Annotated in this window: 72 protein-coding genes and 1 tRNA gene (1 of these 73 running past the window's edge); 30 read left to right on the top strand and 43 right to left on the bottom strand. The window is 70.0% G+C overall.

Annotation, left to right across the window (positions count from 1 at the left end):
* Window positions 1–270: 270 nt before the first annotated feature.
* The 3 genes from IE246_RS02570 to IE246_RS02560 all read right to left on the bottom strand — a co-directional run bounded on the left by IE246_RS02570 (window position 271) and on the right by IE246_RS02560 (window position 4,052).
* Window positions 271–1,320, bottom strand: a complete 1,050-nt coding sequence (locus IE246_RS02570) for an ABC transporter permease (RefSeq protein ID WP_189987336.1) — start codon at window positions 1,318–1,320, stop codon at window positions 271–273.
* Entirely contained in the window at window positions 1,317–2,840 is a 1,524-nt protein-coding gene (locus IE246_RS02565) for an ABC transporter ATP-binding protein (protein WP_189987335.1), read from the bottom strand. Before IE246_RS02565 ends, IE246_RS02570 begins: the two co-directional genes overlap by 4 nt.
* 186 nt (window positions 2,841–3,026) lie before the next feature.
* Entirely contained in the window at window positions 3,027–4,052 is a 1,026-nt protein-coding gene (locus IE246_RS02560; RefSeq protein ID WP_229836256.1) for a BMP family protein, read from the bottom strand.
* 277 nt (window positions 4,053–4,329) lie between these two features.
* Between IE246_RS02560 and IE246_RS02555 the strand changes: the two genes are divergently transcribed.
* A complete protein-coding gene (locus tag IE246_RS02555; RefSeq protein ID WP_189987334.1) occupies window positions 4,330–4,737 on the top strand; it encodes a DUF3574 domain-containing protein in 408 nt (135 codons plus the stop codon).
* 4 nt (window positions 4,738–4,741) lie between these two features.
* On the opposite strand, the gene IE246_RS02550 is transcribed toward IE246_RS02555, so the two are convergent.
* A complete protein-coding gene (locus IE246_RS02550) occupies window positions 4,742–5,356 on the bottom strand; it encodes a cysteine hydrolase family protein (RefSeq protein ID WP_189987333.1) in 615 nt (204 codons plus the stop codon).
* Window positions 5,357–5,471: 115 nt separating this feature from the next.
* On the opposite strand from IE246_RS02550, the gene IE246_RS02545 reads away from it, so the two are divergent.
* A complete protein-coding gene (locus tag IE246_RS02545) occupies window positions 5,472–6,338 on the top strand; it encodes a LysR family transcriptional regulator (protein ID WP_189987332.1) in 867 nt (288 codons plus the stop codon).
* A gap of 113 nt (window positions 6,339–6,451) precedes the next feature.
* The gene (locus IE246_RS02540) at window positions 6,452–6,778 is read left to right on the top strand and encodes an NIPSNAP family protein (protein WP_189987331.1); all 327 of its coding nucleotides are present in this window, start codon (window positions 6,452–6,454) and stop codon (window positions 6,776–6,778) included.
* 137 nt (window positions 6,779–6,915) lie between these two features.
* Here the strand turns inward: IE246_RS02540 and rlmJ are convergent, their stop codons facing one another.
* Window positions 6,916–7,692: a 23S rRNA (adenine(2030)-N(6))-methyltransferase RlmJ gene (gene rlmJ, locus IE246_RS02535; protein WP_189987330.1), complete on the bottom strand. Its 777-nt coding sequence runs from the start codon at window positions 7,690–7,692 to the stop codon at window positions 6,916–6,918.
* A 4-nt stretch (window positions 7,693–7,696) separates the two neighbouring features.
* Window positions 7,697–9,556 carry a DEAD/DEAH box helicase gene (locus IE246_RS02530; RefSeq protein WP_189987329.1) on the bottom strand — a complete coding sequence of 620 codons (1,860 nt, stop codon included), beginning with the start codon at window positions 9,554–9,556 and terminating at the stop codon, window positions 7,697–7,699.
* A 222-nt stretch (window positions 9,557–9,778) separates the two neighbouring features.
* On the opposite strand from IE246_RS02530, the gene IE246_RS02525 reads away from it, so the two are divergent.
* Window positions 9,779–10,570 carry a class I SAM-dependent methyltransferase gene (locus tag IE246_RS02525; RefSeq protein WP_189987328.1) on the top strand — a complete coding sequence of 264 codons (792 nt, stop codon included), beginning with the start codon at window positions 9,779–9,781 and terminating at the stop codon, window positions 10,568–10,570.
* Window positions 10,571–10,587: 17 nt separating this feature from the next.
* Here the strand turns inward: IE246_RS02525 and IE246_RS02520 are convergent, their stop codons facing one another.
* The 5 genes from IE246_RS02520 to IE246_RS02500 all read right to left on the bottom strand — a co-directional run bounded on the left by IE246_RS02520 (window position 10,588) and on the right by IE246_RS02500 (window position 17,190).
* Window positions 10,588–11,559, bottom strand: coding sequence for a CobW family GTP-binding protein (locus IE246_RS02520; protein ID WP_189987327.1), 972 nt, complete (start codon window positions 11,557–11,559; stop codon window positions 10,588–10,590).
* A 13-nt stretch (window positions 11,560–11,572) separates the two neighbouring features.
* Window positions 11,573–13,180: an amidohydrolase family protein gene (locus tag IE246_RS02515; protein WP_189987326.1), complete on the bottom strand. Its 1,608-nt coding sequence runs from the start codon at window positions 13,178–13,180 to the stop codon at window positions 11,573–11,575.
* A gap of 166 nt (window positions 13,181–13,346) precedes the next feature.
* Window positions 13,347–14,099 carry an SDR family NAD(P)-dependent oxidoreductase gene (locus IE246_RS02510; RefSeq protein WP_189987325.1) on the bottom strand — a complete coding sequence of 251 codons (753 nt, stop codon included), beginning with the start codon at window positions 14,097–14,099 and terminating at the stop codon, window positions 13,347–13,349.
* Between the two features lie 96 nt (window positions 14,100–14,195).
* On the bottom strand, window positions 14,196–15,014 hold the full coding sequence (locus tag IE246_RS02505) for an alpha/beta fold hydrolase (protein WP_189987324.1): 819 nt from the start codon (window positions 15,012–15,014) through the stop codon (window positions 14,196–14,198).
* A 139-nt stretch (window positions 15,015–15,153) separates the two neighbouring features.
* Window positions 15,154–17,190: a YgiQ family radical SAM protein gene (locus IE246_RS02500; RefSeq protein WP_189987468.1), complete on the bottom strand. Its 2,037-nt coding sequence runs from the start codon at window positions 17,188–17,190 to the stop codon at window positions 15,154–15,156.
* Window positions 17,191–17,526: 336 nt separating this feature from the next.
* On the opposite strand from IE246_RS02500, the gene IE246_RS02495 reads away from it, so the two are divergent.
* Complete coding sequence (locus tag IE246_RS02495) at window positions 17,527–18,693, top strand: M20 family metallopeptidase (RefSeq protein WP_229836253.1); 1,167 nt, start codon at window positions 17,527–17,529, stop codon at window positions 18,691–18,693.
* Window positions 18,694–18,723: 30 nt separating this feature from the next.
* On the opposite strand, the gene IE246_RS02490 is transcribed toward IE246_RS02495, so the two are convergent.
* Window positions 18,724–19,110, bottom strand: a complete 387-nt coding sequence (locus tag IE246_RS02490; RefSeq protein ID WP_189987323.1) for a carboxymuconolactone decarboxylase family protein — start codon at window positions 19,108–19,110, stop codon at window positions 18,724–18,726.
* Between the two features lie 341 nt (window positions 19,111–19,451).
* Between IE246_RS02490 and IE246_RS02485 the strand changes: the two genes are divergently transcribed.
* Window positions 19,452–20,453 (top strand): GHMP family kinase ATP-binding protein, encoded by a 1,002-nt coding sequence (locus IE246_RS02485; protein WP_189987322.1) that lies wholly within the window; start codon window positions 19,452–19,454, stop codon window positions 20,451–20,453.
* A gap of 8 nt (window positions 20,454–20,461) precedes the next feature.
* On the opposite strand, the gene IE246_RS02480 is transcribed toward IE246_RS02485, so the two are convergent.
* Both IE246_RS02480 and IE246_RS02475 read right to left on the bottom strand, forming a co-directional pair.
* Entirely contained in the window at window positions 20,462–21,157 is a 696-nt protein-coding gene (locus tag IE246_RS02480; RefSeq protein ID WP_189987321.1) for a sugar phosphate nucleotidyltransferase, read from the bottom strand.
* A 34-nt stretch (window positions 21,158–21,191) separates the two neighbouring features.
* Window positions 21,192–23,180: a carbamoyltransferase C-terminal domain-containing protein gene (locus IE246_RS02475; RefSeq protein ID WP_189987320.1), complete on the bottom strand. Its 1,989-nt coding sequence runs from the start codon at window positions 23,178–23,180 to the stop codon at window positions 21,192–21,194.
* A gap of 625 nt (window positions 23,181–23,805) precedes the next feature.
* Between IE246_RS02475 and IE246_RS02470 the strand changes: the two genes are divergently transcribed.
* Window positions 23,806–24,795 (top strand): DUF4062 domain-containing protein, encoded by a 990-nt coding sequence (locus IE246_RS02470; RefSeq protein ID WP_189987319.1) that lies wholly within the window; start codon window positions 23,806–23,808, stop codon window positions 24,793–24,795.
* Between the two features lie 30 nt (window positions 24,796–24,825).
* On the opposite strand, the gene IE246_RS02465 is transcribed toward IE246_RS02470, so the two are convergent.
* Entirely contained in the window at window positions 24,826–25,527 is a 702-nt protein-coding gene (locus tag IE246_RS02465) for a recombinase family protein (protein WP_189987318.1), read from the bottom strand.
* A gap of 191 nt (window positions 25,528–25,718) precedes the next feature.
* Here IE246_RS02465 and IE246_RS02460 point away from each other — a divergent pair, with 191 nt between their 5' ends.
* From IE246_RS02460 to IE246_RS02440, 5 genes are all read left to right on the top strand, one after another.
* A complete protein-coding gene (locus IE246_RS02460) occupies window positions 25,719–26,234 on the top strand; it encodes a hypothetical protein (protein ID WP_189987317.1) in 516 nt (171 codons plus the stop codon).
* A gap of 233 nt (window positions 26,235–26,467) precedes the next feature.
* Entirely contained in the window at window positions 26,468–26,689 is a 222-nt protein-coding gene (locus IE246_RS02455; RefSeq protein WP_189987316.1) for a hypothetical protein, read from the top strand.
* Window positions 26,690–26,968: 279 nt separating this feature from the next.
* Window positions 26,969–27,142: a hypothetical protein gene (locus tag IE246_RS02450; protein ID WP_189987315.1), complete on the top strand. Its 174-nt coding sequence runs from the start codon at window positions 26,969–26,971 to the stop codon at window positions 27,140–27,142.
* The gene (locus IE246_RS02445) at window positions 27,139–28,008 is read left to right on the top strand and encodes a hypothetical protein (protein WP_189987314.1); all 870 of its coding nucleotides are present in this window, start codon (window positions 27,139–27,141) and stop codon (window positions 28,006–28,008) included. Before IE246_RS02450 ends, IE246_RS02445 begins: the two co-directional genes overlap by 4 nt.
* Complete coding sequence (locus tag IE246_RS02440) at window positions 28,008–28,715, top strand: helix-turn-helix domain-containing protein (protein WP_189987313.1); 708 nt, start codon at window positions 28,008–28,010, stop codon at window positions 28,713–28,715. The genes IE246_RS02445 and IE246_RS02440 overlap by 1 nt, the downstream gene beginning before the upstream one ends.
* 410 nt (window positions 28,716–29,125) lie before the next feature.
* On the opposite strand, the gene IE246_RS02435 is transcribed toward IE246_RS02440, so the two are convergent.
* From IE246_RS02435 to IE246_RS02425, 3 genes are all read right to left on the bottom strand, one after another.
* The gene (locus IE246_RS02435; RefSeq protein ID WP_189987312.1) at window positions 29,126–29,428 is read right to left on the bottom strand and encodes a hypothetical protein; all 303 of its coding nucleotides are present in this window, start codon (window positions 29,426–29,428) and stop codon (window positions 29,126–29,128) included.
* 200 nt (window positions 29,429–29,628) lie between these two features.
* Entirely contained in the window at window positions 29,629–31,239 is a 1,611-nt protein-coding gene (locus IE246_RS02430) for a site-specific integrase (protein WP_308434473.1), read from the bottom strand.
* A 100-nt stretch (window positions 31,240–31,339) separates the two neighbouring features.
* A tRNA-Ser gene (locus IE246_RS02425) sits at window positions 31,340–31,429 on the bottom strand.
* 285 nt (window positions 31,430–31,714) lie between these two features.
* Between IE246_RS02425 and IE246_RS02420 the strand changes: the two genes are divergently transcribed.
* Window positions 31,715–32,776: a COX15/CtaA family protein gene (locus IE246_RS02420; protein WP_189987310.1), complete on the top strand. Its 1,062-nt coding sequence runs from the start codon at window positions 31,715–31,717 to the stop codon at window positions 32,774–32,776.
* A gap of 7 nt (window positions 32,777–32,783) precedes the next feature.
* Here the strand turns inward: IE246_RS02420 and IE246_RS02415 are convergent, their stop codons facing one another.
* Both IE246_RS02415 and IE246_RS02410 read right to left on the bottom strand, forming a co-directional pair.
* Complete coding sequence (locus IE246_RS02415; protein ID WP_189987309.1) at window positions 32,784–33,245, bottom strand: GNAT family N-acetyltransferase; 462 nt, start codon at window positions 33,243–33,245, stop codon at window positions 32,784–32,786.
* Complete coding sequence (locus IE246_RS02410; protein ID WP_189987308.1) at window positions 33,238–35,994, bottom strand: ATP-dependent DNA helicase; 2,757 nt, start codon at window positions 35,992–35,994, stop codon at window positions 33,238–33,240. The genes IE246_RS02415 and IE246_RS02410 overlap by 8 nt, the downstream gene beginning before the upstream one ends.
* A gap of 100 nt (window positions 35,995–36,094) precedes the next feature.
* On the opposite strand from IE246_RS02410, the gene IE246_RS02405 reads away from it, so the two are divergent.
* Window positions 36,095–37,294, top strand: a complete 1,200-nt coding sequence (locus IE246_RS02405) for an adenylate/guanylate cyclase domain-containing protein (RefSeq protein WP_189987307.1) — start codon at window positions 36,095–36,097, stop codon at window positions 37,292–37,294.
* A 139-nt stretch (window positions 37,295–37,433) separates the two neighbouring features.
* On the opposite strand, the gene IE246_RS02400 is transcribed toward IE246_RS02405, so the two are convergent.
* Complete coding sequence (locus IE246_RS02400; protein WP_189987306.1) at window positions 37,434–38,519, bottom strand: DmpA family aminopeptidase; 1,086 nt, start codon at window positions 38,517–38,519, stop codon at window positions 37,434–37,436.
* A gap of 99 nt (window positions 38,520–38,618) precedes the next feature.
* Between IE246_RS02400 and IE246_RS02395 the strand changes: the two genes are divergently transcribed.
* Complete coding sequence (locus IE246_RS02395) at window positions 38,619–39,671, top strand: Ldh family oxidoreductase (RefSeq protein WP_189987305.1); 1,053 nt, start codon at window positions 38,619–38,621, stop codon at window positions 39,669–39,671.
* A gap of 117 nt (window positions 39,672–39,788) precedes the next feature.
* On the opposite strand, the gene IE246_RS02390 is transcribed toward IE246_RS02395, so the two are convergent.
* Entirely contained in the window at window positions 39,789–41,222 is a 1,434-nt protein-coding gene (locus tag IE246_RS02390; protein WP_189987304.1) for a pyridoxal phosphate-dependent decarboxylase family protein, read from the bottom strand.
* Between the two features lie 55 nt (window positions 41,223–41,277).
* Window positions 41,278–42,831, bottom strand: coding sequence for a flavin-containing monooxygenase (locus IE246_RS02385; protein WP_189987303.1), 1,554 nt, complete (start codon window positions 42,829–42,831; stop codon window positions 41,278–41,280).
* A gap of 239 nt (window positions 42,832–43,070) precedes the next feature.
* Here IE246_RS02385 and IE246_RS02380 point away from each other — a divergent pair, with 239 nt between their 5' ends.
* The 5 genes from IE246_RS02380 to IE246_RS02360 all read left to right on the top strand — a co-directional run bounded on the left by IE246_RS02380 (window position 43,071) and on the right by IE246_RS02360 (window position 48,171).
* Window positions 43,071–43,937: a delta-class carbonic anhydrase gene (locus IE246_RS02380; protein WP_189987302.1), complete on the top strand. Its 867-nt coding sequence runs from the start codon at window positions 43,071–43,073 to the stop codon at window positions 43,935–43,937.
* Between the two features lie 42 nt (window positions 43,938–43,979).
* The gene (locus IE246_RS02375) at window positions 43,980–44,822 is read left to right on the top strand and encodes a shikimate dehydrogenase (protein WP_189987301.1); all 843 of its coding nucleotides are present in this window, start codon (window positions 43,980–43,982) and stop codon (window positions 44,820–44,822) included.
* A 70-nt stretch (window positions 44,823–44,892) separates the two neighbouring features.
* Entirely contained in the window at window positions 44,893–46,134 is a 1,242-nt protein-coding gene (locus IE246_RS02370) for a D-amino acid dehydrogenase (protein ID WP_189987300.1), read from the top strand.
* Window positions 46,135–46,372: 238 nt separating this feature from the next.
* On the top strand, window positions 46,373–47,239 hold the full coding sequence (locus tag IE246_RS02365; protein WP_189987299.1) for a DUF6602 domain-containing protein: 867 nt from the start codon (window positions 46,373–46,375) through the stop codon (window positions 47,237–47,239).
* 125 nt (window positions 47,240–47,364) lie between these two features.
* The gene (locus IE246_RS02360) at window positions 47,365–48,171 is read left to right on the top strand and encodes a maleate cis-trans isomerase family protein (protein WP_189987298.1); all 807 of its coding nucleotides are present in this window, start codon (window positions 47,365–47,367) and stop codon (window positions 48,169–48,171) included.
* A gap of 23 nt (window positions 48,172–48,194) precedes the next feature.
* Here IE246_RS02360 and IE246_RS02355 read toward each other — a convergent pair whose 3' ends face one another.
* The 3 genes from IE246_RS02355 to IE246_RS02345 are packed head-to-tail and all read right to left on the bottom strand — an operon-like array spanning window position 48,195 to window position 49,751.
* Entirely contained in the window at window positions 48,195–48,752 is a 558-nt protein-coding gene (locus tag IE246_RS02355) for a PAS domain-containing protein (RefSeq protein ID WP_189987297.1), read from the bottom strand.
* Window positions 48,749–49,411 carry a 5-formyltetrahydrofolate cyclo-ligase gene (locus IE246_RS02350; protein WP_189987296.1) on the bottom strand — a complete coding sequence of 221 codons (663 nt, stop codon included), beginning with the start codon at window positions 49,409–49,411 and terminating at the stop codon, window positions 48,749–48,751. The genes IE246_RS02355 and IE246_RS02350 overlap by 4 nt, the downstream gene beginning before the upstream one ends.
* A gap of 31 nt (window positions 49,412–49,442) precedes the next feature.
* Window positions 49,443–49,751: a hypothetical protein gene (locus IE246_RS02345; RefSeq protein ID WP_189987295.1), complete on the bottom strand. Its 309-nt coding sequence runs from the start codon at window positions 49,749–49,751 to the stop codon at window positions 49,443–49,445.
* 133 nt (window positions 49,752–49,884) lie between these two features.
* Here IE246_RS02345 and IE246_RS02340 point away from each other — a divergent pair, with 133 nt between their 5' ends.
* Complete coding sequence (locus IE246_RS02340) at window positions 49,885–50,760, top strand: LysR family transcriptional regulator (RefSeq protein ID WP_189987294.1); 876 nt, start codon at window positions 49,885–49,887, stop codon at window positions 50,758–50,760.
* Between the two features lie 98 nt (window positions 50,761–50,858).
* Window positions 50,859–51,542: a fumarylacetoacetate hydrolase family protein gene (locus tag IE246_RS02335; protein ID WP_189987293.1), complete on the top strand. Its 684-nt coding sequence runs from the start codon at window positions 50,859–50,861 to the stop codon at window positions 51,540–51,542.
* A gap of 82 nt (window positions 51,543–51,624) precedes the next feature.
* Here IE246_RS02335 and IE246_RS02330 read toward each other — a convergent pair whose 3' ends face one another.
* The 6 genes from IE246_RS02330 to IE246_RS02305 all read right to left on the bottom strand — a co-directional run bounded on the left by IE246_RS02330 (window position 51,625) and on the right by IE246_RS02305 (window position 57,744).
* Window positions 51,625–52,530 (bottom strand): dienelactone hydrolase family protein, encoded by a 906-nt coding sequence (locus IE246_RS02330; RefSeq protein WP_189987292.1) that lies wholly within the window; start codon window positions 52,528–52,530, stop codon window positions 51,625–51,627.
* Window positions 52,531–52,758: 228 nt separating this feature from the next.
* Entirely contained in the window at window positions 52,759–53,748 is a 990-nt protein-coding gene (locus tag IE246_RS02325; protein ID WP_189987291.1) for an ABC transporter substrate-binding protein, read from the bottom strand.
* A gap of 42 nt (window positions 53,749–53,790) precedes the next feature.
* Window positions 53,791–54,906 carry an ABC transporter permease gene (locus IE246_RS02320; RefSeq protein WP_189987290.1) on the bottom strand — a complete coding sequence of 372 codons (1,116 nt, stop codon included), beginning with the start codon at window positions 54,904–54,906 and terminating at the stop codon, window positions 53,791–53,793.
* Window positions 54,903–55,814 carry an ABC transporter permease gene (locus tag IE246_RS02315; protein ID WP_189987289.1) on the bottom strand — a complete coding sequence of 304 codons (912 nt, stop codon included), beginning with the start codon at window positions 55,812–55,814 and terminating at the stop codon, window positions 54,903–54,905. Before IE246_RS02315 ends, IE246_RS02320 begins: the two co-directional genes overlap by 4 nt.
* A gap of 325 nt (window positions 55,815–56,139) precedes the next feature.
* Window positions 56,140–57,396, bottom strand: a complete 1,257-nt coding sequence (gene sbmA, locus IE246_RS02310; RefSeq protein ID WP_189987288.1) for a peptide antibiotic transporter SbmA — start codon at window positions 57,394–57,396, stop codon at window positions 56,140–56,142.
* A gap of 129 nt (window positions 57,397–57,525) precedes the next feature.
* Window positions 57,526–57,744 (bottom strand): DUF1127 domain-containing protein, encoded by a 219-nt coding sequence (locus IE246_RS02305; RefSeq protein WP_189987287.1) that lies wholly within the window; start codon window positions 57,742–57,744, stop codon window positions 57,526–57,528.
* Between the two features lie 137 nt (window positions 57,745–57,881).
* On the opposite strand from IE246_RS02305, the gene IE246_RS02300 reads away from it, so the two are divergent.
* Complete coding sequence (locus IE246_RS02300; RefSeq protein ID WP_189987286.1) at window positions 57,882–59,381, top strand: winged helix-turn-helix domain-containing tetratricopeptide repeat protein; 1,500 nt, start codon at window positions 57,882–57,884, stop codon at window positions 59,379–59,381.
* Between the two features lie 6 nt (window positions 59,382–59,387).
* Here IE246_RS02300 and IE246_RS02295 read toward each other — a convergent pair whose 3' ends face one another.
* The 3 genes from IE246_RS02295 to IE246_RS02285 all read right to left on the bottom strand — a co-directional run bounded on the left by IE246_RS02295 (window position 59,388) and on the right by IE246_RS02285 (window position 63,986).
* The gene (locus tag IE246_RS02295) at window positions 59,388–60,569 is read right to left on the bottom strand and encodes a hypothetical protein (protein ID WP_189987285.1); all 1,182 of its coding nucleotides are present in this window, start codon (window positions 60,567–60,569) and stop codon (window positions 59,388–59,390) included.
* Between the two features lie 253 nt (window positions 60,570–60,822).
* The gene (locus IE246_RS02290; RefSeq protein WP_189987284.1) at window positions 60,823–61,620 is read right to left on the bottom strand and encodes an outer membrane lipoprotein-sorting protein; all 798 of its coding nucleotides are present in this window, start codon (window positions 61,618–61,620) and stop codon (window positions 60,823–60,825) included.
* Window positions 61,621–61,625: 5 nt separating this feature from the next.
* The gene (locus IE246_RS02285; RefSeq protein ID WP_189987283.1) at window positions 61,626–63,986 is read right to left on the bottom strand and encodes an efflux RND transporter permease subunit; all 2,361 of its coding nucleotides are present in this window, start codon (window positions 63,984–63,986) and stop codon (window positions 61,626–61,628) included.
* 124 nt (window positions 63,987–64,110) lie between these two features.
* Between IE246_RS02285 and IE246_RS02280 the strand changes: the two genes are divergently transcribed.
* Entirely contained in the window at window positions 64,111–64,764 is a 654-nt protein-coding gene (locus IE246_RS02280; RefSeq protein ID WP_189987282.1) for a TetR/AcrR family transcriptional regulator, read from the top strand.
* A gap of 216 nt (window positions 64,765–64,980) precedes the next feature.
* On the opposite strand, the gene IE246_RS02275 is transcribed toward IE246_RS02280, so the two are convergent.
* The 7 genes from IE246_RS02275 to IE246_RS02245 all read right to left on the bottom strand — a co-directional run bounded on the left by IE246_RS02275 (window position 64,981) and on the right by IE246_RS02245 (window position 73,637).
* A complete protein-coding gene (locus IE246_RS02275; protein ID WP_189987281.1) occupies window positions 64,981–65,763 on the bottom strand; it encodes an ABC transporter ATP-binding protein in 783 nt (260 codons plus the stop codon).
* Between the two features lie 48 nt (window positions 65,764–65,811).
* Window positions 65,812–67,269, bottom strand: a complete 1,458-nt coding sequence (gene hydA, locus IE246_RS02270; RefSeq protein ID WP_189987280.1) for a dihydropyrimidinase — start codon at window positions 67,267–67,269, stop codon at window positions 65,812–65,814.
* A gap of 130 nt (window positions 67,270–67,399) precedes the next feature.
* The gene (locus IE246_RS02265; protein WP_189987279.1) at window positions 67,400–68,650 is read right to left on the bottom strand and encodes a Zn-dependent hydrolase; all 1,251 of its coding nucleotides are present in this window, start codon (window positions 68,648–68,650) and stop codon (window positions 67,400–67,402) included.
* Between the two features lie 171 nt (window positions 68,651–68,821).
* Entirely contained in the window at window positions 68,822–69,775 is a 954-nt protein-coding gene (locus IE246_RS02260) for a phosphotransferase family protein (protein WP_189987278.1), read from the bottom strand.
* A 187-nt stretch (window positions 69,776–69,962) separates the two neighbouring features.
* Window positions 69,963–70,913: a DMT family transporter gene (locus IE246_RS02255; protein WP_268245262.1), complete on the bottom strand. Its 951-nt coding sequence runs from the start codon at window positions 70,911–70,913 to the stop codon at window positions 69,963–69,965.
* Between the two features lie 64 nt (window positions 70,914–70,977).
* Window positions 70,978–72,285 carry an NAD-dependent dihydropyrimidine dehydrogenase subunit PreA gene (gene preA / locus IE246_RS02250; protein ID WP_189987276.1) on the bottom strand — a complete coding sequence of 436 codons (1,308 nt, stop codon included), beginning with the start codon at window positions 72,283–72,285 and terminating at the stop codon, window positions 70,978–70,980.
* An 11-nt stretch (window positions 72,286–72,296) separates the two neighbouring features.
* On the bottom strand, window positions 72,297–73,637 hold the full coding sequence (locus IE246_RS02245; protein WP_189987275.1) for an NAD(P)-dependent oxidoreductase: 1,341 nt from the start codon (window positions 73,635–73,637) through the stop codon (window positions 72,297–72,299).
* Window positions 73,638–73,876: 239 nt separating this feature from the next.
* On the opposite strand from IE246_RS02245, the gene IE246_RS02240 reads away from it, so the two are divergent.
* Together IE246_RS02240 and IE246_RS02235 are read left to right on the top strand one after the other, a co-directional pair.
* Entirely contained in the window at window positions 73,877–74,137 is a 261-nt protein-coding gene (locus tag IE246_RS02240) for an AMP-binding enzyme (RefSeq protein WP_229836252.1), read from the top strand.
* A gap of 18 nt (window positions 74,138–74,155) precedes the next feature.
* Complete coding sequence (locus IE246_RS02235) at window positions 74,156–75,706, top strand: acyl-CoA synthetase (RefSeq protein WP_189987273.1); 1,551 nt, start codon at window positions 74,156–74,158, stop codon at window positions 75,704–75,706.
* A gap of 23 nt (window positions 75,707–75,729) precedes the next feature.
* On the opposite strand, the gene IE246_RS02230 is transcribed toward IE246_RS02235, so the two are convergent.
* Window positions 75,730–77,394 carry a vWA domain-containing protein gene (locus tag IE246_RS02230; RefSeq protein ID WP_229836249.1) on the bottom strand — a complete coding sequence of 555 codons (1,665 nt, stop codon included), beginning with the start codon at window positions 77,392–77,394 and terminating at the stop codon, window positions 75,730–75,732.
* Between the two features lie 166 nt (window positions 77,395–77,560).
* Between IE246_RS02230 and IE246_RS02225 the strand changes: the two genes are divergently transcribed.
* The 4 genes from IE246_RS02225 to IE246_RS02210 form a co-directional block, all read left to right on the top strand.
* Window positions 77,561–79,351: a hypothetical protein gene (locus tag IE246_RS02225; protein ID WP_189987272.1), complete on the top strand. Its 1,791-nt coding sequence runs from the start codon at window positions 77,561–77,563 to the stop codon at window positions 79,349–79,351.
* Between the two features lie 17 nt (window positions 79,352–79,368).
* Window positions 79,369–83,880: a hypothetical protein gene (locus tag IE246_RS02220; protein WP_229836246.1), complete on the top strand. Its 4,512-nt coding sequence runs from the start codon at window positions 79,369–79,371 to the stop codon at window positions 83,878–83,880.
* Window positions 83,881–84,066: 186 nt separating this feature from the next.
* Complete coding sequence (locus IE246_RS02215; RefSeq protein WP_189987270.1) at window positions 84,067–85,035, top strand: LysR family transcriptional regulator; 969 nt, start codon at window positions 84,067–84,069, stop codon at window positions 85,033–85,035.
* A gap of 372 nt (window positions 85,036–85,407) precedes the next feature.
* On the top strand, window positions 85,408–86,035 hold the 5' portion of the coding sequence (locus tag IE246_RS02210) for an ABC transporter substrate-binding protein (protein WP_189987269.1). 890 nt of this gene lie beyond the right edge of the window; the window shows 628 of its 1,518 coding nt (coding positions 1–628); its start codon is at window positions 85,408–85,410; its stop codon lies beyond the right edge, outside the window.

Here is an 86,035-nt window from a genome sequence, read left to right as displayed (position 1 = left end):
CTCATCGCCACCTCACCCGGAACCGCGGACGAAGAGTGGGAATGCCCGAACCCCCTTCCTCTTCGTCATTCCGGACGGTCTCGCGCCAGCGCGACCGATCCGGGACCCACCCGCCGCTCCGATGCATCCCCCGCCGCCTCATCGCCACCTCACCCGGAACCGCGGACGAAGAGTGGGAATGCCCGAACCCCCTTCCTCTTCGTCATTCCGGACGGGCGCGCACACGCGCGACCGATCCGGAACCCACAAGCTGCCCCAATGCCCGCGCATCTATCGCCACCGCACCCGGAAGCGCACGAACATCAGGCTGACCAGCACCGCCAGCACCGAGGACGCCACCAGCACGTCGGCGATGTAGGTCGGGATGTTGACCGCCCGGCTCATGGAATCGGCGCCGACGTAGATGCCGGCCAGGAACACCGCGCTCAGGATCACGCCGATCGGGTGCAGGGCGGCCAGCATGGCGACCGCGATGCCGGCGTAGCCGAAGCCCGGCGACAGGTCGAGGGTGAGGTAACCCTTCAGCCCGGCGACCTCGCCGACCCCGGCCATGCCGGCCAGCCCGCCGCTGATCATCGCCACCCGCAGCATGGTCAGGTTCACCGAAATGCCGGCGAAGGTCGCGGCCTGCGGGTTCAGGCCAACCGCCCGGATCTCGTAGCCCCACACGCTCCAGCGCATCGCCGCCCACACCAGCAGCGCCGCCGCCAGCCCGACCAGCAGGCCCATGTGCAGCCGCGACTTGGCCAGCAGCACCGGCAGCACGCCCTCGTCGACGATCGGTGCCGCCTGCGGCCAGCCGAGCGACATCGGGTCCTTCCAGGGGCCTTCCAGCAGGAAGTTCACCAGCAGCAGGATCACGAAGTTCAGCAGCAGCGTGGTCACCACCTCGTCGACCTTGAGCCGGGTCTTCAGGAACACCGGCACCAGCAGCGCGACGCCGCCGGCGACCGCGCCGGCCGCGAACAGCAGCGGGATCATCAGCACCGGCGGCAGGCTGACCATGCCGGTGCCGAGCCAGGTGGCGGCCAGCGCCCCGCAATACAGCTGGCCCTCGGCCCCGATGTTCCAGAACTTCGCCCGGAACGCCACGGCGGCGGCCAGCCCGGTCAGGATCAGCGGGGTCGCCCGGGTCAGGGTCTCGGCGATCCCGAAGCTCGAGCCGAAGGCGCCGCCCAGCAGCAGCCGGTAGGCGTTCAGCACCGGCTGGCCGGTCCACAGGATCAGGACCGAGCACAGCACCAGCGAGGCGGCGACCGCCGCCACCGGGGCCAGCACCACCAGCCAGAGCGGCGCATGCTCGCGCGGTTCCAGGGTCATGCCGCCGCCCCCTCCCCGTGCGCCAGATCGCCGGCCATCATCAGCCCGAGCCGACGGGCGTCGACCGCCCCGACGTCGAGCGGCGCGCTGACCCGCCCGCCGTGGATCACCACCACGCGGTCGGCGATGCCCAAGATCTCGTCCAGGTCCTCGGAGATCACCAGCACCGCCGCGCCCTCGCGCTTGGCGTCCAGCAGGCGCTGGTGGACGGCGGCGATGGCGCCCTCGTCCAGGCCGCGGATCGGCTGGCTGGCCAGGATGAAGCGCGGCGACCGGTCGAGGGTGCGGGCCAGGATCAGCTTCTGCATGTTGCCGCCGGACAGCAGCCGCGTGGTGCCGTCGATGCCGGCGCCGCGGATGTCGAACTGCTCGACCAGCCGGCGCGCATAGGCCCTGCAGGCGGCGAAGTCGATGATCCGGCCCCAGCGCCAGAACGGCGGCTCGCGCAGCTGCTCGGCGATCAGGTTCTCCCAGACCGCCATGTCGCCGACCACGCCGGTGGCGTGGCGATCCTCGGGGATCCGCCCGACCCGCCGGGCGATGAAGTCGCGGGCCGAGAACCGCGCGACCGTCTCGCCGTCGATCCGGACATCGCCGGCCGCCGGCGCCAGGGTGCCGCTGAGCAGGGCGGCGAGCGCCGACTGGCCGTTGCCGGCGACCCCGGCGAGGCCGACGATCTCGCGCTCGCGCACCGTCAGGGTCACGCCGTCCAGCAGCCGCGCCCCACCGGCGCCGGACACTGTGACCCCGGCCAGCTCGACCACCGGGCTTCCGGGCTCCAGGTGCTCGACCCGCGGCCGGGCGACCTTGTGGCCGACCATCATCTCGGCCAGCGACTCGCGGTCGGCCTCGGCGGTCGCGACGGTGCCGACCACCGCACCCCGGCGCAGCACCGTCACCCGGTCGCTGATCGCCAGGATCTCGTGCAGCTTGTGCGAGATGAAGATCACCGACAGCCCCTCGGCGGTCATCGCGCGCAGGGTCTCGAACAGCCGGTCGGCCTCCTGCGGGGTCAGCACCGAGGTCGGTTCGTCCAGGATCAGGATGCGGGCGTGGCGGTACAGCGCCTTCAGGATCTCGACCCGCTGCTTCTCGCCGATCGACAGCTCGTCGACCCGCCGGTCGGGGTCGACCGCCAGCCCGTAGGCGTCGGCCATCTCGCGGATCCGGCGGCGGGCGGCGGCCGCGTCGGAGCGCCAGGACCACAGGCTCTCGGTGCCGAGCGTGATGTTCTCCAGCACCGTCATGTTGTCGGCCAGCGCGAAGTGCTGGTGCACCATGCCGACCCCGGCCGCGATCGCCGCCCGGGTGTCGCCCGGCGGCAACGCGGTGCCGTCGACCAGCACCTCGCCGGCGTCGGCGGTGTAGTGGCCGAACAGGATGTTCATCAGCGTGGTCTTGCCGGCGCCGTTCTCGCCGAGCAGCGCCAGCACCTCGCCCTCGGCCACCGACAGCGAGATCGCGTCGTTCGCGACCAGCGCCCCGAACCGCTTGGTGACCCCGCGGATTTCGAGCGTCATGTCGAAGGTCCCCTGCCGCCCGTCGCCGGGTGGGTTCCGGATCCGTCCCCCGGAACAAGTCCGGGGTCCGGTCCGGAATGACGACGGGTGGGTGGCCGGCCCTCTACTTCCGTCATTCCGGACCGGACCGCCGGAGGCGGAACGGAGCCGGAACCCACGAAGCGACGGGCCCCCTGCCACCCGACCTCAGAAGGTCGACTTCGGCTCGTTGTCGTTGATCTCGACGGTGAACTTGCCGGCAAGGATGTCGGCCTCCAGCGCCTTCACCTTGGCCTTCACCTCGGCCGGGATCCTGTCCTCGAACTCGTAGAACGGCGCCAGGCTGGCCCCGCCCTTCGCCATCATCGTCCACTCCTTGTAGTCCTCGGCGGCGAACTTGCCGGCCTTGGTGAGGGCGATGGCGTGGTTGATCGCGTTGGTCATGTCCCACAGCGCGGAGGTGACGACCACGTCCTTGCCGTTCTCCTCCTTGTTCATGTCGTTGACGTTGCCGAACGCGATGATGCCCTTCTCGCGGGCCGCGGCGACCACGCCGGCGCGCTCGGCGTACAGCACGTCGACCCCGGCCTCGACCTGGGCGAACGCCGCCTCCTTGGCCTTCGGCGGGTCGTACCAGGAGCCGATGAAGTTGACCTTGAACTCGACCTTCGGGTTGACCGCCTTCGCGCCCGCCATGAAGGCGTGGAACAGCCGGTTGACCTCGCCGATCGGATAACCGCCGACCATGCCGATCTTGTCGGTCTTGGTCATCGACCCGGCGATCATGCCCATCAGGTAGCAGGGCTCGTGGATGTAGTTGTCGAACACCGCGAAGTTGGTGCCGTGCGGCTTGAACGGGTCGCCCATCAGGAACGCCACGTTCGGGTAGTCGTCGGCGACCTTGCGGGCCTCGCGGCTGATGCCGAAGGCCTCACCGACGATCAGCTTCACGCCGCTGTCGGCGTACTCGCGCAGCACCCGGACGTAGTCGGTGTTGGCGACCTTCTCGGCGAACACGTACTCGATCTCGCCGGCCTTGGCGGCCTTGTCGAGCGCCTGGTGCAGGCGGGCGTCCCACTTCTGCTGGATCGGCTGGGTGTAGATGCCCGCCACCTTGATCTTCTCGGCCGCCGACGGCGACACCATGCCGGTCGCCAGCACGGCCGCCCCCAGAACCACCGCACCCATGCGCACCGCCGCGCGGCGCCGCGTCATCATCCCCCAGTCCCGCATGAAAGCCTCCTGTTGCGCGATCGTCGTTCCTGCCCGGTACCCGGCATTCGTTGTGCCCGGCGTTTCCGTCCCGATTTCCCGGACGGCGTGGCGTCCGGAATCCGCGTCTTCTTGTCGTTGGTCCGGTCGCCGCGGTGCGACGCCGGGAGCCCCCTGTTTCGATGGCCGCCGCTATCCTGACTGGATGGTCAACGCTTGTCACGCGGTTGCAGCAATCCCGGCGCGTGACCGCCGCCGCCGGGTCCGGGATACTGCAGCGAACCGTCGGGAGCCCGCCATGCGCATCCATCTGATCTTCGCGGCCCTGCTGCTGCTGCCGGTCCCGGCCCTGGCGCAGGAGTGCGCCGGCCAGGCCTGGACCGAGAGCACGCTGTATCTCGGCCGCGGCCTGAAGGATGGCGGCGAGGTGACCGACGCCCAACTGCAGGCGTTCGTCGACGACACCCTGGTCGGGCAGTTCCCCGACGGCTTCACGCTGTTCGACGCCCGCGGCCACTGGCGCGACGGCGCGACCGGCAAGCCGGTCGACGAGCGGTCGGTGGCGTTCGTGGTGGTCCACCCGCCGGGACCGGCCGCCGAGGACGCCCTGCGCCGGGTGGCCGACGCCTACATCGCCCGCTTCGAGCAGTCGGCGGTGCTGCGCAGCAGCCAGCCGGCCTGCGTCACCTTCTACGAAAAGAAGTAGGCGCTCAGCCGGCCGGCGCCCGGTCCGGCACGTCGTCGACGGTCGGCGCCACCATCGCGAACCGGTCGGCCAGGGCCGCCAGCTCGGCGTCGTGCAACGCCTGCGCCGGCACCACGCCGCCGGCGATGCCCGGCAGGTCGCGGGTCGCCGCCGCCGACGCCACCACGGTCGACCGGTAGCCGAGGTCGAGGGCCGCCCGCGCGGTCGCGCTGACGCACATGTGGGTCTGGAAGCCGGCCAGGATCAGCTTCTTGCGGCCGATCCGCTCGAGCTCGGCCTGCAGGGTCGTGCCGGCGAACGAGTTCGGCAGGCCCTTGGTGACCACCGGCTCGCCGTCGGCCGGGGCCGCCTTGGCGTGGATCTGCCCGCCCGCGGCGTCGCGGTCGAAGGCGCCGCCGGCCCGGCCGGCATGGGCGATGTGGACGATCGGCGTGCCGGCGGCGCGGGCCCGCGCCAGCAGCCGCGCAACCTCGTCCATGGCTGCCTCGACGCCGACCAGCGGCAGCATGCCGGTGACGTACTCGTTCTGGCAGTCGATCAGCACCAGGGTCGATTCGTCGAGCGCGCTCGGCGCGGTGTCGGCGCCGGCCATCGCCAGCAGGGTCTTGGGGGCGGTCATTGATGGTCTCCGTCGCAGGGTGTCACGCCGCAGGATCGATCCGCACGTCCGCAGAGACCATCGTTGATTTCGCCGGCATTGCCTGCAAAATCGCAGAGATGAACTGGAACGATCGATGAACTGGGACGACCTGCGCACCGCCCTCGCCGTCCGCCGCGGCGGCACCCTGTCCGCCGCCGCCCGGGCGCTCGGCATCAACCAGACCACGGCCGCCCGCCGCCTGGACCGGCTGGAGCGCCAGCTCGGCGCCCGGCTGTTCGACCGGATCGACGGGCGGATGGTCCCGACCGAAATCGGCCGGGCGGCACTGGACCAGGCGACCATCATGGAGGACGCCGCCCGGGGCGTCCTGGCCGGGGCGCAGGACGCCGACACCGCGCCGGCCGGTGCGGTCCGGCTGACCTCGCTGCCGAGCTTCGTGACCGGCTATCTGGCGCCGCGGCTCGCCGAGTTCGCCGCCGGCCACCCGGCGATCACCGTCGAGCTGGTCGGGGCGTCGGAGAACCTGCACCTCGGCCGCCGCGAGGCCGATCTGGCGGTGCGCTACTCGCGCCCGAGCGCCGGCAACTTGCGGGCCCGGCGGATCGGCCTGGTCGGATACGCCGGCTACGCCTCGCGCTCGCTGGACCTCGGCGGACCGCTGCCGTCACTGCCCTGGGTCGCCTACGACGAGGCGTTCGGCGAGCTGCCGGAACAGCGCTGGCTGGACGACGGCGTGCGCCCGGCCCGGGTCGTCGCCACCGCCTCCGACGTGCCGACCCTGCTGGCGCTGGCCCGCCACGGCGCCGGCGCGGCGGTGCTGCCCTGCTTCATGGCCGACGCGGTCCCGGAGCTGCGGCGCGTCACCGGCCCCGATCCGGTCTGCCGGCGCGAGATCTGGCTGCTGAGCCATCCGGACCTGCGCCAGGTCCGCCGGATCGCGGCGGTCGCCGACTGGCTGATCGCCGCGGTCGAACGCGACCGGGCGCTGCTCGCGGGCTGAGCCGCGGCTCGGCTCCGGGAACCTCTGGACCCGCCGGCCGCGCGGGGGCACGCTCGCGAACGGGGCCCGGGTCGCGGCCCCGGCAATCCGATCGACGAGGGAGCGAGCGTTCCATGATCCACGAACTGCGGGTCTATCACTGCGTGCCCGGCCGGCTGCCGGCCCTGCTGAACCGGTTCGAGACCATCACCCTGAAGCTCTGGGAGAAGCACGGCATCCGCCAGGCCGGGTTCTGGACCGTGCTGGTCGGCGACTCCAACCAGGACCTGTACTACCTGCTGGAGTGGGACTCGATGGCCGAGCGCGAGCAGAAGTGGACAGCCTTCGGCAGCGACCCGGAGTGGCTGGCCAAGCGCGCCGAGACCGAGAAGGACGGCGCCATCGTCGCGTCGATCACCAACCTGTTCCTGCAGCCGACCGCGTTCTCCTCGGTGAAGTAGGGGGCGTCCGTCGCTTCGTGGGTCCCGGCTCTCCGCGACGTCGTCGCTGCGGCCGGGATGAGGGTGGTTGGGAGCATTTTTTTGATCCTCATCCCGGACGCCCGAAGGGCGATCCGGGACCCACCCGCCGCCCCGCCCTACCCGAACAGCGCCGTCGAGCCGGCCCGCAGCGCCGCCTCGGCACCGTACGGGGTGTTCACGCAGACCAGCCCGGAGCCGCGCATGCGCAGCCGGCTGCCGGCGAACCGCACCTCCTCGGTCCACGGTTTCGCCACGCCGGCCGCCTCGAGCGTCCGCAGCAGCTCGCCGTGCATGCCGGCGTCCAGCACCGGGTACCACAGCAGGATCACGCCCTCCGGCCACCGGCGGTGCACGTCCAGCAGCAGCCGGGCGGCCCGGGCGTACTCGTCCTTGACCTCGTAGCTCGGGTCGATCAGCGCCAGGCCGCGGCGCGGGGTGGGCGGCACCAGCGCCGGCAGCCCCTCGTGGCCGTCGCGCCGGTGGATATGCACGCCCGGGCCATGCAGGGCGGCGCGCAACGCCGCGTGCTCCTGCGGGTGCAGCTCCATCAGATGCAGCCGGTCGGCCGGCCGCAGCAGCGCCCGGGCGATCGCCGGCGAGCCGGGATAGGCCGTCGGGCCGTGCCGCGCACGGGTCGCCTCGACCGCACGGACCCAGGGATGATCGTCGAGCAGGGCCCGGCGGGCGAGCGCCTCCTCGACGCCCTCGGCCGCCTCGCCGGTCTTGGCGGCCTCGGGTGCCGCGAGGTCGTACAGCCCGCGCCCGGCGTGGCTCTCCAGGTAGCTGAGCGGCTTGTCCTTGACCGTCAACGCAGCCAGAAGCACGGCGAGCGCGGCGTGCTTGTGCAGGTCCGCCAGATTCCCGGCGTGGTAGCCGTGCTGGTACGAGAGCATCGCCTCATGCCGGCCGGGGCTTGCGCGGCCGGCCGGGCCGCCCTCCGTCGCCGCGCCCACCCTCGCGCCGCCCGCCGTCTCCCCGATGGCCCTCGCCCCGGTGGCCTTCGCCCCGGTGCCCCTCACCCCGATGACCCTCGCGCCGGGCGGCGGCCGCCTTGCGGCCCGCGGCGCCGGGCTTCCAGCCCTTGCCGCCGCCAGGGCCTCTCCCCGCGCCTGCGGGGCGCGGGCCGCGGCTCGGGGCCGCCGGCTCGCCTTCCAGGCGACGGATGGTCACGCCGTCGTCGCGGGTGCCGCCGGCCTCGCCCTCCCACTGGGCGATCGAGGCGGCGAACCGCTCGGCCGCCGCGGCGGCGATCTCGACCTGGGTCTCGTTGTGCAGGATGCGGATCGCGCCGACCTCGTTCTTGGTCACGTGGCCGGCCCGGCAGATCAGCGGCAGCAGCCAGCGCGCCTCGGCCTTGTCCCGGTGGCCGACCGAGACCGTGAACCAGGCCGAGCCGGCGAAGTCCTCGCGGCCCTTGCGCGGCTCGTCCGGTTCCGCCGGCCCGCCGTCGAGCAGCTCCTCGGGGGCCGGGCGGCTGGCCTGGTGCAGGCGGAGATAGGCGGCCGCCACCCGCTCGGCCCCATGCGCCGCCAGCAGCTCCCCGGCCAGCGCCAGCTCCTCGGCCGTCGGCTCGGCAGCCAGGCTCTCGTCCTTCAGCATGCGCTCGCGGTCGCGCTCGGCGATCGCCGCCGCACCCGGCGGCGGCGTCCAGGACGCCCGCACGTTGGCCGCCTGCAGCAGGCGGCGGACGGCGTGGCGGCGCGGGTGCGGCACCACCAGCACGCTCACCCCCTTGCGGCCGGCCCGGCCGGTCCGGCCGCTGCGGTGCAGCAGGGTCTCCGGGTTGTTCGGGATGTCGGCGTGGATCACCAGGTCGAGGGTCGGCAGGTCGATGCCGCGGGCCGCCACGTCGGTCGCGACGCATACCCGGGCACGACCGTCGCGCATCGCCTGCAGGGCGTGGCTGCGTTCGTTCTGGCTGAGCTCGCCGGACAGGGCCACCACCGCGAACCCGCGGTTGGTCAGCCGGGCGCACAGGTGCTGGACGGCGATCCGGGTGCCGCAGAACACCATGGCGCTGCGGGCGTCGTGGAACAGCAGGGTGTTGACGATGGCGTTGTCGCGGTCGGTCGGGGCGACCAGGTGGGCACGGTACTCGATGTCGTGGTGCGGCGCCCGCTCGCCGGTTGCGGCCACCCGCACGGCGTCGCGCTGGTAGCGCTTGGCGAGCTCGGCGATCGGCGCCGACACGGTGGCCGAGAACATCAGGGTCCGGCGCTCGGTCGGGGCGGCGTCGAGGATGTACTCCAGGTCCTCGCGGAAGCCGAGGTCGAGCATCTCGTCGGCCTCGTCCAGCACCACGGCGCGCACCCGGGCGAGATCGAGCGAACCGCGCTCGATGTGGTCGCGCAGCCGGCCGGGCGTGCCGACCACGATGTGCGCACCGGCCGACAGGGCGTCGCGCTCGCGCCGCATGTCCATGCCGCCGACGCAGGATGCGGTGCGGGCGCCGGCCGGGGCGTACAGCCAGTCGAGTTCGCGGCGGACCTGCAGCGCCAGCTCGCGGGTCGGCGCCACCACCAGGGCCAGCGGCTCGGCATGCCGGTCGGCGAACCGGTCGGCGCAGTCCAGCAGCGTCGACGCGACGGCGAGCCCGAAGGCCACGGTCTTGCCGGAGCCGGTCTGCGCCGACACCAGCAGATCGGCCGCCGCCAGTTCGGGCGCCAGCACGGCGGCCTGCACCTCGGTCGGGGTGGCGTAGCCCTGGCTGGCCAGCGCGCCGGCCAGGGCCGGGTGGGCGTGTTCGAAAGCGGTCATCGCGCTGACCTCGGCTTGCGGTGGAGGGCGTGGCGGGCCTTATGACACAGCCACGCGGCAAGAAAACGGCCAATCTTCACACACCGCCCCTCGCCCGGCCGCCACCGGGGCTTCGCCGGGGCGTCGCGGCGCGATCTCGCACCATCGGGCTGGCGCTATCGGGCTGGCGCTGCCGGGCCGCCTTCGGCGACACTCCGGCATGCCCGAACCGGGAGCGGCCACGTGACGCAGGACGACGGAACGGCGTTCTACGCCCGCGAGAGCATTGCGACGTCGCTGTACGACCGGCTGTTCGCCGCGCCCAGCATCGACGGCGACCTGGCGTTCTACGACGCGTTCTGCGGCGATGCCGGGTCGCGCATCCTCGACGCCGCCTGCGGGACCGGGCGGGTGGCGAAGTATCTGGCCCGCCCGGACCGCCGGATCGTCGCCTTCGACAGTTCGCCTTTCTTCGTGGCCGGCCTGCGGGCCGAGCTGGTGCGCCGGCCGGCGGCCGGCCCGATCGCCGTCGGCCGGGACCGCCTGGAGAGCTTCCGGCTGCCCGACCGGTTCGACCGGGTCATCGTCGCCTACTACGGCTTCGCCCACGTCCTGTCCGCCGCCGACCGCGCCGCCGGTTTCGCCCGGCTGCTCGGGCACCTGCGCCCCGGCGGCCGGCTGGTGATCCACGTTCCCCGCCACGACCTGCTGACCCGGCCGGTCCCCGAGGCGGAACTCGCCGGGCTGTCGTACGAGGCGGCGCTGCAGCCGGACGGCCCGCTCAGGCTGTGCCAGGACGTCGAGGCCATGACCTTCGACCCGGCGCGCGGGGTCCGCTCGATCCGGCTGCGCTACCGGACACTCCGGGACGGCCGGGTCACCCGCGACGAGCGGCTGGTCCTGCAGTACGCCGCGGTGACGCCGGACGAGCTCGCCGACCTGGCCCGCCGGCACGATGCGCGGATCCTGCGCACGCTGTCCGGCTTCCGCAGCGGCGTCGACTCCGAGACCGTCGTCGAGATCGAGAAACGCTAGCCGGGCAGGCCGCCGCGTCAGGTTTCGACGACCGTCGCCCCGTACGGCTCGCAAACCTCGGCCAGTTCGGCGCGCGACAGGTCGCGGGCGATGATCACCAGCCTGCCCGGCTCGCCGCCGGTGCCCGGCCGCAACCGCATCGGCGGGCCGAAGATGGTGCCGACCCCCTGGATCAGCAGCGGGCCGTCGACCCCGGCGACCGCCACCGCGCCCTTGACCCGCAGCAGCCGGTCGCCGCAGCGCGCCGCCAGGTCCTCGATCCAGTGGGCGACGGTCCCCCAGTCGCAGCCGGCCGGCAACGTTGCCAGGAACACGCCGATCCGCGGATGCCGCATGGCACGCAGGCCGCCGACAGCCGCAGCCGGGTCGGCGACCGCCGCCGCAGTCAACCCCTGCCCGTCGAACGCCGCCAGCGCGCGCGCCGGCCGGTCCGGCTCGGCGACGATCCGGGCCAGCGGATTGACCGCCCGCGCCGCCGCCGCCGAGGCCGCGGCGTCCGGCGCCCCGTCCAGGTCGAGCCTGGTCAGCACGATCGCCTGGGCGGCCGCCAGCTGCGCCGCCGCCTCCTCGAAGCTGGCGGCATGCTCCGTCCCCTGGCCGGCGTCGAAGGTCGACAGCACCCGCACCCGGAAGTCGTGGGCGCCGAGATCGGCCAGCGAGCGGACGATCGGGCTCGGCCGCGACAGGCCGCTGCACTCCAGGACCATCCGGCGGAACGGCGGCAGGCCGGCATCGATCCGGCCGTAGACCAGGTCGTCGACGGTGGCCACCAGGTCGTTGCCGACGGAACAGCACACGCAGCCGTTCGACAGCATCGCGACCTGGGTGTCGCCGGACGACGCCACCACGGCGCCATCCACGTTGATCGCCCCGACGTCGTTCACCAGTACCGCGGTGTCGGCCCCTTCCGGCGTGCCGAGCAGGTCGAGCAGCAGGGTGGTCTTGCCGCTGCCCAGGAAGCCGCAGAGGATGTGGAAGTCGGTCGCCACGCGCCGGGTGCGGTTACGGCCGCGGCAGCTCGGGCGAGGCGCGGCGGCTGGCGGCGACCATCTCGCGCACGTCGGCCAGCAGTTCGTCGACCTCGTAGACCACGCCGCCCTTGATGGTCTGGCGCAGCGCCCGCGGCCACTCGACCGTGTTGCTGTCCTGGTTCAGCCGCATCGCGCCGGTAGCGTACAGCAGCTTGAAGTCGGCCAGCGGGTTCTGGTCGTGCACCAGCAGGTCGGCCGCCTTGCCGACCTCGATGGTGCCGGTCTCGTCGGCGATGTCGAGCAGGTCGGCACCCTGGCTGGTGGCGGCCCGCAGGACCTCGAGCGGGGTGAACCCGGCCTCCTGCAGCAGCTCGAGCTCGCGGATGTAGCCGAACCCGAAGGTCTGGAAGATGAAGCCGGAATCCGAGCCGGTGCAGACCCGGCCGCCGCGGTTCTTGAACTCGTTGATGAACTGCATCCACAGCCGGTAGTTCTGCTTCCACTCGACCTCGTTGCCGGTCGACCAGCGGTGCCAGTAGCTGCCGTGGCCGCCGCCGTCGGGCTGGTAGAAGTTCCACAGGCCGGCATAGGTGTAGTCCGGGTGCCAGTCGGCCCGGCGGGTGCGCATCAGGTCGCGGTTGGCGTCGTAGATCGAGAAGGTCGGCACGAAGCTGAAGCCGAGCTCCAGGAACTCGTCCATCACCTCGTTCCACTTCGCACTGCCCGGCTGTGCCGCCTGCCGGAAGGTCTGGCCGGCGAACGAGAACCGGAAGTACTCGTTCCCGTAGTCGTAGTCCGGCGTGTAGTCCTGGATCACCCGGCTCTCGAACAGCGACTCGCCGAGGCCGTAGTAGTGCTCCTGGCTGGTCAGGCCCCAGCGCGCGGTGGTCAGCGTGTTCATCCGGGTCACCGCCTGCTGGGCGTGGTGGCAGCCCGAGCGCAGGCCGAGATGGCGGCACTCGTCGAGCGCCGCCTGCATGATCGCCGGCGGCGCCCCGAAGAACTTGATGCCGTCGGCGCCGCGCGCCTTGACCGCCCGCAGCCACTCCCGCGCCTGGGCCGGGGTGTGGATGGTCTTCAGCATGTCGTTGACGGCCGGGAAGTACGGATAGGCCAGGATCCGCGGGGCCGCGATCTCGCCGGCCTCGGCCCTGGCCTTCTGGTCGAGGGTCCAGCCGAGGCCGTTGAAGCAGCCCATCTCGCGCACCGTGGTGACGCCGTGCGCCAGCCACAGCTTGTAGACGTAGTCGGCCGGGGCCATCGGCCCGGACAGCGCGTGATAGGGAATGCCGATATGGGCGTGGCAGTCGACGAAGCCGGGCGTGACGTATTTGCCGCGGCAGTCGATCTCGCGGTCGCCGGCGGCCGGGCGGCGGGCGTCCGGCACCAGCCTGCCGGGCAGGCCGACCTTCTCGATCGCGGCGATCCGGCCGTTCTCGACGACGATGTCCATCGGGCTGATCGGCGGCGCGCCGGTGCCGTCGATGATGGTGGCGCCGCGCAGGATCAGCCGGCCGAACGGCCCGTCGCCGCGGTCGCGCGGCACCGCCGGGGCGACCGGCGGCATGCCGGCCGACTGCATCTTGCGGATGCGTTCCTCGCCGGCGGTGCTGCTCAGGTCTTCGGTCTGGTCGGTCATGACGGCACCCCGGGGTCGTGAGGATCGGCGGGAGATCGCGCGGGGAACGGCCCGGACGGGCGGCGCGGTCGGAAGGGACGGGGCGATCATATCGCGTCCGCCCGCGCCGGCCACCGGGAAGTTCACCCGTTCCGGAGCCGCGCAGAAGGCCCCGGAATCCGCCCCGTCAGTGGAACAGCCTTCCCGCGTCGATCACCGTCGTCTGCCCCGTCATGGTGTCGGTCCGGCACATGGTGACCACCATGTCGGCGCAGTCATCCTTGTCGGCGGCCTTCTTCAGCAGCGCCCCGGAATTCGCCCGCTCGATCTGCTCCTGGCGCAAATTGGCGGTCGCCCGGGTGCCTTCCAGCATGCCCGGCGCCACGCAGTTCACCAGGGTCTCCGGCGCCAGCGCCACCGCCATGCACTTGGTCAGATGGATCAACCCGGCCTTCGACACCGCATAGGCGATCGACGAGCCGCTCGGGCCGAGGCCGGCGACCGAGGCGATGTTGACGATGCGGCCCCCGCCCTGGGCCTTCATCACCGGCGCCACCGCCTTGATCAGCCGCATCGGCCCGGTCAGGTTGACCGCCAGGATCCTGTCCCATTCCTCCTCGGTCAGGCCGTCCAGGTCCTGGAACGGGATCGCCTTGTTGTAGGCGGCGTCGTTCACCAGGATGTCGAGCCGGCCGAACTGCCCGGTGACGTCGGCGACCAGGCGCTCGACCTGGGCGCGGTCGGTGATGTCGCAGGCGAAGGCGCGGGCCTGTACCTGGTGGCGCCCGGCCAGCTCGGCGGCCACGCCCTCGGCCTGCTCGCGGCTGCGGGCGTACATGACGGCGATGTTGACGCCCTCGGCCGCCAGCGCGTGGCAGATCCGCTGCCCGAGCCCGCCGTTCCCGCCGGTCACCAGCGCGACCGCGCCCCTGAGTTCCATGTGAGTTCTCCCATCCGACTCCGTGGCGGCCGTGGCGCCGCTCGGCCGGGATGCTAGCGGCCCCGGGCGGGGTACTCCAGATGCCGCGGAAGCATTTCAGTCCGCCAGGAACTCCAGCACCGCCTTCGCGAAGGCCGCCGGCTGCTGGCGGAACATGCTGTGGCCGGCGTTCGGCAGGATCACGGTCCGCGCGCCCTTCACGTGCGCCGCCAGGGCCCGCAGGATCACCGGCAGGATGCCCGGGGTGTCGGCGCCGCCGACGAACAGGGTCGGCACCGCCAGCGCCTCGGCCTCGGCCCGGGTGTAGGGCTGGCGGCCCTCGTTGACCTGCGCCACCAGGGTGTAGGCGTTGTCCTCGCGCATCTGCCGGTCGGCGGCCGGCAGGGCGTCCCACGAGCCCGGGCCGTTGACGCCGTCGATGAAGGCGCGCAGCCCGCCGTCGAGGTCGCCGGCCGCTATCTTCCCGGCCGCCTCGGCCACGAAGCCCTTGAGGGCGGCGGCCGGCGGCGCGGCGGCCGCACTCTCCGGCGCCAGCGACTCGTCGAGCTGGCCGCCCGGCTCGGCCAGCACCAGCCGGTCGACCAGGTCGGGGCGCTGCAGCGCCAGCCGGAACGCCAGGTGGCCGCCGCGGGAATGCCCGATCAGGTCGACCTGGCCGACGCCGAGCCCCTCGATGAAGGCGATGGTGTCGGCGATGTGCTGGGCCATGGTGAACTTGCCGCCCTGGCCGTCCCAGTGCTCCGGGAAGAAGTGGCGCAGGCTCGGCACGATCAGCCGGCGGCCGGCCGACAGCGGCTTCAGCACCGCCATCCAGGCCCGGAAGTCGTTGAGCGAGCCGTGCACGCACACCAGCGGCTTGCCGGCCCCGATGTCGAGATAGGCCATGTCGGTGTCGTTGACGCGCAGGGTCTTCATCGGGGGCCTCGGGAGGTGCGGGCGGGAGCCGTCAGGTTAGCCCCCGGCCACCCCGGCGACAATTTCGCGCCGGCTCCCTGGACAGGCAGCAGTCTCGTGCCCGACCGTCGCGACTGCCGATCGATCCGTCGTCGCGGTGCTACCGCGCCGCCCGCCCCCGGCGCGCGCCCTGCGCCCCGCGCTTGCCGCCGGGACGGCCGCCGGCCTCGCGCTCCAGCTCGGCCGGACGGTGCGGCATCTTCCAGCCGGCCGGGCGTCCCTGAGGGCTCCCCTTGGCGGGACCGGCCTTGCGCCGGCCCTCGCCGCCGGCCTTGCCGGTGCCGGCCGGCTGCCAGCGCGGGATCAGGTGGTGCTTGCCGTTGCCGATCAGGTCCTCGCGGCCCATCGCCTTCAGGGCCTCGCGCAGCAGCGGCCAGTTCTCGGGGTCGTGGTAGCGCAGGAACGCCTTGTGCAGCCGGCGCTGGCGCAGGCCCTTGGCGGTCTCGACCCGCTCGCTGCCCGACCGGCGCACCGGGCGCAGCGGGTTGCGACCCGAGTAGTACATCGCTGTCGCCATCGCCATCGGGGTCGGCGTGAAGGTCTGCACCTGGTCGGCCCGGTAGCCGTTCTTCTTCAGCCACAGCGCGAGGTTCATCATGTCCTCGTCGGTGCAGCCGGGATGGGCGGCGATGAAGTACGGGATCAGGAAGTACTTCTTGCCGGCCTTGGCGGCCGCCGCGTCGAACATCTGCTTGAAGCGGTCGTAGGAGCCGATGCCCGGCTTCATCATCTTGGAGAGCGGGCCCTCCTCGGTATGCTCCGGCGCGATCTTCAGGTAGCCGCCGACGTGGTGGGTCACCAGCTCCTCGACGTATTCCGGGCTGGTCACCGCCAGGTCGTAGCGCAGGCCGGAGCCGATCGAGACCTTCTTCACCCCCTCGGTGCCGCGGGCCGCGCGGTACAGGTCGATCAGCGGCTTGTGGTCGGTGTTCAGGTTCTTGCAGATCGTCGGGTAGACGCAGGACAGCCGCCGGCAGGACTTCTCGATCTCCGGGTCCTTGCAGGCCATGCGGTACATGTTGGCGGTCGGCCCGCCGAGGTCGGAGACCTGGCCGGTGAAGCCCGGCACCTTGTCGCGCATGTCCTCGATCTCGCGCAGGATCGAGTCCTGGCTGCGGCTCTGGATGATCCGGCCCTCGTGCTCGGTGATCGAGCAGAAGGTGCAGCCGCCGAAGCAGCCGCGCATGATGTTCACCGAGAACCGGATCATCTCCCACGCCGGGATCCGGGCGTCACCGTAGGACGGGTGCGGCGCGCGGGCGTAGGGATGATCGAAGACCCAGTCCATCTCCTTGGTCGACAGCGGGATCGGCGGCGGCGTCACCCAGACGTCGCGGTCGCCGTGGCGCTGCACCAGCGGCCGGGCGTTCCCGGGGTTGCTCTCGAGATGCAGGATCCGCGAGGCCTGGGCGTAGACCTCCGGGTCGTCGCGCACGGTCTCGTAGGACGGCAGCCGGATGACTTGGCTGTCGTCGTCGCGGGCCGCCCGCTCCGGCGCGTCGTCGATCGAGGTCATGTCGACCTCGCGGTAATCCGGGGCGGCGGCGTTGCGGACCAGGGTCAGGCCGCGCACGTCGAACAGCTCGCGCGGGTTGTCGCCTTGGGCGATCCGGTGGGTGACCTCGATCACCGCGCGCTCGGCGTTGCCGTACAGCAGCACGTCGGCCTTGCTGTCGATCAGGACCGAGCGGCGGACCTTCTCGCTCCAGTGGTCGTAATGGGCGATCCGGCGCAGCGAGGCCTCGATGCCGCCGATCACGATCGGCACGTCGGGGAACGCCTCGCGGCAGCGCTGGGAGTACACCAGGACCGCCCGGTCCGGCCGCTTGCCCGGGGCGGCGTCGGGCGTGTAGTTGTCGTCGGTCCGGATCCGCTTGTCGGCGGTATAGTTGTTGACCAGGCTGTCCATGTTGCCGGCCGTCACGCCGAAATACAGGTTCGGCCTGCCGAGTGCGGCGAACGCGTCGGCGCTGGTCCAGTCCGGCTGCGCGATGATGCCGACCCGGAAGCCGTGGGCCTCGAGCGTGCGGCCGATCACCGCCATGCCGAAGCTCGGATGGTCGACATAGGCGTCGCCGGTCACCAGGATCACGTCGCAGCTGTCCCAGCCGAGCGCGTCCATCTCGGCGCGGCTCATCGGCAGGAACGGGGCGGTGCCGAAGCGCTGCGCCCAGTACTTCCTGTACTTGAAGATTTCCTTCGCGCCTTGGCGGGGGCGAACGGCGTTCACGGATACGGCCTCGTGGTACGGGGGTGAAGCGGCGTGCAGCGGCGCCGGACCGTAGTGTAGCAGATCGGGCGCGCGGCGACGACGCCCGCCATCTGCGCCCCCTATCTGGCACGAATCACGGCAACGGCAAGGCCGAGCGGAAAGTTCCGCGCCCGACGGCGTACGTGGACAACCGGATTGCAACCGGACGGCGGCGAGGCCACCCTGGCCACCCCGCCCCGTAACCCCCGGAGAACCAGGACCGTGCCCTCCGCCACCCCCGAACAGCAGGCCGCCATCCTCGGCTGGCTCGACCAGCAGCGCCCGGCCATGACCGCCCTGCTCGAGACGCTCGTGAACATCGATTCCGGGTCCTACAACAAGGCCGGGGTCGACGCGGTCGGGCGGGCCATCGAGGAATGGTTCGAGGCCGAGGGCATCCCGACCGACCGGGTGCCGCACGGCGAGTTCGGCGACTGCATCCGCGCCCACGTCTCGGGCGGCCAGGGCAACCGGCCGGTGCTGCTGATGGGCCACCGCGACACCGTGTTCCCGGACGGCGAGGCGGCGCGCCGGCCATTCACCGTGGACGGCGACATCGCCTACGGTCCCGGCGTCGCCGACATGAAGGCCGGGCTGGTGATGAACGCCTTCGTGCTGGCGGCGTTCAAGCGCTTCGGCGGCGCCCCCTACCCGCTGATGGGGCTGTACACCTCGGACGAGGAGATCGCCTCGCCGTCGTCGCGCCCGGTGATCGAGAACGAGGCGCGGACCGCCCGCGTGGTGTTCAACGCCGAGCCCGGACGCGAGAGCGGCAACGCCGTGATCGGCCGCAAGGGCGCCAGCTTCTTCAAGTTCCGGATCACCGGCGTGCCGGCGCATTCCGGCGGCCAGCACGAGAAGGGCATCAGCGCCATCGGCGAGCTGGCGGCCAAGATCACCGAGCTGCACAAGCTCACGGACTACGAGGTCGGCACCACCGTGAACGTCGGCATCGTCAGCGGCGGCAACGCCGTCAACATGGTGGCGCCGCACGCCGAGGCCGAGGTCGACGTCCGCTTCAAGACCATGGCGGCGCGCGACGCCGCCTGGCAGCGGATCACCGAGATCCTGGAGACCGCCTACGTCCCCGGCACCTCGACCGAGATCGTCGAGAGCCGCGGCTTCCTGCCGCTGACCCAGTCGCCGGAGAGCAAGGAGATCTTCGACGTCTACACCAGGGCCGGCGCCGATGTCGGACTGACGATCGGCGGCGAGTTCACCGGCGGCTCTGCCGACTCCGGCTTCACCGCCCAGGTCGGCGCGCCGACGGTGTGCGGCACCGGCCCGGTCGGCGGCCGGGCGCACACCCCGGAGGAGTACATGCGGCTCGACACCATGGTGCCGCGCGCCAAGACCGTCGCCCTCGCCATCATGCGGCTCGGCGCCTGAGCCGGGCCTTGGGGACGCGGCGGCGGCCGGTCACCGCTCCGCCTTGCAGGCGGCGATCACCTCGACGCCGACCGCGTTCCAGGTCGGGATGCCGCCGACGATCAGCACCTGCATCAGGCCCTCGGTCAGCTCCTCCATGGTCAGCCCGTGCTTCATGGCTTCCTTGGCGTGGGCGATGGCGCCGCTCTTCTGGCCGATCACCGCGTCCAGCAGGGCGAAGATCAGCTCCTTGGTCTTGAGATCGAGCGCGCCGCCGTTCTCCGGCGTCCGCATCACGAAGTCGCGCATCAGGCCGTAGCCGGCGAACACCTCCGGGGCGTGCTCGATCAGCACCTCGTAGCTCGGCGGGACCCGGCCGTAGGTCGCCATGAAGCTGGCGATGCCTTTGTCGACCGCGGCCTTGGTGATGTCGGACATGACGGGGTTCCTTCCGTTCGGGGTGTGATGGGGCGCCGGCGCTCCGCTCGGTGCGGACGACGGAGACGGGTTCGGCAGGGCCGGGGAAGCGGAGAGACGCGTGGGCAAGGCGAGGCCGATACGGTGGCAGCCCGGCGGGTCGCTCACAAGCGCCCAGCGATCGCCGAGCAATCCCAGGGCCACGCCCGCGACCTGTGGTCGATACGGTATTCCGGGCCTGATGGCAGCCCTGTAGTCTCGAACGGGGAGAGGTCGGCGTTGCCCGAGGCGCCCCGACCACATCCGTGCGGCGCCCGTGGTCCGACGGATCGAACGGCGTGCGACCAGGAGGGCTGCCGTAGATGATCATCACCCGGACCCCGTTCCGCGTCTCGCTGTTCGGTGGCGGCTCCGACTACCCCGCCTGGTACCGCAAGCACGGCGGTGCGGTCGTTGGCTTCGCGATCAACAAATACTGCTACATCAGCCTCCGGCGGCTGCCGCCGTTCTTCGAGCACAAGCACCGGATCATCTATTCGGTGATCGAGAACGTGCGCCGCATCGAGGACATCCAGCACCCGTCGGTCCGGGCGGTGCTGTCGGAATGCGGCATCACCGAGGGGCTGGAGATCCACCATGACGGCGACCTGCCGGCACGGTCGGGACTGGGGTCGAGCTCGGCGTTCACCGTCGGCCTCCTGAAGGCGATCTACGCCTACCGGGGCCGGATGCTGTCGCACCAGCAGCTGGCGCACGAGGCGATCCGCATCGAGCAGGAGGTGGTCGGCGAAGCGGTCGGCAGCCAGGACCAGACCTGGGCGGCCTTCGGCGGCTTCAACCGCATTCGGTTCGGGCGGCACGACGAGATCGGGGTCGATCCGGTGATCGTCCCGAAGGCGCGCAAGGCCGAGCTGCTGAGCCGGTTGCTGCTGTGCTTCACCAACGTCCGCCGGGTGGCGGCGACGATCGCCCAGGAGCAGATCGACAACCTGCCGCGCTCGGAACGGCAGATCACCCGGATGACCGGGATGGTCGACGAGGCCTTGGCGATCATCGGCGGAAGCGGACCGATCGACGATCTGGGCGATCTGCTGCACGAGTCCTGGATGCTCAAGCGCTCGCTCGCCGGCTCGGTGTCCCCGCCGTTCGTCGACGAGATCTACCGGCGCGCCAGGGACGCCGGCGCCCGCGGCGGCAAGCTGCTGGGTGCCGGCGGCGGCGGCTTCATGCTGCTGTTCGTCGAGCCCGAGCGCCGGCCGGCGGTCGAGCAGGCGTTGGAGGGGTTCATCAAGGTCGACTTCGACATCGACTATCACGGCAGCACGGTGGTCGTGTACGACCCCGACGACCAGGTCTCGTTCTGAAGCTCGGCTCAGAGCCCCACCAGGGTGCCCTCCGCCTCGGCCAGGCCCTGCGGCGTTCCGATGTCGACGAAGCTGCCGACGAACGCCAGGCCGCCCACCAGGCCGCGGGCGGCCAGCCCCGGCAGGACGTCGTGCTCGAGCGATGCCGGTGGCGCGGGGATTTCGTCGATCACCGCCCGGCAGGCCCAGTAGTAGCCGGCGTTGATCCATCCCGGGCCGGTGCTGTCGGCCTTCTCGGCGAACCGGCTGACCTTCGGCCCGACGCACTCCACGGCGCCGAACCGGGCGGTGTCCGGAACCCAGCACAGCGCCAGCCTGATCAGCCAGGGCTCGGGCGTCGCCGCCTCGACGAACGCCCGCAGGTCGAAGTCGAAGTAGGTATCGCCGTTGACCAGCAGGAACCGCTCGGCGAGCGCCGGCGCGGCCGCCACCAGCGCGCCGCCGGTGCCCAGCGGCCGGTCCTCGACCACATGGGTCAGCCGGACGCCCAGCGCGGCCCCGTCGCCCAGCGCCTCGCGGATCTGGCCGGCGCGGTAGCCTTCCAGCAGCACGACGTCGTCGAAGCCGTGGCGCGCGAGCTGCCGGACGAGATGCTCGACGAACGGCCGGCCGTCGACCGGCAGCAGCGGCTTCGGGACCCGGTCGGTCAACGCGCCGAGCCGCCGCCCCCTGCCGCCCGCCAGGATCACCGCCTGCCGCCCCATCCCATGCTCCTTTGTCGACGCTGCGGGTGCGCCTCTACTCGGACCTGACGAGCTTCCGGCCCTCGACGTAGACCGCGTCGATCTCGCTGGACAGCAGGAAGCCGACCGCCTCCTCCGGCGTCTCGACGATCGGCTCGCCGGGACCGTTGAACGAAGTGTTCATCACCACCGGCACGCCGGTCGCCGCGTCGAACGCTTCCAGGACCTTCCGGAAGCCGCCGCAGTCGGTCCCGACGGTCTGCACCCGCGCCGACCCGTCGACGTGGGTGATCGCCGGCAACTCGCGGCCCTTCACCCGGGCGGTGAACAGCATGTGCGCCGACGGCAGCGGGCCGTCGAACCACGCGGCCGCCTTCTCCTTCAGCACCGCCGGCGCGAACGGCCGCCACTCCTCGCGCTTCTTCAGGCGGTTAACCCGGCGCCAGTTCTCCGCCCGGCGCGGGTCCGCCAGGATCGACCGGTGCCCCAGCGCCCGCGGGCCGACCTCGCTGCGGCCCTCGAACCACGCGACCACCTGGTCGGCGGCCAGGGCGGCCGCCGCGTCCCGCGCCGGGTCGTCGGTCGGGACCACCCGGACCGCGTCGCCGGCGTCACGGATCGCCCGGTCGACCGCCGCCGCCGCGTACTCGCCCCCGAGATAGGCCGCGTCGGCGGAGTCAGGGTCGACCGCCGGGCGCGGCAACCCGAACAGGTCGTGGGCGACCGCCTGGGCGGCCCCGAGCGGCAGCCCGCTGTCGTCGACCGCCGGCGGCACCCGAACCCGCCCGAACGGTCCCTCGAGCGCCATCCGGGTGTTGGCCGGGCAGTTCAGGGCGACGCCGCCGCCGAGCACCACCGCGGCCGGCGGGGTGCCGGCCTGCGCGTAGCCGGCGTGCATCGACCGGAGCGCCGCGAGGCTGCTCTCCTCCATCAGCTTCTGCGCGGTCGCGGCCAGCCGGGTCTTCTGGACCGTCACGTCGCCGGCCCCGAAGCCCGACGGGTCGATGCCGTCGACCAGGCCGGCCAGCCGGTCGTCGGCCGCGGCGGCGCTCTCGGCGGCGGCCAGGACCCGGGCGATGACGTGGTTGCGGTGGTCCTTGCCGCCGCGGCAGTAGTGCTCGCCGAACACCTCCAGGGCGTTGCCGACGAGGCCGTCGTCGAAATAGGCCGGCTCGCCATAGGGCGCGAGCCCCATGAGCTTGCCGGCACCGCCGCCGTGGCCGAGGCCGATATGCTCGGCCATGCGCTGGTAGAAGTGCCCCTCGAAGGCGAACCGGAAGTCGAGGACGCGCAGCCGCAGCCCCTGCCCTTCCGCCAGGATCCCGCCGGGATAGCCGCCGGTCGGCGACGCGACGTCGCCGTTGTCCAGGGTGGCGACGGCGGCCCGGTCCTCGCCGCTCTGGTAGAAGGCGTAGGCGGCGTGCGCCAGGTGGTGCGGCACGATGACGGCCGGCTTCTCGACGCCGTCGAACGTGGCCGTGGCGCCCATGTAGCCGAGCCCGGGCCGGCTGTTGCGGACGCTGTCGGCGATCGCCTGCGCGGGCGCCGCCCCGCCGAAGATCTTGCGGGTCCAGAACGTCGAGTAGTACGGCCACTCGACGCAGATCTCGGCGTTCCGGTCGAACGCCAGGCCGGACGGATCGTCCGACAGGTACTCGCCGTACATGCCGCGCGCGATCTCCTGGACGCGCAGCCTGGTCGCCTCGCGGTGCCGTTCGAGCGCCGGCATGCTCCGGGCGGCGATGCCGGCGGTCTCGGCCGGGACCTTCAGGCCGTCGGCGAACGACCCGGTCACCTTGAAGCGGAACCGGGCCGGGTCGGTGAACAGGAACGGCCACGCCTGGCAGGCCGAGATCGCGACCACGTCGACCTGGTTCCAGCCGACCCCCAGCCGGCCGAGCGCGACCTCCAGGAAGTCCGGCGTGACCAGGGCCGAGCGCTTGCGGCGGTCCCAGCGTTCCCGTTGCACCAGCCCGACGACGCGGCCGTCGTCGACCAGCGCGACACCGGCGTCGTGCGCCACGGTCAGGCCCAGGATCAGCATGATCGACGTGTTTTCCCTGTTGCGCTCAGCGTGTGTCGACCGGGTTGCTCCAGGCCTCGAGGACACCCGGTTATGCGAACGCGCCGCGTCTGTCCACACCCGGCGGGGGATTCGGGAAGGTCCCCCGGAATCGTTCAGGGCAGAGCGACCGGGTCCCGCGCCGTGGCCGGCCTGCCCCCGCGAGCTATCGACGCGGCCGGCTTCGGCCGACCCGCTGGACTGCGATGGATGGTGGCAGACGGGGAAATGGCGGAGAGGGTGGGATTCGACCGCATCGTCAAACCGCTCAGCAAAATCAAATAGATAGAGGCATCATCTTGTCCGCGCGTTACCACCTTTGTTACCAGTTTTGTAGAGCTGCGTCGACACGATCCCGTGCGCGATCTTGGTGGCGATCCCCAACCCCCAGGTTCCGCAGAAGCAGTTGACGGCCCAACAGACGAGACGGCAGTTGTCCTTTGTGTAGCCGAACGTCGCGTCGATCCTGTCCACCGAAGGCTGGAATGGCCTTGGTGCAGCCCCATGCCCGAGCACTGCGTCTGATATTTCCACTTCTTGCTTGCGCCTTGCATCCGGCCCATCGAATCCGTAACCATAGCGTGTTCATGTACGGAGGTGATTAGAAGTGGACAAACGGTACCAAGTCTTTGTGAGCTCAACTTTTGCAGACCTGCGAGATGAACGACGTGAGGTCATTCACACGTTGATGTCTATGGACTGCATACCCGCCGGAATGGAGATGTTTCCTGCGTCAAATGAAGAACAGTTCGAATTTATCAAAAAGATCATCGATGACTGCGACTATTATGTATTAATTATTGGCGGAAGATATGGATCCACCGGGGCGGATGGAATTAGCTACACAGAAAAGGAGTACGACTATGCCAAATCTATAGGACTGGACGTTCTGGGATTTGTGCATGCAAATGTTGACGAAATTGTTGTAGCGAAAACAGATAAAGACGAAGACGCGAGACAACGTCTTTCAGCATTTCGAAAGAAGGTGTGCGAAGGTCGGTTGGTTAAGATGTGGTCGGACAGCAAAGAACTACCCGGATTAGTCTCACTAAGCTTGCACATGGCGATGAAAATGAATCCAGCGGTCGGCTGGATTAGAGCTAGCCATGCGGGAAGCCGTGAGCTTCTCGAACAAGTAAATAAACTTAGGGAAGAAAATGAAAAACTTCGGAATGATATAAAGAAAACCACTCCCATTAAATTTTCATTCGACGACATCGCGGACCTTGAGGACAAATTTACAATAAGCGGCAGAGTGCTAAGAAACACAAATGAACACGAGAGAAATTGGTCTCATGAATTTACCTGGAGTGATATTTTTTATATGATATCTCCGGGGCTCCTTCAGTATCCATCTCACGATTCAGTTAAAAAGGACCTGGAGTTAGCTGTAAAGAAGCGCGTTTATCCTGGAGGATATTCATTTAGAATTGATCCTCAGATTTTTGAAACCATTTCAATTCAATTAAAATCACTCGGACTTGTGACCACGAAATATGCCGAAACCGTTAAGGGCGGAATGGCGCTGTTCTGGAGCCTTACTCCCGCCGGTGAGCGTAAAATGTTCGAATTGCGAATCGTTAGAAAAAGCTCATGATCTTCTGCGTTTTGCGTAAGGTAAAATATGTCATTCTATAGGCCGTGATGATGTTTTACTATATATGTAAGAGCTGTTTAAAATTCTTTTCACACTTTGCGGGTGAATAGCTTGCCCTGTCTCCTTCTCTAGCAAGGCTGCGATCCCTCGAAGAGACACGCCTTGAGATCGGAGTTGTTGCATTCGATAGGCCGTCTCCTGTTCGTCGAGATTCTCGATGAGACCTCCGTCCGCACCAACTCGGTAACCAAATGGCGCCCTTTGTCCGCCCAGGAAGCGTCCCTTAGCCTTCTGGGACGCTTTCACGTCGGCGATCCGCTCCGCCGTCCTCTCTCGCTCGAACTGTGCGACGGCGCTCATGATCGTGAACACCAGTCCGCTAATGCCGTTGCTGGTGCAGTCGTCTCCCCCCAGGTCGAGCAGGTACAGCTTCACGCCATTCGCCTTGAACGCCTGGAGGGTCGAGAGCGCGTCACCAGCCGAGCGAAACATCCGGTCGAGCTTGGTGGCAATCACGCTGTCGCCCGCCCTTACAGCCTCCAGGAGCGCCTTGCCGGCAGGCCGCTCCTCAAGCGGCCTGCTACCGGAAACGCCCCTGTCTGAGAACACCCGGTCAATACTGGCGTCCATCATCCTGGCCTGGAGGGCGACCTTCGCTCGCTGGGTCTCCAAGCTCTGGCCTTGGTTGGCCTGCTCCATGGTGCTGACCCGGACGTATCCGTACACGGCCATCGTTGGCTCCGCTGGCGAAGTTGTCACGTCGTCACAACGTGAACTGACGGCACCCAGGTGTCAACGCGCAATAGCAATGTGACGACCAATGGGAAAAGCGCTTTGCACGCCGTTGCCGGCCGTAGGAGGATGAACGATCATCGTGCAGGTGACCGGCGATTGCAGACATTTTGAACCACTGGGGATAAGCGATGGAAGCGATAATTAGTTCGGTTCCCGGCACATTTACTATTACCGTTGTCGGATCACTCGCTTCAGTTTTGTCTCTATTAATTGCCCAACCGAGCTGGAAATCTCGATTTATTCACGTTGCATATACGTCGGCAGTAGTGATGATCATGGTCGTTTTGTCAGTTCATTATGTTGAACTCGAGAATCAACTCGCCGATGCAAATAGGAAACTGGCTTATCTGCAGAATACTCGCGATCAGGCCAGTTCATTGCTGAAAACAATCCCAGATTCTTACAGGCCAACTTCCACAGGAGACAATAGAGGAACCGTGTTGAAGGGACTGGCTTTCTTAGAAAGTCACAAAGATGAACTGCCCGACATGTACGAGATCGTCAAGAGATTAGCGGAGTCACTTGGATTATTTGCATCTACAAAACCGTATTTTGAAGGCGGGAGGGAGCAAGGAGAATCACTCGCAGACGCCGCTTCGGCTGTGCGGGATTTGATCGAAGGTTTGGCTGCGGGGGCCAAATAGGTTGCGAGATTGATCTCCATTCGAACGGAGGTTGGGGGTATACCCCCAACCTTCGCCGCCGGGAGTCCCACATCTCCTCCTACCCAAGGCCCGCACCAATTTTTTTCAATTTTCGCAACATTGAGCCCAACCAATGTTGCCGGTGACGCAACCCTTTACAGCCATGACTTGCCCGCACCCTTCGGCCAGGATCGAACGCATCACATCGATCCACCAGGACAAGGAAGCCGGGCATGATGGTTGATACGAAGGATGCGCTGATGGCATTGGCGGCTGAAGCGGTGGCCCTGCGGCGCGTCAGCGGTGGGGATGCTTGGGTGGTGCTCGACCGGCTGGCGTCGGCACTCCGCAGCGACGCCGATGCGGTGGCAGACATCGTCGCGATGGATGGCCCGGACGGCGCCCTGCTGGTTCGAGACCGGGCGGCGCAGGCGGATACCTTCCTGTTCGTGTGACCGGGTTTGGCTGTAGCTACGAAGGCGGAGAGGCGACTGTTCGTCCCGCCCCTCTGAACTATCCTTAACGCATTGGAAAGACGTACAGATCGGAGGTTATCCGCAAGAATTATGTTCTTATTTTGTTCTCATTCCACGGCTCGCACAGCAGGTCGACGGATGCCCCATCGCGAGCGCACACAAAATTTGCGGCGACCCGGGACGAAAAGCCTCAGAGCATTTGAGATCCTAAGCCTCATAGCCGGCATCGCCCGGCACCAACAGCAATGAGGTTTACCGATGCCGAAGTACTTCTCTGCAGCGGTCTCCGATGAGACGCTGTTCCTGCTACGCCTACAAGCTGCTCTCGAACAGCGGTCCCTGGCCAGTCTGGCTGGGGCGATCCTGACGGAGCACGTCAAGGCGACCGAGTTTCCGGTTCGTCTGCCCCAGGACCGGGAGGCATCGGCATGACCGACGCTCCAGAAACGGCGAAGGGGACGGTAAGAACGTCCCCTTCGACCAACGACATGCTCGATCCATCATCGCCGGACTTCGATATCGTCGCATGGTTCGACCGTCCGGTTCCACCCGAGACGGAGGAACACCGGCAGTTCCGGTTGGCGGTGCTGCGGTCGATTCATACTGGTGATCGGCCTGAGGGTTGGCCCGCCAACCAGAACGTCCCCCCTGACCGCAGCAGCGAGTCCCCAGGAGAACGGCAGGCTCGGCTCTTCCGTGAGAAGCAGGCACGACGGGCCCTGGAGGAACTCTGGAGACCGGCGAAGGTATGGCACAACGGCTCCATGCTCGACCTGTCGCCGCTATACGTGTCGAGTCAGGGCCGGGTTATCGCATGCGATCGGCGTTACAGAGGTGGGTACGGTCGGGATGTTGGAAATTTCAACAAGATACTGAAGCGAGTCCAGATCGAACGCCAGATCAACGCCGAGCGGGTCGTGACCTACCGGTACCGGATCGTACTATCCACATTTGTCGGCGCGCCGCCGGGCGGTCGAACGAGCGCCTGCCACGCTGATGGCGATCCGACGAACGATGCGTTGAGCAACCTCCGGTGGGACAGCCAAGCTGGAAATTGCCAGGACACGATCCGACATGGCCGCACACCGAGAGGTCAACGGCATCCTGGGGCGAAGCTGTCGGAAGCACAGGCGCTCGAAGTGGTGAAGGCTGTTGTAGCGAACGCAGGCCCTTTGCCGTTCTCCCGGCTTCGAGAATTCGCAGAGCGTTTCGGATGCAGCGCTACGGCTATCAAGGCCATCAACTACCGCAAGACTTGGCTGCACCTCTACGAACGGGTCGATGGAGGTTCCGCCTGATGCTCGGTCAAGACATGGCTCTCCGCCTTCAGGGCGGAGAGCTGCCCGACTTGTCGCAGTTGGCCGGGATCGACTCCGGCCCACTCGGCACACAGGACCACCTCATTGAGATGCCGGGCACCAAGGCGGCACAGAGGGAGTCCGACAGCGACGCCAACTTCCGGGAGCGGTTCGGCCCTGAGGTCGCCAGACACGGCTTCGTTCAGGTGCCGCTCCTGTTGCGCGATCTGGCGAAGCATGCCGGGCTTCGTCCGATCCAGACGCTGATCCTGATCGACCTGCTCAGCTACTGGTTTCATGGCGCAGGAAACCCGTTTCCTGGGCAGGACACCATCGCCGCTGACACTGTCGCGAGCAAGACGACGGTTAAGGAGGCGTTGCGCGATCTGGAGCATAAAGGACTGATCCGTCGCGAACGTCGTCATCGGCGCGACAACGGCAACCGCACGAGTGACCGCTACGACCTGACCCCAGTGGTCGACATGCTCCAGTCGATGGCCAAAGGCCGGAATCCGACCCTTGCCTCCGACCGCCTAAGGCCGGATTCCGGCTCAAGACCAGGGTCGGAATCCGGCCCGGAAGTAGATCCAGGATTTAACCAGATGAAGTCAGACGACAGAGCGCGCCCGCCAGGGAGCGCGCTCTGTCGGGCAGACCTTGATCTCGACGAAGAGCGGCGCAGAGCACGGGAGGATCTGTTCGGGTGAGAACGGCGAGTTACGGTTGCCCCCTGGTGTCGTACCCGCTCGGACACGACGATCTCTGGACAACGGCGCAGCCCGGAGGTCGGCCTGCGCCGCCTTTGTGCTGGACATCTGGCTTGGTGGCGTCGGGCACCAGGGTGGCATCGCCACCATCCTGGTACTCGGCATCAGGTCGACCCACTCAGCACACCAGGGCGGCAGCGGCACTGGCCCAGCAACCCTGCCGGCAGCCCTCCAGCCACCTCAGAAGCCCGCAGACGGCCAAGAAGGTTCGTCGGCCAGCGTGGTACCGGACGCCCGTGACTTGGCCACCAGTGAGTCTCCAGCGAGTCCTGAGCGCCCTGCCGCCCTGGAGGGCGGCTGGGCGCAGTCCGACGGGTTCGGATAAGGAACGGCCAGCGCCGGGTTCGCCGTCACCCGTTGGTGCCGAGACGACGACAGATCGCCTGATAAAGCTCCGCCTCAAACCCTGGTGTTATGGCCCGACCAGGGCGTTCGCGCGCATCCCGTAGGTCAGCGTCGCCGGTCTGCCAGGACCGGACGCTCATCATCGCTAAGGTCAACGCTGTCGCCGCCTCCGACTTGGTGCCGAAACCCTCAACGGCGACGTTGCACAGCTGGCCGAAGCTGACGCTGCCGGACTCGTAAAGCCCGACCATCGTCTCGATCCGCTCCATGGCGTCCGGCACCAGCGGGGTCAGTTCGATGCTGGTCACAGCAGGCTGATCAGAACGTGAACAACGCGTGCGATTAACTCGAGCAAACTTAGCCTCCGTCGAACTGATGTGTTTGCTCGCCCTGGTGGGCGACCGCATGCCGACCGATCCTATTGGTCGGCACCGGGAATCATGACCCGTCAGCCACCGGCCCATCAAGCCGCCGTTCCCGCCTAAGCGGCGGGACGGCAGGCTGCCCCTCAGCGGTAGGCCCTGCGCTCCAGCTGAAGGCTCATGTCGATCCGTTCGATGTAAGAGTGCAGGGATGCGATGCCGTACCCTGCGCCGTACAAACCGGACGTCGAGCGATCATGGTGCCCCATCATCTTCTGGATGGCGCCCTCAGGAATCTCTGCCTCAAGGCAGGCATCCTTGAACCGATGCCGGAACGAGTGGAACACGAGACGTTTGTCGGTGATGCCGATCTCGCTCCGCAGCATGCGGCCGAACTGCTTGGTGTAGTTGCCGGTGACGGTGCCATGCTTGTCCGGTTGCAGACCAGGGAACAACGGCCCGTCCTTCACGGTCTCGACATACTCGATAAACCCGGCCCCCAGGACATCTCGATGCAGCGGGACATCCCGGATCGAGCCGGCGTTCTTCGTGCGCTTGCCGTCATGGACGTTGATCGAGATGTACCGAACATCACCTGTCTGCCGCACGTCGCTCACCAGCAGCTGGCCAAGTTCATTGAGACGTGCGCCCGTGTAGGCGGCGAGAATCGGAAGCCAGAAGCGGTGGTCGTCGAACTTGCTTATGTGCGCGACGATGCGCTGGAGATGATCCTGGTCGAAGGGTAGCCGATCACTCTTCTTGGGTTGGCCCTTCATCTTCAATCCGGCCAACGGGTCACTCTCCAGCCAGCCCTGGTCGATGGCGTAGTTGACCAGCATGCGGATGCACTCGACGTGTTGCCGGATCGCCGAAGCCGATACTCTCGGACCCGGTGCATCCCGTGTTGCTTCGACGATTTCCGGTAGCGGCTTCGTCCGTTCCTTGTTCGACATGTGCAGCGGCATTTGCTTCAGCACGTCCGTGAACGCCGACACAGCCGCCCTGGTGACCTGCTCCAACGGGATCTCACCATGGACCTCCGTGAAGCGCCTGACCTTGGCCTTGTACAGGTCGTAGGTCTTGTCGGTGGGTTGTCGCGCCTGACGCCAGTCATCAAGGACGGTCGACAGCGTGCGCTGACCGGTGGTGGCGGACACGCGCTTGGTATTCCCCTTCACCAGTGCGTCGAACCGATCGGACTGCATTGGCAGGGGCGTTGCCGACACACCATCGGCCTCCAGTTCGGCTGACCTCCGCTGCAGCCACTCGACGTACTCGGTACCGTCATTGCGGACTAGGTTCCGCAGCGCGAGCCGACAGTGCTCGCGCTGCTCCCAGTCCGGGTACTCCGATTTCAGCTTGGTGCCTGTCGCCGGGCTGTCGGGCAGAAACGTGTCACGCTCGGCCACCAGCTTGATCAGCCAGACCGGCATCGCGTCGATCTCGCAGGCAGGAACCTTTCGATCCTGGTGCTCCGCCTGAAGCGTGATTGCCTGCCCCCAGCCCCACAGCTTGCCGGCACGGATGATCTCGCGAGCGTTGGCGAGCTTCTGCGGCGTCCAGGATCGCAGGTCGACCCATTCCTGTTCGAGTTCGGCCATCCGGCGGTGATACCGCCTCACGGCCTCATCGAAGTCGCGCGTCCGGAGGCTCTCACTGACGAAGGTCGTATCGTAGTGGTGCGCGACATCACCCGGCCAGCGCCGATGGAGGAACCAAGTAAGTCCCTTCAGGTGTAGTCCAGGGTGCTTCGCCATGGGGTCGACGGTCGATGTTACCGGATTTGTTACCGGGCATGTGACCGCTAACCCACCGTCACGGCAAGAGATTTTGAATCGACAACAGCTTAGGAGGGAATGGCGGAGAGGGTGGGATTCGAACCCACGGTACGCTTACACGCACAACGGTTTTCGAGACCGTCCCGATCGACCACTCCGGCACCTCTCCACAGGCTCGTGATCGAGGCCGGGAACCTAGTCAAAGCCGGCATCGGATGCAAGCACGGATGCAAGCGTGCGTGCGAGTGGGTCCCGGGTCGCGCTCCGCCCGCCCGGGATGACGACGAGAGAGGCGGCGAGCGACCGCTCATCTCTGCCGTCATCCCGGCGGAAGCACAGCGCAGAGCCGGGACCTGCCCATCGCTCCGCCCTCGCCACGGGGGACGATCCGCCGCAGTGCCGCGACATCCGGCTCGATTGACCGGGGCGGCCGGGTGCGCCATCTAGCGCTGTCATGACAGCAACCGTCTCCTCCCCCGCCCGCGGGACCGGCCGCGGCACCGACCGGGCGGCGCGGGCGCGGCCGTGGGTCGCCGCCTGGCTGCTCGCCACCGCCGGCATGGTCGCCGCCATGGTGGTGATCGGCGGCATCACCCGGCTCACCGAGAGCGGCCTGTCGATGGTCGAGTGGCGGCCGCTGATGGGCTGGATCCCGCCGCTGGGCGAGGCCGAGTGGGAGCGGGTGTTCGGGCTGTACCGGCAGACCCCCGAGTTCCGGCTGCACAACGCCTGGATGACGCTCGCCGACTTCAAGACGATCTTCTTCTGGGAGTACCTGCACCGGGTGTGGGGCCGGCTGATCGGCGTGGTGTTCGCGCTGCCGTTCCTGGCGTTCCTGCTGACCGGGCGGCTGGAGCGCGCCATGGCGCCGCGGCTCGCCGCGCTGTTCCTGCTCGGCGCCGTCCAGGGCGGCATCGGCTGGTGGATGGTGACCTCCGGCCTGGCCGACGAGCCGTCGGTCAGCCCGTACCGGCTGACCACCCACCTGTCCATGGCGTTCCTGATCCTGGGCGTGCTGCTGTGGACCGCCCTCGACCTGCTCGACCCGCGCCCGGCCGGCGCCGAGCCTGGCCTGCGGCGCGGCGCCACCCTGGTGCTGGCCCTGGTGTCGCTGACCGTGCTGGCCGGCGCCTTCGTCGCCGGCACCGACGCCGGCTACGCCTACAACACCTTCCCGCTGATGGACGGGTCGTTCGTGCCGGACGGCTACTGGCAGAGCGAGCTCGGCATCGCCAGCCTGTTCGAATGGGTGCCGGCGGTGCAGTTCAACCACCGCTGGCTGGCGGTCGCCACCGCCCTGGTCACCCTCGGCTTCGTGCACCGGGCGGTCCGCACCGCGCCGGCCGGCGCCCGGCTGCCGCTGCGGCTGCTGGCGGCGATCGTCGCGGTGCAGGTCGGCCTCGGCATCGCCACCCTGCTGCTGGTGGTGCCGGTCTGGCTCGGCGCGCTGCACCAGGCCGGTGCGGTGCTGCTGTTCTCGGTCGCGGTGTGGACCCGGTTCGTCCTCAGGGCTTGAGAGCCGTTCAGAGAGTCATGGCCAGCCGCGGCAGCACCCGCCCCGGGATCTCGGCCACCGGGTGGCCGCCGATCCGCACCGCGCCCAGCCGCAGGTAGAAGCCCTCGGCATGCGGGTCGGCGTTCAGCACGATCCGCCGCGCCCCGCGCCGGCGCGCCGCCTCGGCCAACGCCTCGAACAGCCGCCGGCCGACGCCCCGGCCGATCGCCGGCGGATCGACCCACAGATGGTCGAGCTCGGCGTCGTCGCCTCCGGGGATCAGCACGCCGACGCCGTCGACCGCGTCGCCGGTCTCGTGCACCAGCACGACATGGGCGGCGATGGCGTCGCGGGTGATCGCGATGGTCCGGTTGAACACCGCCATCATGGCCTCGTCGTAGGGCCAGTGCGCCTTCGAGCGGCGCGCCAGCGCGGTCAGCGCGTCGGCCTCCTCGACCCGCGCCGGCCGGATGCGACGGCCGTCAGCCACGGCCACCTCCCGCCAGGAACGTTCCGGTCTCGGCGACCGCCTCGGCCAGGCCGCAGCGCCTGACCTCCACCCCGTCCGGGAAGGCGCCGAGCAGCCGGCTCGGCATCATCGGATCGAGCAGTACGAACACCCCCTGGTCGTCGGCCCGGCGGACCAGCCGCCCGAACGCCTGCTTCAGCCGCAGCCGGGTCAGCATGTCGGTGTAGGCGTTGCCGCCGAACGCCGCGCGGCGGGCCCGATACAGGATGTCCGGGCGCGGCCACGGCACCCGGTCGAACACGATCAGCCGCAGCGAGCGCCCCGGCACGTCGACGCCGTCGCGCACCGCGTCGGTGCCGAGCAGGCAGGCCTCCTCCTCGGCCCGGAAGATGTCGATCAGGGTGCTCAGGTTCATGCCGTCCACATGCTGGGCATAGAGCGGCAGGCCGGCCTCGTCGAGCGCGCCGGCGATCCGCTGGTGCACGGCGCGCAGCCGGCTGATCGCGGTGAACAGGCCGAGCGCGCCGCCGCCGGCGGCCAGGAACAGCGACCGGTAGGCGGCCGCCACCTGGTCCAGGTCGTCCTTGCGCACGTCGTTGACGATGAACACCCGGGTATGTGCCGGGTAGTCGAAGGGCGAGGCCACGACCGAGCGGAGCGCCGGCACCGGCAGATGGCTGGCACCGCTGCGGGTCTCGGCCGCCGCCCAGTCGGCGGCGTCGTCGCCGGAGCCGTCGCGCAGGGTCGCCGAGGTCACCACCAGCCCGTGCGCCGCCTTGCCGACGGTGGCGGCGAACGGGATCGTCGGGTCGATCCAGTGGCGGTGCAGGCCGACGTCGAGGTCGCGGCCCTCGACCCGGTCGATCGCCATCCAGTCGACGTACTCCTCCGGGGTGTCGTCGCTCAGGCTGCGCAACATGGAACGCCAGCCACCGACCATCGCCTCGCCGCGCCGGGTCAGCGAGCGGGCGACCGCCTCGATCCGCAGCCGGTTCGCGCTGTCCAGTTCGTCGGCCTCGGCGTCGAGCCTGGCCAGCAGCTCGCCGCGCAATGCCAGCATCGGCTCGACCAGCCGCTTCAGCGCCCGGTCCAGGTCCTCGGCCGCCTCGATCAGCCCCTCGACCGGCGGCTTGGCGTCGCATTCCAGGCCGTACGGGCTCTTCGGGTCGGCGACCCGGGCGTAGACCTGCCGGCGCACCAGCACCAGGAACGCCTCGGCCGCGCCCTTCGGCTGCTCGTCGGCGATCCGGTTGGTCCAGCCGTCGCCCGGCAGGGCGCGGGCCGCCTCCTCGATGGCGTCGACCAGCTCGAGCGCCTGCGGCCGGTCGGCCACCAGCTCCTCGACCCGCCGGCGCAGGCCGCGCGCCCGCCCCGACCGCCGGCCCTCGACCCCGAGCAGCCAGCGCCTGAGCTCGACCGTCTCCTGGGCCGACAGGTTGGCCGAGAACGCGCCGTCGGCGGCGTCGAACACGTGGTGGCCCTCGTCGAACACGTAGCGGGTCGGCACGTTGCCGTCGTCGACCCCGCCCAGCGCCGCCTGGATCATCACCAGGGCGTGGTTCGCCACCACGACGCGGGCCCGCCGGGCGCGGCGAACCGAGCGCTCGATGAAGCACTTGTGATAGTGCGGGCAGGCGGCATAGACGCACTCGCCGCGGCGGTCGGCGAGGCCGAGGGTGCGGCCGCGCCCCAGCAGGTCGGACAGCCAGGCCGGGAAGTCGCCGCCCTGCAGGTCGCCGTCGCGGGTCGCCCGCGCCCAGCGCGCCATCAGGCCGAGAGCGGTGGCGTGCTGCGGCTGCATCGGCAGGGTGCGGCTCGCCTCCTCCAGGTTCAGCAGGCACAGGTAGTTCTCGCGGCCCTTGCGGACCACGACCTTGAGGGACTTCGCCACCGGGTCCGGGTACAGCCGGTCGAGCTCGCCGTCGATCTGGTGCTGCAGGTTGCGGGTGTAGGTCGAGATCCACACCGCGCCCTCGTTCTTCTCGGCCCACACCGAGGCCGGGGCGAGGTAGCCGAGGGTCTTGCCGACGCCGGTGCCGGCCTCGGCCAGCACCACGTTCGGCTCGTCCTCGTGCTGGCGCGGCCGGAACGCGGCGGCGACCGCGGCGGCGTAGTCGGCCTGCGATGGCCGGGCCTCGGCGCCGTTGCCGAGCGCCTCGGCAAGACGACGCCGGGCCTCGTCCTCGGCCACCGGCTCGTGGCCGGCCGGCGGCGGCGGGGCGTGCTCCGACCACTCGGCGAGGTCGCGCCAGACCTCCATGCCGGACGGGCGGATCGGCGCCGGCGGGCCGGGCTCGGGCTCGCCGAGCGCCCGCAGCACCAGCCGCCCCCAGCGCCAGCCGCCATCGTGCATGATCCGGGCGATCCGGCGGGCCCAGGGGTCGCGGCGCCCCAGCGCCTCGCGCTCCGGCAGCTCGGCCAGCAACGCGTCGGCGACCCGAAGAAGGGCGTCGGGGGCGTCGTCCAGGCCGCGCGGAACCGGCACGCCGAGCGCCTCGGCCAGGCCGCGCGGGGTCGGCAGGCAGAACGTCGCCGGGCGAACGAAGGCGAACAGCTCCAGCACGTCCATCGCGTCGATGGTCTCGACGCCGAGCCGCCGCGCCACCGACCGGGCGTGGCAGACCACCGGCGGGTCGTCGTGCGCCCAGACCGCCGCCCGGCCGGGGGCCGGGCGCTCGACCCGGCCGTCGGCGTGCCGCCAGGCGGCACCGACCGGTGTCGCGTGCAGGGCCGGCAGTCCGGCGATGACGGAGGCGAGCGGAGAGCGCATGGTGTCGGTGTAGCAGCGGGTTCCGGGCTTTGAAAGCCGGCCCGGCCACCCCAGATGGGGACCTGACCCGGACACCGGAGCCCAGACACCGGAGCATCGCATGGCCGACCTCGACCCCGCCGCCCCGGTGATCCGGGCGCTCGATTCCGACCTGGTGCGGCTCGGGCTGCGGCGCGCGCCGGCCGACGAGGTGGTCGAACGGGTCGCCGCGGCGCTCTGCGAGGCGCGGGCGCGGGTCGACGTGATCCGGCTGGCGGCCCGTACCCTGCATCCGGCGATCGACGCCATCGGCGTGTCCTGGTCCTCGGTCGCCGGCATCGAGACCGGGGTGTTCCGGCACAGCGACAGCCGCAACGACGCCTGGCTGCGCAGCCCGCTGCGGCACATGATCGACACCGGCACCACCCGCATGCGCCGCCGGCTGGCCGACCCCGCGGAGCGCAACGACTACGACGTCTTCGACGAGATGGCGGCCGAAGGCTTCACCGACTACCTGGCGCAGCTGGTGGTGTTCGGCGGCGACCCGACGGCGCGGCGCGAGGGGCTGATCGTGCGCTGGCTGTCGCGCCACCCGGAGGGCTTCCGGGAGTCCGACATCGCGATCCTCGACGAGGTCGGGCCGCGCGCCGCCGCCGCCATCCTGCCCGGGCTCGAGCGGTCGATCGCCCACAACCTGCTGGAGGCCTATGTCGGCCCGCGCTCGGGCGCGCAGATCCTGGAAGGCTCGGTGCAGCCGGGCCAGACCGAGGCGATGGACGCGGTCATCCTGGTCGCCGACCTGGCCGGCTTCACCGCCGCCAGCGACGCCGTCCCCGGCGAACGGCTGGTCGACCTGCTGGACCGCCACATGGACGCGATGGTGCCGCCGGTGGCGGCCCATGGCGGCGAGATCCTGGCGTTCCTCGGCGACGGCTACCTGGCCGCGTTCGAGCTCGGGAGCGACCCGGCGGCCGCCTGCGCCACCGCCCTGGCCCCCCCCCACGCCGCCATCGAGCGGGTGGCGGCCCTGGCGCCGTCGCTCGCCGGAGAGGGGCTGCCGGCGCTGCCGCTGGAGGCGGCGCTGCACGTCGGCACGGTGCGCTACGGCAATGTCGGCGCCGGCGGCCGGCAGGCGTTCACGGTGATCGGCCCGGCGGTCAACGTGGCGACCCGCATCGAGGCGCTGTGCCGCCCGCTCGGCCGCAAGCTGCTGGCCTCCGAGGCGTTCGCGGCGGCCAGCGGCGACCCGCGCCTGCGCTCGCTCGGCCCGCACCCGATCCGCGGCATGAGCGAACCGGTGACGCTGTACGCCCTGGGGTAGCGGGCGAGCGGCGCGACCGGTAGGTCCCGGGTCTCCCCTCGATCAAGTCGAGGGTCGCCCGGGATGAGGACGATATGAAAACCTCATCCCGGCCGGAGCGGCAGCGCCGCGGAGAGCCGGGACCCACCAGACGACGGATCTACCCCCGCACCAGATCCGTGAACTCGGCCAGCGAGCGGCGCTTGCGGCCCTGCTTGCCGCGGGTCGGGCGGGCCGCCAGCAGGGCGTTCAGGATCGCCTCCTCGGTGGCCTCGATGGCGGCCCGGAACAGCGGGTCCATGGCGTCCTCGTGCAGCGACCGGCGCACGGTCTCCGGGTCCTCAGCCATGGCGTGCGGCACGGTCTCGGCGGTCGCGAAGGCCAGCACCACATCGCCGCTGCCGGAGCCGAAATGGGTGCCGGTGCGGCCGATCCCGGCGCCGCCGCGCACCGCCAGCCGGCGCAGCTGGCGGGCGTCGAGCGGCGCGTCGGTGGCCAGCAGCACGATGATCGAGCCCTGTTCGCGGCCCCCTTGCTCGCCGGCCTGTCTCTCCGCCTTCTCGGCGGCGATCCGCCCGGCGACCAGCCGGCCGACCGGCCGGCCGTCGACCCGCAGGTCCTCCATCCGCCCCATGTTGCACAGCGTCAGCGCCCCGACGGTGTAGCTGCGCGGCCCACGCGCGACGATCCGCGAGGATGTCCCGATGCCGCCGGCCAGGCCGTAGCAGCTCATGCCGGTGCCGGCCCCGACATTGCCTTCCGCGACCGCCGTTTCGGTCCGCTCCAGGGCAGCCAGCACGTGCGCCTCGGTGACGTGCAGGCCGCGGATGTCGTTCAGCCAGGCGCCGTCGTTGCACTCCATGACCACCGGATTGACGGTGCCGGTGCTGTGGCCGATCTCCGGCGTCGCATCCAGCATGTGCCGGACCAGCGCGGTCGCGGCGGTGCCGACAGACAGGGTGTTGGTCAGCACCACCGGGGTCTCCAGGGTGCCGAGCTCGGCCAGCTGCATCAGCCCGACGCTCTTGCCGAAGCCGTTCACCACATGGACCGCCGCCGGCAGCTTGTCGCGGAACGCATGGCCGGGGTGCGGGCGGACCGCGGTGACGCCGGTCTGCACCTTGCCGTCCGACAGGGTGACGTGGCCGACGGTGACGCCGGCGACGTCGGTGATGGCGTTGGCGGAGCCGGCCGGCAGCGCGCCGATCGTCACCCCGCGGTCGCGCAGCCGCGGCTGCCTGTCCATCCCGTCCTCCGCGATTGGTACGACGACTGTCTAGCAGCCGGTGGCAGAGCTTGTCATGAGCCGCTAAGGTCCGGCGCCGGACCGCAGGAGAGGACGACGATGACCGACCGCTACGCCGCCGACGACCTGATCGCCTATGCCGAGGCGCTGTTCACCGCCGCCGGGCTGGACGCCGACAAGGCCGCCATCGTGGCGCCGCTGATGGTCGAGGCCGACCTGATGGGCCACACCACCCACGGCCTGCAGCTGGTGCCGCCCTACCTCGGCGCGCTGGCCGACGGCAGCATGGCCGGCAGCGGCCGGCCCGAGGCCCTGGCCGACCGCGGCCCTGTCGTGAGCTGGGACGGCCGCCGGCTGTCGGGCGTCTGGCTGACCGCCACCGCCGTCGAGCTGGCGGTCGAGCGGGCCCGGCAGTACGGCACCTGCACCGTGTCGATCCGGCGTGCCCACCACATCGCCTGCCTGGCAGCGTTCCTCGAACGCGCCACCCGCCACGGCATGATGGTTCAGATCGCCAGCTCCGACCCGTCGGTCGCCAGCGTGGCGCCGTTCGGCGGCACCCGCGCGGTCTACACGCCCGACCCGATCGCCGTCGGCATCCCGACCTCGGGCGACCCGATCCTGGTCGACATCTCGGCCTCGATCACCACCAACGGGCTGACCGGCCGGCTGCACAAGGAGGGCCGCAGGCTCGACCACGAATGGGTGATCGACGCCGCCGGCAACCCGTCGACCGACCCGGCGGTGCTGTTCACCGACCCGCCGGGCACCATCCTGCCGGTCGGCGGGATCGACCACGGCCACAAGGGCTACGGCCTGGCGCTGACCGTCGAGGCGCTGACCCAGGCGCTGGCCGGCCACGGCCGCGCCGATCCGCCGGAGGGCTGGGGCGCCGGGGTGTTCGTACAGGTCTGGGACCCGGCGGCGTTCTCCGGGGTCGACGCGTTCGCCCGCCAGACCGACTGGCTGGCCGAGGCCTGCCGCAGCAACCCGCCGCGCCCCGGCGTCGGCAAGGTCCGGCTGCCCGGCGACGGCGCGCTGGCCCGCAAGCGGGCGGCGCTGGAGAACGGGGTCGAGCTGTACCCCGGCATCGTCGACGGGCTGCAGGGCTGGGCCGACAGGCTCGGGGTGGCGGCGCCGACGGCGTTGTGACCGGGCGCCGGCGACGGGCACGAATGACCGCCGCGCCGACCCCGATGCCGTCGTCGAGCGTGACCTTGCCGGAGATCCGCGCCTGCCGGTGATCCGCGACTGACGGGCCGACCGCCCTTACAGCGACAGCGCCTCCAGGGTCGCCGCCGCGTGCCGGCGGATGCACGCCCACACCGCCTCGACGTCCGCGCGCCCGGTCTCCGGCGCGCCGACCGAGACCCGCACCATCCAGCGGCCGTCCAGGGTCGCCGGCGTCAGGTAGGCCTCGCCCGAGCGGTTGACCGCCTCGGCCCAGGCGCGGGTGTAGGCGTCGAGCGCGTCGCCCGCGAGACCGTCCGGCTGGTGGCGGATGCAGACCGTCTGCAGGTGCACCGGGGCCTCCACCGTCCAGCCCGGCGTCGCCTCGACCATTGCCGCCAGGGCCCGCGCGTTCTCGATGTCGCGCCGCAGCCGCGCCTGCAGCCCGGCGACGCCCTGCTCGCGGATCAGGAACCACAGCTTCAGCGCCCGGAACCGCCGGCCGAGCGGGATGCCGGTGTCGCGCAGGTTGCGGACCTGGCCGTCGACCGCCGACTGCAGGAAGCTCGGGTTGGTCGACATCACCCGCTGCAGGTGCTGCTCGTCGCGCACGTAGTAGAGGGTGCAGTCGAACGGCGCGCCGAGCCATTTGTGGGCGTTGATGACGATGCTGTCGGCGCCCTCGATGCCGTCCCACATCCAGCGGCACTCCGGCAGGATCATCGCCGAGCCGGCCATCGCGGCGTCGACGTGCAGCCACAGGCCGTGCTTGCGGGCGACCTCGGCGGCCGGGCCGATCGGGTCGAGCGAGGCGGTCGCGGTGCCACCGACGCAGGCGGCGACCGCGCAGGGCCGCAGGCCGGCCGCCAGGTCGGCCTCGATCATCGCGTCGAGCGCCGCCGGCACCATGCCCTGCCCGGCGTCGAGCGGCACGGTGCGGACGTGCTCGCGCCCGATACCGGCGAGCAGCGCGCCCTTGGCCACGCAGGAATGGCTGCCGGCCGAGGCGTAGACCACCAGCGGCGCCGGCTCGGCCTGCAGGCCGCCGCGGGCGAGCGCGTAGCCGGTCGTCCGTTCGCGCGCCGAGATCAGGGCGACCAGCGTGCTGGTCGACGCGGTGTCGCTGATCACCCCGACCCAGCCGGCCGACAGCCCGACCATCTGGCGGACCCAGTCGGTGACCACCTCCTCGACCTCGGTGAGCGCCGGCCCCGACTGCCAGGACAGGCCGATGGTGCCGAGACCGGTGCTGACCAGGTCGCCGAGCACCCCGGCGAGCAGCGCGTTGGCCGGGAAGTACCCGAAGAACCGGGGGTGCTGCCAATGGGTCAGGTTCGGCGCCACCACCGTGTCCAGGTCGGCGATGCAGGCCTCGAACGGCTCGGCGTGCTCCGGCGGCGCCGCCGGCAGCATGGCGCGGACGTCGCCGGGCCGGGTCGGCGGCTGCACCGGCCGCGCCGCCAGGGTCTCGCGATAGTCGGCCAGCCAGTCGATCAGCGCATGGCCGTGGCGACGGAATTCCTCAGTGTCCATGACGTTCCCCCGGTACGAGGCCGCGCGTGCTCGGGGCGCTCCCCTGGGACCGGCGCTACTCCGCCGCCACGTTCGAGCGCGCGCCCCAGCGGTAGACGAAGACCTCGTCCTCCAGGTCGATGGCCGGGAACTCCTCGGCCTCGCGCCAGTGGTCCTGGGTGTGCTGCCACTCCCGCGTGGTGCCGCGCTTCGGCAGCATGTCCATCGCCCGCAGCAGGTAGTTGGGGTTGAAGTTCTCCTCGTCGATCCAGGGCAGCAGCTCCATGTCCCGCTCGGACGGCCGGAGCGCCGGCTCGACGCTCTTCGCCCCGGTCGCCTTCAGGTGGTTGAGCAGCCGGCACACGAACGCCGCCACCAGCTCGGCCCGGAGCGTCCAGGACGCCCGGAAGTAGCCGAACACCCAGGCCAGGTTCGGCACCCCGGTGAACATCATGCCGCGGTAGTTGACGGTCCGGCTGAAGTCGAGCTTGCGGCCGTCGATGGTGAACGCGATGTCGCCCATCATGCACATGTTGAAGCCGGTCGCCGTCACGATGACGTCGGCCTCCAGCTCGGTGCCGGACTTCAGCAGGATGCCGTTCTCGGTGAACCGGACGATCTCGTCGGTGACGACCGAGGCCCTGCCCTCGGCGATGCCCTTGAACAGGTCGGCGTCGGGCACGAAGGCGATGCGCTGCCGCCACGGCCGGTAGGACGGGGTGAAGTGGGTGTCGACGTCGTAGTCGGGCCCGAGCAGGTTGCGGATGTTGCCGATCAGCTCGCGCTTCACGACCTCGGGCTTCTCGAAGCACATCCGGGTGAAGGCGTCCTGCTCGTACAGGATCTTGCGGCGGGTGATCTCGTGCACCCAGGCCTCGTCGACGTGCAGCTTGCGCAGCTCCTCGGCGATCTCGATGGCGTTGCGGCCGGTCCGGAAGAAGGTCGGCGAGCGCTGCAGCATGGTGACGTGCGCCGCGGTCTGCGCCATCGCCGGCACCACCGTCGCCGCGGTCGCGCCCGAGCCGATCACCACCACCTTCCTGCCGGCGTAGTCCAGGTCCTCCGGCCATTCCTCGGTGTGGACGATCGGGCCCCTGAAGTCGGCCATGCCCTCCCACTCGGGGGTATAGCCCTGGCGGTGCCGGTAGTAGCCCTGGCACATGTACAGGAAGTTCGCGGTGAACCGCACGGTCTCGCCGGTATCGGCCCCGTCGGCGTCGAGAATGGCGGCCTCTACGTGCCACAGGCTGTCCGCGTGGGACCAGTCGGCCTTCAGGACCTTGTGGCGGTAGCGGATGTGCGGGGCGATGTCGTTCTCCTCGATCACCTCGCCCATGTACTTGAGGATTTCCTCGGCGGTCGCGATCGGCGGGCCGATCCACGGCTTGAAGCTGTAGCCGAAGGTGTGCAGGTCGCTGTCCGAGCGGATGCCGGGGAACCGGTGGGTCCACCAGGTGCCGCCGAAGCTGTCCTCGGCGTCGAGGATGACGAAGCCGGTGTCCGGGCAGTCGCGGCGCAGGTACCAGGCGGCGCCGACCCCGGAGATCCCGGCGCCGACGATCAGCACCTCCACATGCTCGACGGGCACGTGCTCGGCTGAGGCATGTTCGGCCGCTGTCCGCTCGGTCATGCTGTGGCGCTCCCTCGATGGCGGGAAGCCCGCGCGGGGTCCCCGTTCGTCAGCCGGTCGAGCGCCACACCCGGGCACGGTCGCCGGACGGTTGCCGCCATCATGCGGGTTCGGAGGCGGAGCGCAAGCCACAGGACTGACGGAACCGACACGCCGGCCATGGCCACGGCGCTTGATCGGCCTGCCAGTTCGGGCAATCTACCGGTCAGGCAAGATGGTAAACCGGTGAGGATCGCCAAATGAGCAGATCGATTTCCTGGCTGGCGCTCGCGCTGGCTTCGGCCGCGCTCGCCTCTCCCGCCGCGGCGGCCTCGGACGGCCGGCCGGCCGTGCCGGACGCCGTCATCGCCGCCCAGCGCGCGGCACTGGCCGCGGCGACCGCCGGCGCCGGTTTCGGCCCGCAGGCGCCGCGCGACCTCGCTGCGACCGCCGGCAGCAACGCCCGCGTCTTCTCGACCTCGCCCGAGGCGACCGAGATGGCGCTCTGCGACATCCACTTCCATGAAAGCGCCGAGCACAAGGGCGGCGAGTTCACCACCTATGCCGGCAACGGCGACGGCAAGGGCTACGGCACCGGCTACCGGTACGACGGCAAGCTGACCGAGGCCGAGCTGGCCCCGTTCGACGGCAAGGTCGGCGCGACCGGTCACGGCGAGCTGGTGCCCGGCGACACGATCGAGATCCACTTCGTGCACTCCACCGCGCAGGCAACGCTGGGCAACAGCCTCGGCACCTGCCTGAGCGACGCCATCGGCAACCCGCAGCTGCGGGTCGAGACCGTGGTCGGGGTTCTGGTCAACGACCCGAAGGCCGCGGATTTCACCACGATGGCGAAGATCGAGACGATCGACGGCCGCAACCAGGTCCCGAACCTGCCGGCCGACCTGGGCACCCCGGTGATCTATGCCGGCTCCACCACCGGCCCGGGCTACAACGAGAAGGGCTCGCCCTTCCAGGTCACCTGGAGCGTGCGGCCCAAGGTGGTCAAGATCGACATCGCCTCGGTCGGCCGCTGGCTGGCCGACAACCCGTTCGACGAGCGCTACGCCCACGGCGTGCGCAATCTCGTGGTGAACCCGGACCTGCTGTCGCCGATCGGCAACTGACGCCCCGGCACGGGACGGCCGAGCGATCTGCAGGGAGGGGTCATGACCGCCGGGCGTGCCTTCGTGATGGGCCATCCGATCGCCCATTCGCGTTCGCCGATGCTGCACGGCTACTGGCTGGAGCGCTACCGGATCGCCGGCAGCTACCAGCCGATCGACGTCGCCCCGGAGGATCTCGCGGGGTTCTTCGCGAACTTCCGGGAGGCCGGCTGGGTCGGCGGCAACGTGACGGTGCCGCACAAGCTCGCGGTCATCGAGTATCTCGACCGGATCGACGAGGCCGCGGCCGCGCTCGGCGCGGTCAACACCATCTGGTGGCAGGACGGCGCGCTGGTCGGCGGCAACACCGACTGCACCGGCTTCCTCGGCAACCTGGACGAGCTGGCGCCCGGCTGGGACCGCGCCGGCGGCCGGGCGGTGATCCTGGGGGCCGGCGGCGCCGCTCGGGCCGCCGCCTACGGGCTCAGGCAGCGCGGGCTGTCGGTCGCGCTGTGCAATCGCACCGCGGAGAGGGCCGAGGACATCGCCCGGCACTTCGGCGGCATGAGCGGGCACGGCATGGACGCCCTGCCCGGCCTGCTGGCGGAGGCCGACCTGCTGGTCAACACCACCTCGCTCGGCATGCTCGGCAAGCCGCCGCTGGAGATCGACCTGGCGCCGCTGAAGCCGGGCGCCGTGGTCCACGACGTGGTCTACGTGCCGCTGGAGACCGGCCTGCTGAAGGCCGCCAGGGCCAGGGGGCACCGCACCGTCGACGGGCTCGGCATGCTGCTGCACCAGGCGGTCGACGGCTTCCGACACTGGTTCGGCACGACCCCGGAAGTCACCGCCGAGCTGCGGGCGCTGCTGATCGACGACATCCGCGCCAAGACCCCGGGGGCCTGAACCGCCGCCGGCCTCTTCCGTCCGCCGCCGCTCCGGGTCTACGCTCGCCCCGGTAGGAGGAGGGGAGAATATGCGGATCCTGGTTCTGGGCGGCGGCGTGGTCGGGGTCACCACGGCCTATCAGCTTCTGAAGGACGGCCACGAGGTGGCGCTGGTCGAGCGCAACGCCGCGGTCGGCGACGAGACCAGCTGGGGCAATGCCGGGATGATCGCGCCCGGCCATTCCTTCGTGTGGTCGTCGCCGCGCGCCCCGATGATCCTGCTGAAGTCGCTGTTCCTGAAGGACCAGGCGCTGCGCTTCCGGCCCTCGGCCGACCCGCGCCTGTGGTCGTGGTCGCTCAAGTTCCTGGCCCAGTGCACGGCCGAGCGGGCGCGCGTGAACACCCTGCGCAAGCACCGGCTCTGCCTGTACTCGCAGGCGGTGCTGCACGAGACGCTCGCCGACGCCGCCATCGACTACGACCGCAACACCCGCGGCATCCTGTACTTCTACCGCTCGGAGGAGCGGCTGGCGGCCGGGGTCGAGCACATGCGGATCCTGTCCGACGACGGCCAGGAGACCGAGGTGCTGGACCGCGACGGCGTGATGAAGCTGGAGCCGTCGCTCGCGGCCGCCCGTGAGAAGATCGCCGGCGGCATCTACTGCCCGACCGACGAGACCGGCGACTGCGGCAAGTTCACCAAGGCCCTCGCGGAAGTGTGCCGGGGGATGGGCGCGGAGTTCCACCTCGGCACCGAGATCGTCCGGATCGACGCCGACGGCGACGGCATTTCCGGGGTCGAGACCTCGGCCGGGCGGCTGACCGCCGACGCCTATGTGCTGGCGCTCGGCAACCACAGCCCGATCCACGCCCGCCGGCTCGGCATCCCGCTGGCGGTCTACCCGATCAAGGGCTACTCGCTGACCATCCCGGTCGGCAACCACGGCGCCGGCCCGACCGTCGGCTCGGTCGACGAGGACAACCTGGTCGCGATCTCGCGGTTCGGCGACCGGGTGCGGGTGACCGCGACCGCCGAGTTCGCCGGCTACGACACCAGCCACAAGCCGCAGGACTTCAGCTTCATGCTGGGCGTGATCCGCGAGCTGTACCCGGACGGCGCCGACTACCAGCGCGCCGAGGGCTGGGCCGGCCTGCGGCCGATGACCCCGGAGGGCACGCCGCGCTTCGGCCGGCGCAAGTACCGCAACCTCTGGATCAACGGCGGCCACGGCCACATGGGCTGGACCATGTCGCACGCCTCGGCCCGCATCACCGCCGACCTGATCGCCGGCCGCACGCCGGCGATCCCGCTCGACGGGATGACGGTGTAGGGGGTGGGGAATGGTGGGAGGTGGGTGTGGTAAGGTTGACCTGGAGCGGTCATTGAAGGATGCGGTCCCGATCAACCAGCGGAGCAAACGTATCCGCAGGTACGCATTCTGAGTTTTTCACCGAAACTGGATGACAATGGAAACTTCTGCGTGCGGTCTACTGATCTTCGTCACAACGGGACTATCGAGACTGCATTCAACCTAAACGTCATCGCGAGCATTGGAGTAATATGGACCCATGGACGGTGAGCGACTAAGGGACTACTGGAGCCACGAGGTCAGCGCGCTGCTCGCAGCGCACCGGCAGTTTGAGATACTGCTCCCAAACGCAAGAACGCGAGGAGCAGCACACCGTGGCGAAGATGGACGTTACGTCGAAGACCTCGTACGAACGTACCTACGCAAGTACCTCCCCAAAGACCTTGAGGTCTTAACTGGTTTCATCTTGCGCCCAGCTGTAAAGACGGATTTGAGTAACCGGTCTCGATCAGGTGACGAAGACCGGCACTCCACCCAACTTGATATCATCGTATATGATACTGGAACATTCCCGGTGTTCCAAAGATTTGGGGACAGCGTCATCGTTCCGCCGGAGGGCGTCGTCGCGATCATTTCCGTGAAGAAGACGCTCCGAGATGCCGATATCAGCACGGAGTGTGCTGCGCTTAGAGATGCTTCGGAAATATGTCGGTCGGACAAGAAAGGCAATGAGCGCGTGCGGGGACCGTTCCTCGCTCTGGTCGCAACATCTTGCGAGATCGAGAAAACCTCCATCCCGACAGAGAAGTGGATATTTGAAAAAACGGAAGACTGCTATGCGTCTCTGTCCAAATTTGACGACCTAATCGGATTAATCAGCGACCTATCACAGTGGGCAATATTCAAAAAGCGCCCCAGAAAGAACAAGAATGATAGCGCGAATTACTTGTATTTTAAATTCAATAGTGACGAACAACATTTCGGATTTCAAATGTTAATGTCTGGCATAATGTCAGTTTATTATGATTCGACACGAAGAAACGTGAAACGGCCGGGCTTTACCGCATTTCCTCGCCGATCTCCAGACGAAAAGTTGGGACAGATTCCGTTTAGTGAACTTCGTTAGATCGGAGCAATCACTCAGGCGCATTCTGGCCGTCTGGACTGGCAGCATCAGCCCCGACCAAACCAGTGGCCCGCCCCATCCCCCGCGCGTAAGCTTCCCGCTTCGATCCACCCGGGAGGCCCGCCATGAGCACCGCCCTCGCCGCCGAAACCGCCCGCTCCGATTGCATCGACCTCGGCGTGCTGCCCTCGACCCTGTCGCCGGGGATCTACAGCCGGGCCGCCATCGGGCTGGTGGTGCTGGCCACCGACCAGACCGTCGAGCACGAGTTCCGCGCCATCATCCGGCAGCCCGGCGTGGCGTTCTTCGGGGCCCGGATCCCGATGGCCAACGAGGTCACGCCCGAGAACCTGTACGCCATGAAGGCGCACCTGGCGCCGACCGCCGACCTGATCCTGCCGAGCATCCCGCTCAGCGTGGTCGCGTTCGGCTGCACCTCGGCCTCGATGGTGATCGGCGAGGAGGGCGTGTTCGAGGAGCTGCGCAAGGTCCGGCCGGAAGCGAAGTACACCAACCCGGTCACCGCCGCGCTGGCGGCGTTCCGCACGCTCGGCATGCGCCGGATCGCCGTGCTGACCCCGTACAGCCCGGACATCAACGCCAACCTGCGCAGGTACTTCGAGGGCCGCGGCGTCGGGGTGGCGGCGATGGGCACCTTCATGCGCACCGACGACCGCGAGGCCGCCCGGATCTCCAGGGAATCGATCCGCGACGCCGCGATCGCCGCCGCCCGGGCACCGGGCGTCGACGGGGTGTTCGTGTCGTGCACCAGCCTGGAGGTGGCGCCGATCGCCCGCGAGGTCGAGGCCGTCACCGGCAAGCCGCTGCTGTCGAGCAACCTGGCGATGGCCTGGCACTGCCTGCGGCTGGCCGGCATCGACGACCCGCAGCCCGAGTTCGGCATGCTGTTCGAGCGCGGCCTGCCCGGCTGAGCCGGCTCCCGCTGCCCGCCCCGCTATTCGGCCCGCGGCAGCCAGGCCGGGCCGGGCGTGCGGCTGCCGCCGGGCGGCCCGAACCGGCGCTGCCAGTGCCCGGGGCACCCCAGGGCGGCGCGCGGGCCGTCGGCGGCCTCTCGCAGCTCGGCCCGCAGCTCGGCGACCTCGCGCTCGAGCGCGCGGCGCTTCTCGAACTCGGCGGTCACGTCGCGCATGACGGCGGCGACGCCGCACGGCCGTCCGTCGGCGTCGCGCAGCAGGGCGACCGAGAACTGCACCGAGATCCGCGCGCCGTCCTTGCGGAGCGCCGGCACCGAGAGCAGGTCGCCGGCGCCGTAGCGGCTGTGCCCGCTCGCCATGACCTCGGCATAGCCGGCCCAGTGCCGGGCGCGCAGCCGCTCCGGGATGATGAGGTCCAGGCTCGCGCCCAGCGCCTCGGCGGCGGCGAAGCCGAACACCCGCTCGGCCGCCGGGTTCCAGAACCGGATCCGGCCGTCGGCGTCGGACACCACCACCGCGTCCGGCAGCGCCTGCAGCAGGCCCTCGGGAACGCCGGCGGGCAGGTCCTCCGGGCTCATGCCCCGGTCCCCCGGAACCGCACCCGGCCCTCGCCGGTCACCACCGCGTCCATCGGGATGTCGTGCGGCTGCGGGTAGATCGTCGGGATGCCGGCGGCGGGATGGCCGACGCCGACCGCCATCGGCCGGGGCGAGGCGGCCGCCAGGGTCCGGTCGTAATAGCCGCCGCCGTTTCCCAGGCGGTAGCAGTCGTCGTCGACGCCGACCAGCGGCACCACCAGCAGGTCGGGCACCAGCGGCGGGCCGTCGGCCGGCACCGGGATGTCCCAGACCCCGCGCAGCATCGGGCAGCCCGGCCACCAGCCCCGGAACGCCAGCGGCCGGGCCGCCCGCTCGACCACCGGCAGCGCGACCCGCCTGCCCTGTCCGTCCAGGCGCCGCATCCAGCCCGTCAGGTCGAGTTCCCCGCGCATCGGCCAGTACACCCCGATCACCGCGGCGCCGACCGCCGCGACGATCCGGTCCAGCTCGACCGCCACCGCCGCCGCCACCCGCCGCCGCTCGGCCGCCGGCAGGGCGCGCCGCAGCGCGACCAGGCGCTGCCGTTCGGCCTTGCGCCAGCGCCGCACGTCGCGGGCGGCCTCCGGGTCCGTCGCGACGAAGCCGTCCGGCGTCTCGGTCAGCTCGTGGGCGAAGCACGGCGGCGAGGCGAGATCCATCCTATCCTCCCTGGCATCGGGCACCCTGGCGTCAGGCATCCGGCCCCGCATACGGCCGGTCTCCCGCCTGGCCGGCCAGGTCGAGCAGCCGGGCGTTGCTGCGGAACATCGCGGCCAGCGGGCCGGTCGCCCCGGACTCCACGGCCAGGTGCATGGCGATCGCGGTCAGCGCCCACATCAGGCAGCGGTCGTCGTAGTCGCGCCCGGTCCGGGCGATCAGCGGCCGAACCCGGCCGATGCAGTCGGCCAGACGCTGCAGGCCGGTGCCGCGCCGGTCGAGCGCGCCGCCGGTCCAGAACGACTCGCGGATGACCTCGGCAGGCGGAACGTCGACTCGCATGGCTGCCTCCCGCGGCGCCCCCCTGGGCTGCCGCATCGGAACTGTCGAGGGACACTATGCGACCGGACTTCGCATTCGCATAACGAAAGATATTCACTTATAATATCGACCTGTTCGATATATGGGCGATGCCATGGACACCGAGCTGGCCCGCACCTTCCTGGCCGTGGCGTCGGCCGGCAGCTTCGTCGCCGCCGCCGAGCGCCTGCACGTCACCCAGTCGACCGTCAGCACGCGGATCCGGTCGCTCGAGCAGATCCTCGGCTCGCCGCTGTTCAACCGGAACAAGGCGGGTGCGGTGCTGACCGACGCCGGCCGCCGGTTCCAGCGGCACGCCGCCATGCTGGTCCGCACCGTCGAGCAGGCCCGCCACGACGTCGGGCTGCCGCGCGGCTCGCGCGCCAGCGTGGTGCTGGGCGGCCGCATCGGCCTGTGGGACGGGCTGCTCATGGCCTGGCTGGCGGGGCTGCGCCGCGACCTGCCGGACGTCTCGATCCGGGCCGAGATCGGCTTCGAGCCGGACCTGATGCAGGGGCTGATCGACGGCCGGATCGACCTCGCCGTCATGTACACGCCGCAGCGCCGCCCGAACCTGGAGCTGCGGCCGCTGGTCGACGAGCGGCTGGTGCGGGTCGAGACCGCCGACGGCAGCACCGACGGCAGCGGCGAAGACACCGGCCCGGGCCGCGACTACGTCTACGTCGACTGGGGCCCCGAGTTCTATGCCCAGCACAGCGCCCGCTATCCGGACATGGAGGGGCCGGCGCTGTCGGTGAACGTCGGCTGGCTCGGGCTCCGGCACATCCTGGCGTGCGGCGGCTCCGGCTACTTCCCGTGGCGCACCGTGGCGCCGCTGGTGGCCGACGGCCGGCTGCGCCTGGCGGCGGACGCGCCGGAGTTCGTGCTGCCGGCCTGGCTGGTGTACCCGGCCGACCGCGACACCGCGGTCATCGACCCGATGATCGACGCCCTGGTGGAGATCGCCGGCCGGTCGACCCCTGTGACCTAGCACGGCAACCTTGCACTGCCCTCCGGCCGCGCGCCGCGGTAAGGTGCCGCCCGCAAGACCATCCAAGCCCGCAACTCCAGACAAGAACGAAACCCGCCATGTCCTATGTGATCACCCCGCCGCCGGTGGCGGCCCTGCCGGTGCGCGGCAGCGACGACCTGTTCCCGGTGCACCGGATCTACTGCGTCGGGCGCAACTACGCCGCCCACGCCATCGAGATGGGCCACGACCCGAACAAGGAGCCGCCGTTCTTCTTCCAGAAGAACCCGGACAACCTGCTGGTCGGCCAGGACTTCCCGTACCCGCCGATGAGCAGCGACGTGCACCACGAGATCGAGATGGTGGTGGCGCTGAAGAGCGGGGGCAAGAACATCCCGGTCGAGAGCGCGATGGAGCACGTCTACGGCTACGCCGTCGGCCTCGACATGACCCGCCGCGACCTGCAGGGCAAGGCCAAGGACCTCGGCCGTCCGTGGGAGGTCGGCAAGGCGTTCGAGCACTCGGCCCCGTGCACCGCGCTGGTCCCGGCGAGCGAGATCGGCCACCCGAGCCAGGGCGCGGTCTGGCTGAAGATCAACGGCGAGACCAAACAGGAAGGCGACCTGAACCAGCTGATCTGGAAGGTGCCGGAGATGATCGCGTTCCTGTCCGAGCTGTTCGAGCTCAAGGCCGGCGACCTGATCATGTCGGGCACCCCGTCCGGCGTCGGCCCGGTCAAGCGCGGCGACCAGCTGCACGGCTTCGTCGAGGGCGTCGGCGAGCTGAAGCTCGGCGTGGTCTGAGGCCGCTACGGCTTCGGGGTCCCGGCTCTCGCCCCGGAGCAGGTCCGGGGCTCGGCCGGGATGAGGGCTTGAGATATGGCCCTCATCCCGGCCGCAGCGGCTTGCCGCGAAGAGCCGGGACCCCGACGGGCGGTCCGGGCCTGGCCAGGGCGGGCGCGACCCGGGTAGGCGCGACCCGGGCCAGGAACTCGGCGACCGCGCGCTGCGCCTCGGGCAGCCGCAGCACATGGTGGGTCGAGCCGTCCAGCACCACCGAGCGGGCGTCGGCGAACCCGTCCATGTCGGTGCCGCAGTCGCCGGCGACGTACCACGGCGCGAACCACGGGTCGTCGCGGCTGACCACCGACAGCACCGGCGTCGAACGGTCGCCGCGCAGGCCCCACAGCGGCGGCCACGGGATCTGGCAGGTCCAGCCCAGGATCACCCGCCCGGCGAGGCCGTCGCCCTCCCAGTTGGCGGTGGTGATGCCGCCCTCGCTCTGCCCCATCAGCACGATGCGGTCCGGGTCGACCCAGGGGAACGCCCGCACCCGTTCCAGCGCATGGGCGGTCTCGGCCAGCCGGAAGCCGATCACCCCCGGGTGGAAGCCGCCGGTCTTGCTGTGCCGGTCGCAGCTTCGCGGCTTGTAGTCGCGCGCGAAGCTGTCGGGCGCCACCACCGCATAGCCCTGGGCCCGCAGGAAGCCGAGGTCGACCCGGTAGCCCGGATGCAGCCCGTTGCAGCCGTGCAGGAACACCACCAGCGGCAGCCGCCCGGCCGGCCGCGCCGCCCGCAGCCGGTCCTCGACCTCGGCCATCCGGCCGGTCACGTCGGCCAGCGCCGGGTCGACCGCCGAGAACGGCACCGCCACGGTGGCGCCGCGCCAGGTCCGGCCCAGCTCGTCCGGCAGATCGGCCGAGCGCGACAGGTAGCAGCCGGACAGCAGGACCGGCAGCAGCAGGACGAGCAGGAGCGGGATGGGCAGGAGCGGGATGGGCGGGCGGCGCATTCGAGAAAAGATAGGGCGACGCCCCGTCGCGCAAAGCCCGTCGGGGTCCCGGCTCTCCGCGGCAAGCCGCTACGGCCGGGATGAGGATCTTGTCTCGAGCCCTCATCCCGGCCGACCCCGGACTTGCTCCGGGGGGAGCCGGGACCCCGACGAGCTTCCCGAACCCTCCCCAGACGAAGAAAGGGGCGGTCGCCCGCCCCTTCCCCGTGCGACGGCGGACCGCAGGGCTTACTTGAGCGCCTTGTCGGTGATCGCGTGGGTCCAGGCCCCTTCCGGCTTCTTGGTGATCACCGGGTCGGAGCCGCCCTCCAGCAGGGTCTTGACCGTGCGCTCGTAGTCGGCCGGGTCGAGCGCGCCGTTGGAGCCGGCGGTCAGCTTGGCGATCTCGCCCATCATCCGCTTCTGGTGCTTCTCGGTCTGGGCGCCAGTGGCGTCGTTGTCGAGCACGATCTCGGCGGCCGCGTCCGGGTTCTCCTCGGCCCACTTCCAGCCCTTCATCGAGGCGCGCACGAACCGCACCATCCTGTCGGCGAAAGCGGCGTCCTTCAGCTTGTCCTCGAGCACGTAGATGCCGTCCTCGAGGGTCGCCACGCCCTGGTCCTGGTACTTGAACACCACCAGGTCGTCGGCCGCGATGCCGGCGTCGATGACCTGCCAGTACTCGTTATAGGTCATGGTCGAGATGCAGTCGGCCTGCTTCTGCAGCAGCGGGTCGACGTTGAAGCCCTGCTTCAGCACGGTCACGCCCTTGGCGCCGCCGTCGGTCGGGATGCCGAGGTGGCTCATCCACGACAGGAACGGATACTCGTTGCCGTAGAACCACACGCCGAGGGTCCGGCCCGGGAAGTCCTTCGGCGACTTGATGCCGGTCTCCTTGCGGCAGGTCAGCATCATGCCCGAGGACTTGAACGGCTGCGCGATGTTGACCACCGCCACGCCCTTCTCGCGGGTCGCGAGCGCCGACGGCATCCAGTCGATGATCACGTCGGCGCCGCCGCCGGCCAGCACCTGCGCAGGCGCGATGTCCGGGCCGCCCGGCTTGATCTCGACGTCCAGGTTCTCGGCTTCGTAGAAGCCCTTGTCCTTGGCCACGTAGTAGCCGGCGAACTGGGCCTGGGTGACCCATTTCAGCTGCAGGGTCACCTTGTCGGCGGCCAGCGCCTGGCTCGCCGCCAGCGCCATCGCGCCGGCCATCATCGACGTCAGAAGCCTGTTCATTTCCCTGTCTCTCCTTGTTTTTGCCCCTCGCCCCGCGGCGGACTACCCGCTGCGGACCGAGGGATGCCAGAACGTCGCCGCCCGCTCGACCAGGGTGACGACGCTGTAGAAGGTCGAGCCGGCGACCGCGGCGACCGCGATCTCGGCCCAGACCATGTCGATGTTCATGCGCCCGACCTCGGTGGAGATCCGGAAGCCCATGCCGACGATCGGGGTACCGAAGAACTCCGCCACGATGGCACCGATCAGGGCGAGCGTGGAGTTGATCTTGAGCGCGTTGAAGATGAAGGGTGCGGCGGCCGGCAGCCGCAGCTTGAGCAGGGTCTGCCAGTAGCCGGCGGCGTAGGTGCGCATCAAGTCGCGCTCCATCGCCCCGGCCGCGGCCAGGCCGGCGACCGTGTTCACCAGCATCGGGAAGAACGTCATGACCACCACGACCGCCGCCTTGGACGGCCAGTCGAAGCCGAACCACATCACCAGGATCGGGGCGACGCCGATGATCGGCAGGGCCGACACGAAGTTGCCGAGCGGCAGCAGCCCGCGCTGCAGGAACGGGCTGCGGTCGATGGCGATGGCGGCCAGGAAGGCCGAGCCGCAGCCGAGCGCGTAGCCGATCAGCACCGCCTTCAGGAAGGTCTGCTGGAAGTCGGCCCACAGGATCCCGGTCGACGCCGCCAGCCGCACCCCGACCGCCGAGGGCGGCGGCAGCAGCACCGACGGCACCCCGGCGCCGCGCACCACCGCCTCCCACAGCACCAGGATCCACACCCCGAAATACACTGGCACCAGCAGCCGCCGCAGCCGGCCGCCGCCGCGCGCCGGTTCGGCCGCGATCATCCGCTCGACGAACAGCCAGGCCGCCGCCCAGGCCGCCACCAGCAACAGCCAGTAGCCGGCCCCGGCCCGGCCGATCTCCGGCAGCGCCGCCAGCAGCGAAACCGCACCCAGCACCGACAGCCCGCCGTCGACCCAGTACGGCAGGGCGAAGCGGAACCGGGCCGCCCCGAACCGGGACAGCGACAGCACGCCGAGCACCGCGAAGGCCGCGACCGCCGGAACGTCGGGCAGGCTCGCCTCGCCGGTCGACACCGGCAGCACCAGCCCGAGCAACGAGCCGGCCCCGAGGACAATCGCCAGGGCGGTCTGCACCCTGGTCATCGCCCCGCCCCCGTGGGCCGCGCCCCCATGGCCCTGGACACTAGCCGGTCGGCGAGCCCGACCAGCATCACCAGCACCGCCGCCAGCGCCGCCGCCGCGAACAGCGCCGACCAGATCTGCACGGTCTGGCCGTAGTACGAGCCGGCAAGCAGCCGGGCACCGAGCCCGGCGACCGCGCCGGTCGGCAGCTCGCCGACGATGGCGCCGACCAGGCTGATCGCCACCGCCACCTTCATCGAGGTGAACAGGTAGGGTACCGCGCTCGGCCAGCGCAGCTTCCAGAAGGTCTGCCAGGCGCTGGCGTTGTAGGTGTGCATCAGGTCGAGGTGCTGGACCTCGGGGCTGCGCAGCCCCTTCACCATGCCGACCACCACCGGGAAGAAGCTGAGATAGGCCGAGATCAGCGCCTTCGGCAGCAGGCCAGACAGCCCGATGGCGTTCAGCACCACGATGATCATCGGGGCGATCGCCAGGATCGGGATGGTCTGGCTGGCCACCACCCAGGGCATCAGCGAGCGGTCGACCGCCCGGTTGTGCAGGATCAGCACCGCCAGCACGACCCCGAGGCCGGTGCCGATGACGAAGCCGAGCAGGGTCGCCGAGAGCGTGACCCAGGCGTGGTAGACCAGGCTGCGCTTGGAGGTGACCGGCTTCTCGACCGTGGTCTTCCAGATCTCCTCGAACACCTGGTGGGCGGCCGGCAGCACCGGGCGGTCCTGGTTCAGGGTGTCGGCGACCAGGTCGGAGACCATCCAGTCGGCCTTGTTCGCCTTGGCGTACACGTCGAGCTGCCAGGGCGCGTTCAGGTAGACCGCGAAGCCGTACCAGAGCGCCACCAGGGCCGCGAGCACGACCAGGATCGGAACCGTCTGCCCCTGCCTGAGGCGGTCGGTCAGCCGCCGGATCATCGCGTGCCTTCGCTCGTCATCGCCACATCCCCGTCATGCCGACCCGGTCGAATGCAGCGGCCGGTGGTTTCCGGAGCCCGCTGCGCGTCTCCGGAATGACGAAAGAGGAAGGCTGAAGGCCAAAGCGGCATCCCCCGTTAATTCGTCATCCCGGAGGGACCCGGACCTGGTCCGGGGCGGCTCCGGGATCCACGGAGCGCCGGGCACGAGCGACCGTCACTCCTCCAATTGCGGGAGCATAACCACGCTGCGTTGCACCGGGAAGCCGCAATGCTGACCTTCCGGTCAGAAAACCCGGGTGCCGGGCGACCGCCACATGGCCGGATCAGTCGCCCGCGGCGGCTCGGCCGGGCAGGTACTCCCGGTCGATGGCGGCGAGTTCGCGTCCCTCGAAGGCGGCCTCGAAGGCGGCGAGGCGCTTCTGGATCGACAGCAGCTCGATGATCGTGGTCCACGAGTTGACCAGGTACTGGAACGAGTTGGACACCTGGCTGAACGCGGTCAGGATCTGCTGGAGCAGGCCGAAGGTGATCTTCCCGGCGGCGATCGTCGGGATCAGGATCAGGTAGGCGAAGATATTGTCGGCCTGCAGGTACATGCCGCGGAACACGTTGAAATAGGCATAGTGGAAGTACAGCCGGAAGTAGTTGACCCGGACGTGGTCGAACAGGTCGGCCACGGTCATCGGCTGGGCCCGGCCGGCATCGTCCTCGCCGTACACCAGCTCCTTGCGGTAGGCCGCCTCGACCCGCTGGTTGCGGAAGTTGAGCCCGGGCAGCTTGATGCCGGCGACCCCGAGCAGCACCGTGCCGAACAGCGACCAGAAGATCGCCGCGTTGAACAGCGGCGCCGGGATCGTGCCGACGAACGGCAGCTCGACGACGTGGCTCGACAGCTCGAACAGCACCGGCAGGAACGCGAACAGGGTCATCACCGAGTCGACCACCGAGACCCCGAGGTCCTCCATGATGGTGGCGAACCGCATGGTGTCCTCCTGCACGCGCTGGGCCGCCCCCTCGATGGTCCGTACCTCCGGCCAGCGCGACATGTAGTAGTGGTTCATCGCGGTGCGCCAGCGGAACACGAAGTGGCTGACGAAGAACCGGGTCGCCACGTAGACCGCCACCCACAGGAAGGCGATCTGCGCGAACACCAGGATCAGCGCGTAGAGATCGTCGACGGTGGTGGTCGAGTTCCCCGACAGCGCGTTCTGGACGGCGTCGAAGAACGGCCGGCGCCAGTTGTTGATCGCGACCGAGACCTGCACGCTGAAATAGGTCGAGAAGATGATCACCGCGGAGCCGAGGATCGACCAGAGCTGCCAGCGGTGCGGCGAGACCGTGAACCAGAATCCGGCGAACAGGCCGACGACCGCGACGTAGTACAGGTAGAACCAGACGAACTGCGGGGTCGTGAAATGCCCGAGGCCGAGCGGCGGCGGGGTGTCCGGCGACGCCGGCGGGAAGCCGAGCCAGGCGCCGATCTCCTCGCCGGCCCCGTACCAGACCGCCACCGCGACGGCGGTCCACAGCACCACGGAGGTGAAGAACGGCTTCGGGTTGGGGAAGAACGACTTGTACATGGGCGGATGCCTCGGACGCTGTCTCGCGGCAATCCCATAGCGCGAAACCGCACGGCGCGGCGTTAAATCCGCGTCATGAACCCGCGAGAGGCGCACAGCGGTGCGCGGACCGGCGGTGTCGCCGTCGCCTCAAGCCTGCCAGAACCGCTTGGCAGCCTCCGCCTCTGCCTGCGGTCTGGTCAGGCCGATGTCGTCGATCAGATGGGGCGCGCCGGTCAGCATCCGCCGGAGGGCGCGGCGCAGGCGGGTCCGCTCGCGCCAGGTCGCGAGCAGGCTGCGCAGGCGCGCCAGGCCGGCGGATCGGGGCGCCCGATGCGGGCGCGATCCCAAGGGGGAAGTATTGTTCACGGCCATTTCTGCCCGGACCCGCGGTCCGGCTCCCTCGATCGGAAAGGACGATCGAGACTGCCGGCGACGAACGGCGCGGTCCTTAAGGGCCGCCAAATCGTTCTCAAATTCTTCCAAACGGCTTATGGAGACGCCGTATGACAGGATCGCGTCTTGCCTTTGGGCCGTTCGTGCTCGACCCCGATGCGGGAACGCTCCTTCGGGACGATGTCCCGGTTCCGGTCGGCGACCGCGGGCTGAAACTGCTTGCGGCCCTCGCCGGGCGGCCCGGCGAGATCCTGAGCAAGGCCGAGCTGATGGACGCGGCGTGGCCGGGCAGGGCCGTCGAGGAAGGCAACCTCACCGTCCAGGTCGCGCAGCTGCGCAAGCTGCTCGGCCCGGCCGTCGACGGCGGTCCGTGGATCGCCACGGTCCCGCGCGTCGGCTACCGGTTCGCCCGGGCGGTCGAGCCGCTGCCGCGAACCCCGCTGCGGCTGGCCGATCTGCCGTCGATCGCCGTACTGCCCTTTGCCACACTCGGCAACGACCGCGCACAGGACTGCTTCGCCGACGGGCTGACCGAGGACCTGATCACCGACCTGTCCAGGATCCCCGGCCTGTTCGTCATCGCCCGCAACTCGGCCTTCGCCTACAAGGGCAGGACGATGGACCTGCGCGACATCGCCCGCGACCTCGGCGTGCGGTACCTGCTGCAGGGAAGCGCCAGGCGCGCCGCCGGGCAGGTGCGGATCAACGCCCGGCTGGTCGACACGACGAGCGGCGGCCAGCTGTGGGCGGAACGCTTCGACCGCGGCGTGGCAGACATCTTCGCGGTTCAGGACGAGGTCACCGGCAGGATCGTCGAGGCGCTGCTCGGCCGCCTGCGCGCGCCGCCGCCCCGCAACCGACCCAGCAGCCTGGAAGCCTACGATCTCTGCGTCCGGGCGCGCCGGCTGATCGACGACTCCCCGCAGACGGCGCGGGAAGTGCACCTCATGCTCACCCGGGCGATCTCGCTCGATTCCGGATACGCCGAGGCCTACCGCTGGCTCGCGATGAATCACTGGAACGGCTGGGTGCACTGGGGCGAGCCCATGGAAGCCAACCGCGGCGTCGCCCTGGAGCTGGCACGGAAGGCCGTCGCGATCGATCCCAACGACGCCGGCTGCCGCTGGGTGCTGGCCAACCTGCTGGCCTACGAGCGCCGCTTCGCCGAGGCGGATGCGGAGTTCGCCAGGGCGATCGAGCTCGACCCGAACGAGGCCGACACCTGGGCGACGCTGTCCGACATCGCCGTCCTGGCCGGGCGCGTGGAGGAAGGCCTCGAGCACATCCGCCGGGCGTTCCGGCTGAACCCGTTCCCACCGAGCTGGTATCATCTGACGCTCGGCCAGGCGCACTACGCGGCCGGCGACTACGAAGCCGCGGTCGCGATCCTGCGCCGGGAGGAGACCTGGCGTACGAGTTCCCGCCGCTTCCTTGCGGCCAGCCTTGCGCAACTGGGCCGGCTCGACGAGGCGCGCACGGAGGCCGAGCTGTTCCTGGTCGGCAACCCGCATTTCTCGACCCGCCGATGGGCCGAGACCGAGCCGTTCCGCGACGCCGCGACCCTCGCGCATTTCGTCGACGGCTTCCGCAAGGCCGGGCTTCCGGCGTGACGACCCTCAGAAGAACCGGCTGAGCCGGAGCGTCACCACGTTGTCCCGGCGGATGCCGTACAGCACGTTGTCGGGTGCCACGTCGGGGAACAGCCGGGCCTCCAGCTCGACCTTCAGGTCATTGCCGATCCGCCGGCTGGCCTCCAGCGACAGCGACACCGAGCGGTCCTCGACGTCGGTGACGGCGCCGGCAAGGAAGGTGGTGTCGTCCTCGTCGTTCAGGGTGACGCGGGCACCGACGAACACATCGTTCTGGAACGGCGTCAGCGGCGCCGAGCCGTCCTCCTCGCGACCGTCGTACAGATGTTCCAGCAGCAGCCCGAGGTCGGCGTCGCTCTCGGCGACCTGGTACAGCGTGTATTCGAAGCCGGCGACGCTGGCCAGGAAGGCGTCGCCCTGGCCGGCCCGGGCGATGCCCTCGAACTTCCACAGCCAGGCGCCGGTCGTGTACTGCACGTCGACCCCGGCCTGGTCGATCAGGTCGTAGGTCGGCACCAGCTCGGTGCGCCCGTTGCGGGCCGTCGGCACCAGCCGGGGCTCGCGGCTGGTGCCGCGGAAGTACGAGACCCCGACGTCGAACCCGCCGAAAGTGTCGGTCCAGCGCAGCGCCAGGTCCGGGTGGAACGCCTCGGCGCCCGACTGGTAGGCGGCGGTGTCGGCGATCGGCAGGGCGCCGCGGAACCGGGCGTCGTCGTCCGGGAAGGTGCGCTCGCGGAACACCGGCATGAAGAAGCCGCGCAGCACGCCCCACTCGGTGCCGACCTGCAGCTGCACCATCGGCTGACCCAGCTTGTCCTCCTGGTCGATGTCCTCGACCAGGTCGCTCTGGTTGACGATGTCGACCAGGTGGCGGGACTCCGCGACCCCCCAGAACACCTTGTCGAGCCCGACCACCAGGTCGTAGCCGTCGCCGAAATGCAGCCAGTTGGCCTCCCGCAGGTCGCCGTGGCTGCGGTTCTCGTCGTCGGCGTCGAGCCGCAGGAACGGCTTCAACGTGAACCGGTCGGCGCCGGACCCGGTGTCGACGACCAGCTCCGGCTCGACCGCCACCGACGGCGAGACGGTGGCGTCCTTCTGCCCGGCGAACGCCGGCTCGCTCGGGAACACCCGCGTCTCGAGCTGCACCGAGCCGGAGAGCTCCCACTCGGCGGCCGGCGCCGGCACGGACATGCCCAGGGCGGCGAGCATCGCTGCGGCCGGCGAAATCCGGCCCGCCACTCCAGGGCGCGGCCGCCGGGGGTATCGGTCGTCACACATGTCGAGACCATTCCGGAATCAGGGGTCGGCGGTTCGGCCAGGGTCCCGGCTCTCCGCGGCTTCGCCGCTGCGGCCGGGATGAGGATTTGAGGGCAGACACCCCTTGTCCTCATCCCGGCCGGAGCCCGGACTTGCTCCGGGCGCAGAGCCGGGACCCAATCGCGATGGCAGGGAAACGGCCCGCTCAGCGCAGACGTTCGAGGCGGCTCTTGCGGAAGTCGCCGTCGTTCAGGCCGAGCTTGAAGCTGTAGTCGGAGAACGCCAGCGTGGTCGACTTGCCGGTCTGGTGGTTCACCATCTCCAGCCGGTGCGCCCGCCAGTACTTGCCGAGGTATTGCCGGTACTCGACCAGCTCGAGCACCTTCAGCAAATCGCCCTTGCGGTCGTAGTACTCGACCTTGCGGGGCTGGAAGTCGGTGTGGTCGACCCAGGTCACCTGCCGGGTGTAGCCGGAGTGCTCGTACACCGGGAAGCGCTCGGACACGAAGCAGGTGCGGTCGCCGCACGGCTCGTCGCGCAGGTACTTGTAGGTGTAGCGCTCGACCTCCTGGCTCACCAGGTCCTCGTAGGCGAACTCGGAGCCGACGAACGGCCCGGACTTGTTCTGCGAGGAGATCCGCTTCACCCGCTTGAGCGCCGGCAGGTACAGCCACTGGTCGTCGGGGTCCAGGATCCGGGTGTGCGACAGGAAGGCGGTGCCCTCGATGTCGCGCGGCTCGTCGAACAGCGTCAGGCTGCGGTCGCCGAGCTTCGGTTCGTCGACCTCGAGCGAGGCGATGCTGAGCTTGCGGATGCTCGACTGGCCCTCGCGGTTGCGCAGGGTCATGGTGAGGTGAACCTCGCTGTCGCCCCAGCCGAGATCGCGCCGGTCGGTCTGCTCGGCGATCCAGCGGCCCTTCTCCTCCGGGGTCTCGGCGGCCGTGGGGATCGCCGAGAAGCACAGGATGATGCCGGCGATGGCGGCGGTGGTGAGGTTGTTCATGGCGGTCACTCCGCGGCTTGTTGGACGGTCGGCAGGGTGGATTCGCTGTCCCGGCCGCCTCTGCCGGCGAGCAGGAGCAGCAGGGTCGGCAGCAGCAGGAAGTCGGCGACGATGCCCATGAACAGGGTCAGCGCCGTCAGCTGGCCGAGCGAGGCGTTGATCTCGAAGGTCGACAGCGACAGCACCGCGAAACCGGCGATCAGCACGGCCGTGGTCACCCACAGCGCGGTGCCGACGGTCGAGAACGCGTAGCGCACCGCCTGCTCCGCACTGGCGCCGCTGGTGCGCCGGGCCCGCTGGTACTTCGACAGGAAGTGCACGGTGGCGTCGACGATGATGCCGAGGCTGGTCGCCGTGACCACCGAGGAGGCGAGGCCGATCTGGCCGACCAGCACCGACCACACCCCGAACGCCATGAACGCCGGCACCAGGTTCGGCACCAGGCTGATCAGCCCGAGCCGGACGCTGCGCAGCGCCGCCATCAGGGTCAGCGAGATCAGCACGAACGCGGCGAAGGTACCGGTCAGCATGCCCTCGATGTTGCGCTTGGCGATGTAGGCGAACATCACGAACGGGCCCGACGCCGTGGTGCCGGCGGCCGACGGCAGGTTCTCGCTCAGCCAGACGGCGGCCGCGTCGTCGAGCGACCGCAGCTCGTTGGTCGTGATGTTCTCCAGGGTGGCGACGATCCTGGTCGCCGACTTGTCGACGTTGATCTGGTTGTTCAGGTCGAGGCCGTAGGGCAGCGACATCTCGAACAGCAGCAGGTACTGGGCCGCCAGGTCCCGCTCCTGCGGCAGCCGGTACCAGGCCGGGTCGTCGCCGTGCATGTTCTTGTTCAGGCGGCTGAAGATGTCGGTGATGGTCTGGACGTGCACCACGATGTCGTGGGCCCGCAGCCAGTCGGCGAAGTCCTCGACCCGGGCCAGGTAGTCCGGGTCGCTGATGCCGCCCGGTCCCGGGGCCGGCAGCGACCACTGCGCCTGGTAGATCCCCGACAGGTGCTCCATCGCGAAGTCGGTGTCCTGGCGGAACGGGATCGAGCGGTCGAAGTAGTTGACGAACTGGTCGTTCAGCTCGATCCGCGGCACCAGCGCCACCAGCACGGCGACCACCGCCACCATGACCGCCAGCACCGCCCGGCGCCGGCCGACCACGAAGTCGGCCAGCCGGTCCATGGCGCCGGCATAGCCGATCGGCCGCTGCTTCACCCGCACCGGCAGGATCGCCATCAGGGCCGGCAGGAAGCCGATCGAGTAGATCCACGCCGCCGCCACGCCGATCGCGGTGATGTTGCCGAGGTCACGGAACGGCGGGGCATCGGAGAAGTTCAGGCTGAGGAAGCCGATGAAGGTGGTCAGGCTGGTCAGGAACACCGGCTCGAAGTTGATCCGCAGGCTCTCGACCAGGGCGGTCCGCTTGTCGGCGCCGCGCCGCATGTTCTGCAGCATGGTGATCAGGATGTGGATCGAGTCGGCGATCGCCAGGGTCAGGATAATGGTCGGGGCGGTCACCGAGGGCGGTGTGAGCAGGATGCCGAGCCAGCCGGCCAGTCCCATGGCGCTGGCCGCCGACAGGCCGATCACCAGCAGGGTCGCGACGGTGCCGGCGATCGAGCGCAGCAGCACCCCCATGACCAGCAGCAGCACGCCGTACATCAGCGGCACCAGGGTGGCGATGTCGTGCTCGGCGGATTCCGAGAACGCGTGGTTCAGCGCCACCGAGCCGGTCAGCGCCACCCGCACCTCGGGATGGGCCTGGCGGAAGCCGTCGACCAGCCGGCGGGCGTAGGCCATCGACTCCGGGACCTCGGTCTCGGACTTCAGCGGCAGGGTGACCGTGATGTTGACCGACAGGGTGCGGGCGTCCGGCGCGATCAACCGGTCGCGGATCAGCGGCTCGGCCAGCGCCGCCTCGCGGATCCGGACCAGGTCGGCGGCGTCGAGCGGACTGTCGGCCGGCACCAGGTCACGGACCGCCAGGTCGTCGCCCTCGGCGGTGCTGTTCTGGAAGTTGGTGAGGCTGTCGACCCGGGTGGCGTACGGGACCTTCCAGGCGTCCTCGGTCAGCGCCCGGACGTCGCGCAGCAGGCCGGGCTGGAAGACGTTGCCCTGGTGCGGCCGGATGACGATCGAGATGTTGTCCTCGCGGACGTAGATCCGCTGCAGCGACTCGAAGGCCTGCAGCTGCGGATTCTGCGGGCTGAAGAACACCCGGTAGTTGGTGGAGAAGCCGAGGAACTGTCCACCAGCGGCGGCTGCAAGCGCAATCACCAGCGATACCGCCACGACCGCCCAGCGCCACCGGATCAGCCATTCCGCGTAGCCGGTGACGTGCCGATCCAGCCACCCCGTTCCCTGCGACATGCCCCGCTCCTGCGCTTCGGTTCGCCCGTGCTATGATTTCCGCCCCCGACGGAAGCGGGTCGTGTAAACTACACGGTGTAGTTTCCGTAAACTGGTGAGTGTACCCGACCGAGTCAAGAGGCCCATGGCAACTGCGACCGCGCCGCTATCCACCCCCGCGATTCCCGTCGACCGCCCACTGTCGCCGAAGGAGATCCAGATCATCGACGCCGCCCGCCGGCTGTTTCTGGAGCACGGCTACGAGGAGACCTCGATGGATGCCATCGCGGCCGAGGCCGGGGTGTCCAAGCGCACGGTCTACAGCCACTTCCGCAGCAAGGAGATGCTGTTCGTCGAGATCATGGAGGCGATGTGCCAGCACTTCGGGCTGACCCCGCAGGAGACCATCGACCCGGCGTCGCCGCCCGAGCGGTACCTGTGCGCGTCGGCCAAGTTCGTGCTGGCCAAGGTGATGGATCCCCGCATGCAGTCGGTGATGCGGACCATCGCCGGCGAGTCCGCCGCCTTCCCGGAGATGGGTCAGCGGTTCTGGGCGCTCGGCCCCGGCAACATGACCGCCAAGATCACCGAGTACCTGCGGGCCCAGGACGCCGCCGGCGTGCTGTCGGTGCCGGATCCGCGGCTGGCGGCCGGCATGTTCCAGGGCATGGTGGCCGGGCCGACCTTCCTGCCGATGCTGTTCACCGGCAGCGCACCCTGGACCGCCGACGACATCGACTACATCGCCCGGACCGCGACCGCGGCATTCCTGGCCGCGCACCGGCCGAAGCAGGGGTAGGGCGCCGGTCGCGCAGTTCCGGCCCTCCCGCGTATCCCATCTCCCGACGCCATCCCGGACAGGCGCGCAACCGCGCGGCTGATCCGGGACCCACACGCCGCCTCAAGGCCTGACGCCGCCATTGCCCGTCGCGTCATGGGTCCCGGATGCGTTCCGCCGTCGGAGGACCGCTCCGGGATGACGTCAGATGGGGAGGCCGACGAAGACCCCGCCCCCTCAGTCCTCGTAGGAATGCCCGGCCCGCAGGCCCTCGCGGACACGATGGGCGATCTCCAGGAACTCCGGGCTTTCGCGGATGTCGAGCGGGCGCTCGCGCGGCAGGGTGCTCTCGACCACGTCGGTGACCCGGCCGGGCCGCGGCGACATCACCACGATCCGAGTCGACAGGTACACCGCTTCGGGAATCGAGTGGGTGACGAAGCAGATGGTCTTGTTCGTCCGCGCCCACAGCTCCAGCAGCTGCTCGTTCAGGTGGTCGCGGACGATCTCGTCGAGTGCGCCGAACGGCTCGTCCATCAGCAGCAGGTCGGCGTCGAACGCCAACGCCCGGGCGATCGAGGCGCGCTGCTGCATGCCGCCCGAGAGCTGCCACGGAAACTTTTTCTCGAAGCCGGTCAGGTTCACCAGCGCCAGGGTACGGGCCACCCGCTCGCGCTGCTCCTCCCTGGAGTAGCCGGAGATCTCCAGCGGGAGTGCCACGTTCTTCTCGATGGTCCGCCAGGGATACAGGGCGGCGGCCTGGAACACGTAGCCGTAGGCCCGCGCCTTGCGGGCCTCCTCCGGGCTGACGCCGTTGACCCGGATCGAGCCGGCGGTCGGCTTCTCCAGATCGGCGATGATCCGCAGGAAGGTGGTCTTGCCGCAGCCCGACGGACCGATGAACGACACGAAGTCGCCCTTGCCGACCGTCAGGTCGACGTTCGACAGCGCGTGCACCGGCCCGTCATTGGTCTCGAAGGTCAGCCCGAGGCCCCGGGCCTCGACGATCGGCTCGCTCATCCCCACCCCGGCATCCCCACCCCGACCTTACTTGCCCCGATCCGGCCGTCAGACGCCGGCCGGCATGTTCGCCGGGTCGCGGATCACCTTGCGCGGCGCGGTGATCTCCTTCCAGGTCGAGTAGGCCCGGTTCGGCGCCGGGTTGGCCTCGCGCTTGACGAACTCGCCGTGGCCCGGACGGGCCTTGACCGTCGACTCCTCGACCGCCACCTCGCCGCGGGTCAGGGTGAAGCGCGGCAGGCCGGTCACCTCGATGCCCTCGAACACGTTGTAGTCGATCACCGACTGCTGGGTCTTGTGCGAGATCGTCTTCGAGCGCTTCGGGTCCCACACCACGATGTCGGCGTCGGCGCCTTCCAGGATCGCGCCCTTGCGCGGGTACATGTTCAGGATCTTGGCGATGTTGGTCGAGGTCACCGCCACGAACTCGTTCATGGTCAGCCGGCCGGTGTTGACCCCGCGGGTCCACAGCACCGGCAGCCGGTCCTCGAGCCCGCCGGTGCCGTTCGGGATCTTGGTGAAGTCGCCGACGCCGTAGCGCTTCTGCTCGGTGGTGAAGGCGCAGTGGTCGGTCGCCACCACCTGCAGGCTGCCGGCGGCCAGCCCGGCCCACAGCCCGTCCTGGTGCAGCTTGCTGCGGAACGGCGGCGACATCACCCGGCGCGCCGCGTGGTCCCAGTCGGGGTGGGCGTACTCGCTCTCGTCCAGCACCAGGTGCTGGATCAGCGGCTCGCCGAACACCCGGATGCCCTTCTGGCGGGCCCGGCGTATCGCCTCGTGGGCCTGCTCGCAGGACACGTGGACGATGTACAGCGGCACCCCGGCCATGTCGGCGATCATGATCGCCCGGTTGGCGGCCTCGCCCTCGACCTCGGGGGGGCGCGAGTAGGCGTGCGCCTCCGGGCCGTTGTTGCCCTCGGCCATCAGCTTGGCCTGCAGCTGGGCGACCACGTCGCCGTTCTCGGCATGCACCAGCGGCATGGCGCCGAGATCGGCACAGCGCTGGAACGACGAGTACATCTCGTCGTCGTCGATCATCAGCGCGCCCTTGTAGGCCATGAAGTGCTTGAAGGTGGTGATGCCGCGGTCGACCACGGTCGCCATCTCCTTCCAGACCTGCTCGCTCCACCAGGTGATGGCCATGTGGAACGAGTAGTCGGCGCACGCCTTGGAGGACTTGTTGTCCCAGGCCTGCATGGCCTCGAGCAGCGACTGGCCCGGCGACGGCAGGCAGAAGTCGACCACCATGGTGGTGCCGCCCGACAGGCCGGCGCGGGTCCCGGACTCGAAGTCGTCGGCGGAGTAGGTGCCCATGAAGGGCATTTCCATGTGGGTGTGCGGGTCGATGCCGCCCGGCATGACGTAGCAGCCCTCGGCGTCCAGCACCTGGTCGCCGGTCAGGTTCGGACCGATCGCGGTGATCTTTCCGCCCTCGACCAGCACGTCGGCCTTGTAGGTGCGGTCGGCGGTGACGACGGTGCCGCCCTTGATGACCTTGCTGCTCATCCCTGCCTCCTCTGCCGTTCTCGGCCGTGCGCGCCTCTGCGGGCATCCCACGGCAACGGTTTCTCTTCGAAGCCTCTGCCTTCCCCTGTCGTCCCGAGGGTGCCCCCGCCGGAGCGGGGGCCCCGAAGGATCAGGAAACGATCTCGGCGGTCTCGACCACCGCGTGGAACAGCACGTCGGCCCCCGCCTTCGCCCATTCCGGCGAGATCTCCTCGGCCTCGTTGTGCGACAGACCGTCGACGCACGGGCACATGATCATCGCCGTCGGGGCGACCCGGTTGATCCAGCAGGCGTCGTGGCCGGCGCCCGAGATGATGTTCTGGTGCGAGTAGCCGAGCCGCTCCGCCGCGTTGCGCACGGTGGTCACGCATTTCTCGTCGAACGTCACCGGGTCGAAGTGGCCGATCTGCTCGATCTCGATGCCGAGGCCGATCTCCGCGGCGATCTTCTTCGCACCCTCGCGCAGCCTGGCGTCCATGTCGTCCAGGATCGCCTTGTCGGGCGAGCGGAAGTCGACGGTGAACACCGTGCGGCCGGGGATGATGTTGCGCGAGTTCGGGTAGACCTCGACGTGGCCGATGGCGCCGACCGCCTTGGGCTGGTTGCTCCAGGCGATCTCGTCGACCAGCTGGGTGATCCGGGCCATGCCGAGGCCGGCGTTGACCCGCATCGGCATCGGGGTCGAGCCGGTGTGGCTCTCCTTGCCGGTCAGGGTGATCTGGATCCACTTCAGGCCCTGGCCGTGGGTGACCACGCCGATGTCCTTGCCCTCGGCCTCCAGGATCGGGCCCTGCTCGATGTGCAGCTCGAACATGGCGTGCATCTTGCGGGCGCCGACCTCCTCGTCGCCGAGCCAGCCGATGCGCTTCAGCTCGTCGCCCATGGTCTTGCCGGCGGCGTCCTTGATGGCATAGGCCCAGTCGAGCTCGTGGACCCCGGCGAACACGCCGGACGCCACCATCGGCGGTGCGAAGCGGGTGCCCTCCTCGTTGGTCCAGTTGACCACCACGATCGGGCGCCTGGTCTTGATGCCGAGGTCGTTGAGGGTACGCACGACCTCCAGCCCGCCGAGCACGCCCAGGATGCCGTCGTACTTGCCGCCGGTCGGCTGGGTGTCCAGGTGGCTGCCGACATAGACCGGCAGGGCGTCGGGGTCGGTGCCCTCGCGCCGGAAGAACATGCTGCCCATCTTGTCGACGCCCATGGTCATGCCGGCGTCCTCGCACCAGCGCTGGAACAGCGCCCGGCCGGCGGCGTCCTCGTCGGTCAGGGTCTGGCGGTTGTTGCCGCCGGCAATGCCCGGGCCGATCTTCGCCATCTCCATCAGCGAGTCCCAAAGGCGGTCGCCGTTGATCCTCAAATTCGCGGCGGGTGCTGCCATTCCCCTGCTCCCGATTCCCAAAAAGGTGGTCGCGGGCTCGAAGTCCGCCCGCGGGTGCCACGCTATCCCCCTGCCCGGTCCGCGCTCAAGGCCGCTTTGAAGGGCTGCTTTCCCCGACGGCGCGCCCAGAACTTGACCGATTGGACAACCTTAGCGGCGCGCCCCTGCCGGTCAAGGCGAACCTTGCTCACCGAGGGCGTCGCGCAGGTCCAGCAGCAACCCCCGGGCGCGGGCGGTGGCGGCGGCGGCCCGGGCCGGGTCCGGCTCGCCGATCCGGAACACGATCGCGAACATCAACGCGGCATCCAGGTGGCAGGCCGCGCGTGCCGCCGGCGCCACGCGCGACGACCAGTCGCGGTCGCCGTAGCCCGCCAGCACCGCCTCGGTCAGGGTGCCGGCCTCGTGCATGCGCGCCAGCTCGAAGGCCGGGTCGGCGAGCGCGGCATTCGACCAATCCAGCACCGCCCGGATCCGGCCGCCGCGACAGCGTAGATTGGCCGGCCGGAAGTCCATGTGCAGCAGGGCGCGGCGGCCGTCCGGCAGGGCCGCGCGCAGGGCCTCGGCATCGACCCAGTCCCGGTCGCCGACCAACGACTCGCCGATCAGGGCCTCGACCCGGTCCAGGCGCTCCAGGATGCGGGCGGCGATCGCCGTCCGGAAATCGCCGGACGGGCCGTGCACCACCGGAGCCAGTTCCGGCGGCGGGGCGTCGTGCAGGCGGCGCAGCAGGGCGCCGAGCCCGGCCGGGTCGGGCGGAACCTCGTCGCCCTCGACATAGGCCGAGACCAGCAGGTCCTGGGCATCGGTCTCGTGCAGGGCATGGGGCGCGGCGGCCGGCAGGCCGTTGGCCGCCGCCCAGGCCGCCAGCGCGCGCTCCTGGCGCAGCAGCGCCCGGCAGTCGACCCCGGCGCCGTAGCTGCCGCCCGGGAACCGCCGCCAGGGGGCCTTCACGGCGACCGTCCCGAACGGCGGCAGGTCGGTGCGGAACACCGCCGCCTCGAAACCCTGGCCGACCGCCACCAGATCGCCGGTCCAGCCGGGACAGGCGTCGGCCAGCAGCGCCCGAACCCGGACGGCCAGGGCCCGCAGGGCGGCCTCGTCGCGGGCCGGAGGATTCGCAGTCATCGACGGTACCCTACCGGTCGTGTCCGTCGCCGGGTGGGTTCCGGCTCAGTCCCGCCTGCGGTGGTACTGTCCGGAATGACGGCAGGAAGGGGAGACGCGCCTCCACTCTCTTTCGTCATTCCGGACGGGCGCGCGTCGGCGCGGCCGAGCCGGAACCCACGCAGCGACGGGCGGATCGACGGCACCCTCACCGGTCCCTCAACGCCACCAGCCAGACCAGCGCCGCCACCGTCGCCGCCACCCCCGGCAGCACCGGGGCGGCGATCCAGCCGTGGCCGAGCAGCCCCTCCTCGACCGCCACCAGGCTGGGGATCAGGTAGCCGTAGGCCATGACCTTGGCCGACGGCAGCCGCAGCGCGGCGTAGCGCATCAGGAACAGGGTGACCGCCGAGGTGCCGATCGCCAGGTAGAACAGCGTGATCCAGACGATCGCCGGCAGCGCCGGCCACGCCGTCCCGACCAGCGCCGGCGCGGCCCAGACGCCGGTCATCAGCGACGCCGCCACCACCGTCCAGAACGTGAAGGCGACCCCGGTCTCGCCGCGCGAGAACCGCCGCACCAGCGGAATGAACAGAGCGTGGCAGAAGCAGCCGACCAGGAACAGCGCCTCGCCCGGCCCGATGTCGACGGCCAGCAGCCGGTCCAGGTCGGCCCGGAAGATCACCCACAGCGCGCCGACCGCCGCCAGCAGCAGCGCCGCCATCACCGGGGCGCTCGCACGCTGGCCGACGATCACCCGGGCGAGGCCGGCGGTCATCAGCGGCGTCATGGTGAACACCGCCGCCATGCTGACCGGCGTGGCCAGCCGCAGCCCCTCGAACATCAGCACGAAGTACGCCGCCAGCAGCCCGCCGACCACCGGGTAGCGCCAGGGAGCGGCAAGGTCGTGGCGGCGCAGCGCCCCGGTCGCAACCGCGAGCGCGCCCAGCACCAGCGCGGCGATCGCGAACCGGGCCGCGGTCAGCGCCCCCGGGTCGATGAAGGGTGCGGCCATGCCGCCGAGGCTGAACGAGCCGCTGATCAGGGTCGCGAACAGCAGCATCGCCGCATGCCCGCGCAGGGCTTCGCGCCGCGGGGAGTCCGTCGATGGGTCCCGGCTCTCCGCGGCGCTGCCGCGACGGCCGGGATGAGGGCTCACTGACACTTTCCTCAAAACCTCATCCCGGGCGGGCGCAGCCCGACCCGGGACCCACGCTTCGACGCTACTCCGCGGCGGCGGCCGACGGATTGTTGGGGTGCGTGGTCCAGTTGGCGTACTCCGCGCTGACCGTGCGCCCGGTCCGCTTGTCGACCTCGCCGGCGGCCAGCGGCACCATGGTGATGCAGCCGTCGACCGGGCAGACGTTGACGCACAGATTGCAGCCGACGCACTCCTCCTCGATTACCTCGAACCGGCGCACGCCGTCGACCGTGCTGGTGATCGCCTGGTGCGAGGTGTCCTCGCAGGCGATGTGGCAGCGGCCGCACTTGATGCAGGAATCCTGGTCGATCCGCGCCTTGCTGACGTAGTTCAGGTTCAGGAACTGCCAGTCGGTGACGTTCGGCACCGCCCGCCCGGTGAACGAGGCCAGGTCGGCGTGGCCCTTCTCGTCCATCCAGTTCTCCAGGCCGGCGATCATCTCCTCGACGATCTTGAACCCGTAGGTCATGGCGGCGGTGCAGACCTGCACGTTGCCGGCGCCGAGCGCCATGAACTCGGCGGCGTCGCGCCAGGTGGTGACGCCGCCGATGCCGGAGATCGGCAGGCCCCTTGTCTCCGGGTCGCGGGCGATGTCGGCTACCATGTTCAGGGCGATCGGCTTGACCGCCGGGCCGCAGTAGCCGCCGTGACTGCCCTTGCCGTCGATCGACGGCTCCGGCGAGAAGCTGTCGAGGTCGACCGAGGTGATCGAACTGACGGTGTTGATCAGCGACACCGCGTCGGCCCCACCCTGCTTGGCAGCCCGCGCCGGATAGCGGATGTCGGTGATGTTCGGGGTCAGCTTGACGATCACCGGCATCCGGCTCGACGCCTTCACCCAGCGGGTGACCATCTCGATGTACTCCGGCACCTGGCCGACCGCCGAGCCCATGCCGCGCTCCGACATGCCGTGCGGGCAGCCGAAGTTCAGCTCGACGCCGTCGGCGCCGGTGTCCTCGACCTGCTTCATGATGTCGGCCCAGCAGGCCTCCTCGCACGGCACCATCAGCGACACCACGACGGCCCGGTCCGGCCAGTCGCGCTTGACCCGCTTGATCTCGTCCAGGTTCACCTGCAGCGGCCGGTCGGTGATCAGCTCGATGTTGTTGAGCCCCAGCAGCCGGCGATCGGCGCCCCACACCGCGCCGTAGCGCGGGCCGTTGACGTTGACGATGTGCGGATCGAGCCCGAGGGTCTTCCAGACCACGCCGCCCCAGCCGGCCTTGAAGGCGCGGACGACGTTGTACTCCTTGTCGGTCGGCGGCGCCGAGGCCAGCCAGAACGGGTTGGGCGACTTGATCCCGACGAAGTCGCTGCGAATGTCGGCCATGTCCGTCTCCCTCAGCTCAACGCACGATGGATGCTCTCGGCGGCGTCGCGCCCCGCGGCGACCGCCGAGACCGTCAGGTCGTCGCCGCCGGCCACGCAGTCGCCGCCGGCCCAGACCTTGGGCATCGAGGTCCGGCCCTCGGCGTCGACCTTGATCCGCCCCTTCTCCAGCGCGACCGCGCCGGCCAGCGGGTCGGCCACGAAACTCTGGCCGATCGCCCGGAACACCTGGTCGGCGGCCAATGTCAGGGTCTCGCCGGTGCCGGCCAGCCTGCCGTCCCGCATCGCGGTGTACTCGAGCTCGATGCCGGTAACCCTGCCGCCCTCGGCCAGCACCCGCTTCGGCTGCAGCCAGTGCCGGATGGTCACGCCCTTGGAGGCGGCGAGATCCTGCTCGAAGCCGGACGCGTTCATGTTCTCCTGGCCGCGCCGGTAGCAGATCGTCACCTCCTCGGCGCCGAGCAGCTTGGCCTGGACCGCCGCGTCGATCGCGGTCATGCCGCCGCCGATCACCACCACCCGGCGGCCGACCGGCACGCTCGCGAGGTCGGCGGCCTGGCGCAGCCCGGCGATCCAGTCGACCGCGTCGGCCACGCCGGCCGCGTCGTCGCCCTCGGCGCCCAGCGCGTTGACCCCGCCGAGCCCCATGCCGAGGAACACCGCGTCGTAGCTGGCACAGAGCCCGGCCAGGTCGATGTCGGTCCCGAGAGCCTTGCCGTATTCGATGTTGATGCCGCCGATCGCGGTCACGTAGTCGACCTCGGCCTGGGCGAAGCCGTCGACGGTCTTGTAGGCGGCGATGCCGTACTCGTTGAGGCCGCCGGCCTTCGGGCGGGCGTCGAACACCGTGACCTCATGGCCGTGCATGGCCAGCCGGTGCGCGCAGGCGAGGCCGGCCGGGCCGGCGCCGACGACCGCCACGAGCTTCCCGCTACGCTCGGCACGGGCATAGAACTGCTTGCCGGCGGCCATCGCTGCGTCGGTCGCGAAGCGCTGCAACCGCCCGATCTCGACCGGCTTGCCCTCGGCGGTCTCGCGCACGCAGGCCTGCTCGCACAGGGTCTCGGTCGGACAGACCCGGGCGCACATGCCGCCGAGGATGTTCTGGTCGAAGATCGTCCTGGCCGAGCCGAGCGTGTTGCCGGTGGCGATCTGCCGGATGAACAGCGGGATGTCGATGCCGGTCGGACAGGCCGTCACGCACGGCGCGTCGTAGCAGAAGTAGCAGCGGTCGGCCGCCACCCGCGCCTCGTGCCCGTCGAGCGGCGGGTGCAGGTCGGCGAAGTTGCTGGCGTACTCCTCGGGCGCCAGCCGGCCGGCCGCCACCCCTGCCTCGAGACGTCCCTGCGGCATCCGACCCTCCTGCCCGTTAACCGTGCCTGGATCTATTTCAGCACCGAATCTGATCGTTTGGTCAAATTTATTGTGGCCCGCGACCCGCAAAGCCTTCTCTTGCGAAGCGCCATTTCAGTATGCGAAATTTCGGCGCGCGAAGGGCCGCGGCAAGTCGGCCCGAGCAGGGAAGGAAACGGTATGCCCGGCAATGGCTTGCCCAGGGACGGTTTGCCCGAAGGCTCGGCAGGGATCCGCCGATGATGCGGCCGACCCTGGCCCGGCACCGCGTATGCCGCCTGGCCGGAAGGCGGGCGGCAGTGAAGCAGGCGGCGGTCATCGGCATCCCGGACCCGCTGTGGGGCGAGGCGATGCACGCGGTCGTCTTGCTCGAGGCCGGCTCCAGGCGTCCGCGCAGGGTCGAGTTCCAGGACGCCCTGCCGCTGTCGCAGGCCAGCAAGATCCTCCAGTCCGAGCTTCGGCGTCCGTTCCGGGAAGACCGGGCGCGGGCGGTCGACTGACGCAAGGGAGCGAACGCCGTGTCCACGATCGCAGCCGATTTCGTCAGCGGCGACCGCCGCATCGCCGGGGCCGAGGTGGCCGAGCGCGCCCGCCGGATCGCCGGCGGGCTGCAGGCCCTCGGGGTCGGGCCGGGCGACTGCGTCGCCATCCTGATGCGCAACGACCCGGCGTTCCTGGAAGCGACCTACGGGACCATGCTGCTGGGCGCCTACGCGGTGCCGGTCAACTGGCACTTCAAGCCGGAGGAGATCGCCTACGTGCTGCGCGACTGCGGCGCCAAGGCGGTGTTCGCGCACGACGACCTGCTGGCCACCCTGGGCGACGCAGTCCTGGGCGACGCGGTGCCGCCGGGACCGGCGGTGGTCGCGGTGCCGAGCCCGCCGGAGGTGCGCGCGGCCTACGGCCTGCCGGACACCGCGCCGGCGGTTCCCGGCGCCGTCGCGATCGAGGACTGGCTGGCCGGCTGCACGCCGTATGACGGCCCGCCCGTGCCGGCACCCCAGAGCATGATCTACACCTCCGGCACTACCGGCTATCCGAAGGGCGTGCGCCGCAAGGCGCCGACGCCGTACGAGGCGGCGGCGACCGGCAAGCTGCGCGCCCTGGTGTACGGGCTCAGGCCCGGCATGCGCATGATCCTGCCGGGGCCGCTGTACCACTCGGCGCCGAACAGCTACGGCGTCAACGGCGGGCGCATCGGTGAGCTGGTGGTGATGATGCCGCGCTTCGAGCCGGAAGCGTTCCTGAAGCTGGTCGAAGAGCACCGCATCGACACCGCCTTCATGGTGCCGACCATGCTGATCCGGCTGCTGAAGCTGCCCGAGGAAGTCCGCCGGCGCTACGACGTGTCGTCGATCCGCCACGTCTGCCACGCCGCCGCGCCGTGCCCGGCGGACGTGAAGACCGCGATGATCGAGTGGTGGGGACCGGTCATCAACGAGTTCTACGGCGGCACCGAGACCGGGCCGGTCACCTACTGCACCAGCGCCGAGGCGATCGCCCGGCCCGGCACCGTCGGCCGTGCCTCGCCCGGCTGCGAGCTGCGGTTCCTGGACGACGACGACCGCGAGGTGCCGGAGGGCGAGCCGGGCGAGATCTACTCGCGGATCGACGGCTACCCGGACTTCACCTACCAGAACGACCCGGACAAGCGCCGCTCGGTCGAGCGCGACGGGTTCGTCACCTGCGGCGACATCGGCTGGCGCGCGCCGGACGGCTACGTATACCTGTGCGACCGCAAGCGCGACATGGTGATCTCCGGCGGCGTCAACATCTACCCGGCCGAGATCGAGGCGGTGCTGCACGGCCTGCCGGGCGTGCACGACTGCGCGGTGTTCGGTGTCCCGGATCCGGAGTTCGGCGAGGCCCTGATGGCGGTGGTCGAGCCGCAGCCGGGCATCACCCTGGACCCGGACGACCTGCGCCGGGCGATGCTGCCGCACCTCGCCGGCTACAAGGTGCCGAAGCGCATCGAGATCCGCACCGGCCTGCCACGCGAGGACAGCGGCAAGATCTTCAAGCGCCGCCTGCGCGACCCGTACTGGCAGGAGGCGGGGCGGCGGATCTGACCGGCGCGGCCCGGGACCCGGCGCTACTCCGGGTACGCCACGGTCACCTCGGTCGTTCCGCCGGCGGTGACCGTGAACGGCACCTCGACCCGGCCCTTGGCGCCGGTGGCGGCGATCGAGTAGTCGCCGGCGGCGAACGGCAGCGGCCTGCGGGCGCCGCTGACGTCCATGGTGGCCAGCGGCACCTTGCTGCCGTCGGCCGCGTGCTTCCGGAACCCGATCAGAGAGCTGCTGGGCGAGGCCTCGCCGGTGAAGGTGAACGCGGCGTAGCCGGCGTCGAGCACGAACGGCAGGGACGTCGATTCTCCCTCGACGAACTCGAGAGGTTTGACGCCTTGCAGGGTCTGGCCGACCCGGAAGCCGACGGCGTGCATCCCGGCGGGGGCGCGGAACGGCCTGGGGCCGCCCCACACGATGGTCTTGAGCGGCCGGCCCGCCGCCTCGTCACCGGGGTACAGCACCCAGGTGACGTCCTCGCCGAGCACCGCCCCGTCGGCGGTCAGGCGCGGCTCCAGGATCAGCTCGCCGACCCGCATGTTGACAGTGACCTTGCGCTCCTCGCCGGCCGCCAGGGTCAGGTCCTCGTGGGCCGACAGATAGTCCTGCTCGAGCGCGACGCGGGCCTTGCCGGCGTTGAAATGGAACCGCACGGTCTCGTCGGTGGTGCTGTCGAGCGGTGGCGACACCGTGCCGTCGTCCAGCCCGCGATGGGCGAGCCACCGGACGTCCTCCTTGCCCGGCGCCTGCCCCGAGGCGATGACGTAGTCGGCATCGACGGTGGCGGCGTTCATGACGATGGCGTGGCTGCGGCTCTCGCCCTCGACGATCTCGATCGGCGCGCGGGCGCTGGCCGCGCTGACCTTGGCCTCGACGACGTAGCGCCCCGGCGGCAGCTCGAGCCAGGGCGAGGCCGTCGTGGTCTTCATCAGCGCCGCGCCGGTCGGCTGGCCGGCATCGTCGGCGGCGAACACCTGCCAGAACAGGTCGACGTTGTTCCAGGGGTCGGCCCCCTCGACCATCAGCGCCACCAGCCGGTCGCGCTTGGCCGCCGCCGCCTTCTCGACGACCTCGCCGAGCGCCTGCTTCAGCGAGGCGGCGTCGGCGGCGTCGCGGTAGACGCCGCCGGTGTTCTCGGCCATGCAGGCGATCCCGGCGCGGTCCTTCTCGCGGATGTCGAAACCGACCACGTGCACCGTCAGGTCTACGCCGGCACGCTCCAGCTCGGCGGCGAGGGCGCACGGGTCGACGTTGCAGGTCTCCCTGCCGTCGGTCACCAGGACGATCGAGGCCGGTTCCTCCGTGTAGCGCAGCGCCTCGGCCGCCTGCCGGACCGATTCCGAGAGCGGCGTCTTGCCCTTCGGGTTCAGCTTGTCGACGGTCGCCGCGATCCGGCCCGGGGCCTCGCGCGACGGCGTGTGCAGCAGCTCGATGTCGCGGCAGTCGCCCTTGCGGCGGTGACCGTAGGCCATCAGTCCGAGTTCGACGTCCGGGTCCCAGTCCTTCAGCAGGTCGCGGACCACGGTGCGGGCGATCACGATCTTGTTCACGCCGTCGATCTGGCCCCACATGCTGCCGGAGGCGTCCAGCACCATCATGACCCGGCCGGCCGGGGCCGCTTGCTCGGCGGCGCCGACGGCACCCGCGGCGAGGACGGCGAACGCAAACGCCAAGCTTCTAATAAACGTCATGGTTTCGTGGCCCCCCCGCTCGATTCCGCAATCGGCGCCCACCCGGTACGCCATGGAGTTTCACGGTCCCGCAGGTCTCGACCGGAGCCCGGCAGGGTTGTCTTGCCCATCATATTCAGTAACGCTGGAACCCGACAACAGGCAGACTGTTCGGGGGGCAGGAGCCGTGGCGATCAACTTCCCACGTCCACTCGGCTACTCGCGAAGATTCACCCTCGTTGCCGGCGTTATTGCCCTCGGGCTGCTGTCGGCAGCGGCTTCGCACGCCCAGAGCGGCTCCGGCACCCTGCTGCCGGGCGGCTCGGCCGCCGCCACACCCAGCGCCGCCACACCCAGCTTCGTGATGCCGCGGCGGATGTCGATCACCAACCTGGTGCCCGAAGACCGGGAGGCGGTGCGTGCCTTCCTGCGGCTGGTGGCGGATTTCCGGGACGAGATCCGGACCCGTCGGGACCGCTACCAGGCCCGCCTGACCGACCATGACGGTCTGGCCGCCCTGCTGCAGTGGGGGTTCGACCGGGAAGCCGCCGACCGGCGGTTCCGGCAGGTTCGGATGGACATGTCGTCGGAGGCGTTCGACTACTCGATCATCGGCGACAAGTTCGTGGAGAGCTTCTGGGTCCCGCCCGGAGAGACCCCGCGGCGGGCCTGCAAGGGCACGATGCTGAAGGATGCGGACGGGTTCCGGCGCTGCTACGAGCGCGACCAGGATCTCTGGCGGCGCGACCTGATCCCGGTCGTGGACTGGTTCGCGCAGGAATCCTACCTGCTGACGCACGACGATTCCGACCCCGCGACGCGGGACGTGTTCGGAACCCTGCCCGGACGGATGCGGGCCCTGGGCCTGTTCTACGACCGCCACGAGTTCCTGACCGACGAGATCATCGAGACGTTCGGGCCGTACGAGGACTACGAGGGCTCGATCTTCCTGACCGGCTACGTCGACCGGCCCGACGAACGCTATACCCGAGACCCCGAGGACTGGCCGCTCGCCGCGACGCAGGACGCCGACGGCTACTGGGTGCTGAGCGCAGGGATGCGGGACCTGCTGGTGGCGCTGACCGAGTACGTGACCGAGGCGCGCGTGCGGTGGGAGCAGTACGAGGAGGTCCTGTCCGGGGAGTACCCGCGCTTCGTCGCCCGCGTGCTCGGCCGGCTGGCCGGTATCAAGCAGGAGTATGGTCGGCTCCAGAACCCGGTGATCGACGCGTTGCGGGAGGCCCACCAGTCGATCACCCGGGACCAGCTCAGAAGCCGGTTCGGCACGACGGCCGGATGGAAGGTCGACAAGCCCCTGGCCGATGAATGGCTGGCCGACCACCTCGGCCTGGTGCGCCGGCTCGACGGGCCGCTGGCGTGCTGGCGGTCGCTCGACGACTCGGTCAACCGCCTCGACTGGGGGGTGCCGGTGCTGCAGGCGTCGGTGTTCGCCAACCCAGCCTTCCTCGGCGCCGAGATGATCGAGGGGGTCGAGCCGGGCCAGGAGATCGACTGGGCGACCGGCTACCACGTCAAAGGCGAGCTGGACGGCAAGGGAGTGGCGGAGCCGGCGACCTCGCTGGAGCAGTTGGGCAGCGTCGGCGGGATCGTGCTGCGGCGCTGCGAGATCCGCATGCTCGAGCCCGGCGAGGCGCCGCCGCCGGAGGTGCCGATGGCGAAGCCGGACGTGACGCCGACCCTGCGCTTCGTGGCCTGGACCAGCCGCAACGACCGCGAGACCGAGTACCTCGACGACCTGTTCCGGCTGATCGACGAGGATGACGACAGCTACGCCGAGCCGGCCCGGCGGTTCCTCGGCCACCCGTACTACATCGAGGCCGAGTTCGACGAGCGCCCGAAGCCCGACGAGTACGCCGGGACGGTCGGCGGGCTGGCGGTGACGTTCCGGCGCACCGACCGCCCCACCGTGTACCGCAGCACCCGGCTGTTCCTGGTCACCGACCGGGGGATCGAGTGATGGCGGCGGGAACCCGAATGCTGCGCGCCGTCCGCCTGCTGCTGGCGGCCGCCCTGCTCGCCTTGGCGCTGCCGGGCGGGACCGCCGCCGCCCAGCAGACGACCACCGACGATGCCGGGATCGCCGGGCGCTGGAACGTGTTCTACAGCGACCGGATGCTCGGCCCGGTGACCGGCTACGCCTTCGTCGACGAGGCGGAGACCAAGGCAACGGTCGTCCTGACCCATCCGGTCACCCGCAAGCCCTACGAGTTCGAGAGCCGCGAGTTCTCGTTCGACGGCGGCCGGCTGCGCATGACCCTGGCCGGGACCTGGCCGGGCGGCGAGGGCCGGGCCTACGACATCGGCGAGACCGTCGCCGGCTCGCAGACCGTGACGGTCTCGCTCGGCGACTCCACCGAAAAGTTCGAGTTCGCGACGCCGTCCGAGGCCGACCGCGACACCGTGCGCATCGATCTGCAGGTCGCCCGCGGCAGCATGACCGGCGAGTGGTCGTACAAGGCCGATCCGCGGACCGGGCGCGACGCCGACGGCGGCGGCCGGACACGGTTCTTCGAGTACGCCGGCGACGGCAGCGGCCTCGGCATCCAGAGCGGGCCGGAGCTCTGGAGCCGGCCGCAGCCGCGCATCCTGTACGCGGTGCCGGTCGAGGACCAGCTCGGCAGCCGGGTCTACGCCCACCCCGACGGGATCGGGCGCAACTACCGGGAGCTGCTGGTGCTCGGCTACGACCTGCCGATCCAGGGCCGCGAGCCGGTCACCGTCGGGACCGCAGACGAGCAGATCAGCTACACGGTCCGGGAGCCGGACGACCGGGTGCTGGAGAAGGGCTGGGCCCGGCTCGAACGGCAGCTCGACGGGGCCGGCTACGCGGCGCTCCGCCAGGACTACGACGACAGGCGGCTGGTCGCCTTCCAGATCGAGGCGACGCTCGCCCGCGACGTCACGCCCGGGCTGAGCCATTTCACGCTGAACGGCGCCGAGGCCTCCTGGCTCCTGCAGTTCCAGGACTACACGGCCACCATCGACTTCGTGCGCCAGACCGCCGAGGCGGTGGTCGAGGAGGACGTGGTCGAGATCACCGGGCCTGCCCCGCTGCCGGCGGCGCCGGGCCAGGGCGTCGCCGCCGACGCCAAGCCGCCGAAGCGGAAGTTCGCCGTCGAGCTGGTCTCCAAGCCGGCGCTGTACGAGCCGGCGGTGCCCGCCTACCTGCCCGAGGCGGTGCGCGTGCGCATCCATGCGGCGCGCGAGCTGCCCTACGACCGCATCCCGCTGTTCGTCGGGATCGACGGCAAGTTCGCGACCTTCGGCGCACAGGGCGGCTCCGACGACCGGCGCGAGCTGGTCGCCTACCGCTCGGAGGACGACCCCAGGGTCTATCTGACCCCGCCGATCGCGCTGATCCGCGCCGGCGACGGCGGCACCGGCCTGGCGGGGCTGCCCGCCGACGCGCTGCTGGCCGACCGGCCGGTCGAGGTCGGGCAGGCGCTGACCGCGCAGATCAACATCGAGAGCGAACTCCTTCCGCGCCGGATGTGGCCGCTGCGCACCACCTCGACCTTCGCGACCACGACGGTCGAGCGGGCGCCGTCCAACAACGGCATCGACAACCACTGGAAGCTGCTGACCTGGCCGGCGGCGATGGAGGCGGCGGCCCGATGCCACGACATCGCGGTCGAGGATCCGTGGAAGGACAGCGTCCGGACGGTCGACAGCTTCACCCGCTACATCGCCAACGCCGCCTTCGTCTCGAACGTCGACTGGCAGCGCAAGACCGACGTGAAGCTGGGCGATCACGCCGCGATGCTGCTGATGCGCGACACCTTCGCCGACACCATCGACCGCCACGTCAGGGGCATGCGGGCGGCGCTGCAGACCCCGGAGGGGCTGCGCTCGACCATCCGACCCTATGTCGATCTGCTGAACCGCGACAGCCCGCGCCAGCCGCCGCTGCTGACGGTCCCGATCGCCGCGCCGTCGGGCACGGCGCTGCAGTTCATGGACAGCTTCGGCAGCGCCGAGGAGATCGAGGCCCGCACCGGACTGACCGGTCGGGCGGCGCGGGACTGGCAGCGCGACGTCACGGTCCGGGCCGTCACCACCTATCTGCGCGAGCTGGGGGAGGCCCGGACCGAGGCATTTGCGGTCGACGACTGCAACCTTCAGGACCTGGTGGACCTGACCGGCCGCGGCTTCCAGGCGATCGCCGCCCAGGCCCGGCCGCGCCTGCTGTGGCGCGCCGGCGGCGACGGGCCCTGGGTTCCCGACCGGGTCGGGCGGGCCTGGGTCGACGGGCTGTCGCTGCTGGCCGACGCCGTCGCGTCGGACGCCCGGCTGTCGTCCCAGGACAACTCGGTGCTGATGATCGAGGCGGCGGCGTTCTTCGTGGTGCCGGCGGCGCTGCACGCCACGGCGGCGGGCGGTGCGTGGATCCTGGGTGGAACGGCGCCGCAGGTGTTCGTGCTGCCCGAGTTCATGGCGGCCGGGTCGCTGGTCATGGACTTCGGCGAGTTCGGGTACTCGACCTACCGCTACCTCACGGTGCCGGCGGCCAACGCCGCCGAGGTCGAGTTCGCCCGCAAGTCGGCCGCCGTTCTCGGCTTCACCCGATACCACAACGCCCGCGAGAAGGCCCGCCTCGAGCAGGCCGACGTCGAGATCGACCTGCTGTTCGCCTTCGGTGGCGCCATGGGTGCGGTCGGCGACGCGGTAAAGGGCGCGCGCTACCTGCACGATACCCGGCGGGTCGCCAACGATATCCGGGACTTCCGGGTCAACTGGCGGCACAACGTCCGAGGCTTCGCGACCGGCGGCTTCTCCGAGCTGCCGCGGCTGAGCGAGCTGCGGGCGCTGGAGCGCGGCCGCGCGCTGTTCGAGCAGGTCCTCGACACGGCCGGGCTCAGCGAGCGGGCGATCGCCGAGCGGGCCGCCAGGGCGGCGCGCGACGTCGAGGAGTCGGTGCTCGAGCGGATCAAGCGCGAGACCCTGGCGGAGCTCGCCAAAGACTTCGAGAGCCGCAGCTTCGGGGCCGACAACGCCAAGGCGATCGACGCCGAGATCCGCGAGCTGAGCAAGAAGATCCGGGCCAATCGCGACGCCCCCGTCGCCGACGAATGGAGACGCCGGCGCAAGGCCCTGGCCCGCATGCGCGAGAAGAGCGACCTGCTGTTCGACCCGTCGACCGTCGACCCGGTCCGGCTCGACCGGGAGGCCCGCCGGATCGCCGCCGACGCCTTCGAGGAGGGCGAGCGCTACGGCCTGTCCGAGGCGGTCCGGATCTATCGGACCAAGCGCCGGCTCAAGGCTGCGCTGACCGGCCAGGGCTTCGCCCACAGCGGCATCAACCGGGTGGTCAGCGGGGCCGAGCGGTCGGTGCTGACGATGCCGGCGCCGGAGGCCTTCGACGGCCTCTGGTACGACCTCCAGAAGATGACCCTGGAGGAGCGGCAGCTGCTGCTCGAATACATGAGCTATTCCCTGGTCGAGGCGACCCTGGCCGGCAAGGACGCGCTGAAGTTCGAGGCCGCGGTCGCCGCCCAGGCCGCCCAGCGCTTCGTCGAGCTGGTGCGCCGCCACCCGCCCTGGCTCGATGCCCTGACCCTGCAGGAATACCGCCGCGCCTTCGAGGTCGCGCACCGGCCGACCTTCCATCGTCTGCTGAAGGAATCGCCCGGCTACCTGAAGCAGGTCATCGCCGACGATTTCGCCCTGGAGGTGCTGCGCGGCGAGCCGTTCCGGTCGGCCGCCGAGCTGCAGGCGGCGGTCAAGCGGGCGAAGGCGCGCATCCGCAAGCCGGTCCCGGGCGTCTGGGACGAGGCCGGCGACCTGGCGAACCCGCCGCCCGGCCTCGAATTCAAGGATGCCGTGCACGCTTTCGGAGAAGGAAAACAGGCGAGCATCAGTATCTACGACGGCGGCCGGGACGTCGGCCAATTGGTTCGGACTTTGAGCTCGATCGACGAGTTGAGGCGTTTCGCCCACTCCGGTGTCGAGCTGCTGGACGGGCTGGCGGGCGGCAGCAAGGGATTGACCATGGACCTGGCCCGGGTGTCGGAGGACCTGCCGTCGATGCTGGCGACGGCGCGCAACCCGATGATCCCGGGCAAGGGCACGCCGCTTTCGGTCTACCTGAACCTGCGGGTCTTCCAGCAGCTCGGGATCGGGTTCGGCGATCCGTCGCTGGTGCTCTGCAAGCTCGACGGCGTCCTCAATCAGAAGACCGCGCTGCAGATCGAATGGCTGAGCCGGCAGTACCCCGGGCGCAGCGTGGAGGAGTTGCTGTCCCACACCCATTCCTATCAGTACGCGGAGAGCGCGCTGACCCAGGCCGGCTACCGGATCAAGGAGGTCCGGATCGGCGAGGCGGACAAGACCATCCACCCGCTGGCGGAGCCCTGGGGCAGCGCCGCCGCGTTCGGGAAGGAGGGCCACGCCGGCTTCCTGTCGCGCTACGGCTTCGCGGACGTCGCCGAGCAGGCGCCGATCGAGATCGGCCACGACATCTACCTGTACCTCGAACCGCTGAACTGAACGGCCCGGCCGCACTCGGTGCGCCCCGGGGGCGTCACGGCAAGGCGGGAGACGCATCGGGATCCGCGGCGGTCCCGGGATGTCGGATGCCGGAGCAGGGAACCGGTCTCGCGCTTGAATAGATCTCGCCACGTCCTACGCTGACGCTTTGGCAGGCGGCGTTTGGCAGGGGGCGGAAACTCGGGCGTGAGCAACGAACAGCTGAAGGGGTATCCGGACAGCCTGAACAGCCGGTTCTTCCGCGACGTGCTGAAGATCCGTCACCTGCGGATTCTCGCGGCTCTGGACCAGATGGGCCAGATCACCAAGGTCGCCAGGGCGTTCAACGTCACCCAGCCGGCGATCTCCAAGCAGATAGCCGATCTGGAGCGTGAACTCGGCAGCGCGATCGTCCTCCGCCAGGGCAAGACCGTCGGCTTCACCCCGGTCGGGGCCCTGCTCGTGCGTCACGCCAAGGACGTGCTGAACCGCATGCAGCGCACGGAATTCGACATCGAAGCGCTGCGCAAGGGTCTCGGTGGGCAGGTCAGGATAGGCGTCGCGTCGAGCCTGATGCCGACCATCCTGCCGGAAGCGATACGGCTGATGGTGCAGGCGGCACCCTCGGCCGTCGTGACGGTTTCCGAAGGGCATTTCTACCAGATGCTGCCGATGCTGTTGGGCGGCGAGATCGACATGATGCTGACCCGGGTTTGGCGGCCGGCCCCCATCGATGGAGTGGAGCAGCTGTCGCTCGGCGTCGACCCGCTGTTCGTCGTGGCCGGCTCCAGCCATCCCCTCGCGCGGCAGAACGCCGTCACCTGGGAGGCCGCGCTGGAATGGCCGTGGCTGCGGACCACCGCCGGGTCGGTCGCCAGCGACGCGATGGATGCCTTCCTGGCCGAGCGCGGGCTCCGGCCGCGCGCCGGCCAGGTCGAGGCGGCGTCGATCCTCCTGAGCCTCAGCCTGATGCGCCTCATGCCCTATCTGGCGCTGTTCCCCGAAGGCCTGGCCCGCTATCACTCGTCGCGCGGCGAGCTGTCGATCCTGCCGCTGCGCCTGGACGGCATCCTGTCGGAAGTCAGGTGCTTCTGGCTGTCGAACGAGGCGGACGAAACCGTCACCCTGTTCAGGGCCTGCCTGGTCCAGGCGGCCCGGGATCTGCTCAAAGGGTAGGTGTTCACGGTTGAGGATCGTCCAGGTGAGTATGACTTGGCGGTTATGGATGCGGCGTGAAATGTAATTTGTTGCGGAATCGGTCGGCTGATAGCGTCGACAGGTGCCTGACGGTTACCCTGCCGCGCTTGCGCGGCAGGTATGGCATGAAGAATCGGTCGATTGGGGCGCACAACACGGTGCGGATATGGCCGTGGTCCGGAAACTGCGGTGCGCGCCGCACTTCCGACTATCGAGCGGTCGATGGGGCACGCTATCGTGTGTTCGGGTCAGGGAGAGCGACGGGAATCCGCCGGATCCGAGGTCGGTGAAACAAGAAGATCAGGGAGATCCTTCAAGATGGACAGCATCAGGAATTGGCGTAGGGGCTGGATGGGTCTGGCGTTGCTGGCAGCTGTGAGCGCCGCCGGCGCCTCGACACTGGCCCCGACCAGCGCGTTCGCCAGCAAGGCGAACGACACCTTGAACATCGCCTGGGAGCGCGAGCAGCCGACCCTGGACTACTATTTCCAGAACTCGCGCGAAGGCATCATCATCAACCGGCACGTCTGGGACTGCCTGCTGTGGCTCGACCCCAAGAGCGGCGAGTTCAAGGGCCTGCTGGCCAAGTCCTACAAGATCGTCGACGACCGGACCTTCGAGTTCGAGATCCGCGAGGGCGTGAAGTTCCACGACGGCACCACGCTGACCGCCGACGACGTGGTCGGGACCATCCAGTTCCTGACCAAGCCCGACACCGGGAAGATGCAGAACCAGCCGGTCGCCTGGATCGACCGCGCCGAGAAGACCGGCCCGAACTCGGTCCGGATCTATGCCAAGGACACCACGCCGCTGGCGCTGCTGTACCTGTCCGCCGACATCCCGATCTACCCGATGGCCTACTACGACAAGGTCGGCCCCGAGGGGATGGGCGTGAAGCCGATCGGCACCGGCCCGTACAAGGTGACGGAGGTCGAGCCCGGCAAGCGCATCGTGTTCGAGAAGAACGCCGACTACTTCA

Origin of the sequence: Thalassobaculum fulvum (assembly GCF_014652915.1) — a bacterium.
Lineage (GTDB): Bacteria > Pseudomonadota > Alphaproteobacteria > Thalassobaculales > Thalassobaculaceae > Thalassobaculum_A > Thalassobaculum_A fulvum.
The sequence above is the reverse complement of the archived record's forward strand: the minus strand, read 5'-3'. Positions and strand labels throughout refer to the sequence as shown.

Excerpts from the sequence above, each read along its gene's own strand:
- IE246_RS02570 (WP_189987336.1), bottom strand. The coding sequence starts at position 1,320 with ATGACCCTGGAACCGCGCGAGCATGCGCCGCTCTGGCTGGTGGTGCTG.
- IE246_RS02565 (WP_189987335.1), bottom strand. The coding sequence starts at position 2,840 with ATGACGCTCGAAATCCGCGGGGTCACCAAGCGGTTCGGGGCGCTGGTC.
- IE246_RS02560 (WP_229836256.1), bottom strand. The coding sequence starts at position 4,052 with ATGCGGGACTGGGGGATGATGACGCGGCGCCGCGCGGCGGTGCGCATG.
- IE246_RS02555 (WP_189987334.1), top strand. The coding sequence starts at position 4,330 with ATGCGCATCCATCTGATCTTCGCGGCCCTGCTGCTGCTGCCGGTCCCG.
- IE246_RS02550 (WP_189987333.1), bottom strand. The coding sequence starts at position 5,356 with ATGACCGCCCCCAAGACCCTGCTGGCGATGGCCGGCGCCGACACCGCG.
- IE246_RS02545 (WP_189987332.1), top strand. The coding sequence starts at position 5,472 with ATGAACTGGGACGACCTGCGCACCGCCCTCGCCGTCCGCCGCGGCGGC.
- IE246_RS02540 (WP_189987331.1), top strand. The coding sequence starts at position 6,452 with ATGATCCACGAACTGCGGGTCTATCACTGCGTGCCCGGCCGGCTGCCG.
- rlmJ (WP_189987330.1), bottom strand. The coding sequence starts at position 7,692 with ATGCTCTCGTACCAGCACGGCTACCACGCCGGGAATCTGGCGGACCTG.
- IE246_RS02530 (WP_189987329.1), bottom strand. The coding sequence starts at position 9,556 with ATGACCGCTTTCGAACACGCCCACCCGGCCCTGGCCGGCGCGCTGGCC.
- IE246_RS02515 (WP_189987326.1), bottom strand. The coding sequence starts at position 13,180 with ATGACCGACCAGACCGAAGACCTGAGCAGCACCGCCGGCGAGGAACGC.
- IE246_RS02510 (WP_189987325.1), bottom strand. The coding sequence starts at position 14,099 with ATGGAACTCAGGGGCGCGGTCGCGCTGGTGACCGGCGGGAACGGCGGG.
- IE246_RS02505 (WP_189987324.1), bottom strand. The coding sequence starts at position 15,014 with ATGAAGACCCTGCGCGTCAACGACACCGACATGGCCTATCTCGACATC.
- IE246_RS02500 (WP_189987468.1), bottom strand. The coding sequence starts at position 17,190 with ATGAGCCGCGCCGAGATGGACGCGCTCGGCTGGGACAGCTGCGACGTG.
- IE246_RS02490 (WP_189987323.1), bottom strand. The coding sequence starts at position 19,110 with ATGTCCGACATCACCAAGGCCGCGGTCGACAAAGGCATCGCCAGCTTC.
- IE246_RS02485 (WP_189987322.1), top strand. The coding sequence starts at position 19,452 with ATGATCATCACCCGGACCCCGTTCCGCGTCTCGCTGTTCGGTGGCGGC.
- IE246_RS02480 (WP_189987321.1), bottom strand. The coding sequence starts at position 21,157 with ATGGGGCGGCAGGCGGTGATCCTGGCGGGCGGCAGGGGGCGGCGGCTC.
- IE246_RS02475 (WP_189987320.1), bottom strand. The coding sequence starts at position 23,180 with ATGCTGATCCTGGGCCTGACCGTGGCGCACGACGCCGGTGTCGCGCTG.
- IE246_RS02465 (WP_189987318.1), bottom strand. The coding sequence starts at position 25,527 with ATGGCCGTGTACGGATACGTCCGGGTCAGCACCATGGAGCAGGCCAAC.
- IE246_RS02460 (WP_189987317.1), top strand. The coding sequence starts at position 25,719 with ATGGAAGCGATAATTAGTTCGGTTCCCGGCACATTTACTATTACCGTT.
- IE246_RS02455 (WP_189987316.1), top strand. The coding sequence starts at position 26,468 with ATGATGGTTGATACGAAGGATGCGCTGATGGCATTGGCGGCTGAAGCG.
- IE246_RS02450 (WP_189987315.1), top strand. The coding sequence starts at position 26,969 with ATGCCGAAGTACTTCTCTGCAGCGGTCTCCGATGAGACGCTGTTCCTG.
- IE246_RS02445 (WP_189987314.1), top strand. The coding sequence starts at position 27,139 with ATGACCGACGCTCCAGAAACGGCGAAGGGGACGGTAAGAACGTCCCCT.
- IE246_RS02440 (WP_189987313.1), top strand. The coding sequence starts at position 28,008 with ATGCTCGGTCAAGACATGGCTCTCCGCCTTCAGGGCGGAGAGCTGCCC.
- IE246_RS02430 (WP_308434473.1), bottom strand. The coding sequence starts at position 31,239 with ATGGCGAAGCACCCTGGACTACACCTGAAGGGACTTACTTGGTTCCTC.
- IE246_RS02420 (WP_189987310.1), top strand. The coding sequence starts at position 31,715 with ATGACAGCAACCGTCTCCTCCCCCGCCCGCGGGACCGGCCGCGGCACC.
- IE246_RS02410 (WP_189987308.1), bottom strand. The coding sequence starts at position 35,994 with ATGCGCTCTCCGCTCGCCTCCGTCATCGCCGGACTGCCGGCCCTGCAC.
- IE246_RS02405 (WP_189987307.1), top strand. The coding sequence starts at position 36,095 with ATGGCCGACCTCGACCCCGCCGCCCCGGTGATCCGGGCGCTCGATTCC.
- IE246_RS02400 (WP_189987306.1), bottom strand. The coding sequence starts at position 38,519 with ATGGACAGGCAGCCGCGGCTGCGCGACCGCGGGGTGACGATCGGCGCG.
- IE246_RS02395 (WP_189987305.1), top strand. The coding sequence starts at position 38,619 with ATGACCGACCGCTACGCCGCCGACGACCTGATCGCCTATGCCGAGGCG.
- IE246_RS02390 (WP_189987304.1), bottom strand. The coding sequence starts at position 41,222 with ATGGACACTGAGGAATTCCGTCGCCACGGCCATGCGCTGATCGACTGG.
- IE246_RS02385 (WP_189987303.1), bottom strand. The coding sequence starts at position 42,831 with ATGACCGAGCGGACAGCGGCCGAACATGCCTCAGCCGAGCACGTGCCC.
- IE246_RS02380 (WP_189987302.1), top strand. The coding sequence starts at position 43,071 with ATGAGCAGATCGATTTCCTGGCTGGCGCTCGCGCTGGCTTCGGCCGCG.
- IE246_RS02375 (WP_189987301.1), top strand. The coding sequence starts at position 43,980 with ATGACCGCCGGGCGTGCCTTCGTGATGGGCCATCCGATCGCCCATTCG.
- IE246_RS02370 (WP_189987300.1), top strand. The coding sequence starts at position 44,893 with ATGCGGATCCTGGTTCTGGGCGGCGGCGTGGTCGGGGTCACCACGGCC.
- IE246_RS02365 (WP_189987299.1), top strand. The coding sequence starts at position 46,373 with ATGGACGGTGAGCGACTAAGGGACTACTGGAGCCACGAGGTCAGCGCG.
- IE246_RS02360 (WP_189987298.1), top strand. The coding sequence starts at position 47,365 with ATGAGCACCGCCCTCGCCGCCGAAACCGCCCGCTCCGATTGCATCGAC.
- IE246_RS02355 (WP_189987297.1), bottom strand. The coding sequence starts at position 48,752 with ATGAGCCCGGAGGACCTGCCCGCCGGCGTTCCCGAGGGCCTGCTGCAG.
- IE246_RS02350 (WP_189987296.1), bottom strand. The coding sequence starts at position 49,411 with ATGGATCTCGCCTCGCCGCCGTGCTTCGCCCACGAGCTGACCGAGACG.
- IE246_RS02345 (WP_189987295.1), bottom strand. The coding sequence starts at position 49,751 with ATGCGAGTCGACGTTCCGCCTGCCGAGGTCATCCGCGAGTCGTTCTGG.
- IE246_RS02340 (WP_189987294.1), top strand. The coding sequence starts at position 49,885 with ATGGACACCGAGCTGGCCCGCACCTTCCTGGCCGTGGCGTCGGCCGGC.
- IE246_RS02335 (WP_189987293.1), top strand. The coding sequence starts at position 50,859 with ATGTCCTATGTGATCACCCCGCCGCCGGTGGCGGCCCTGCCGGTGCGC.
- IE246_RS02330 (WP_189987292.1), bottom strand. The coding sequence starts at position 52,530 with ATGCGCCGCCCGCCCATCCCGCTCCTGCCCATCCCGCTCCTGCTCGTC.
- IE246_RS02325 (WP_189987291.1), bottom strand. The coding sequence starts at position 53,748 with ATGAACAGGCTTCTGACGTCGATGATGGCCGGCGCGATGGCGCTGGCG.
- IE246_RS02320 (WP_189987290.1), bottom strand. The coding sequence starts at position 54,906 with ATGACCAGGGTGCAGACCGCCCTGGCGATTGTCCTCGGGGCCGGCTCG.
- IE246_RS02315 (WP_189987289.1), bottom strand. The coding sequence starts at position 55,814 with ATGATCCGGCGGCTGACCGACCGCCTCAGGCAGGGGCAGACGGTTCCG.
- sbmA (WP_189987288.1), bottom strand. The coding sequence starts at position 57,396 with ATGTACAAGTCGTTCTTCCCCAACCCGAAGCCGTTCTTCACCTCCGTG.
- IE246_RS02300 (WP_189987286.1), top strand. The coding sequence starts at position 57,882 with ATGACAGGATCGCGTCTTGCCTTTGGGCCGTTCGTGCTCGACCCCGAT.
- IE246_RS02295 (WP_189987285.1), bottom strand. The coding sequence starts at position 60,569 with ATGCTCGCCGCCCTGGGCATGTCCGTGCCGGCGCCGGCCGCCGAGTGG.
- IE246_RS02290 (WP_189987284.1), bottom strand. The coding sequence starts at position 61,620 with ATGAACAACCTCACCACCGCCGCCATCGCCGGCATCATCCTGTGCTTC.
- IE246_RS02285 (WP_189987283.1), bottom strand. The coding sequence starts at position 63,986 with ATGTCGCAGGGAACGGGGTGGCTGGATCGGCACGTCACCGGCTACGCG.
- IE246_RS02280 (WP_189987282.1), top strand. The coding sequence starts at position 64,111 with ATGGCAACTGCGACCGCGCCGCTATCCACCCCCGCGATTCCCGTCGAC.
- IE246_RS02275 (WP_189987281.1), bottom strand. The coding sequence starts at position 65,763 with ATGAGCGAGCCGATCGTCGAGGCCCGGGGCCTCGGGCTGACCTTCGAG.
- hydA (WP_189987280.1), bottom strand. The coding sequence starts at position 67,269 with ATGAGCAGCAAGGTCATCAAGGGCGGCACCGTCGTCACCGCCGACCGC.
- IE246_RS02265 (WP_189987279.1), bottom strand. The coding sequence starts at position 68,650 with ATGGCAGCACCCGCCGCGAATTTGAGGATCAACGGCGACCGCCTTTGG.
- IE246_RS02260 (WP_189987278.1), bottom strand. The coding sequence starts at position 69,775 with ATGACTGCGAATCCTCCGGCCCGCGACGAGGCCGCCCTGCGGGCCCTG.
- preA (WP_189987276.1), bottom strand. The coding sequence starts at position 72,285 with ATGGCCGACATTCGCAGCGACTTCGTCGGGATCAAGTCGCCCAACCCG.
- IE246_RS02245 (WP_189987275.1), bottom strand. The coding sequence starts at position 73,637 with ATGCCGCAGGGACGTCTCGAGGCAGGGGTGGCGGCCGGCCGGCTGGCG.
- IE246_RS02240 (WP_229836252.1), top strand. The coding sequence starts at position 73,877 with ATGATGCGGCCGACCCTGGCCCGGCACCGCGTATGCCGCCTGGCCGGA.
- IE246_RS02230 (WP_229836249.1), bottom strand. The coding sequence starts at position 77,394 with ATGACGTTTATTAGAAGCTTGGCGTTTGCGTTCGCCGTCCTCGCCGCG.
- IE246_RS02220 (WP_229836246.1), top strand. The coding sequence starts at position 79,369 with ATGCTGCGCGCCGTCCGCCTGCTGCTGGCGGCCGCCCTGCTCGCCTTG.